We start from the raw sequence: 87978 nt of genomic DNA, 5'->3' as shown, positions 1-87978 counted from the left end.
CTCCTCGGCGGTCAACGCCAGAATCGCCAACTTCGGACCACGACCATCGCCCACGCCATTAATCTACCAACGAATCAACGACTCAGGACACTAGATCGACAGTTCAAGGATCAGGTGGGACGGAAATTGCGTCCGCACAACTGCGTCTCCTGGGGTAGCTCTCTCGGCAAGCACCAGCCCTGCGGTTGCCCGCACTCGTGGCTCCGTGTCGCCCGACAGGGTGATGAGACCGCCATGCTCAGCTCGTCCCCGCGACGGCGACGTCGACCACGGGAAGCCGTCCTATGCCAGACCTAACGATCATGGGGGCGACAATTTCGCTGAGGCTGATGCCATCACTGTCTTCCGTCGACCCGCCCTCCTCGGGAGCCGGCCGCCGCCCGGCCCGCCGCTGTCAAGCGGACCTAATGACACAGGTTCGGACGCTGGCGGGTCGGGCGGTGGTCTGCTCGGCTCGCACGGGTCGATGGCAGTCCGACCTGCTCGCGGTCTACGAGGACCTGGCCGGTCGCGGGCACCACGACCCGCTCGGGGCGCTCGCTACGGCGACGGCCGGACGCGGGCGGACCTCGACCACCTCCTCGATCTGGCCCACCAGCGGACGGATGCGGAGTCGGACGCGGGCCGCACCAGCAACGGCGGGGCCGCGTGATGCCCGGCAAGCCGCGCCGCCGGGTCCGTCAGAGGTGATCGGCGAGCGGTCCGTGCCGGAGGTCGACCAGGTGGTGGCCGAACTCGACCGGCCGCGGAACGGCGACCCCGATGCGCTGCTCATCCAGGCGCATACCGCCATGGCCCACCGACGCCCAGGAGGTCCTGGCGGCGGTTCAGGCGCTCTTGGGGGACAAGGCGGTCGGCAAGGTCACCGAAGCCGCACGTTGACATCCTCCACCGCCATTAATGGCGGGGATTCCCTCCGCGCTGCGCGCGGAACGCGCAACGCCCGGGCGGGTTCCTGCTTCACTGCGGCCAGCCGGGACAAGTCCTGGTCTTACGTCCGCTCCACCGGCGTTTACCGTCTCCGCAAGCCCTGCGGCGACACTGTCACGCTGTGTCGGTCGTGACGCTTAGGAGCTTCCGGAACTACCCTTCGCCCCACATGATCACCTTGTCACCGTCTGCTGACGTCAGGTCGGCGCGGCTCGGGCCTTGGCGACCCTCACCGCGCGGGCCCTCACCCCCGCCCTGAAGGGCGGAACACTGGCCCGCACCTCGGTAGCCCCGCTCGGAACGGTGGAACAGCCGATCGCAGCCAGCCCTACCGGTCAACGGCGTCCCAGCGCACCAGACTGCCGCCCTCGGGCGGGTCATCGGGTGTGACAATGCCGCGAACATTGCCGAGGATCTGCCAGGAGGGCATGTCCCAACCGCAACTGCGCCCGTCCCGGCCGTAGATCAACGGCGCCTGTCGCACCGACCAGGTCCGGGCGTCGGCGCTTCGGGCGATGCCGACCACCGTCCTGGTGTCCGTGCGACCGCAGGCTCCGCTGGCACCAGAGAAGGCTTCGAAGACCATGTACCAGTAGCCGTCCGGTTCGCGGGTCATGTCGGCCATGCCGAGGCCATAGTTGGCCCATTCGGGGGTCGGCGACAGGACGATCTTCGAACGGGCGCCGGTGTACTCGCCGGCCAGGGTGGCGAGCCGAACCACCGCGCGCGTCTGCTTCAGACGCCCGGTCGAGTCGTGCCCGTGAAACGTCAGGATGAAGCCGGTCCCGTCCTTTTCGATATCGGGTGTCCCTACTTCATCGTCCCACGCACCCACCGCCCCGGGTCCAATGAGGAGGGTGCTGTTCGACCAGTCAAGCCCATTGGTGCTGGTGACATACCGAATGGAATGCAGACTCCGCCCCCGCCCCGGACCGAGGTAGTCCGGGTTGTGATCACGCTGCTCGAACACCATGACGAGGCGGGATCCGTCGGCGATCACGTCCGGCGCATAGACCCACGTGCTCCGGACGCTGTCGTCGAAACCGCAACTCTGACCGTCCTGGACCGTCTGCAGGCCCGGTAACGGGCGCCCTCCGTTCACCGGGGTCCAGGTGCCACCGCCGTCGGCGGAGGTCGCCAACGCCACCCCCTGGGGAATGGAACAGGTGTTCCCGGCGGGGCTCACGAATGTCCGGTAGTACATGAGGTACTGCCCGTTCCAGATGACCGAGGTGCTTTCGGCGTGCGAGCCAATGGCGGCGGGGAACGCTGACGTATTCGGCTGGCTCAGGGCTGCGGCGTTGTTGAACAGTGCACAGCCTGTTCCGCAATCAGCCGCCGTAGCGTCGGGCGCCGGAGCCTCGGGCCTGCTGTTCGTCAGGACCCGGCTGAACATCGCTGTGGTCGCATCGGAGAAACCGACCGCCGCCACGCAAAGGACAGCGAGCAGTGACACGGCAAGTCGCGTCTTGATCATGCTGTCTCCTTGCCGATTGGGGGGTTCGGGCACGTTTTCGTCGGACGATCGATGAGGTGCAGCGCCAGCCATGATCCGCACCGTGGCCGAGGCCGGTTGGTCGCCCAGTCTGGTCCGTGACCGTCGCAGAGTCTCTAGTTACGCTCGGTGATTGATCCCACTCATGGGCGGAAGGTTGATCGTCGGCCGCGTTCGAAGCCTGGGATCGGCGTCCCGACGTCCCTCCAGCCCGCAGGGAGATATCTCCGGTTTGCGCCCGCGTCGCGCGGATATCCCCGCGGCGTGGTCCTGAGCGTCGAGCGCCTACCGACCTCGATCCGGCTAGGTTCGATCTCCGCAATGATCTTTACAGCTCTGTATTCGCCATCCCCCGCCGTCAAGGATGGGCCCTTCTTCCGCCGCGCCAGGCCCGCCGTGATGCCAGGCCGACTCACACCACCAGCGCCGATTCGACCGGTCAAGCATGACTCCCAGGCAGCCAGCATGATGGCGTGCACTCGGACACCCTCTGACTGGCGCGATGACGAGCAGGTTAGTGGCCGGCGCACCCGGTCTGCGGCAGATGCGTCCGTTCGTCGTACAGGAATTCGCGCGGCGCGACCCCAGTTCAGGGGAGGTCGGGATCTGGATACTCGGCCACGAAACGCTCGCCCGTCTCGTCGTCGACCAGCGAGTTGTCGACCAGCCATTCAACAGCCCGCCGCTTTGCGCGCACGTCGCGGAAGGCATGCCACGCCGGCAGCAGGTGCGGATACTCGTCGTGCAACTCGTTCTTGAACCGGCGGAAGGCCCCCTTGCCCTGGATCGCTCGCGCGAGTCTGCGGCCGGCCGCCGCGTCACTGATCCTCTGAACAAAGTCGGCCATGTCCTGATACCAGACGTAGGACGGCAGCGGGTCGATGCCCACCAGGTCGAGGTCGTCAAGGTCGACGGGCGTGTGCCCGTCGATGCCGCCGTCCGTCGTCCAGAGGACGACCTCACCGGTTTGCGGGTTGATCCGCCATCGGTGATCGTAGTCGGTCTGGTCCTCGAGCGCGGTAGCGATCTCCTCCAGGTCCAGCCTGCTCAGGTCAAGCATTCGGCCACCATAAACCCGCTCTTCGGCCCGCAACCAGCGGCAGATTTGTACGGGCGTCGTGCGCTACTTGAGCAGCGCACCCACCGATAACCAGCAGGCCAGGGCCAAAGAGGCTCGCGCCGCGTCTTGCCGCTTCGTGACGGCCTTACGCGGCCCGGAAGCTCGCCCGGTACGCCTGCGGCGGCACGCCCACGATGCGCCGGAAGTGGGGGCGCATCGCGACGCCGTCGGTGAAGCCGCTGGCGCGGGCGACGGCGTCGATGTCGAGGCCGGTGGTCGACAGGATGTGCTGTGCGCGCAGGATCCGTTGGTGGAGCAGCCATTGCAGCGGTGAGCAGCCCGTGGTCTCGCGGAAGCGCCGGTCGAAGGTGCGCCGGCTTTGGTGTGCGGCGGCGGCGAGTTCGGCGACGTCCAGTTGGGGGTCGTCGAGGCGGTCGAGCGCGTACCGTATCGCGTCGGCGATCGCGTCCCCGGTGGGTAACCGCGGCACCGGCCGTTCGACGAACTGGGCCTGCCCGCCGGCTCGCTGCGGCGCCACGACGAGCACGCGGGCGGCCGTGTTGGCCGCGTCCGGTCCGTGATCGCGGCGCAGCAGGTGCAGGCACGCGTCCAGACCGGCGGCGCTGCCCGCGCTGGTGACGACTGTGCCCTCGTCCACGAACAGCGCGTCGTTGACGACCTCGACGCCGGGGAATCGGTCGGCGAACTCGGTGAGGTGGCGCCAGTGCGTGGTGGCCCGCCGGCCGTCGAGCAGGCCGGCCTCGGCGAGCACGAACGCGCCCACGCACAGCCCGACGACGGTGGCGCCGTCGCGATGCGCCCGGCGGAGCAGGTCGAGGACGTTCGGCTCGACCGGTGCTCCGCCCGGCGCGCGCCAGCCGGGAACGATGATGAGCCCCGCCTCGTCCAGCGCGGCGAGCGGATACGGCGCGCTGATCGAGATGCCGGCGGTCGTGCCGAGCGGGCCGCTGTGCTCGCCCGCAGTCCGCACCTCGAACCTGGGACCACCACGGGCGCTCTGGTCGATGCCGAACACCCGCGGCGCCACCGCGACCTCCAGCATCGGTGCGCCGTCACCGATCAGGACACCCACCGTTGTCCGACTACGCGACATGGCGCGAACATATCGGACGATGGCTTTCCGGCCACTCCCCGGGAGCGTCGACGGCTCGCAGACTTGCCAACATGACCCTTGCGATCCGCCTCTTTGGCGGCCCCACCGTGACATTTACCCTCGGCGGGCTCACCTTCATGACCGACCCCACGTTCGACGCTCCGGGCGAGTACCCGATCGGTAGCCGTACCCTGACCAAGACCGCCGCGGCCGCCGGCACACCCGCCGACGCCGGCCGCGTCGACGTTGTCCTGCTCTCCCATGACCAGCACCCTGACAACCTCGACGCCGCCGGCCGCGACTTCTGCGCCACCGTGCCGCTGGTGCTGTCCACCACCACCGCAGCCGAGCGGCTGGGCCCGCCAGCCCGCGCCCTGCCCACCTGGACGCACATTGGCCTGCCACGCCCGGACGGTCGCGGCGATCTGCGGGTCACCGCCGTCCCCGCCCAGCACGGACCCGACGGCACCGAACACCTCACCGGCCCGGTCACCGGGTTCGTCCTGCACGGCGACGGCCTGCCCACCGTGTACGTCAGCGGCGACAACGCCTCAATCAGGGTGGTCAAGGAGATCGCGGCCCGGTTCCCGGACGTCGACGTCGCGATCCTGTTCGGCGGCGCCGCCCGGACCCCGCTGCTCGGCGACGCGAACCTGACCCTCGACGCGGGCGAAATGGTGGAGGCGACCAGGATCCTCGGCGCGTCGACCGTGATCCCCGTCCACATCGACAGCTGGGCACATTTCACCGAGGGCCTCGCCGACATCCGCGCCGCGTTCACCGCCGCCGGCCTGACCGACCTCCTCCTGGTGCCGCAACGTCAGCAGACGGCGTGAGGAGCACCGGCACCGGTTGACCGTAGGTTCGTGATCCAATCAAGCTCCTGCCGCTGATACTGGGCGGGTCCTCGTGGCAGGGCAACGACGCCAGCAGCCGGCGCCTGCGGTCGAGCGACGCCGGCGGTCACCCAGAAGCCACCCCCATGCCCTGCGGCGAAGGCATCTCGGTCCGCGCCGACCGATCCGGCGAGCTGTACCCCGCCCACACCGGCGTCGGGCGACAGCAGTGCGGCCGGTGGCTCTCACGCCGATCATTCGCTCGCCCATTGATCCCCAAAGATCGGCGATCCGATCTGTTGCGGTCGGGATGTGAGGTCAGAGGTCCTGCTGCGGGTCGTCGAGGTCGCGTTCGATGCGGTCGGTTGCGGTACTCGGCTGCTGTACCGCAGCAGCGTCGACGTCGATCGGTCCAGCGGTGTCATCGGCGGCAGCCAGTAGCTGACGGGCCAGGGCTTCATCGGACGGGTGAACCATTACGCGGACACCCTTCATCTGCAGGTGTGGGCGCATCCCTCCGGCATCGTCTGCCACCACGGCTGCTCTCAATCCGTGACTTTGCAGCATGCCGACGATCAGTTCAGCCTCTATGCGGCTGCCAACGATCGCCAACACCGTCGCACCGCCCACGATCTCCACCCCCTACCGGCCGACCTAGCGTGAGCCTATGCCCGCCAGCCGAGACCGCGAGGCGCAACAATACCCACTCAGCGGCTGAGCGCGACCGCAGGGCTTTGAAGTCCTTTTCTGGCTCGGCGTCACGGCGGTTAGGCGAGGTCCTCGGCCTGGTCGGCGCCGATCCTTCCCGCCAATGTCTCTAACGTGACGCGGGTCAGTGTCGCCGCCTGTGCAGGCTGGTTCGCGCCGCCGGTCGCGAACATGCCGAGCGTCAGCGCGTACCAGCCGATGGTGCGCCGCTACATCGAAGGACGCCCCGCCAAACGCGCAGTCCTCCTCAAAACCTTAAAAGTCTTGACCAAGGTCCGGTGCGACCCGAACTACATCACCACGATCCTTCAGGCCATCACTGTGCTCCAACACGTCGAAGACCAGCGCTCATGAGGTTGGAAAAGTTTCATTGACCAGCTTGGGATCGAAAGCGTCGTACCTCAGTGGCTTGCCCGTCGCGGCAGCGACAGGGCGGACGGTGGCGGCACGATACCGATGGATGTGGTCGGTCGGTCCGACCGACACGAACGTAGTGGGCACCTATCCGGAAACCACAGTCCAGGCCCCGGGCGGTGATCTGGCGGCACCCCTCAACGGCGTCGGCCACGATTCGGGCGCCAGGTTCCGGCGAAGTGACAAAGCCACCGTATGCCAGTCATCCTCGAAGCCGCCCGCGTCCTCCGCCCCGGTCCCCAAGACTCACGCTGGTGTGCTGCGCCTCAGTCGACTCATGTCGCTGCACCGGGCTGGCACTGCACGCTTGCTCGCTTCCAAGCCGTGTTAGCCGTCACCGAAGGTGACGGCTAACACGGCTGGTGCAATACCGGCGCCGGAGTGTCGACGATCTGGCAGGTCAGGTGACCCCGATGTTCAGGTAGAAGTGGCCGAGCTTGAGTGATAGCGAGGCGCCTCCGAAGTGGTGAATGAGCAGGGCCAACAGGATGACGATCAAGATGCAGACGACGAGCCAGATCAGGAACCACACGAACCCTGGGATTCCGTAGCGACCGACGCGAGCCATTAGGCTCGCCCCCTCGCGGTTGGCGCTGCAACACGCGCCGCCGCGCATGGACGTGTCGGCTGTCGGTAACTGCGCCCGACGCTAGCGGACGTCTCCATACAGCCTCCTTCATTGAGGTGTCCGCGAAATTTCCCTGCCGAGGCGCGCGTCAAACCGGGCCGGAGGAGCCCGCTTCACGATCCTGCCGGAGCCGGGCCGCGTCTGTGCTGTCGGTGAACGGCACGTTCAAGCGTGTCCCGGTCTACAGCAGTGGAGCGGTCCACTCAGGCCCACCTGCGCGAGCAGCAGGTCGAACTGTGCGAACGGTCCACCGGAGTCCAAGGACGTCGGGCGTTGTGCAGCCTAATCGTCACCCAGATAGTCACCCAGCAAGGCTTTCCTACTCCGGTTGAGGCGTTACCGGTTGGCTCCGATCCCCGACCCGCTGGCTACCGACTGTGAAGCCCCCGTCGAAGGCCCCTCGATCGACGGCCGATCGCTAAGCCACGAGACTCTTGGCCATGATGTGCTCCCGACGCACGCCGTCGGGCATGAGGTCGCCCAGCTCACCCGCGTCACGGAAGCCGTTCCTCTGGTAGAGCGCCCAGGCGTTCCCGTTGCCCTCCACCACAGCCAGGCGCAGCGTCCCCGCGCCCAGCAGCCGCGCCCACTGCTCGACCGCCCGCACAAGGTGGTCGCCCACGCTGCGGCCACGTCCCACCGGGGCCACGTACATCGAGATCAGCTCGACGACGCCGTCCTGATCAGTCGGCACCCCGCTGGCCATCCCGACGGGCTGTCCGTCGAGCATCGCCATGACGTTGTACGAGCCGGGGATGGCCAGCCGATCGCGCCAGCGCTCCTCACGGTCGCCCTCGCCCTGCCAATCCGCCAGCTGGGAACCGAACGCATACGCCGCCTCCGCCAGAGCAGCGAGCCGCAGTTCCCGCCACATCTTCCAATCGCCCTCGTTGAGCACACGCGTCTCGATCATGTCGGCAGCGTGCCGCAGGCGTGGGGAGCAGGCAACCTGGTATCCGGTGACGCAGTGTGACGAACACGCCCTGTCAGCTCGCCGGCTTGGCTCCTTCGGTGGCTGCTTCACCGCGCCGGCCGCACAGCCGTCACCCTTCTTCGCGCCAACCGGCGGTTGTCGTGATCCGCTGCCGCCAGAGCTGCTCGCCGGGCCCGTCCGGATCCCATCGGTGCGCGAAGTCCAACAGCGCGTGGCAGCGAGCAAGCATCGCCGCACGGCGGCGCGGCCAGGACGGCGTGGTCCCGTATGCGGTGAAGAAGGCCGCGAGGGCGCCGCGGCTGTCGGGGTGATGGGTTCGCACGATCCACTCACACCACGCAAGATCTGCGACCGGGTCAACGAGCGGGGACGCCGCGAACTCCCAGTCAAGGACCGCGGTCGCCACAAACGTGACCGGGTCCAGCAGCAGGTTATTAGGGCCGAAGTCGCCATGACCGAAGCCGGCGTCGTGGATGTTCTGAAGGACCGCCCCGCATGTGCGCAGTACCGCCTCGGCATGACCCGCCGTGATCAGGTCCTGTCCGTGCACGCCAGCGACGAAGGCGAGGGTGATCGAGGTCGCCGTGTGGCCCAGCACCGGTGGCACGGGTACGCGCCCATGCAAGGCAACGAGGGCTGCGTACTCTCGGGTGGCGCGCGTGGCGGCATCCGGTCCCGCGTACGTCTTCACCACACTGGCCCCATCGCCGAGCGTCTCATTCGTGTAGCCGTGGGCCAACCGCCGCATCCGACAACCGTACTGTCAGACGTCGGGTGAAGTGACCCATATCGGCCGGACACCTCGATGTCTGTCAGGGGCTCTCGATGGATCTTCTCGTAGGTTTCGGGGCTGACTGACGATGCCAGAGCCAGGTCGCGGCGACGGTGACGGTGCCGTGGAAGGCGTAGGCCCGTTTGTCGTACCTCGTGGCCAACCCGTTAAATCGCCTTGGTGGCCGGCCCGCGCCCGATGACCCCGTCTGGAACGTCGGCCGCCCCGGTCTCTTCACCCATGAGACGCGGCAGCCTCTTCTCCTGCCAGACTGCCGCCAAGCCACCGGGTGCGACCCGCGCACCAAGCCGGAGGAAGCACCGTGAATGACGACGAGCTCGCCACCTCCTTGGCGGCGCATCTGGGCCGGCTCACCTTCGCGGACCGGTCGACCGACGAGGTCACCGCGCTCCTCGTCGACGCAGTCGCCGCGTGGGGCGAGGACCAGGGCTTCCGGGTATACCGACGCGCCGCGAGTGTCGTCCCGCTGCCCGCCCCGTACCAGAACCGGCACTCGGTCGTGGACGTCGCCTGCGCCCGTCCCGCGGGTCGTCCCGTCGTGATCGAGGTGGACCGCACCGATCGCCGGCGCACCGTGGATAAGCTGCTTGCCGAGGCCGACGCCGGCCGCGTCGCGCTCTGGGTGCGCTGGGGGCCGGGACCGTTCGCCGCTCCGCCTGCGCCCATCCGCCTCGTCACCTGCGAGGTCGCCGTGCGCCACCACCGGCACTCCCGACTGCCAACCCGCCCTGCGCCACACCACTCAGCTCCGGCCAGCACGGCCGTCGAGCCGGTCGAGCTGCCGCTCACCCCGGATTGACCGCATGAACCGGCGCGAGGTGATTCGTAACCGTCAGCTCCCGGCCGGAGAACCCGTGGGCACCTCCGCCTCGTCGGCGCGGAGTAAAGCCTGACGTACCGCCACGAGTCAGCCGAGTTGAATCTCGGTTAGGGTCGGGCAGTATCCGGAGGCGTCGGCCCTTTCCCTGGGAGTTCTTGGATGAGCACGAGTCCGTCATCGAGGCCCGCTGTTCATGCGGGACCGGCGGTGGCGCCGGTTCCCCGGGCACGCACGACACCGCTGGTCAGCCGTAGCGGCAGGCGCGCCGCGACGTATGCGCACCGCGGGTCGTCCGGGATGGCGCCGGAGAACACCACGGCCGCCTTCGAGCGCGCGATCGCCGAGGGCGCCGACTACGTCGAGACGGACGTGCAGCTCAGCGCCGACGGGGAGCTGGTGATCATCCACGATGTGACGCTCGCCCGCACCACCGACGCCCGGCGGGCATTTGCCGACCGCGCGCCCTGGAACGTACACGACTTCACCCTCGCCGAGCTGAGGAAGCTTGACGTCGGAGGGTGGTACGACGACGACTTCACCGGCCAGCGCATCCTCACCTTCGACGAACTGCTCGACCTGCTCCGGGGCCGGGTCGGCCTGAACCTGGAGCTGAAGTCGCCCGCTATGAATCCCGGGCTGGCGGCAGCCGTCGCCGCGCGGCTGCGGCAGCGTCCCGAGTGGATCAGGTCGACCGCGCCGCTGATCGTCGGGTCCTTCGACGAGCAGGCCATCCGGGACTTCCACACGCAGCTGCCCGATGTCCCGGTCTCGCTGATCACCTACGACGTGCCGACGGGCGGCAAGCTTACGGACCTCGCCGGGTGGATCTTTTCGGTCAACCCGGACGTCCGCCGACTGCGACCCGAGGACGCGGCCTGCGTCATCGAGGCGGGCATGGCCCTCGTGCCGTGGACGGTCGACTCGCCGGAGCTCTGGCGGTGGGCCGTTGACCTCGGTGTCGACGGCATGATCACCAACTACCCGTACGCGCTGAAGAACATGCTGCACGGCCGCGGCCGGGTGCCCGGTGCGGCAGGCGTGGTCATCGAGGACATCAGGTACCAGTCCCCCGGCGAGCACGTGGTGCTGCGCAACGTCGCCGATCAGCCGGTGGATGTCAGCGGCTGGTACCTGCGTAACCAGGCGTCCGACCGGATCGTGGTGGGCGACGGCTACGTCATCCCGCCGGGCGCGCTGCTGCAGGTGCACACCGGTCCCGGCGACGACGATGCGGCCACCTGCCACAACGGGCGCACCACAGGGTTCTGGAACAGCAGGAACGGCGACTCCGCCGGGTTGCACCGCGCCGACGGCACCATCGTCGACCTGTACGCGTACATCGTCTGAGCGCGGAGCGCCAGCGATGGAGAGGGCCGGCTCCGATGGAGCCGGCCCTCTTCCTGAGTTCGACGTACTGGTCAGCTGACCGACTTGTTGTAGCTGTCGATCGCGGCCTGCATGCTCGCCGCGGCGTCCTTCATGGCCTGGTCCGCCGGCTTGCTACCGACGATCGCCGCCTCCAGGCCGTCCTCGGACGCCTTACGGGCCTGCGGCATCACGCCGAGCAGGCAGCCGGCCGACGCGACCGACGGCGGCAGAGCGTGCAGCTGGTCCACGGCGGTCTTGAACTGCGGGTACTGCGCCACCCAGTCCTTGTCGATCTGCTCGTCGAGCGCCTTGGTGTTGATCGGCACGTACCCGGTGCCGGTGTGCCACTTGGCCTGCTCGGCCGGGCTCGCGGCGAACTTCACGAACTCCCAGGCGGCCCGCTTCTCCTTGTCGCTGTGGCCGACGCCGTTGATCCACAGCGAGGCGCCACCGATGATCGGGCCGCCCGTGGACGAGCTGCTGACCTTCGGGTACGGGGCGGTGAGCACCGTGAACTTGCCCTTGGCCGCCTCGACGTAGCCGCGCATGGCGCCGGTGGACTCCAGGTGGATCGCCACCGTGCCGGCCTTGAAGGCGGCCTGGGCGTCGTCGGTCTTGCGGCCGGTGTTCGTCGCGTAGCCGCCCTTCACCAGGTCCGCCCACCACTGCGCGACGTGCACGCCGGTCTCCTGGTCGAACTGCACCTTCGTGGCGAGGCCCTTGCGGCCGTTGCTGTTGTCGCAGTACTCCTTGCCGTCGGTGGCGATCAACTGCTCCAGCAGCCAGCCGTAGATGGCGGCGCCGAAGCCGTACTGGACGGTCTTGCCGCTGGCGTCCTTGACGGTCAGCTTCTTCGCCATCTCCCCGATCTCGTCGAGGTTCTGCGGCGGCTTCGTCGGGTCGAGGCCGGCCTTTACGAAGGCCTCCTTGTTCAGGTACAGCAGCGGGGTGGAGGTGTTGAACGGCATCGACTGGAGCTTGCCGTCGATCGAGTAGTAGTTGGCGATGTTCGGTTCGATGTCGCCCGCGTTGAACTTGTCCTTGTCGATGAATTTGTACATCGGCACGGTCTGCTTGGAGTCGACCATGAAGCGGGAGCCGATGTCGTAGATCTGGACCAGCGCGGGCGTGTTCTTCTGCTGCACCGAGGCCTTGTACTTGGCGATGGCGTCGTCGTAGCTGCCCTGGAAGACCGCCTTGACCTCGACCTTGCCCCCGCTCTGGGCGTTGAAGTCGGCGACCAACTTGTCGATCGCCGCGGCGTTGGGGCCCTTCATCGCGTGCCAGAACTCGATGGTGGTCTTGTCGGTGGCCTTTTCGAGCACCTCAGCGCCGGGCGCTTCGAGGGCGTCCTTGCCGCTGTCCGTGCCGGATCCGGAGTTGCCGCACGCGGTCAGCGCGGTGGCGGCTGCGAGGGCGACGAACGCCGTCATGATCCGACGGAGCCGGGGTTTCCTCATGGGTTCTCCTTCTGAGAGGTTCAACGCACCGCGCCAGCGGTGATGCCGCGGACGATGTAGCGCTGACCGAAGATCACGACGGCCAGCGTGGGGAGCAGGGAGAGCGCGACGCCGGCCAGGATCAGGCCCGGTTGCGCCACTTCGGCGTCGTTGAGCTGGGAGATGCCGATCTGCAGCGTCTGGAACTCGGAGTCGCGGATCAGGATCAGCGGCCAGAAGTACTGGTTCCACGCCGAGAGGAAGACGTAGACCCCGACCGCCGCGATTGAGGGTTTGGACAGGGGCACGATGACCCGCCACAACAGCCGCCAGTGGCCGCATCCGTCGATCACCGCGGCGTCCCGCAACTCGGTCGGGAACTGCAGAAAGGCCTGACGCAGCAGGAACGTGCCGAACGCCGAGGCGAGGAAGGGCAGCACGAGACCGAGGTACGTCAACCCACCCCGCGCCAGGCCCCAGCCGGAGATGGCCAGGTAGTTGGGGATGATGATCGCTTCCCACGGCACCATGAGGGTGGCGAGGAACAGCCCGAATGTCACCGCCTTCGCCGGCAGGCGAAGGAACGCGAAGGCGTACGCGGCCAGGATGCTGGTGACGATCTGCGCCACCGTGATCAGCCCGGTCTGGATGGCGGAGTTGACGTAGAAGCGACCGAGCGGCACCGAGCGGAAGACGTCGCTGATGTTCTGCCAGTAGAGTTCGTGCGGCACCAGCGCGGGCGGGTAGGTGGCCAGGTCACCGGGGCCCATCACGGCGCCGACGAAGCCGTAGTAAATGGGGAACAGGACCGGGATCGCGGCCAGGCCGAGCACGACGTAGACGGCGACCTGCCCGAAACTGAACTTCTTCATCGATAGTGGACCCGCCGCTCGAGGATGCCGAACTGGACAGCCGTACAGCCGAGCATGACGACCAGCAGCACGACGGCCTGAGCGCTGGCTGATCCGAAGTCGGAGGACCCGAAGGCGAACGCCTTCTCGTAGATCGAGTAGACCAGCGTCGTCGTGGCCTGGTCCGGGCCGCCCTTGGTCAGGATGTGGATCTGCCCGAAGCTCTGCAACGCGTGGATCGTGGACACCACGACGAGGAAGAACAGCTGTGGGGACAGCAGCGGCACGGTGATCCGCGACGCCAGCCGCCAGCCGGTCGCGCCGTCCAGCCGCGCCGCCTCGACCACCTCGGGCGAGATCGCCGCGACGCCGGCGGAGAGCACGAGGACGTTGTACCCGAAGTTCATCCACACCGTCGCGGCGCAGACGGCGGGCAGCGCGATCGACGGGTCGGTGAGCCAGTTGACCCGGTCGATCCCGACGGATCCGAGCACGCCGTTCGCCACGCCGATCGCCGGGTTGTAGATGACCGCGAAGATGACCGACGCGGTCGCCACTGAGAACGCGAACGGCAGCGCGAACGCGGTGCGCAGCACCCGTACGCCGCGGATGCGCGCCTCCAGCAGCAGCACGACGAAGAGCGCGCCCAGGACGGCCGGCACCACGGAGAACAGCGTGAACAGGCCCGTCGTGGCCAGCACCTTGCCGAACTCGGGTGACAGCATCTCCCGGTAGTGCTCCGCGCCGACGTACACCGACGGGGCGCCGAAGAGGTCGTTGCCGTGCACGGACAGGTACAAGGTCCGCCCCAGCGGCCAGAACACGAACAGCGCGAAGACCACGACCGACGGCAGCAGCAACAGCCACCCGAGACCGGATTCGGAGAAGCGCGCCGGGCCCCCTCGTCGGACGGTGGTGCGTGTGGACTCTGCGGTCGGCGCGGGGTCATCGTGTGGAACGGTGACGGTGTGAGGGGGCGGCACGGCAGCACAGTACCAACGGCATCGGCCGAAAGAAATCCTTCCGCGTGGGACCCGGAGCTGGAAGTTCTTTCCAGGAATGGGCCGGCCTCCTCCACTTCGACTGTCCTCACCGACAGTGCATGATCAACGTGCTCTGCGTCTGCTCTCCCTCGGTGGCGGCCCGGACGGCAACGAGTTCTGCGTGTTGCCGCCCGGGTGGCGGCCAGCGAGAAGGCAGCAAACCGGCCAACAACATCCGATACGACATGACGACGAGCAGCACTTGACCCGTGCTCAGGCGCACAAGACGACAACCGGTGACCTCGGATGGTGCCCGTTACCCGCGTTCACGCCGAAGCGCTCACCGCACCTCGAACTCAAACCAGTCGTCGTAGCCCCGCTTCTGGTCCTCGGCTTGGACGGTGCGCAGGAGGTCACAGATCCTTTTGAACCTCTGCGCTCCGAGGTTTCTCTTGCTGACCTGCCAGTGCGTCCAGACCACTCTGACCGGGCGGGGGACATCCATGCTCAGGCGGTCCCACAGGGCATCCAGGTTCGAACCGTAGTAAGGCCCGAAGTCGAGAGCGCGGTCGAGGAGCCGATGAAGGTCGCCTTCGGTCCGTACCTCGCGGCCATCGATCTCGACGAGCACCCGGCTCATCCTCCTTCACCCGGCAGTCGCGGATCGACCGCCACGATGTAGCGACGACGTGTAGCAATCGCTGTAGCAACGGTGACAGACGATCGCATACCCGCACGACGTCCACGGACTGTCTGCGCTGAGAGCGCAGACGGCGAAGTACGGCACGGGATGCGTGCCCAGAACTTACAAACGAGAGGTCACGGTTGGCCCAGGCGGGTTGAGTAGCCGCAACGTGGCATGCCGGCCGACGATCCTGCACTCTAACCGTATGAAGCCCGAGCCCGCCGCCCGACTCGGTGTCGCCCTCCGCGTCATGTTTGCCTGGTGGGCCGCGCTGGCCGTGATCGCCGGGGTGGTCCTATTGTTCAGTTCTACCGACCACCCGACAGGCTGCATCGTCTTCTGCCTTTCCAACCGGACTATGGCCCTGCTCTTGATCGGCGGTGTAGGCGTGCCGACGACGCTCATCGGCCTCATCGTCGGAACCGTCGTGCTGCGTTATCGACTTCGGCACTTCCGGACCGCGTTCGCGGCCGGCACGGTGGCCGCGCTAGCCGGCATGGTGTCCGGCTTCATCGCCACGTGGTCTCTGTTGTTCTTGTTCAGCTAGTCCGACGGGCTGGGCCTACGTAGGCGGACTCGTTGAGCAGTGTCCGGCGACCTTGACCCGGCCTTGCCCGCTCCTGGCAGTGTGAGGCACACACGGGGCACAAGACACGTCGGCTGGGCCGTCCGGGCCGTCGCTGGGCCGTCAAGCGCCGACCAAAGCTGACTGACGACGACCAGCGGTGCCTGAAGAAGCAGCAGGTCAGCCGCCGTGTTCAGGCGGCTGACCTGGTGGGCGACGGACGAGTCGACCTGTACGCCGGATTCAGTTGGAGGCGGAAGCGGTTCAACTCGCGCGTTGCCGGCGTTGGTGGGACAGGCCGGTGTGGTGGTGTCCGCCGGGGTGGCTGTCGGGGTCGGTGTGCACCGTCGCGGTGGTCAGCCGTGGTACGGCGTGGGTGAGTTGGTGTTCGGCGTCGGCGGCGATCTCGTGGGCGGCGACGAGGCTGAGGTTGGAGTCCACGACGAGGTCGGCTTCGGCGTGGAGGCGGTGGCCGATCCAGCGGAGTCGCACCGCAGGCACGTCCTGGACGCCGTGCACGGCCCGGAGGGTGTCCTCGGCCTGGTCGACGATGGCGGGGTCGACGGCGTCCATGAGGCGTCGGTAGACCTCGCGGGCGGCGTCCTTGAGCACGAAGGTGATCGCGACGGCGATGACCAGGCCGACGGCGGGGTCGGCCCAACGCCAGCCGAGGGCTGCGCCGCCGGCGGCGGCGAGGACGGCGAGGGAGGTGTAGCCGTCGGTGCGTGCGTGCAGGCCGTCGGCGATGAGGGCGGCGGAGCCGATTCGGCGGCCGACCCGGATGCGGTACTGGGCGACCAACTCGTTGCCGATGAACCCGACGAGGCCGGCGGCAGCCACCCAGGGCACGTGGGTCATCTCGGCGGGGTGCAGTAACCGGGTGATGGCGGTCCAGGCGGCGGCGACGGCGGATGCCGCGATGACGACCACGATGATGATGCCGGCGAGGTCTTCGGCGCGGCCGTAGCCGTAGGTGTAGGCGCGGGTGGCGGCGCGTCGGCCGAGGAGGAACGCGATCCCGAGCGGTACGGCGGTCAGGGCGTCGGCGACGTTGTGCAGGGTGTCGCCGAGCAGGGCGACGGAGCCGGACAGCACGACGATGACCGCCTGGGCGACGGCCGTGATGCCGAGGCCTACCAGCGAGATCCACAGGGCACGCAGCCCGTCGCGGGAGGATTCCAACGCGGGGTCGATCTTCGCGCGGGAGTCGTGGGAGTGCGGGACGACGGCGTGAGTCAGCTTGTGCCACCAACCGGACAGCCGCCCACCGTGGCCGTGGTGGCCGTGATCGTGGTCGTGGTCGTGGCTGTGACCGTGCTCGTGGTCGCTCACTGTTCCCCCAGGTCTGCCGGTCGCACCGACGCTCTCTACCCGTGACAGCGGCGATAATATGTGCCCATGTACGCACGCGACAACGTTGCAGATGCCAGTGACCTGCAACAACGCATCCCTGGCGGGCAGCAGATCGAGGCAGCCACGGACATGCTGCGGATGCTGGCCGACCCCACCCGGCTACGACTCATGGCGCTGCTGAGCGAGGGCGAGTACGACGTGACCGCACTGGTGGCGGCGGTTGGGATGGCGCGGCCGGCGGTGTCGCAGCACCTGGGCAAGCTGCGTTTGGCCGGGTTGGTCAGCGTCCGGCGGGAGGGCCGTCGGGCGCTGTACCAGGCCCGGGGCGGGCATGTGCGCCGGTTGGTGACCGAGGTGCTGCACGCGGCGTCGCACCGGGTGACCGGCACCCCGGAGCATGACTGAACGCCGGCTATTCGGCGGGCTTGGAGCGGGGGTCGGCGAACCAGTCGCGCGTGAACTGACGGACCGCGTCGACGTCGACGGTGTCGCAGGTGACCGTCTGGTAGGCGTGCACGGCATTGACCGCCTCGGTCTGCCCGGGGACGGGGCCGCCGACGACCCGGCCGGAGGCGCGGTCGGTGACGAAGGCGCGCACCTGGGCGAGCTGGTCGGCGGCGAGGTTGGGCCGGTAGTTGACGATGACGTAGCCGTCGCCGATGACGTGCCCGAACGAGGTGGCCGGGACCGTCTCGCCCGGCTCGAAGAAGTCCTTGGCCGGGTGTCCCCCGCCGGCGGGGAAGGTCTCCGTGCGGTCCCGGACCGTGCAGGCGCCCACCGCGGCTTCGGCCCGCACCGGCCGCAACACCTCACCCGGAGAGGTGAGGGCCAGGATCGACGCCGCCACCACGCCGGCAGCCACGAGTGCCCCGTGGGACAGGCGCGGGTTGCGCAGCTTCGGGATGTAGTGGCTCAGCACGTCGCCGAGCATGAACATGCCCAGCACGGCGACGAGCTGACCGATCTCTACACCGACGTTGAAGGCCAGCACGCGGGGAATCATCCCGTCCGAGGGCAGGCCCAGATCCTGCAATCGGGTCGACAGCCCCAGACCGTGGACCAGGCCGAAGGCCAGCACGGCGGCGGCGAACCACGCCCAGTTCTTCGGCCGGCCCCGCAATCCGACCACGCCGACGAAGACCAGGCTCAACGCCACCACGACGTCGACCAGGACCGGGTTGACGCGCCAGTAGGCGACCGTCGCGGTGAACAGGGTGATGCTGTGCCCGAGCGCGAACAGCGAGATCAGCGTGGCCGCCCGCCGCATCTCCCCAGCCAGGAGCAGGATCCCGCCGACGAAGGCCAGGTGATCCCAGCCGGCGAGCATGTGCGTGGTGCCCAGCCAGACGAATCCACCGGCTGTGTCACTTGAGCCCCCGACGCCGTGAGCCCACGCCGGTCCGGGGCAGAGCAGCACGATGCTCGGCATCGCAGCCGTGATGACCGCGCCTCGTCGTATTGCAGCTGGCATCCGGGCCGTCTCCTTCACCTGGGATCAGCAGGCACAGGCCTGCCACGCGCTCAGGTAGTCGCTACACAGCCCGGGTTGGTTCCCAGGACTCACGACACAAGATCGGACGCCAGGCCGTCGGCCGTCAGACAGTAGTGCCCCTTGCGTGCCCGGCACGGCAGGCAACGATGACCACGACGGCCAGGGCATGACCTGCCGGGAGAGCAGGTTGGTGGACCGCCACCGCCCGCTGATCGATAATTCAGAATCCGATGGCTTCGCGGAGCAGCAGGACGGTGGCACGCCCCGGATGAGGTTCCGCGTTGAGGATGAGAAGGCGGTTGATGGCGCTGGGTTGCCCGTAGGCGACCTGGGCGCGGGCGCTCTCCAGCGGGAGGGCGTGCTCCTCGACGCGGAGCAGCGCGGTGCTCAGGTCGGGTACCACCTTCTGCGCCCCGACGATCCAGATCGCGCGGGCGGCGCCGCCGGAGTAGGCGGGGAGCTGGCTTCCGCTGGCGGAGGCCGCCACCAGGGAACCCGTTTCGGTGACCGCGTTGACGCTGCCCACGACGACGTCGGGGCTGGCGGCCAGCCGCCGGATCTCGTCGGCGCTGGTCGCGCGGTCCATGGCCAGGAGGCGTGGCTTGAGGGCCTGGTACCGCCCGCTGGCGTTGATGTCCGCGTCGATGCCGGACAGGCGGAGGGTCTCGCTGGCCGCGGTGAAGACGCTGGCGCCCGCGGGAATCAGGTCTTTGATGCGGGTACGCGCGGCGGCGACGTCGTCGAGAATTTCGACGATGTATCCGTGTGCGGTCAGCGCGGCGGCCGCCCGCTCCAGGCGCTGCGCGGGCGCCGGCTCGGTGAACATCGTTGCCGGGATCGAGGTGGTCATGGTTTCTCCTGTAGTGGTCACGGGGTGCAGGTAATGCCGGATCGCCGTTGTCTGGTCCGTCAGCTGGGCGCCGAGCCCGCCAGCGGGGTGGTGTCGAGGTACCGGACCTCGTAGACCCGCTCGGTGAACTTCCAGCCATCGGAAGTGCGCTGGTAGCGGTCGTGGTAGATGGCGTAGTTCAGCCCCTGGCGGCCGTCGCGGGTACGCGCGAGTTCCTGCATGTAGGCGCGGCCGGTGGCGGTGTCGCCGTCGAGCTGGATGGTGCCCGGGTGCGTGTTCTGCACGAAGAAGTCCCACTGTTCCTGCAGCCGCTCGCCGCCGGCGCGGATCTCTTCACGGCCGATCAGCTCGGCGGGGATGTTGGGCATCCGCAGCACGCCGTCCGGCGTGAACAGCGAGGCGAGGCGGGCGCGGTCGCGCATCATCGCCGCGTCGGTGAACTCGCCACGCAGCGCCTCGATCTCGACGCGGTCGGCGATGGCCTGGAAGTCGCTCATCGGTTGATTCCCCTGTCACATCGGGTGGGATGGTGTGTCCGTCCAGCTGTCCGACGACGCGGCTCCCCGGAATGTCAGGTGAGGTGCCGGCCTCACATTCCGGTGCGCTGTCTCGTAGGACCGGTGAGGACGTAGTTGCCAACGAGGGAGCCGGCGGCGCGATGACCACCCGATCCGAGCCAGGACACGGCGAGCCCGATTCGGGCCTGAGCGCGATCGTGCGCGAGCGGCGTCAGCTGATCAATCTCGCGTACCGGCTCCTCGGGTCCCTGGCCGAGGCGGAGGATGCGGTGCAGGAGACGTACGCCCGCTGGTATGCGATGTCCGAGCAGCAGCGGGACGGCATCGCCTCCCCCGGCGCCTGGCTGACCACGGTCGCGAGCCGCGTCTGCCTCGACCTGCTCGGCTCGGCCCGGGCCCGGCGGGAGCGCTACGTGGGCCAGTGGATTCCCGAGCCGCTGCCCGAGCCGGCCGAGTGGATCGGGTGGCGGGCCGGTGGCAGCAACGCCGACCCGGCTGACCGGGTCACCCTGGACGAGTCGGTCAACATGGCCTTCCTCGTCGTGCTCGAGGCGATGACCCCGGCCGAGCGTGTCGCGTTCATCCTGCACGACGTCTTCCGCTACTCGTTCGCGGAGGTGGCCGAGATCGTCGGCCGTACCCCGGCGGCGTGCCGGCAGCTGGCCTCCTCGGCCCGCCGCCGCATCGGCGGGTCGCAGGCCCCCGCGCTCCCGTCGGCCCGGCAGGCCGTCATCGTCAGAGACTTCAAGCGGGCCTGGGAGGCCGGGGACATCGGCGCGCTCATCGGCCTTCTCGACCCGGATGCCACGGCGACCGGCGACGGTGGCGGCCTGGTCACCGCAGAGCTTCGCCCGGTCGAGGGCGGCGAACGGATCGCGCGTTTCTTCGCCGGCCTCGCCGACAAGCTGACCGACGTGACGTTTCTGGAGCGTACGGTCAATGGTCAGCCCGGTCTGGTCGCTCGGCAGGACGGCGTCACCGTGGGGGTGTACGCGTTTCAGGTCGCCGGCGACCGGATCACGCACATCTGGGCGATCCTCAACCCGGAGAAGATCCGGCCCTGGACGACAGGCTGACCTGCGGCTTGCTGCGTACGGGTCCGCCGAGAGCCGCGACTGATCCTCGGGTCAGGCGAATCCCACCGTCACATCTCCGATGTCGGAGAAGGAGGCCCGCCAGGTGCCGGGGCGCCGCACGTCCTGGTTGCAGAACGATCCCGTGATCACGTACTGGCCGGCCTCGAGTCCCCGCCCGTACCGGTGCAGCAGCGCGCTGAGTCGGGCCAGCGAGAGGAACGGGTCGTCCAGGGAGCCACCGGGGGTGCGGGTCGCGACACGCGTGTCGTCGTGCCACAGCTCGACCGTTGTGTCGGTGAGCGCGGGCCGTACGGGGACCTCCGGGCCGACGACGATGCCCCAGTTGCCGAGACCGTCGGCGATGGTGGTCGAGTCGTCCGCCTGGGCGTCCAGCCGGCGTTCGTTGAGCTCGATCGCGGGTGCGATGGCCCGCACGGCGGACCGGGCGGCCGCCAGATCGATCTGGTCGCCGTGCAGCGGCGCGCCCAGCACCAGGCACAGCTCCGGCTCGAGGTAGCACGACCGGATCCGGTCGTGCCGGAGCACGTCGCCCGAGTCGAGCGTACGGCTCTGCAGCAGATAGCCGAACGGTCGGAACCCCTCCCCCATCGCGTCCCGGCGTGGACCGGAGGTGAGTCCCACCTTCCAGCCGGCCAGTCGCTCACCGACGATCATCAGCCGGTCGAGGACGGCGAGTTGCAGGCCCAGCGCCTCGTGGTGGTCGTGCCCGGCGGCTGTCGCGCCCGGGTCGGCGGCGCCGCTGCGTCTGGCCTCGACGAACGCGGTCACCAGTTGCTCGTCGTACACGTCAACGTCCTCTTCCGGTCGGGCATGGCAGCGGGAGCAGGGAGGGGCGGACAACTGCGTCCCTCCCTGCTCCCTCGGTCAGGCCGGCCTGTCGGGCCGGGCCGGAGAGCGGCCGGGCACGGGTCAGAGCCAGCCGGGGATGACGAAGATGAGCCAGGTGACGATGGGGATGATCACCACCATGCTGAAGCCCCAGCGCATGAGGCCCTTGTACACGTAGTCCCGCTGTTCGTCGGTGGCGTTGGCGACGGTGAGCGCTCCGCTCGTCGAGTACGGGCTCGAGTCGACGATGGACGAGGACAGTGCCAGCGCGGTGATCAGCCCGACCGCTCCGACGGAGTTGCTGCCGGTCAGGAACGGCACGGCGAGCGGGATCAGCGCGCCGAGGATGCCGGTGGTCGAGGCGAACGCCGACACCGCACCGCCGATGAAGCAGATGACCAGCGCGGCCATCAACGGGGCCCCGATGCCGGCGACCTCCTCACCGAGCCACTTGATCGTGCCGATCTCCTGCATGACGCCGACGTACATGACGATGCCGCAGACCAGCAGGACCGTGGGCCAGGCCACGTGGTTGACGGCGTTGCGGGCCGACTCCGGCGAGAGCAGGGTGAGCAGCGCGGCCACGGTCACCGCGACCAGGCCGACGTTGAGGTCGAAGAAGAGCGCCGTGACGGCGAGGCCGAACAGCCCGACCAGGGTCATGATCCGGTCGCGGTCCAGCCGCAGCGGCGCGTCCACCTCCGTCGGCAGCGTCGTGGTCGTGGTGGTCCCGGAGGCTCGGGTGGCCTGGGCGGGCACGGGCGTACCGGCTCTGGCCTCGCTGACCGCGACGGCGCCGCCGGCCGGTCGGGCGGCGGCTTCTTCGTTGGCCAGACTGACGCCGGAGTCCGAGGCCGCCTCGTTGTCCGGGTCGGAGGCCGGCTCCGGCCGCCGGTCCCGCGCCGTACCGGCGGCGAGTTCGGCTTCGTCGAACGTGCCGAGGTCGGTGTCGACGGCCCGGCGGGTGAGCAGCTCGCGGCCGCCCCACATGAAGTAGGCGACGAGGCTGATGGCCAGGTTGACGAAGAAGGAGGCCAGGAAGAGCAGGGTCGGGTTGCCCGGCAGCCCTGCCTTCTCGACCACGCCGTTGGTGATGCTGCCGAAGATGCTGATCGGCGAGAAGCCGCCGGCGCTGGCCCCGTTGATGATCAGCAGGCCCATCATGAGCGGGTTGATCCGGTAGCGCCGCGCGAAGCCGAGGCCGATGGGGGCGATGATCGCCACCGATGCCGGGACGACGGCGCCCATCGCGGTGAGGCAGGCCGTCACCAGAAACATGATCCACGGGATCATGCCCACCCGGCCGCCGACCGCCCGGACGGCGGCCTGGACGAGCCAGTCGACCGTGCCGTTGGCCTTCGCGATGGCGAACAGGTACGTGACACCGACGAGGATGACGAACAGATCGCCGGGGAAGCCGGCGAAGATCGCGTCGGTCTTGTCGCCGACGTCCTTTCCGTCGAGGACCGAGATGCCGACGATGAAGGCGGCCACGATCGCGAGCGCGCCGAGGTTCACCGGCCGGACCGTGGCTATCAGGAAGATGAGGGCTAGGACGAGGATCGAGACGAGCTCAACCGACATGGGAGCCTCCCGGGTGGGGGTCGGAGGTCTTCGGTGATGGAGGGGCACGAGCCGTGCCGGCCGGGCAACTCGGTCTTCTCCGGCGGTGCGCCGTCTGCCTCCCTCGGATCCGGGCTGGCAGATGCCCGCTTCGCCGCAGCGGAGCCGACATCTGGACGACGCCGTACCGGGGCGTGATGCTGGGGGCTGCACCGTCCCCGACACGGCTCGCATAACACGGGCATGTTTCCGCAATGCGAAAAACAAATTTCGTTGCACGGGAGTATGTGCCATATCACATCGACCGTCAAGAGCATCCGAACGTCGCCTCCGGGGGTCCGGAGGGGACCGACCACACAGGAGGGCCGGACAGGCCGCGGGCAGGCCGGATGCTTGCGCTTCCCCGGCCGGTCGTTGATACGGTCTCCGTCATGCGGTAGACGACTTCCGCATGGCGGACTTTTTGAGCTGAGAGGCAGCCTCGGTATGACCCCCACCGGCCGTCACTTCCTCCAGATCCCCGGACCCACCAACACACCGGACCGGGTGCTCCGTGCGATGGCGGCGCCCACCATCGACCACCGAGGTCCCCAGTTCGCCGAACTCGGCCGGGAGGTGCTCGAGGCCGTCAAGCCGGTCTTCGGCACGACGCAGCCCGTCGTCATCTACCCGGCATCGGGGACCGGCGCCTGGGAGGCCGCCCTGGTCAACACCCTCAGCCCCGGCGACCGGGTGGTCTGCTTCGAGACCGGCCACTTCGCGACCCTGTGGCAGGAGATGGCGCGCAGGCTCGACCTCGAGGTCGACTTCGTGCCGGGAGACTGGCGGCACGGCGTCGACCCGGCCACCGTCGCCGACAAGCTCCGCGACGACCCCGACCAGCGCATCAAGGCCGTCCTCGTGGTCCACAACGAGACCTCGACCGGCGTGACCAGCCGCGTCGCCGACGTACGCAAGGCGATCGACTCGACCGGCCACCCGGCGCTGCTGCTGGTGGACACCATCTCCTCCCTCGGATCCATCGAGTACCAGCACGACGCGTGGGGTGTCGACGTCACCGTGGCCGGTTCCCAGAAGGGCCTGATGCTGCCGCCCGGCCTCAGCTTCAACGCCATCAGCCGCAAGGCGCTGGAGGCGTCCAGGACGGCCCGGCTGCCCCGGTCGTTCTGGGACTGGCAGCCGATCATCGAGGCCAACCAGCGGGGCTTCTTCCCCTACACCCCGGCCACCAACCTGCTCTACGGGCTGCGCGAGGCCCTGCGCATGCTCGACGAGGAAGGCCTGGCCAACGTGTACGCCCGCCACCAGCGGCACGCCGAGGCGACCCGGCTGGCGGTGCGCGGCTGGGGACTGGAGGTGCTCTGCGCCGACGAGCGCGAGCACTCGGGCTCGTTGACCGCCGTCCTCGTCCCCGACGGGCACGACGCCGACAAGATCCGCGCCGTCATCCTGGACCGGTACAACATGTCGCTGGGCGCCGGGCTCGGCAAGCTCGCCGGCCGGATCTTCCGGATCGGCCACCTCGGTGACTTCAACGACCTGATGCTCGCTGGCACCCTCGCCGGCGTCCAGATGGGCCTCGTGGCCGCCGGTGTGCCGATCGACCCCACCGGCGTCACCGCGGCCCTCGACCGCCTGCAACGCCCCTGAGCCGCCCGGATCCCGCCCGCGCCGGTCGACAGAGGAGACCACCGTGACCATCAGTGACGATCGCGTCGACCAGGACGTCGAAGGGCTCGGCCGGGACCTCGCCCGAGACCTCGAACGCGCCCTCGACGGCGAGACCGGCTTCGACGCGTACACCCGCCACCTGTTCTCCCGGGACGCGAGCATGTACGCGATCGAGCCGATCGGCGCGGTGTTCCCGCGGCACGCCGACGACGTCGCGGCGACCGTCGCACTGGCCGGACGGTACGGCGTACCGGTGGTGCCGCGTGGCGGTGGCACGAGCCTCGCCGGGCAGACCATCGGACCCGGCCTGGTGCTCGACCTGTCCCGGCACATGCACCGCATCCTGGACATCGACTCGGACGCCGGGACGGCACGGGTGCAGCCCGGCGTCGTGCAGGACCAGCTCAACCGGGCGGCCGCCGGGCACGGTCTGATGTTCGGGCCGGACACCTCGACCAGCAACCGGGCCACCATCGGCGGGATGCTCGGCAACAACTCCGCCGGCAGCGGGTCGGTCCGCTACGGGATGACCATCGACCACATCCGGGAGCTCGACGTCGTGCTCTCCGACGCCTCCCAGGCCCACTTCGCCCCCTTGGACGCGGCGGAGCGGACCCGTCGCGCGCAGCTGCCGACGCTCGAGGGCGCCCTCTACCGCGAGCTGCCGCCCCTGCTGCAGACGTACGCGGCCAACATCGCGACGGACTTCCCGGCGTACTGGCGGCGGGCCTGCGGGTACCGCCTGGACCGGCTCGCCGCCGACCCGACGTTCAACCTGGCCCCGTTCGTCGTCGGGTCGGAGGGCACCCTCGTGATCGCGACCGAGGCCCTCGTGGACCTCGTCCCCAAGCCCCGCAAGACGGTCATCGCGGTCGGCCACTTCACCTCGGTCCTCGGCGCCATCGAGGCCACCGAGGACGCCCTGGCCTGCGACCCGGCGGCCGTCGAGATGATGGACCGCACCATCCTCGACCTGTCCCGGCAGAAGATCGAGTACGCCGACCTCGGGCGGACCCTCGACGGCGACCCCGAGGCCCTGCTCTTCGTCTCCTTCAGCGGCGACGACGAGCGCCACCTCGCCGGCCAGCTCGACCGACTGGCCGCGCTCTGGAAGCGGCACGGCCACGGCTACCACACCCTGCTCGCCGAGACGCCACAGCAGCAGGCGCCGCTGCTCAAGGTACGCAAGTCCAGTCTCGGCCTGCTGATGGCCGCCGGCAGCGGTACCCGCCGCCCGCTCGCCTTCGTCGAGGACACCGCCGTCGACCCGAAGCACCTCGCCGACTACACCAGACGCTTCCGGCAGGTGCTCGACCGGCACGGCCTCCAGGCCGGCTTCTACGGCCACTGCTCGGTCGGCTGCCTGCACATCCGGCCCTTCGTGGACGTCAGCCGGCCGGAACAGGTCCACGCGATGCGCGCGGTCGCGGAGGAGATCAAGGACCTCGTCCGGGAGTACGGCGGGGTCAACTCCAGCGAGCACGGCGACGGCCTGGTCCGCAGCGAGTTCAACCGGGAGATCTTCGGCGAGCAACTGTACGAGGCGATGCGTACCGTCAAACGGATCTTCGACCCCGACAACCGGATGAACCCCGGCAAGATCGTCGACGCGCCGTCGATGACGGAGAATCTGCGCGACGCCGCGCTGCCCCCGGCGCCGCCGATCCGCACCCGGCTGACCTTCGACGTGGTCGGCGGCATGCGGGGGGCGGCGGACCGCTGCATGAACATCGGACTCTGCCGCAAGAGCGCCACCGGCGCCATGTGTCCGTCGTACATGGCGACCCGGCAGGAGGAGCACGCCACCCGGGGCCGGGCCAACGCCCTGGTGAAGGCGCTGTCCGAGCCGGACCCGGCCGCGGCTCTCGGCGACGAACGGCTGCACGAGATCCTCGACCTGTGTCTCATGTGCAAGGCGTGCAAGAGCGAATGCCCACTCGGCGTGGACCTGGCCTCGCTCAAGGCCGAGGCCCTCGCCCATCACCACGACGCGCACGGCGTGCCGCTGCGCTCCCGGCTCTTCGGCGCCATCCGGGTGCTCAACCGCCTCGGTGCGGCCGCCGCCCCGCTGTCCAACCTGCCCGGCCGTCTCCGGCCGCTGCGCCGGCTCATGGACCGCGCGGTGGGCATCACCGCGAACCGCCCGCTGCCCACCTTCCAGCGGCGCACCCTCGTCCACTGGTTCCGCCGCCACCGCCGGCCCGACCCGGCGGCGCCGCAGGGTCAGGTGACCCTCCTGGCCGATTCCTTCACCACCTTCACCGAGCCGGGTATCGGTCGGGCGGCGGTGGAGCTGCTGGAAGCCGCCGGCTGGGCGGTCCGGTTGGAGAGCGGTGGCTGCTGCGGCCGGGCCAGCTTCTCCAAGGGCCTGCTCGACGACGCGCGAAGCAAGGCGGCGTCGCTGGCCAAGCGGCTGGTCCGCGCGTCGGAGCCCGGATCCCCGATCGTCGGATGCGAGCCGTCGTGCATCCTGACCCTGCGCGACGAGCACCGGCAGTTGCTGCCCGACGACCCGGCCGTGCGGGACGTCTCCGGCCGGGTACGCCAGATCGAGGAGCTGCTGGTCGAGGCGGTCGACACCGGCCGCCTGCGGCTCGGCGAGTCGGCGCTGTCCGGCCGGCGGATCGTCTACCACGGGCACTGCCACCAGAAGGCCGAGGTGGGCACGGCCGCCACCGTGGCGCTGCTGCGGCGCATCCCCGGCGTCGACGTGGTCGAACTGGACGCCGGGTGCTGCGGGATGGCCGGGTCGTTCGGCTTCGAGTCCGAACACTACGACCTGTCTATGGCAGTCGGCGGCGACCGGCTCTTCCCCGCGATCAACGCCGAGTCACCCGGCACCGTGGTGGCCGCCACGGGCGTGTCCTGCCGCCAGCAGATCCGGCACGGCACGCAGCGGGTCGCCTGGCATCCCCTCGAACTGGTCCGCCAGTCGATGTCCCCGCGATGACCGCCGGCCGGGAAGCTCATCGGGATCAGCGGGGTGCCGAACGATGCTGACGCGCGGCCGCAGTCGTCCGGCACGACGATGTGGTGTCACCGGCGACGCGGCGTGATCAGCCCCGACTCGTACGCCCACACGACCAGTTGGGCACGGTCGCGGCAGTGCAGCTTGGTCATCGCACGGTTGACGTGTGTCTTGGCGGTCAACGGGCTGATCACCATGCGGCCGGCGATTTCGTCGTTGCTCAGCCCGCGGGCGACGAGTTCGACGATCTCCTGTTCACGGGCGGTCAGCACGTCGCGTCCGGCCGCCGGGTCGGCGCGCGGCCGGCCCGCGAGGAACTCGCCGATGAGCGTACGCGTGACCGCCGGGGCGAGCAGCGCGTCGCCGCGAGCCACGACAGCGATGGCATGCAGCAGGTCGGCGGGATCGGCATCCTTCAGGAGGAACCCGCTGGCACCCGCGCGGAGTGCGGCGAAGACGTGGGAGTCGAGCCCGTAGTTGGTGAGGATGAGCACACGGACCACGGCGAGGTCGGGATCGGCGGCGATGCGCCGGGTGGCTTCGATGCCGTCGAGTCCCGGCATCTGCACGTCCATCAGCACGACGTCCGGCCGCAGGCGTCGCGACAGCTCGACGGCCGAAGCGCCGTCGGCGGCCTCGCCAACGACCTCCAGGTCGTCCTCGGCGTCGAGCAACGCCCGGAATCCAGCCCGCATCAGAGCCTGGTCGTCGGCGAGCAGGACCCGGATCATGCGAGACCGTCCAGCGGGAACGTGGCCCGTACCGCGAACCCGCCACCGTCACGCGCGGCAGCGTGCAGGGCGCCACCCACGCCGGTGACCCGTTCCCGCATGCCGCGCAGGCCCACACCCGGCGTCATCGGCCGTACCGGTGACGCCTGGCCGTCGTCGGTCACCGAGACGGTCAGCTGTGCCGGGGCGTACTCGACGTGGATCTGGGCGGCGGCGGGGCCGGCGTGGCGCGCGACGTTGGTCAGGGCCTCCTGGACGACGCGATAGCCGGCCTCGTCGACCTCGACGGGCAGGTCCCGAGGCTGACCGGTGACGGCAACGTCCACCGGTACGCCGGCCGCCCGGATCCGCTCGGCGAGCTCTCCCACCCGGCCCAGCCCGACGCCTTCCCCGTCGGAGCGCAGGACGTCCAGCGTCGCTCGCAGCTCCCGCATCGCGGCGCTGCTGGCCTCCTGGATCGCCAGCAACGCGGCTGACGGTTCTTCGCTCTGCTTGCGGGCCAGGTGCACGGCGATCCCGGCCTGCACCTTGATCACGGAGATGTTGTGGGTCAGCGAGTCGTGCAGATCCCGGGCGATGCGCAGGCGCTCCTCCCCGGCGCGGCGCAACGCCATCTCCTCGCGGGTGCGTTCGGCCTCGATCGCCCGCTGCTCGACCTGTTGCAGGTATGCCCGGTGCTGCCGCACGACGAGCCCGGCGACGTTGGCCGCCACGAACCAGCCCAGCAGCAGGGCGGTCCGCTCGGCGATCAGCTGGGCGGGCCGGTCGGCGGGCGCTACCGAGATGTCGCGGGCCAGGAAGCCACCGAGGAAGACGAGGCTGGCCAGGGCGGCGACCGATCGGTGCCCCCGCCAGGCGGCGACGTAGACCGCGCCGAGCACGGGGAACGCGGCGGACACTCCGGGGTGCACCCGGACGTGGACGGCCAGCATGGCGACGGTCACCACACCCAACGCCACCACCGGGTACCGGCGGCACACCGCCAGGGCCGCCGCCATCACCAGGACCAGGGCAACGTCGATCGCCCGCACCGTTCCGGCATCCGGGTCGAGCGCGGCGTTGCCGAGCAGGACGCCGCCGAGGGCGACGCCGCCGAGGGCGTAGGGCAGATCCGGGCGCATGATCGAACTGTAGAGCGGCCGTCATCAGGGAACATCCCCCGTCCGCAGTAGGTGAGACGTACTGCGGACGCGGTATCGGCGGCCGGGCAAATGCCTGCGGCGGCACGACGCTTTCCCGGCCCGCCGAGGCAAGCATCGAGCCCATGACATACCGCTTCTTCACCCCCGCGAAGGCGAAGGCGGCGACCGGTCTCACCGCAGAGGTCTACCGGCAGCTGCGGGACGACTTTCTCGGGCCGGTGCCCACCTTCCAGGTGCTCTCGGCCGTGCCGGAGGTGCTGGCCTCCACGTGGGCGCTGATCCGCGAGGCGCTGCTCGCCGGCGACGTCTCCCGGGTCGACCGCGAGCTCGTCGCGTCCGCGGCGTCGCGGGCCAACCGCTGCCGGTTCTGCGTCGACGCCCACGCGATGCTGCTGCACGCGCTGGGAGAGCACGAGCTGGCCGAGGTCATTGCCCGGGGCGGGACACCACCGCGGCCGAGGCACGCCGAACTCGCCGCCTGGGCCGAGGCCAGCCGCACTCCCGTGGCGGCCGACTGGGCCAGCCCGTACCGTCCCGAGGTCACCGGCACCGCGCTCGCCTTCCACTTCACCAACCGGATCGTCTCGGCGCTGCTCGACCCGGATCTGCTGCCCGGCGGCCTGCAGCGCTCCCCGGTGGTGCGCTCAGTCGGGGGCCGCCTCTACGCCAAGGCGGTCCGGGAGCCGAAGGAGCCCGGCCGCAGCCTCCCGCTCCTCGATGGCGGCACGACGGCGCCACCGGCTTGGGCCGGGGGCAGCCCGGTGGGCGTCGCGTACGCGTCGTTGAGGCACGCCGCCATGCAGGGCGGAGATCTCCTGAGCGACGTGGCTCGCCAGACCGTCACGGCCACCGTGCGCTGGGAGGACGGACGGTACCCGGCCCGGCCCGCCGAGTGGGCCGCCGACCTGACCCGGGACCTGTCCGGCACGGACCGCGTCGGGACGCGGATCGCGCTGCTGGCGGCGTTCGCGCCCAGCGCGATCCGCTCGGGCGACGTCGCCCTCTGGCGGCTGTCCCATCCGGCCGACGCCGACCTCGTGCGGCTGGTCGCGTACGGCGCGATCACGGCCACCGATCACGTCGCCCGGGCACTGAACCCGGCTCACCTCTAGGGGGTCACCATGCGCAAGGCCTTCGTCATCGTCAGCGCTCTGTTGCTCGCCTCGTTCGCCCTGCAGTTCGTCTTCGCCGCCGTCGGCGCGTTCACGAAGCCCGCGGGCGACGGCGCATACGCGCTGCACAGTGTCAACGGAACGGCGGTCATCCCCGTTCTCACGCTGCTCACCGTCGCCTTCGCCGTGCTGGCCAAGGCGCCGGGCCGGCTCATCGGCCTGGCGGTCCTGCCGCTCGGCCTCGTCGTCGTGCAGTCGCTCCTCGCCATGCTCGCGAACGCGTCCACCGACGCCGGGGGCGTCAGCACTCCGTTCGGCCTGACCATCGCCGGGCTGCACGCGGTCAACGGAATCGTCGCGGTGCACGTCGTGGTCAGTGTCCTGCAGGGGGCGCGAAAGCTGGCCCACCCGGCACCGGCCGGCTCCACCCGCGTGGCCGTCCGGGAGGGGGAGCCGGCATGACCGTCGGGTCGCTGCTCGCGGTCGACCTGGTGATCGCGGTCCTCGCGGCCGCCGGGTGGCTGGCCGGCGGTGCCGCGTCGGCCGCCCGGCACCGCCGGCTCGCACTGGGACTGGCCGCCTTCGCGCTGCTCGCCACGGTCGCCCGCGCGATCACGACCACCGCTCTCGCCCGCGCCGGCCTCTGGTTCGCGGCGGAAAAGGTCCTCATCGCCGCCCCACTGTCACTCGCGGCGGTGGTCGTCGCCGGGCCGCGGCTGCTGCGGGCCCCGGGCGACATCCGGTCCGTCGCGGTCCCGCTGCTCTTCGCCGGGTATGCCGAAAGCGCCGGCCTCCTCGTGACGGTCCTGCACGGCTATCCGGCGTCGGCAGCCGCGGGACTGCTCGCGGCCGCCGGGGTCGTCGCGGCGACCGCGGTCTCGTGGCGCGTCCTCGGCGCCCGCCCGTCCCCGACGGTGTCCCGGGCGGCTGTCGCGGCGGCGCTCGCGGCACTGGTGACCGGGACCGGGCTGGCCGCCACCCCTGGCACGGCCCCCGCCGTACCACACGATCATGAGTATCGGGATGCGCGGACCGTCGGCGAACCGACCAGGCGGTTCACCCTGACGGCCGGGACCGCCACGGTGAGCGTGAGCGGCCGCGACGTCGCGGCGTGGGCCTTCAACGGGCAGGTTCCCGGACCGGAGTTGACCGCCACCGTCGGCGACGTCCTGGAGGTGGCGCTGCGCAACCGGGACATCGCCCGGGGCGTCACGCTGCACTGGCACGGGTACGACGTGCCGAACAGCCAGGACGGGGTGCCCGGGGTGACGCAGGCGGCGGTGCTGCCCGGACAGGAGTTCGTCTACCGGTTCCGCGCCGATCAGGCCGGGACGTACTGGTACCACACGCATGCGGTATCCGATGTCGGCGTGCGGATGGGGCTCTACGGTGTCCTGGTGGTGCGCCCGGCACCGGTGACCGGCGTCGACGTCACGGTGCCGGTGCACACGCTGGCCGGCCTTCCGCTGCCCGCGCCCAGAGCGGAGCCGGTCGAGGCGGGGGTGCCCGTGCGGCTGCGGCTGGTCAACACCGACAGCACGACGCACCGGTACGCCCTGGCCGGGACGCCGTTCCGGGTGGCCGCAATCGACGGATCCGACCTGCAGGGCCCCACGTCGAAGGTGGACACCGCAGTGCTGATCCCGGCCGGGGGACGCTACGACCTGGTGTTCACCGCGCCTGCCACGCCGGTGGCGCTGTTCGTCGACGGACGGTTGGTCTACTCGACCGGACCGGTGTCGGTGGCCACCGGTGCGTGGCCGGTGCTGGATCCGCTCAGCTACGGCGCCGGTTCTCCGGTGCCGTGGCCCCGGTACGACAGGGAGTTCACCCTCGTCCTCGACCGCGGCCTCGACGTGCACGGACTGCTTCCGCGCTACGCGCACACCGTCAACGGCGCGGCCGACCCGGACATCCCTCCGCAGGTCGTACGCCTCGGCGACATCGTCAAGTTCACCATCGTGAACCGATCGTTGGTGGTGCACCCGTGGCATCTGCACGGCCATCACGTCCTGGTGCTGTCCCGCAACGGAAAGCCTGCGACCGGAAGTCCGCTGTGGCTGGACTCCTTCGACGTACGCCCCGGCGATGTCTGGGAGGTGGCTTTCCCCGCCGACAACCCCGGAATGTGGGCCAACCACTGCCACAACCTGGCATACGCCGACGCCGGGATGACGCTGCACCTGATGTACTCGTGACCCGCTACGCGGCGATCCGGGCGCTCGCGTCCCTCGTCTCCAGGGGGATGAAGGCCCTACACCGCCCGCGCCCGACCGGTGATCCGGGCCCGGCTGGTGGACGCGCGGATGTCGCTGTGGTGTCGGGTCGAACCCGGGCGGGGTGCCGCCGCAACCCCGCCCGGATTCGACCGGCGCTCACTTCTCGGCGGAGACCTGGTACGCCGGAAGGGTCAGGAAGGGGGCGTAGTCGTCGGCGAGGGCGACCTCGACGACCAGTCGTCGAGCCTGGCCGAACCGCTCCTCGTCGAACTGCTCCTTGCCCACCGCGTCGCGGATCTTGGCGAGTTCCTCGTCGAGGATCCGCTCGACCAGGTCGGCGGTGACGGTCGTACCGGTGTCGAGCGTGACGTCGTTGTGCACCCACTGCCAGATCTGCGACCGGGCGATCTCCGCGGTCGCCGCGTCCTCCATCAGGTTGTTGATGGCCACCGCACCGTTGCCGGCCAGCCACGAGGCGAGGTACTGCACCGCGACGCTGATGTTGTTGCGCAGCCCGGCCTCGGTGACGGCACCCGGGGTGCTGCGTACGTCGAGCAACTGGTCCGCGGTGACCGACACGTCCTCGCGCAGCCGGTCGAGCTGGTTCGGCCGGTCGCCGAGCACCCGGTCGAACACCTCCTGGCAGACGGGCACCAGGTCGGGGTGGGCCACCCACGAACCGTCGAAGCCGTCCCCGGCCTCCCGCTCCTTGTCCTCGCGGACCTTCGCGAGCGCCACCTGGTTGACCTGCGGGTCACGCCGACTCGGGATGAACGCGGCCATCCCGCCGATCGCGAACGCCGCGCGCTTGTGGCAGGTACGCACCAGCAGCTCGGTGTAGGCGCGCATGAACGGGGCGGTCATCGTCACCGAGTTCCGGTCCGGCAGCACGAATTCGGGGCCGGAGTCGCGGAAGTACTTGATGATGCTGAACAGATAGTCCCAGCGGCCGGCGTTGAGCCCGGACGCGTGCTCGCGCAGCTCGTAGAGGATCTCCTCCATCTCGAACGCCGCCGGGATCGTCTCGATCAGCACGGTCGCGCGGATCGTGCCGTGGGCGATGCCGAGCCGCTGCTGGGCGAAGGTGAACACGTCGTTCCACAGCCGCGCCTCGAGGTGGCTCTCCATCTTCGGCAGATAGAAGTAGGGTCCGCTGCCCCGGCGCAGGAGTTCCGCGGCGTTGTGGAAGAAGTACAGGCCGAAGTCGACCAGGGCGCCGACGACGGGCCTGCCGTCCACCAGCAGGTGGGTCTCGTCGAAGTGCCAGCCGCGCGGCCGCACCACGATGGTGGCCAGGCGGGTGTCCTCGCGCAGCGCGTACTGTCGGCCGTCGGGGCCGGTGAAGGAGATCGTCCGGCGCACCGCGTCGTACAGGTTGGCCTGCCCGCCCACGACGTTGCTCCAGTGCGGCGTGTTCGCGTCCTCCAGGTCGGCGAGCCAGACCCGGGCGCCGGAGTTCAGCGCGTTGATCGTCATCTTGCGCTCGGTGGGGCCGGTGATCTCCACCCGGCGGTCCCGCAGGTCGTCGGGGGCCGCGGCGACCGACCACGCGGCCTCGCGGACCTCCCGCGTCTGCGGCAGGAAGTCGAAGCGGTGGCTACGGGCGACCACGTCGCGGCGCTGGCGGCGCAGGTCGAGCAACTCGTCGCGACGGGCGCCGAACCGTTCCTGCAGCTCGGCGACGAAGGCCAGGGCCTCGGGGGTGAGAATCTCCTCGCCGCGCGGCACGGGGCCGCCGGTCACCTCGATCTCGGGCATCCGGATCACCTTCCTCTGTCTCCCGCGGCCGGTCTGGGGCCGGAAGTCTGCACTGCGGGCCGAAGCGGGCGCCTCGGCATCAGCTGAGGGCATGCCGGTCCGCGCCGCCACTCGTTCATCATTGTGGATAATAATTTCCGCTTTACGGAAGTCAAGCGGTCAGATGCGGACGTACGGCCGAAGAGGTCCCCCGCCGCGCCGGATAAACTTCTGCGATGCGGAAAAGCGCCGCAGGACCACGACCCCTGCCCGGCGTAGCCGAGCAGAAGGAGGAGCCGAGTGACCGAGTCGAACCCGGACCTGGCCGCGGAGAGCGTGCCCCCGAAAGGTCGGGTGCCCGGTGGAGTTCAGTCACTGGAGCGGGCCTTCGAGCTGCTCGAGATCATGGCGGACGCCGGCGGCATGATCGGACTGTCCCGGCTCGCTCAGGAGTCCGGGCTCGCGCTTCCCACCATCCACCGGCTGATCCGCACCCTCGTCGACCTCGGCTACGTCCGGCAGGAGCCGTCCCGGCAGTACTCCCTGGGCCCCCGGCTGATCCGGCTCGGCGACAGCGCCAGCCACCTCCTCGGAACCTGGTCCCGGCCACACCTGTCCCGCCTCGTCGACGCCCTCGGCGAGAGCGCGAACCTCGCGATGCTCGACGGCGACCGGGTCGTGTACGTGGCGCAGGTCCAGTCCCGGCAGTCGATGCGGATGTTCACCGAGGTCGGGCGGCGCGTCTACGCGCACTGCACCGCCGTGGGCAAGGCCCTGCTCGCCCACCTGCCCCCGAACGACGTGCACACGCTCCTGCAGCGCACCGGCATGCCGGCCCAGACCGAGCACACCATCACCGATCCGCACCGGTTCGCCGACGAGATCGACCGGGTGCGCGACCAGGGCTACGCCATGGACGACGGCGAGCAGGAGATCGGCGTGCGGTGCGTTGCCGTACCGGTGCTCGGCACCGCTAACCGGCTCGCCGTCTCGGTCTCCGGTCCGGCGCCACGGATGACCCCCGACGTGGTCGAGCGGGCCGTGCCGCTGCTGCGCGAGGCGGCGGAGAGCCTGGCGGTCGAACTCAGCGTCCCCCGGGTCACCGGGGCGGATCGCATCGCCGGCTGACCGCCCGGCAGGTCGTCAGAGCACCGACGTCGCCACTGCGTGCGCCCGGGCCCGCTCGGCGTACCCCTCGGCGTTGCCCACGTTGCCCGCCCGCTCCTCGGCGGACAGGTCACGCCGCACCCGGGCGGGCAGACCCGCGACGAGCGAGCCGGGCGGCACCAACGTCCCTTCCAGCACCACCGCGCCGGCGGCGACCAGCGAGCCGGCGCCGATCCGCGCACCGTTGAGCACCACGGCGCCCATGCCGATCAGGACGTCGTCCTCGACCGTGCAGCCGTGCAGCACGGCGCGGTGCCCGACGGAGACGCCGGAGCCGACGACCGTCGGAAAGCCCGGATCGGCATGCACGACGCAACCGTCCTGGATGTTGCTGCCGGCGCCGATCGTGATCTCCTCGGTGTCGCCGCGCAGCACGCAGCCATACCAGACGCTGGCACCGGGCGCCAGCCGCACGGAGCCGACGATGGTGGCGCCCGGCGCCACCCAGGCGTCGGGATGGATGTCCGGCGTGCGGTCGCCGAAGTCGACGACCAGCGCCTGGGTGCTCACGATCGGGGCTCCTCCAGTCCTGCCGTGGTGTCGGAGCGGGTGCGACCGAGCCGCGCCAGCCACGCCTCCGCCTCGGGGGAGCGGCCGCCGAGCGAGTCGCCGAGGTCGAGGACGAAGGTGTGCTGCCCGTGGTCGGCGAGCAGGCCGAGGACCTCCTGCGGGTCCCCGCGTTCCAGGGTCTCCAGGATCGCGCGGTGCCGTTCGACGTTTCCCCACAGTCCCTCGCCCGCCACCCGGGCCCGCTGGTTCATGCCCATGCAGAGGCGCATCTGCAACGACAGGGAGCGGTAGGACTCCTCGAGCCTGCGGTGCCCGGCCAATCCCACCACGGCCAGATGGAAGCCGAACGCGCGATCGGTAACGGTCGCGGCGTCGCCGGCCCGGGCCGCCGCCTCCAGCTCGCGTACCGCCGCCCGGCAGCGCTCGAGGCGGTCCGGCGACCGCACGGGCACGCCCAGCTCGACCGCCATCCGCTCGAGCTGATCGCGCAGGGTGAAGATCTCGTACACGTCGTGCAGGGTGATCGGGACGACGATCACCCCGCGCCGGGGCTGCTGCACGAGCAGCCCCTCCTGCTCCAGCACCCGCAACGCCTCGCGCAGCGGCGGCCGGGAGATGCCGAGCTGCTGGGTCAGCTGGTTCTCCACCACGCGGTCGCCGGGCCGCAGCTCACCGGCGAGGATCATCTTCCGTACTGCGTCCGCGGCGAGGAGCGACAGGCTCGGCGGGGGCGTGATCCGGCGGAGCCTCCCGTCCGGGCTCGTCGCGCTCGTCGTCTCGGGCATCGGGACACTCCTCGTCGCGGCACGTTGTCTTCTGTAGACAACGTACGACTCTATCGGTAGCTTTCGCACTCGAACACCCACTGCTCCCCGCGACCAGGCACCGTGCCGACCGGAGGTGGATGGATGCCCGCCCAACGCAAGCCGCCGCTCACCGGAGTGACGGTGCTGGAACTCGGGTCGTTCATGGCGGCCCCGTTCGCCGCCATGCAACTCGCTGACCTCGGCGCCGAGGTCATCAAGATCGAGCACCCGGCCGGCGGGGAACCCGTCCGGCAGACCGGTCCGTTCCTCGGCACGGAGAGCTCGCCTTTCGTCCGCATCAACCGCCACAAGCGCTCCGTCGCCCTCGACCTCAAGTCGCCGGATGCGCGTCCGGCATTCCTCCGGCTGGTCGAGCGGGCCGACGTGCTGATCGAGAACCTCCGTCCCGGCGCCATGCGTCGACTCGGCCTCGGAAACCAGGAGCTGTGCGAGATCAACCCTCGCCTGGTGTACGCCTCGGCATCGGGCTGGGGGCAGGACGGGCCGCTGGCGAACCTGCCGGGGCTGGACATCATGGCGCAGGCGCGCAGCGGCCTGATGAGCATCACCGGCCATCCCGGCGACCCACCCGCGAAGGTGGGCGTACCGATCTGCGACCTGGCCTGCGGCCTCTACCTCGCGCTCGCGGTCACCGCGGCGTTGCGGGAACGGGACCACTCCGGCATCGGGCAGCACATCGACGTCTCCCTGTTCGAGGCCGGAGTGTCCTTCGCCGTCTGGGAGGCGGGGAAGTACTTCGCGACCGGCGAGGTGGGTGGCCCGCTGGGCTCGGCGCACCAGAGCAACGCCCCATACCAGGCGGTGCACAGCAGCGACGGCTACGTGACCATCGGCGCCACCACCCCGCGCAACTGGCGGGCCTTCTGCGAAGCCCTCGGGCTGACCCGGCTGCTCGATGACCCGCGCTACGCGGACGCCTTCTCCCGGCTGCAGAACCGCACGGAGCTGATCGACACCATCGAGACCGTGACGACCACGCTGAGCACCGCGGAAATCGTCGAACGACTCAACAAGGCCGGGGTGCCGTGCGCGCCGATCGCCGGCTACGGCGAGGTGTTCACCGACGAGCACCTCACCGCCCGCAACTTCTTCTGGGACGCCGACCACCCGACCCTCGGGCCGGTACGCCAACTAGGCTCGCCGATGCGGCTGTCCGAGACCCCGGTACAGCGCGCCGCCGCAGGACCCGTCCTCGGCGCCGACACCCGCCAGGTGCTGCTCGCCGCCGGGTGCAGCGCGGCGGAGATCGATCACCTCGTCGCCTCCGGCGCCGCCCTGACCGAGGACGCCGGCGGCGCGACCACCAACTCCGCCGTGAGCACGACGCCCGGGAGGTAACCCATGTCCTCGTCCCCCGGATCCACCGCCGAGATCCTCGTGGAGCGCCACGGCCCCGCCCTCACCGTGACCTTCAACCGGCCCCGCCAGCGCAACGCCATGACCTGGGCCATGTACGACGGCCTGTACCAGGCCTGCGAACGCGCCGACGCGGACGACGAGGTGCGGGTGCTCGTCCTGCGCGGTGCCGGCGAGGACGCCTTCGTCGCCGGCACCGACATCAGACAGTTCACGGACTTCACCGGCGGAGCCGACGGCGTCGAGTACGAGAAGAAGATCACCCGGGTGCTGGACCGCCTCGAGGACGTCAACGTGCCGACGGTGGCGGCCATCCGCGGCTACTGCGTCGGCGCGGGTCTGGCGATCGCCTCGGTGTGTGATCTGCGACTGGCCACACCTGACGCGCGGTTCGGCATCCCCATCGCCCGGACCCTCGGCAATTGCCTGTCGATGCCCACCTATGCGCTCCTGCTGCACCACCTCGGGCCGGCCCGGACCCTGGATCTGCTGCTCAACGCGAGGTTCTACTCCGGCCAGGAGGCGCACGCCGCCGGTTTCGTGGCCGAGTCCACCGACGATCTCGACGAGGCCGTCAGGCAGACCGTCGACCGCCTCGCCGGGCATGCCCCACTCACCATGTGGGCGGCCAAGGAGGCGATCCGACGGCTGCGCCGCGGCCGCGCCGACGGCGACGACATCGTCGCCCGGGTGTACGGCAGCGACGACTTCCGCGCCGCCGTACACGCCTTCACCAGCAAGCAGACGACCACCTGGACCGGACGGTGACCGCGATGCGACCAGGAAACGAAGACGTGCTGCTGCCGGCCCTGACCGGGGCGTTCGGCGACGACGCCGAGGCGATCCGGGTCGGGGACCAGCGGGCGTCCCGGGAGGCGGTGCTGCGCGCCGCCACCGCCCTCGCCGACCGCATCGCCGGCAGCGACGCGGTCGCGGTGTGGGCGACCGCCAGCATGGAGACCGTGGTGGCCGTCGTGGGCGGCCTGCTCGCCGGGGTCCCCGTCGTGCCGGTGCCACCGGACTCCGGACCCACCGAGCGGGACTACGTGCTGCGCGACTCGGCCGCCTCGCTGCTGCTCGTCCCCCCGACCGGTGCCGGCGCCGCGCCGCCGGCCGACGTGCCGGTCCCCGTCGCCACCGTCGACCTGACCGCGCACTCGTCCAGCAGCCGTCCGGAGCCCGCGCCGGAGAGCACCGCGCTGATCCTCTACACCTCCGGCACCACGGGCGCACCGAAGGGAGCGCTGATCCCCCGGCAGGCGATCGCCGCCGACCTGGACGCCCTCGCCGACGCCTGGTCGTGGACGCCCGACGACCTGCTGGTGCACGGTCTCCCCCTGTTCCACGTGCACGGCCTCGTGCTGGGCGTGCTTGGCGCGCTGCGGGTCGGATCGCGGCTGGCCCACACCGGCCGGCCCAAGCCGGACGCGTACGCCGCCGCCGGCGGCACCCTGTACTTCGGCGTGCCGACCGTCTGGTCCCGGGTCTGCGCCGACGTGTCCGCCGCCCGAGCGCTGTCGTCCGCCCGGCTGCTGGTCTCCGGCAGCGCGCCGCTGCCGCTGCCGGTCTTCGAGCGGCTCGCCGAGCTCACCGGGCAACCCCCCGTCGAGCGGTACGGGATGACCGAAACGCTGATCACCGTCAGCAGCCGCGCCGACGGTGAGCGGCGGCCCGGGTTCGTCGGCACCCGACTCGCCGGAGTGGACAGCAGACTGGTCGGCGAGGACGGCAGCCCGGTCACGCCCGACGGGGAGTCCCCGGGCGAGCTGCAGATCCGCGGCCCGATGATGTTCAGCGGATACCTCAACCGGCCGGAGTCCAACCGGGAATCGTTCACCTCCGACGGCTGGTTCCGCACCGGGGACATCGCCACCATCGGCCCCGACGGATGGCACCGGATCATCGGGCGCGCGTCGATCGACATGATCAAGAGTGGCGGGTACCGGATCGGCGCGGGCGAGGTGGAGAACGCGCTGCTCGCCCACCCCGCGGTGCGGGAGGCCGCGGTGATCGGCGCGCCCCACCCCGACCTCGGGCAGCAGGTGGTCGCGTACGTGGTCGCCGACGCGGCCACCGAGGCGCAGCTCATCGAGTTCGTGGCCGCCCGGATCTCCGCGCACAAGCGGCCGCGGCAGATCCACCTCGTCGAGCAGCTCCCCCGCAACGCGATGGGCAAGGTGCAGAAGAAGTTGCTCGCCGGCGGGTGATCAGCCGGCCACGGTCACGCAGACGTGCGTCCAGGTCTGGGTGAACCAGAGCTCGCCGGCCACGGTGAGCGGGCGCATGCCGGACGGCGGGCCGCCGGCCAGTTCCCGGGACAGCTCCTCCTCGATCTGCCCGGCGACGTCCGCGGGCGTACCGGCCTGTTCGAGCCAGGGGCGAAGCGGACGCTCGACGTCGAAGACCTCGGCCGTCTCCACCGTGGCCCCGGCCGAGGTGAGCAGGCCGACGACGGCGTCGGCGGCGAACATCGTCCCGTGGGAGGGGTCGCGCAGCCGTTCCACCCGGTCGGGGTCGCCGGGCAGGTCCGGCCGGACCACCATGTCGGCGACCACGACCCGTCCGCCGGCCCGGCACACCCGCACCATCTCGGCCGCGACGTTCTCCGGCTCGGCCACGTGGTGCAGCGAGAACCGGGAGAGCACCAGCGAGAACGAACCGTCGAGGAACGGCAGCCGCGCCGCGTCGCCGCGCTGGAACACCACGTTGGACACGCCCTCGACGTCGGCCTGAGCCTTGCCCGTCGCCAGCATCTCGGCGGTCACGTCGAGCGCGGTCACGTGCCGGGTGCGCGCGGCGAGCGCGCGAGCGACCAGTCCGGTGCCGCAGGCGACGTCCAAGCAGACGTCCTCGGGATCCGGCTGCGCGAAGTCGACGAGCCGCTGCAGGTGCGTGGTGAAGGCGCCGTTGAGACGTGGGTCCTCGAAGGTGCCGGCCTGCCGGGCGAACTCCCGCAGAATCAGGTCATGGCGTCCGACCTTGTCTGGTGATCGCATGTCACCCGCTTCCTCGTCAGCCGAAACGAGACCTCGTCAACGGTACCGGCATTCACCGATCCAGACACGGCGTCGCGACGCGGTGCCGTGGCAGCAAGCAGAGACGCAACAAAAAGCCTCACCAACCTGTGCGACGGCAGAGCCCCCTCAGCCCGCTCGACCGAGCCCGCCGCCCGCCAGCCGCCCGTCCCGTCGCGCCGTGGTGGCGAAGACAAGGTAACGGCGAGCGTGCGTTGTTACGGTCGGCGCTGTGCCCGCCGACGAACTCCGGCAGCGTGTCGGATCAGCCCGGGTGGCCCGGCTGGCCACCGTCGGGGCTGACGGCCGCCCGCACCTGGTGCCGGTCTGCTTCGTCCTGCTCGGCGACGTTGTTTACCACACGGTTGACGAGAAACCCAAGCGCCACAGGCGGCTGCGACGCCTGGAGAACATCCGAGCGACGGGCCAGGCCTGCCTGCTGATCGACGAGTACGACGAGGACTGGTCCCGGCTGTGGTGGGTCCGGCTGGACGGGCACGGCTGGCTGGTCGAGGACCGCGCGGAGGAGGCCGCTGTCCGCGCGGCGCTGGCCGACAAGTACCCGCAGTACGCCCGGCGTCCACCAGCCGGGCCGGTGGTCGCCGTGCGGGTGACCCACTGGTCGGCGTGGTCGGGGGCGGATCCGGCCGGATGAGGGGCGGTCGTGGGTGTCAGCGGGTCGGGGCGAGGGCGTCGAGCACCTCGTCGGCCCTGCGCAGCGACGCCTGCGCGTCGGCGCGAGGTGAGCCGATCTCGGGGTCGAAGTTGAGGTCGATGAACAGCTCGGTGATCCCGGCGTCGCTGAGCCTGGCCAGATCCGACCGGATCTGCTCCAGCGTGCCGGTGAGCGGCTCGCGTCCGGCCGGGGTCGTTTGACGTACGTGGACCGCACCGCGGCAGACGAATCGCAGGGAGCGGGGATCGCGCCCGGCGTCGGCCGCGGCGGCCTTGACCGTCGCGACCCCCTCGCTGATGCCCGTCAGATCCGCCTGGCTGCCGCTGACCCAGCCGTCGGCGAGCCGGCCCGCCCGACGCAGCACCGCGGGCGCGTGGCCGCCGAGCAGGATCGGCGGGTTTGGCCGCTGCACCGGCTTCGGCGCGAAACGCGTCGGCGGGACGTGGTAGAACTCGCCGCGATGCTCGGCGACGTCCTGCTGCCAGAGGGCGCGCAGGACCGTGAGGAACTCCTCGGCCCGCTGGCCCCGCCGATGCTTGCTCACGCCCGTCGCCTGGTATTCCTCGTCCGCCCAGCCGAGGCCGAGCCCGAGGTCGAGCCGGCCGCTGGCGAGGATGTCGAGGGTCGCGGCCTGCTTGGCCAGCACCACCGGGGAGATGAACGGCATGTTGAGCACCGCGACGCCGAGCCGGATCCGGGTGGTGTGCGCCGCCAGGAACGCCAGCGTGGTCAGCGGGTCGTGGACGCTGTGGTACGTCTCGCTCCAGACGAGGTCGGCGGGCACCAGGAGGCGCTGGAACGTCCACAGCGAGTGGTATCCGAGCTGCTCGCAGCGGCGGGCGACGTGGATCATGTGCTCCGGGGTGGCCCACGATCCGGACACGGGCGGGGCGAATCCAACCTCCACCCCGGCACGGTACCCAGTTCCTCCCGCTCGGGCACCGCGATCCACGACGATGCGCTCAAGCAGGGCGGGCGGGCGGGCCGGGCGGCCGGGCGGCCGGGCGAACGGTGGCGACGAACAAGGCCAGGGCGACGGCCTGGATGGCGGCCACGCCGAGAGGGAATCGCTCGCCTCGCTGAACCAGGCGGTTCTTACGGCTCCCAGGGTGGCCATGCCGCGAACCTTCGCGCGCTCGGCCGCATCAACAGCCACCCGACGTGAACCGCTGCCGCCTGCCCCGGGCGTTTGACCGGCGCGGGAGCCTACCGACTCCGACCATCGCCGCAACCCCAAGACTCACTTTCGTTCGCAGCGCAGGAAAGTTCGGTTGGCTCGGATGAAAGCTATAGACATGTCGACATGCCTTTTGTAGCGTCGGTCACATGGACGGTGTTACGTCGCGGTTAAACCGCCACGTCGGCGGCACCTCGGCGCTGACACCAGACGGTTAGCCGCCGGCCAACACCTGACCTGACACCTGTCCCCTGCCCACTCCCCCGCCCGTCGCCGGACACCGCTGCGACGCCACCGGCAACCTGCCTGGCGCCCGCGGTAGCGGCATGCCACACGACGGGCGGCTCAACCCTGCCCACATATCCGTTCCGTCCATGAAGGAGCAGTTGACCGCTCCCCTCGACCTGCCCCGACCAGCCCCCAGCACAAGGAGAGGCAGATGAAGAGACCACTCGCACTCGCCGTAGCGGGTCTGACGACCGCGGCGCTCGTCACCGCGCCGACCGACTCGATGGCCGCGCCGACCAGTCCGCCGCCGGAGAGCGACTTCCAGAAGGTGACCCTGAACGACCACCCGGGCGAGCCGATGGACCTCGCGGTCCTGCCCGACAGCCGGGTGCTGCACGTGACCCGCGCCGGCGAGGTGTGGCTGCACGACCCCACCAGCGGCCGCAACACCATCGCCGCGACCCTCGACGTCTACCGGCACGACGAGGAGGGCCTGCAGAACGTCGCGATCGACCCGAACTTCGGCAAGGCCGGCAACAACTGGGTCTACCTGTACTACTCCCCGCCCCTGAACACGCCCGTCGACGACCCGTCGACCCCGACCGTCAACGAGGGCGACGCACCGGCCTGGGGCACCGCCGCGGACTTCGCGAAGTTCAAGGGCGCCATCCGACTGTCCCGGTTCCGCCTCGTGAAGGACAAGCTGGACCTGTCCACCGAGCAGCAGATCATCGACGTACCGGTCGACCGGGGCATCTGCTGCCACGTCGGCGGCGACATCGGCTTCGACGCCAACGGAAACCTGTACCTGTCCACCGGCGACGACACCAACCCGTTCGAGTCCGGCGGCTACACCCCCATCGACGAGCGGCCCGGCCGCAACCCCGCGTACGACGCGCAGCGCACCGCGGCCAACACCAACGACCTGCGCGGCAAGATCCTGCGCATCAAGGTCGGCGCCAACGGCGGATACACCATCCCCGACGGCAACCTCTTCCCGCAGGGCACGGCCAGCACCCGGCCGGAGATCTACCTGATGGGCCTGCGCAACCCGTTCCGGATCGAACTGAACCGCGAAACCGGTGACCTGTACGTCGGCGACTACTCGCCGGACGCCGGCCAGGCCGATCCGGCGCGCGGGCCGGCCGGGCAGGGCAAGTGGTTCGCCGCCCGCAAGGCCGGCAACTACGGGTGGCCGTACTGCGCCACGCCGCAGCTGCCGTACGTCGACTACGACTTCGCCACCGGCCAGTCCGGAGCGCCGTTCAACTGCGCCGCACCGGTCAACGAATCGCCGCACAACACCGGGCTGCGCAACCTGCCCCCGGTGCAGCAGCCGCAGGTGTGGTACGGCTACGGCCCGTCCGCGCAGTTCCCGGAGCTGGGCACCGGCGGCATCGGCCCGATGGCCGGGCCGGCGTACCAGTTCGTCCGCCCGACGGCGAAGGGACGCGCCCCGGTGGCGTGGCCGGCCTACTACGACGGCATGCCGCTGTTCCACGAGTGGACCCGCGACTACGTGAAGGGCTTCCGGTTGAACGCCGGCGGCCAGCTGACCGGGATCGAGCCGGTGCTCCCCTCGTTCACCTTCGACAACCCGATGGACCTGGAGTTCGGCCCCGACGGCGCGCTCTACGTCCTCGAGTACGGCGACGGTTTCTTCAGCGAGAACCCGGACGCGCAGCTGGCCCGGATCGACTACACCGGCTGGACGGGCAACCACACCCCAGTGCCGCAGGTCTCGGGCACGCCCACCAACGGGCTCGCCCCGCTGACGGTCACGTTCTCCAGTGAGGGCACCACCGACTACGACGGCGACCGGCTGTCGTACGCGTGGGACTTCGACAACGACGGCAAGGTCGACTCCCGCGCGGCGAACCCGACGTTCACCTACCGGGAGAACGGCCTCTACAACGCCACCCTCAACGTGAGCGACCCGGGCGGGCTGTCGGCCTCCGCGTCGGTGCGGATCGTGGTCGGCAACGCCGCGCCGGTGGTGGAGCTGGTCAAGCCGGTCGAGGGCCAGCCGTTCAAGTTCGGCGACACCGTGCAGTTCGAGGTGCGGGTGACCGACGACCAGCCGGTGGACTGCGCCCGGGTCAGCGTCACCTACGTCCTCGGGCACGACCAGCACGGGCACCCGCAGACCACCGCCAACGGCTGCACCGGCTCGATCCAGACCACGGTGCCCTCCGGCCACGACCCGACGACCGACAACCTGACCGCCGTGTTCGTCGCCTCCTACACCGACCCCGGCGGTGACGGCCTGCCGTCCCTGACCGGCACCGACCAGGTCGTCCTGGTCCCCACCGCCTGACCCCCAAGGAGAACACCATGTGTTACGGATACGACGGGATGGCCGCGCTGCGGCACTCCGTTGACCGACGCAGCCTGCTGCGCGGCTCCCTGGCCGCCCTCGCCGGCCTCGGCCTCGCCTCGACCGCGGTCGGCGCGACGCCCGCGGCGGCCACCACCCACGACACCGGCCGGCACCTCGTGCCCCCGGGCCTGATCAGCATCCAGCTGTGGACGGTCCGCGACGCCCTGTGGGGCGCGCCCGGGTACGACGCCACCCTCACCCGTCTCGCCCAGATCGGGTACCCGCGCGTGGAGCTGGCGCTCGGCTACTTCGGTCGTACCGCGGCCCAGCTGCGGCAGTTCCTGGACGGCATCGGCATCCGGGCCAGTTCCAGCCACGACGGGATCAGCGGCAGCGCCGCCGACCTGGACCAGAAGATCCAGAACGCGGTCACCCTGGGGCAGCAGTTCATGGTGGTGCCGTACCTGTACTCCGAGCGCGAGGACGAATGGAAGCGCTGGGCGGAGCAGATGAACACCGAGGCCGCCGCGGCGCAGGCGGCCGGCCTGCGGTACGGGTACCACAACCACGCGCATGAGTTCACCATCGACCTCGGTGGGGGCAAGCGGCCGTGGGACGTGCTGACCGCGGAGCTCGACCCCGCGCTCGTGCACCTGGAGGTCGACCTCTACTGGGCGGTCACTGGTGGCATCAACTCCGGTGACGGCGTCGCCGATCCCGAGGGCTTCGCGCTGGACGTGATCCGTACCGCGCCGCAGCAGGTGCTGCAGTTCCACGTCAAGGACCGGGACGCGGCCACCGGCGACATGGCAGACCTGGGCACCGGGATGATCGACTTCGCCCGGATCTTCCAGGAGCACTCGGTCCTCGAATACATCGTCGAGAACGACACCCCGGACGTGACGCCGCAGCAGACGGCCGAGGTCGGCTACCGCTACCTGCGGAAGATCCGGTTCTGAGCGACCGGAGAAAGCAGCGCTGACGGGTGCCAAGGCCCGGCGGCGGGTCGGCGGGAGCACCTTTCCCTCCGACCCGCCGCAACAGCCGGCTCCGACGTCCCACCGCCATATGTGAATTTCTCCGTGACCGTCTGGAACACATAACGGGCGCGACCAACTCCCTCTAGGAAGGGAGCAATTGGTCGTGAAAGGAATGCCGTAAAGGCCCGCCGCCGCTCGCACCCGTCGGCGCGCCGTCTCCTGAAGCGGCACCGTCGGCAGTTTGCGTCGGAGACCGGGCCCGCGCTCACGGTTCGCCGACCTCGTCGCGACCTCGCCAGCCGGCCGCTCCCCGGTTCGGCCAGCCCCGCGCAATCCCCGCTCTGAGCTGGGACGACGCCACGGATCGTCGCGCTTACGCCAGCGGCACCGGCTGAGCGGGCTACGACCGGCGACACCGGCACAAAGCATCAACACCGGCTGGCGTCATCGCTGTCGAAATCCTTGTGCAAACGCAAGGGAACATTGACCGATCAGAATTGATCTCGTAGTGTGCAGGAAACGTGAAAGCGCTTTCCTACCCCCGTCACCCATTGAGGAGCGAGTGTATGAGACGCCACCGCACGCTACTTTTCGCCCTGCTCGCCACCATCACACTCATGCTGCCGAGCACGACAGCGAACGCCACCGAATCGACCACCGCCGACAATTTCCGGGTGCTGGTCTTCTCCAAGGTCACAAACTTCTACCACGACTCCATCCCGGCCGGCGTCGCCGCCGTCCAACAGCTCGGCGACCAGTACGGCTTCGCCGTCGAGGCCACCACCGACGCGGCCGCGTTCACCGACGCCAACCTCGCCCGGTTCGACGCCCTCGTGTTCAACAACACCAACTCCACCCCGGCCTCCGGCGACCTGCTCGACGCCGACCAGCGGGCCGCGCTGCAGCGGTTCATCCGCGACGGCGGTGGCTGGGTCGGCCTGCACGCCGCATCGGCCAGCGAGCGGGACTGGTCGTGGTACGAGGGACTGGTCGGGGCCATCTTCGACACCCATCCGGACTTCTCCGCCACCGGCGGCACGTTCCCGGGCCGGATCAAGGTCCTCGACCACGCCCACCCCTCCACCAAGGGACTGCCGGAGCTGTGGGAGCGCAGCGAGGAGTGGTACAACTGGCGGACCAACCCCACCGGCAAGGTCCACACCCTCGCCCAGATCAAGGTCCGCGACGGCATCCCCGGGCTGAACGAGGGCGTCGACCACCCGTACTCGTGGTGCCAGAACTACGACGGCGGCCGGTCCTGGTTCACCGCCGGTGGACACAGCTCCTCCTCATTCCAGGAGCCGGCGTTCCTCCAGCACCTGCTCGGCGGCATCAAATGGGCAGCCGGCGTCGCCCCCGGGGACTGCGGCGCCACCCGGACCACCAACTTCGAGCGGATCCCCCTGGTCAACCAGGACCTCTCCGACCCGTTCGAATTGGCCGTCGCACCCGACCGCCGGGTCTTCTACATCGAACGCACCGGCGCGCTGAAGGTCATCAACCAGGACACCCTCGCCGTCACCACCCTCCTGGACTTCGCCTACACGCCGGAGCAGACCAGCCAGTCCGACGGGCTGCTCGGCATGACCCTGGACCGGCACTTCGACAAGACCAACTGGATCTACCTGCTCTGGTCCGACCGGGTGGAGAAGCAGCTGAACCTTTCCCGGTTCACCGTCGACGGCGACAGCGTGAGTCTCGACTCGGAGAAGCGCCTGCTCACCATCCCCACCTGGCGCGGTGAGGCGCGGGCCAACTCGCACATGGGCGGCTCGGTGACGATGGACCAGCAGGGCAACCTGTACGCCGCGATCGGCGACAACACCGACCCGTTCGAGTCCAGCGGCTTTACGCCCATCGACGAGCGGGCCGGTCGCCGCGCGTACGACGCCCAGGGCACCGCCGGCAACACCAACGACCTGCGCGGCAAGGTCCTACGGATCAAGCCCCTGCCCACCGGGGGGTACGCCGTCCCGGACGGCAACCTGTTCGCCCCGGGCACGCCGAAGACCAGGCCCGAGATCTACGCGATGGGCCTGCGGAACCCGTTCCGCATCACCGTCGACTCCAAGACCAACGCGCTGCTGGTGGCCGACTACGGCCCCGACGCCCGGTCCGCCAACCCGAACCGCGGCCCGGAGGGGACCGTCGAGTTCAACCGGATCACCAGCGCCGGCAACTACGGCTGGCCGTACTGCATCGGCAACAACATCCCGTTCAACGACTACGACTTCGCCACCGCCACCTCCGGGCCGAAGTTCGACTGCGCCGCGCCGGTGAACAACTCGCCCAACAACAGCGGCCTGACCAACCTGCCCGCGGCCAAGCCGGCCCTGGTCTGGTACGCCTACTCGGCCTCCGCGCAGTTCCCCGAGCTCGGCACGGGCGGCGGCGGCCCGATGAGCGGACCCGTCTACGACTACGACCCGGCCAGCCAGCGGCTGACCAAATTCCCGCAGTACTTCGACGGCAAGTGGATCGTCTACGAACTGACCCGCAGGTGGTTCAAGACGCTGTCGATCCACGAGACCGCCCAGACCTTCAGCGATCCGCGCTTCGGCCCGACCAACGCCGGTGACCTGCAGTCCATCAACGGGATCTTCGGCAACATGTCGTGGATCCAGCCGTTCGAGGCGGAGTTCGGGCCGGACGGCTCCCTCTACGTCATCGACTTCGGCGCGGGCAGCGGCAGCGGCCGGGGCGGCAGCAATGAGGGCGCCGGCATTTACCGCATCGACTACGTCGCCAACAGCCGGCCCCCGGTGGCCAAGCTGAGCGTCGACCGGGACAGCGGACCGACACCGCTGACCGTCGCCTTCTCCAGCACCGGCTCCAGCGGACCGGACGGCACCCCGATCACGTACGCCTGGGATTTCGACGGCAACGGCAGCGTCGACTCCACCGCCGCCAACCCCAGCCACACCTACAGCACACCGGGGAGGTTCACCGCCCGGCTCACCGTCACCGCCACCAATGGGCAGACCGCCGTCGCCGTGCAGGAGATCACCGCCGGCAACACCCGACCGACGGTGACCCTCAGCGTCCCCGACGGGGCCTTCTTCGACTTCGGTGACCGTATCCCGTACACGGTGACGGTCACCGACCCGGAGGAGAGCAGCATCGACTGTTCCAAGGTGGTCGTACAGACCCAGCTCGGCCATGACTCGCACACCCACCCGCTGGACAACTACGTCGGATGCACCGGCGTGGCGGTCACCGAGAGCAACGGCGGTGACGGGCACGGCGCGGGACAGAACCTCTACACCGTGCTCACCGCCCAGTACACCGACGGCGGCGCGGCCGGCGCACCGGAGCTGGTCGGCTCGACCCGGGTGGAGCTGCAGACCAAACGCAAGGAGGCCGAGCACTTCGACGGCCAGAGCGGCATCCAGGTCCTCGACCGGGCCACCGCGAGCGCCGGCAAGCGCATCGGTGACATCGACAACGGCGAGTGGATCAACTTCGGGCCGGTCAACCTGCGCAACATCGACTCGGTCACCTTCGGGGTCGCCTCGGGCAGCAGCGGCGGCGACATCGAACTCCGGGCCGACTCCCCCACCGGGCAGCTGCTCGGCCGGGCCACCATCGGCAGCACCGGCGGCTGGGACAACCTCGTCTCCCCCACCGTCGAGCTGACCGATCCGGGCCGCACGACGACCCTCTACCTGGTCTTCGTCAACCCGACCCAGACCGGGGGGACCCCCGACCTGATGGCGCTGGACTGGCTGCGCTTCAACGGCGCCGGGGTCCGCGAACAGACCGACGCGACGGTATCGGCCACGGCCACACCCACCACCGGCACCGCGCCGCTGGAGGTCGCCTTCACCGGCACCGGCTCGCCGGCCGCCGGGCGCACCATCACCGACTACGCGTGGGACTTCGGCGACAACACCGCCGTCGTGCACGGCGCGTCCACCAGTCACACGTACGCCCGCAAGGGCACCTACACCGCGCAGCTGACCGTCACCGACAGCCTCGGGGCGACCATGTCCTCGACGGTGGTCGTGACCGTGAGCTGAGCGCCCGGACCGGTGGCGGGGTGGGACGGCACCCCGCCACCACCGCCCGTCCACATGCCTCACCCATCGGGAGAAACCATGGCTGACAGCATCGCCCGCCCCGCCCACCACCGATCGACCCGAACGCGGCACCTGCTCGCCGCGTCGCTCGCCGCGACCCTGCTGTTCACCCCGAGCCCGGCGTCGGCCGCCGACGATTCGAGCGCTTCCGCCGGGCTCGCCGGCGTCGCCGACAACTGCCCCTGGGGCTACACCACCTCGTCCACGGTCTACTTCGGGCAGGGCACGGCCGACTCGGGCGTACCCAACCGCGACCTCGGCGACGGCTGCACGATCCTGGACGCCGTCTGGGCGCAGGCACCGTTCGCCGATCACGGCAGCTTCGTCAGCACCGTGAGCGGGCTGGCCAACTCGCTGCGGCAGGACGAGGTCATCACCGCGCAGGAGAGCGCAAGCATCGTCCGGGCCGCGGCCGACTCCGAGATCGGTACGCCACAGCCGGCCTCCGGAACCCGGGCGGTACCCGACGACCGGATCGGTCTCGTCCTCTACACGGTGCGGGCCACCATGCCGACCGCACCCGAGGCCACCCTGGCGGCGCTCGCCGCCTGCGGCTACCGCAACGCGGAACCCTCGGGCGCGGTGAACAACTTCTACGGGAAGACGGCCACCGCGCTGGCGCCCCTGGTGGCCGACGCCGGGCTGTCCGTCCCGTCGATCGGGATCGGCCTCGGCGACCTGCAGAACAACCTCACCGGCGTCATCGCCAACGCCAAGGCGTTCGGCGCGAAGTACGTCCGGATCTCCGGATCCGGCTCCTGGAAACTCGACGACTACGCCCGGGTCGCGGCGACCCTCAACACCGTCGGCGCCGAACTGAAGAAGGCGGGCATCACCGTCGCCTACCACAACCATGGGTTCGAGTTCGCGCCGCAGAACGGTGTGCGCGGCTACGACGTGCTGGTCCGCGAGACCGACCCGAACCTGGTGGCGATGGAACTCGACCTGTACTGGGCGACCAACGGCGGCGCCGACCCGGTGGACCTGATCACCAGGTACCCCGGCCGGTTCTCCCTGTTCCACGTCAAGGACATGGCCGCCGACGGGTCATTCGCCGACGTGGGCGAGGGCACCATCGACTTCGCCCGCATCTTCGCCTACAACCAGATGGCCGGCGTCGGCTACTACCTGACCGAGAACGACAACCCGCGCCCGGACGGCATCTCGTCGGCCTGCGACAGCTACGCCAACCTCCGCGCCCTGCGCTACTGAAATCTCCGAGCACGCCACGAGTTCGCCCGCTCCAGCCGACGATACGTCGACCGGAGCGGGCGATCTCCTTCGTGGACCTTGTTGCACCATGGCCACCACCCGGACACTGGTCATGACCCGTACCGCCGACCACGTCCGCTCGATCAGTTCCAGTCGTGACCCGTCCGCAGAGCAAGGAACGCCATGAGCACAGAGTTCCGAACAACGGGGAGTCAACCGTCGAAGCCTGACGACGCCGGGCCGGCCGGCCTGCCCGTCGAGCTCAACGGCATCAACGTGATCGCCGAGGAGGAACGCAAAGGCCGGCCCCGCGACCTGTTCTGGCCGTGGTGCGCCGCGAACATCGCCGTCCTGGGCATCAGCTACGGCTCCTTCTTCCTTGGCTTCGGCGTCTCCTTCTGGCAGGCAACGTTCGCCGGGGTGCTCGGGACCGTCGTCTCGTTCCTGCTCGTGGGCTTCGTGTCGCTGGCCGGCAAGCGCGGCTCGGCACCCACGATGATCCTCAGCCGGGCCCCGTTCGGTGTACGCGGCAACGCCTTGCCGGCGGCCATCAGCTACGTCCTGCTCGTCGGCTGGGAGACCGTGCTCTGTGCCCTCGCCACGCTGGCCACGGCGACCGTCTTCGACCGGCTGGGCTGGGGCAGCGGCACCCCCACGAAGGTCATCGCGTTCCTCGTCGTGGCCCTCGTCGTCGTGCTCGCCGGGGTCCTCGGCTTCGACGCCATCATGCGGCTGCAGGGCATCATCACCATCGCCACCGCGGTCCTGACCGTCGGCTACCTCGCGTTGACCGCCGATCACGTCTCCTGGGCCACGGTGTCGTCGGTGCCGGGCGGGTCGACCGAGGCGTTCATCGGCACGCTCATCTTCGCGATGACCGGCTTCGGTCTCGGCTGGGTCAACTCCGGCGCCGACTACGCCCGCTACCTGCCGCGTGGTGCGTCGAGCCGGGGCGTCGTCGGCTGGACCACGTTCGGGGCGAGCGTGGCGCCCGTCGTCCTCGTGGTCTACGGTCTGCTGCTCGCCGCCTCCGACGAGCAGCTCAGCAGCGCGATCGCCGCCGACCCCATCGGCGCCCTGACGGCGCTCGTCCCGACCTGGTACCTCGTACCGTTCGCGATCGTCGCCATCCTCGGCCTCATCGGCGGCGCGGTCCTGGACATCTACTCGTCGGGCCTGGCGCTGCTCACCCTCGGGCTGCGTACTCCCAGGTGGGTGGCGGCGGGCATCGACGGCGTCCTGATGATCCTCGGCACCATCTACGTCGTCTGGATAGCCAGCAGCTTCATCGGCCCCTTCCAGGGCTTCCTCATCACCCTCGGCGTACCGATCGCCGGGTGGTGCGGCGTGTTCCTCGCGGACCTCGCGCTGCGCAAGCAGGCGTACACCGAAGCGGACCTCTACCGGCCCGACGGCCGATACGGCTCGATCGGCGCGGCCGCGGTCGGGCTCGTCGTCGCCGGCACCGCCGTCGGCTGGGGCCTGGTGACGAACAGCCTGGCCTCGTGGCTGTCCTGGCAGGGCTACCTGCTCTCGGCAACGGGCCTCGGCGGCCGGACCGGGGCCTGGGCCTACGCGAACCTCGGGGTGGCGGCCTCCTTCGCCATCGGCTTCCTCGGCTACCTGCTGCTCGGCCGGCGCCGCGTCCGCGCCCAGGAAAGCAGCGCGTGATCCGGTCAGTCCCGGCATAATGCCAGTTGGTCCAGGGACTTGAGAGGATGGACGATGAAGCTCGGTCTGCACTACTGGAACTTCTCGACCCCCGCCGACCCGTCGCGGATGGCCGGGACCCTCGCGGAGACCGCCCGGATCGCGGAGCATTCGGGGGTTTCCGCCTTCACGGTCATGGACCACTACTTCCAGATGGAGTTCAGCACCTCGGCCGAGGAGCCGATGCTCGAGGCGTACACGACCCTGGGCTACGTGGCGGCGAAGACGGAACGGATGACGCTGGGTGTCCTGGTCACCGGGGTGATGTACCGCTACCCGGGGCTGCTCGCCAAGATCGTCACCACGCTCGACGTGCTCTCCGGCGGGCGGGCCCGGCTCGGTATCGGCGCGTCGTGGTACGAGCGCGAACAGCGCGGCCTCGGCGTACCGGACGTCCCGGTCAGCGAGCGGTTCGAACGACTCGAGGAAGCGTTGCAGATCTGCCTGCAGATGTGGAGCGACAACAACGGCCGGTTCGACGGCCGGCACTACCAGTTGGCCGAGACGCTGAACGTGCCGGCACCGATCAGCCGGCCGCACCCCCCGATCATGATCGGTGGCGGCGGCGAGAAGAAGACCCTGCGGCTGGTGGCCCGCTACGCCGACGCGTGCAACCTGTTCGGCAACAGCCCGGCCGAGGTCGCGCACAAGCTCGACATACTGCGGGAACACTGTGCCGCCGAAGGCCGGGACTACGACAGCATCGCCAAGACCGTGCTGGTCATGCGGCCGCCCCTGGCCGACGTCGACGCGTTCGTGGCCGAGGTGGCCGAGTACGCGGCGCTCGGGGTGACCGAGGTGCAGACGATGCCCGACCGTCACCCGGTGCAGTTCGCGCAGGAACTGGCCGACCAGCGGGTCCCGGCGCGGCTGGCCGAACTCGCCTGAGCCAACACTGGCTCCGCTGCCTGGCACAGAACCTACGACAGGCGGTCGGAGCTTCTGGTGAGCCGGAAGCGGAGGTGGGTCACGGTTCCAGCGACCGGCTTTCCTGGTCCCATCGGAGGGCCCACGGGGCTGGCGTCCGCCCCCGCTCAGTCTTCCTCGCCGCGTTCCTCGACGTTCCCGCGCCGACGGAGCGCTCGCTCGGCGATCCGGCTGGAGAGCTTGCCCGTCGCCCATTTGGCCCGATCGAGGGTCTCGTTGCCAAGGCGCCTGGCGGCATCGACGCGGTCTGCTCCTGTCTCGAGCGCCTTGTCCCTCACCTCCATGGCCGCGTCCGCCCATCGCCTCGCCTCCGATGACTGTCGAGCGCGCTCGATCCCGAGCCGCCCGTGGAAGTCGACGATGGCGATCGAGACATGGTTGCTCGACTGCACTACAGCCGGGGAGTCCATCGGGTGCAGGAGCACCTTGGTGTTGGCCGTGCCCGCAGCCGCATCCATGCGAGCCAGCAGTCGCTCGGTGCTCCGTGAGATGAGTTCCAGCCGGTTCTGCCGGGCAGCCCGAAGCGCGAGGCGATGCCGATCCAGCTCGTCCGGAGACTCGTCCAGCACGCGGTCGAGTTCGAGCACGGCGCTTGCATCGTGCAGTTGGAAGCAACGAGCCAAAACAGCGAGCCACTCCTGAACCTTGGACTCCGCTTCCCTGGACGCCTTGGCGAGGTCACCGATCTTGGTCTTGCGCTCCAGCTTCTCCGCGAGTGCGTCGAGCTGACGTAACGCGTACGCCTGGGTTCGTGCGATCGTCATCGACGTGGCCTGCACCTTCGACCACGTGACCTCGGAGACCCGGCCCACCTGCTCTCGGATGGTCATGGCCTCCCCGATGACGAAGTCCACCCCGATCATGTCCGCCAGCGCGGCGTCTTTCTGGGCGCGGAGCACGTCGTCGACCTTCTCGTCGATCGTGGCGAGATAGTCGGTGATCTCGTCCATGGCCTGTTGCATCGCAAGCTGTGCCATAAGTCCCGCTGCGCCAGCCAGGAGCGCAGGGTTGGCCAGACGCGGCCCGGGTCCCTTCACGAACTGGAGGTTCTTGACGAATTGGCCATTCTGCGCCCGCAGCGTGGCATGGAGGTTGCCGGAGGACGAGTTCTTGACCAGCGGGAACCGTTGGGCGACCCTCGCGGACTCCTCAGTCAATTTCATCCAGCGACCTGAGTTGGCGGCGATCTCAGAACCTGCCTGTGCGACTCCCGCCGCCTTACCGAGGGCAGGTCCGAGCCGATGCAGTCCGAGGTCCTTCGACGGCAGCCCCTCGGAGACGAGGAAGCGTTCGACTGCCGCCGGGTCACCGATGACAGCCAGGCCATCACCGTCACTGATCAGCTGAATCTCGTCATCCACCGTCGGCTCCTGACGTGCGGGCAGGGTAAACAGCTCTTCACGGTTGAGGGTCCGCTTTCCTTCCGAGGTCAGCTCGGCCTGCTCGCCTCTACCGACGGCGGGGCCCCGGGGGCGGATCAGGCGACGAAGCGGGTCTTACGGCGGCGGGCGACCAGGTAGCCCGCGGCGCCGGCGACGAGCAGCAGCCCGCCGACGGCGGCGATCAGGCCGGTCGAGGCACCGGTGATCGGCAGCGTCGGGCCGTCGTCCCCGCCGCCCTGACCGCCGTCTCCGCCCCCGTTGCCGGCCGGGTTGATAATGATCTTCGCCGAGTTGTTCTGCGCGTTCGGGTCACCGTCCAGCTTCACGACAAAGGTGCCGGTGGCGGCCGCCACCACCTCGTCGATGCGCAGCGCGAACACGTACGGATGCTCACCGCCTACCGCGATCTCACTGGCGAGGCAGGCGTACTCCTTGGCACCCGGCTCGGCCCACGCGGCGTTCGCCGGGTCCCACTCCTCGCCCGGCACGTACGGCACACAGTCCCCGGATGCCTCGACGGCGGTGGTGCCCTTCGGGATGGTGATCCGGACCGGCAGCTTCTCGATCTGGATTTCGAGCGCAGCGGGACCGTGGTTGGTGAAGCTCGGCCGTACGGTGACCACGTCGCCCTTCTTGCCGCTGGCGGTGGCGCCGTTGGCCGCGAGATCTGCCGGGTTGTCGCCGGTCACGTTGATCGTCGCCAGGGTGAAGTTGTTCATCCGGTCCACGTCGGTCTGCTGGGCCTTCGCCGTCCCGCCGGTCTGTTCGAGCAGGCGCAGTTCGCCACCGTGACCCGGCTCGAGGCCGGGAATCGGCCATTCCCGGTAGATCAGCAGCCAGTCGTCCTTGGTCCACCAGTCGAGGGTGACCGGGAGCTCGGCGCCGGTGCGGGCCTGATCGGTCAGCTTGAGCGGGAGGTCCTCGGAGAGCTGGTAGGACTTGTTCGCCTCCAGCTGTGTGTCGAAGGTGCAGACGGCGTTGAGGCCGCTGAGTGACGCGCAGTTGGAGTAATCGCCGACGTACTTGACGAGCCAGCTGGCCTGCAGCATGAGGATCGTTCCGTTGACGGTGGTCGTACTGCCGTTGCGGACTACGCCGGGCAGGTCCACCCGGCTGCGCGGGGCGCCGCTGACCTCGGCCGTCTCGTCGCTCACCAGGTCGACACCCTCGGCGATCGTGATGCGGGCCGTCGCGCTGGCGGAGATGCCCCCGGACGTGATCGTGACCGTGAAATCAGCCTGCTGCCCGGGGGTCGCGTCGTCCTTGCCGGTGAGCGTGTAGTTGAACCGGGGGTACTGGCCCTTCGGGATGTCGATCTCGCAGTGCAGCTTGCTCGACGACGCCTCGCAGGCCCAGCCGTCGGGCATCGGCTCGACGGTGGCGACACCCTTGACCTTGGACAGATCGATGTCGAGCGTGGTCCTGCCGAATTGCCACTGATCCTCGTCGTCCCTGGTGGGAGCCGCCATGATCCATCCGTGGGTCGAGTGACCGGGGGCGACGAGCTGGTTCGGCGCCTCAACGATGAAGGGAGGGGTGTCGGCGGCCGCGGGGATGGGGGAGGCCGCGACGAGCACGCCTGCGACGCTCAGTCCGGTGAGCCAACGCCGGATGGAGTGCTTGAGCATGTGGGTCCTCCCGTGAGCGCGCCTGGGGGTGGCCAACGGATAGTAAGGAGTCGTTGAAACTTGCCGCTGCCCCTGCTTGCCTCGGCCGGTCGATTCCGACCGAACGGCTGACCCGGATCCGCTCCTGGATCTGGCGGGACGCCGTGAACGCCTTGCAGACCCGGTCTGAGGCGGCGGAATTGATCATCTGCGTTGCCGCGCTTCTAGTGACTAGCAGATGACCAGTTTGACGCGCCACAACAGCACTCGTGGCCGTCGGGCTCGTTCAGCCTCACATCCTGGCCCTCAGCACGTCGAACTCGCAGCCTGGCGAGGATGGGTCGAAGCCGTGCTCGACCAGCCAGCGGGCCGCCACCAGGCTTCGCCACGACCACCATCCGCGGATCACGTCGAGATCGACGTCGGTGCCGTAGCCGGCGATGACGTCGTCAAGGTGCTCCTCGTGTCCGAGCGTCAAAGTGGCGAGGTCGTACAGGGCATCGCCCTGGGCGGCCTCGGACCAGTCGATCACGCCGGTGATCTCGTCATCGTCGACGAACACGTGGGTGATCTGCAGGTCGCCGTGCATGAACACCGGAGTCCACGGCCGCAGCGCAGCCTCGGCAACCTGGCGGTTGCGCGTGACCAGGTCGGTGGGAAGAACGCCGTTCGTGACGAGCCACTCGCACTCACCGTCGAGGCGCGATGCCAACTCGTCGAGGCTGCGACCGGGCCATCGCGGCAGCGGCGCTTCGTGCAGCATCCGTACGGCGGCACCCGCCGCGGCCCACGCCGCCGGCGACGCGGGCGACGGCTCGCCGAGGCAGCCCAGTGCCACCCCTGGGAGGGCGGCGAGCGCGAGCACGGGCGGCTTGCGCCACAGGACCTCCGGAGTCGGGATCGGCGCCATAGCCATCGCCTTGACCTCGACGTCGATGCGCGTCTGATCAGCGTCGATCTTCAGGAACACGTCGCCGACGCGCAGGGTCGCGCGCTCGTTATGGGCGACGACGACCTCGACCTCATCCACGTCGGCCAGTATCGCGGGACGATCACCGACGTCTCCACGGGTTTATCGCGTGTGACCATCGGGAGACCAGCCGGGAGTTGCGTGAGCGAGTGGTTCAGAAGGTCGACCTTGGCACCGTCGTGTTTCGCTCGATCACGGTCGGGCCGGCGGCCGAGGGCGGACGTCGAAGTCGAAGATCTCGGTGGCGGCTTCGCCAGCCACCCGTCGTGGAACCGAACGCGGGTGCCGGAGCGTTCCGGCACCCGCGTTCGGGCTCAGGACGCGGGACCCGACCAGCGGCCGACCACGGCCGCCGCGCCGCCGCCCCGGCGTACCGGCTCGGCCGCGGCGAGCAGCCGGCCGTCCGCCAGGAACTCGATACCGGTGGCCGCGCCGATCTCCGCGGTCGGCGAGAACGTGTGACCCGGTGGCAGGCCGGCGGCGTACCCGGTGATGAAGGCCGGCTCCGCCTGCGTGCTGGCGCCGTTGCGCTGCGACGCCCGCGGCGCCGCCAGCGCCTCCGGCAGGGTCATCCCCAGGTCGATCCGGTTGATCAGCGTCTGCAGGACGGTGGTGATGATCGTCGCGCCGCCGGGCGAGCCGAGCGCCAGGTACGGCCGGCCGTCGGCCAGCACGATCGTCGGCGACATGGAGCTGCGGGGGCGTTTGCCGGGCCCGGGGAGGTTCGGGTCGGGCGCGGCGCCCTGGGTGGGCGCGAAGTTGAAGTCGGTCAGCTCGTTGTTGAGCAGGAACCCCCGTCCGGGTACGACCATGCCGTTGCCGCCGGTCGCCTCGATGGTGAGCGTGTACTCCACGACGTTGCCCCACCGGTCGGCCACGGTCAGGTTGGTGGTGCCGGTGCGGTCGTCGCGGACATCGGCGACCGGCGCCGCCGCGCAGCCGCTGTAGGCGCCGTCGGGGACGCCCGGCGCGACGGGCTTGGGCAGCGCCGCCGCCGGGTCGATCAGGCACGCCCGCTCCTTGGCGTACGCGTCGCTGAGCAGTTCGCGCAGCAGGCTCGGCGGGGTGTCGTCGCCGACGTACCGGTTGCGGTCGGCGAACGCGAGGGCGCTGGCTTCCAGGTAGCGGTGCATCGCCTGGGTCGCGGTCATCGACCGCAGGTCGAACCGCTCGAGGATGTTGAGGGCCTCGCCCACCGCGGTGCCGCCGCTGGACGGGGTGGCCATGCCGTAGACCTGCAGGCCGCGGTAGTCCGACCGGGTCGGCTCGGGGCTGCGGGTGCGGTAGGCGGCGAGGTCGGCGGCGGTCATCCCGGCCGGCCGGATCGGGTATGGCCACGAGCCGACCGGCTGCGCCGCCACCGGCGGGTGCTGCACGGTGGCGACCACGTCCCGGCCGACGTCGCCGCGGTAGAAGACGTCGGTGCCCTGCTTCGCGATCAGCCGGTAGGTCTGCGCGAGGTCCGGGTTGCGGAAGGTGCTGCCGACCGCCGGCGGCTGGCCGCCGGGCAGGTACAGCGCGCTGGTCGAGCCGAACTGGCCGAACGCGGCCTGGTTCCCGGCGATCTGGCCGGCGAAGGTCCCGTCGACGGTGAAGCCGTCCTCGGCGACGCGCGCGGCGGGGGTGAGCAGCTGCGCCAGCGACCGGCTGCCCCAGCGGTCCAGCGCGTCCCGCCAGGTCAGGAGCGTGCCGGGGACGCCGGCCGACAGGCCGCTGATCCGCGCCTCGTCGAACCGGTACGGCTGCCCGGTTGCCGGGTCGATGAAGGTGTTCTCGGTCATCGAGGCCGGTCCGGCCTCGCGGCCGTCGATGGTGTGCACCCGCCGGTTGTTGGCGTCGTAGTAGACGAAGAAGCCACCGCCGCCGATGCCGGCGGAGAAGGGTTCGGTGACGCCGAGCGTCGCGGCCGCGGCGACCGCCGCGTCGACCGCGTTGCCGCCGCCACGCAGCACGTCCAGGCCCACCGCCGTGGCGGTGGCGTCGACGGTGGAGACGGCTCCCCCGTAGCCGACGGCCACCGGTTCCTTCGGTGGGTCGGCCGGCTTCGCCTGTGCGGGAAACGCGGTCCCGGCCACGAGCGTGGCCAGGGCGATGGTCGCGGTGACGAGGGTGCGAGATCTCATCGAGCCTCCTCGAATCGACATTGCTGAACCTTGTGCCTACTCCCCCGTCCGGGAGCGGGCAACCCCGCGAGCTGGCCGAGCAGCGCCCGCCGCCCCGACGGCCCCGGGCCGCCGGGCGGCGCGACGACAGCTCAGCCCTGCTGGTCGAGGAAGGCGAGCGTGGCCGCGGCGAACAGCGGGGAGTCGGCGATGTCGTAGTGCGTCACCCCGGGCAGGATGGCCAGCGCGTGGCCGCCCTTCGGCCGGCTCTCGCCCATCCAGCCACCGTCGCGCAGGCCGCCGTCGAGCAGCTTGAACACCTCGACGAAGTGGCTGGGGGGCGCCATGTCGGCGTCGGCGGCCATGATCAGGGTCGGCACCTGCAGGCCGCGGACCTCCTCGGTGTAGTCGAAGTCCTTCGCCATCGCCGCACCGATCTTGTCGAGCAGCCGCGGGAAGTCCTCGGGCCGCGGGGCGACCCGCTGGTAGAGCTCGTACATCGGGGTGTCCTTCATGAACTCGGCGGCTGCCGCGCCGACCTGGCCCTGCTGCTGCAGCATCTCGGGGTAGATGGCGTCGCGGCGGATGTTCGCCGATGCCGAGACCAGGCGGCCCACCAGGTGCGGGTGTCGGATCGCGACCTGCAGCGCGACCCCGCCGCCGAGGGAATAGCCGACCACGTCCGGCTTGCGCAGCTCGAGGTGGTCGATGAGGGCGGCGATGTCGTCGGCCATCAGCGTGACATCGAGGGGCCGGTCGATGTCGGCGGTGCGGCCGTGACCCTGCAGGTCGACCACGATGACCTGGTGGTGGTCGGCCAGCGCGGGCAGGATCGGCGCGAACATCTCCCCCGAGCACAGGCCGCCGTGCAGCAGGACCATCGGGTGTCCCGCCCCGTGGGTCTCGTAGTAGAGGTTGATGCCGTTGACCTCGGCGTACTGCCCGGTGCCGGCGTGCTGCTGGGTCGCGGTCATGATGCGCTCCTCGCGTCGTCTCGTCGACTTGACGCCCGTTCTGACCAGCCGACCCCTGCCAACTCATCGCTGCCGGCGCGGCGAATTTCGCGAGGTCCCCCGGCTGCGCAGCCTCGGCTACCGTGGTCCGGGTGAGTGAGGTGGCGACCAGCGCATCCGTCGAGTCGCAGCTGGAGGCGTACCGGTCCGAGCTGACCGGCTACTGCTACCGGATGCTGGGGTCGGTCTTCGAGGCCGAGGACGCGGTGCAGGAGACCTTCGTGCGGGCCTGGCGCGGCTTCGACCGGTTCGAGGGGCGGTCCGCGCTGCGGTCCTGGCTGTACCGGATCGCGACCAACGTGTGCCTGACCATGCTCGGCAGCGCCCAACGGCGCATCCTGCCGATGGATCTCGGCCCGGCCGGCTCCGGGCGCGCCACCGACCCGGGTGAGCCGCGCCCCGACGAGATCTGGGTGGGTCCGGCCCCGGAAAGCCGGGTCCTGCCGGAGAACAGCGACCCGGCCGAGGTGGTCGCCGCCCGCGAATCGGTGCGGCTGGCGTTCGTCTCCGCGCTGCAGCACCTGCCACCGCGGCAGCGGGCCGTGCTGATCCTGCGCGAGGTGCTGGCCTGGTCGGCCCAGGAGGTGGCCGAGCTGCTCGACACCTCAGTGGCCAGCGTCAACAGCGCCTTGCAGCGGGCCCGCGCCACGCTCGCGGCCGCCGACACCACCGCCGACGTGTACAAGCCGATGGACGACGAGCAGAAGGCGCTGCTCGCGCGGTACGTGCGGGCGTTCGAGGCGTACGACCTGGCGGCGCTCACCACGCTGCTGCACGAGGACGTGACGCTGTCGATGCCGCCGGTGCCGCTGTGGCTGCGCGGCCCCGACGATATCCGGGCCTGGATGGCGGGCACCGGCAGCGGTTGCCGCGGTTCCCGCCTGGTGCCGGCGGTGGCCAACGGCATGCCGGCGTTCGGGCAGTACCGGCCCAGCCTTACCGGCGCGGGGCACGACCCGTGGGCCCTGATCGTGCTGGGTCTGTCAGCCGGGCGGGTCGCCGCGATCACCAGCTTCCTCGACACCCCCCGCCTCTTCCCGCTGTTCGGGCTGCCGGCCCGCCTCGCATAACGCGTCGGTCAGGCCGAGCAGGCCGACCAGCCGCAGCAGGCCGGGGCCGGCTCCCCGGACGACGAGCTGCCAGCCGTGCCGCTGGGCGGTCAACCGCAGCCGGGCCAGCGCCTCGACCGTCACCACGTCGGGCGACGTCACGGCGGCCACGTCGCAGTGGACGATCCCCGGGCCACGGCCGCGCAGCAGGCCGGCGAGGTCGGCGCAGAGGACGGGGATGTCCGCGCGGGCCACCGCCGCGCCGACCGCGAAGGAGATCCCGGGAGCCGCCACCTGGATAGGACCGGCGGCTGGCGCGGAACTCATCGCACCCAGCGCCGATGAGTCCGCTCCGGCCGAGCACCGCCTCAGGCAGCGCTTTCAACCAAACGGTTGACGAGCGGCCCAGCCGGGGCCTACGCTGCTTTCAACCATCGGGTTGAAACGGGGGTGACAGATGACCACGGACGCGCTGTCCCGAGTCTTCGCCGCCCTCGCGGATCCGACCCGGCGCGACATGGTCGCCCGGCTCGCCGAGGGCGACGCGACCGTGAGCCGGCTGGCCGAGCCGTACGGGATCACGCTCCAGGCCGTCTACAAGCACCTGCGGGTGCTCGAGGACGCCGGGCTCGTCAGCCGACCGCGCGGACCGCAGCCCCGGCCGGTACGCCTGGAGCTTGAGGCCCTGGACCTGATGGACACCTGGATCGAGCGCCACCGGGACCGCGTCGAGCAGCGCTACCGCCGCCTTGACGCCGTCCTGGCCGAGATGAAGGGAAACGAGCATGGACAAGATCACAGAGACAGTCATCGAAGCCGACCCGACGCTGCCGGTCATCCGGATGACTCGTGACTTCGCGGCAACGCCCGAGCAACTGTTCCGGGCCCACACCGATCCCGAGTTGTTCGCCCGATGGGTCGGCCCCGACACCATGGCCACCAGGATCGAGCGCTGGGACCCGTCCACCGGCGGCAGTTGGCGGTACGTCTCGATGCGCGACGGCGAGGAGTACGCGTTCCACGGCTGCTTCCACGACGTGCGGCCGGACCGGATCGTGCAGACCTTCACCTTCGACGGCCAGCCCGACGGGGTCGCACTGGAGACGCTGTGGTTCGAAGACCTGGGCGACGGCCGTACTCGGCTGCGGGCCCAGTCGCTGGTCGACAGCTTCGAAAGCCGCGACGCGTGGCTGCGCAGCGGCATGGAGGTCGGTGTCGACGAGGGCTACGCGAAGCTGGACAGGATGCTCGCCGATGGCGCTGTCTGACCGCCCCGCCGAGCGACACCGGCAGGTTACCGGGCTGTTCACCGACCGGGTCCGCGCCACCCGACCGTGGGACGCGCCAGCCCCGGTCGCCGGCTGGACCGCCCGGGACGTCGTGCGGCACCTGACCGAATGGTGCCCCGGTTTTCTCGCCTCCGGCGCCGGCATCGCACTGCCCCACGGACCGTCGGTGGACGAAGACCCGGTCGCCGCGTGGCAGGTGCACTGCGACGGTGTGCAGGCGGTGCTGGACGATCCGGAGACGGCGCACCGGGAATTCACCAACCCGCACCTCGGCAGCCTGCCGCTGGAGGCCGCGATCGACCGGTTCTACACCAGCGACGTGTTCATGCACACCTGGGATCTGGCCAGGGCCACCGGCCAGGACGACCGGTTGGACACCGACTTCTGCGCTCAACTCCTCGGTGGGATGGAGCAGATGGAGGAGGTCATCCGCTCCTCCGGCCAGTTCGGCAGCCGGGTCGAGGTACCCGACGGTGCGGATGCCCAGACCAGACTGCTGGGTTTCATCGGCCGGGATCCGTTCTGGTCGCACCGCTGATCCGCCCGCCGGTCGACGCAGCCTGGGATTGCTGCATGAGCTGTTCGAGGCGCAGGCGGACGGCGGGCCATTCGGTCTCGATGATGCTGTAGTACACCGAGTCGCGCCATGAGCCGTCTGGCATCAGCATGTGCCGCCGCAGCACGCCTTCGCGGACCGCGCCCAGGCGTTGCAGTGCTCGCTGGGAGGTGATGTTCAGATGGTGCGTGCGGAACTGGACTCGAGCCGTCCCCAACTGTTCGAAGGCGTGGCGCAGGAGCAGGAACTTGCATTCGGTGTTGACACCGGTGCGCTGCACGCGCGGAGCCAGCCAGGTCCAGCCGATTTCCAGCCCACGGTCTGCGGACGTGAAGTTGTGGTAGCGGGTTTCACCAACAGCGCGTCCGGATGCACGCTCGACGATGGCGAAGGGCACGCACCGGCCAGCCTGCTGCTCGGCCAGAGTGTTCGCGACCATCTGGGCCATCTGGGCGACCGAGTCCGGAGCGGCGACCGGCTTGTACCTCCACAGTGCCGGATCGTGACTGGAGTGGTACAGGTCTGAGGCGTGGAGGTCGGCCAGCGGTTCCAGACGCACCAGGTTCCCGTGCAGTTGGACGGGTTCCACGTCCATCGGGGTCTCCTCTCGCGAAGCGCGATCGTACGTGACGGCGAGGCACCGACGACCTCGGCGCCGTGGCCCGGTCACACGGGAGAAGGCCACGTCAGGGTGCGAGTCGCTTCTCGAACCAGTGGTTGGCGTAGCGTTCGGCGTTGTACGGGGCGATCTCCTGGTAGCCGGCGGCCCGGTACATGGCGATCGCCTCGGTGAGGTTGCGGTTGGTGTCCAGCCGGACGGCGCTCCAGCCGCGCTCGGCGGCGTGCCGCTCGAGGTGGTCCAGCAGCCGCCGCCCGACGCCGAGCCCGCGGACGCTGTCGGCGACCCAGACCCGTTTGACCTCCGCGGGCGCGTCCACGTGGAGCTTGATGGCGCCGCAGCCGACGGGTTCGCCGTTGAGCGTGGCGAGCAGGAACAGGCCGGCGGGTGGGACGAGTTCGTCGTCGCGGACAGGCCTGCTCAGTGCCGGGTCGAACCCGTCGTCGAACCGCTGGGCGATCTCGCGGGCGTAGGCGCGTACGCAGGCGCGGGCGCGGGGGTCCCCCGGTGAGCAGGGTTCGATGAGCACCATCGAGCTGACCAGCAGTCGTTCCACCTCGGCCATCGCCGCGACGAGGCGCTCGCGGCGGTGGTCGCTGAGCGGCGCGAGGATGGACCAGGCGAGGTCGTCGGAGCGCTTGTCCAGCTCGGCCCACTCGGCCCGGCCGGCCTCGGTGAGCATGGCGACGCGTACCCTCCCGTCGCCGCCGGCCTGGTCGGCCGGCCCGACCGTGACCAGCCCGTCGCTCTCCAGGGTGCGCAGCAGGCGGCTGAGGTGCCCGGAGTCGAGGCCGAGCCGGGCCCGCAGCGCGGCGACCTCGGCGCCGTCGGGGCCGATCTCCCAGAGCAGCCGGGCCTGGGCGAGCGGCCGGTCGCGGGACATGTACTGGTCGTCGAGCGCGCCGACCCGCTGGGTGACGGTGCGGTTGAACCGCCGCACGGTGGCGATGAAGTCCGAGCTCATATACCTGACTTTAGTCAGGCTTCCGTGCGGGCCGCTAGGGTGGCGCGGTGACGACTCAGGTGATCGTGCTCAACGGCGGTTCCAGTTCGGGGAAGTCCGGGATCGTGCGGTGCCTGCAGGCGGTCCTGCCGGATCCATGGCTGGCCCTCGGAACAGACACGCTGGTGGACGCGATGCCCGCGTCCATGCAGGCGTCCGACGGCGGGATCGAGTTCGCTCCGGACGGAGAGGTGATCGTCGGGCCGGAGTTCCGAACGCTGGAGGCGGCCTGGATCGAGGGGGTCGCCGCGATGGCCCGTGCGGGTGCCCGGGTCATCGTCGACGAGGTCTTCCTCGGCGGGGCGGACTCACAGCGGCGATGGCAGAAGGCCCTGGCCGGCCTGCGGGTGCTGTGGGTCGGGGTCAGGTGTGACGCCGCGGTCGCCACGGGCCGGGAGGTCGCCCGCGGCGATCGGACCATCGGGATGGCCGCGTCCCAGGCGGAGCTGGTCCACCAGGGCGTGGCCTACGACCTGGAGGTGGACACCGCGCACGCCGAGTCGTTGGAGTGTGCGCGGGTCATCGCCGCACACGTCGAGTGATCGGCGGCCCGGCTACCGGGCGAGGACGTCCACGGCGAGTTCTCGCACCACCGCCTCGTCCACATCCACCCCGAGGCCGGGCCCGGTCGGCACCCGGGCGACACCGTCCTTGACCTCCACGGTCGCCCCGGTGGCGTAGGAGGAGGTGAGGAACTGCCGGCCATTGAGGTCCACGGGCGTATCGATACCGTACGCGGCGAACAGGTGCAGCGAGGCGGCCAGGCCCAGGTCGGAGTCGGTGAGCCCGGAGCCCATCAGCCGCACCCCGGCGTCCTCGGCGAGGGCGCAGAGCCGCCGCGACAGGGTCAGCCCTCCGCTGCGCTGGACCTTGGCGATGGCCACGTCCACCGCGTTGAGCTTCACGAACGTGGCCAGGTCGCTGGGATGGCGCAGGCTCTCGTCGAGCGCGACCGGAATCGGCGAGGTCTCCCGCAGCCGGCGCTGCCCGGCGACGTCGTTGGCCGGTAGCGGCTGCTCGAAGGCGGTGACGTCGAGGTCGGCGAGCCGGCGGGCCATCCGCAGCGCGCCGTCGACCGTGTAGCCCTGGTTGGCATCCACCCACAGCGCGGCGTCGGGGGCGGCCTCGCGGACCGCCCGCACGACGGCGGCGTCCTCGGCCTCGCTGTGCAGGCCGACCTTCACCTTGAACGCCCGGTAGCCGAGGTCGCCGCCCTCGGCGACCGCGTCGGCGACCTCGGCGGCGGTCTGCCCGGAGACGATCCAGCCGAGCTGGATGGTTTCCCGGCGCCGCTGCCCCCACAGCACGCCGACGGGTACGCCGAGCGCCCGGCCGAGCAGGTCGTGCAGGGCGACGTCGACGGCGCCCTTGGCCAGCGGCGAGCCGATGGTGAAGCCGCGGTTGATGGCCCGGTCGAAGGCGGTGGTGACGCCGTCGAGGTCCCAGGCCGGGCGGCCGAGGATGGCCGGGGCGAGGTACCGGTCGATGGTGGTGACGATGGATTCGGCGGTCTCGTAGGTCCAGGCCGGGATGGGGGTGGCCTCGCCCCAGCCGGTGATCCCGCCGGCGGTGACCTTTACCAGGACCCGGATGCTGGGCGTGCCGGCGACGGCGACCGATCCGCCGGACACCCCGAACGACCGCACGGTGGGCAGCGCGACGGCGTACGTGTCGACGGCGTCGATGGTCAGCCCGGACAGGGCGGCGGCGGGCGGGGTCACGAGGTCACCTTCGCGGTGCTGGCCCGGATGACCACCTCGCCGCCGAGCCGGACGATGCGGCGGCGCCGGCCGGTGTTCTCGGTGAGCGCCATCTGCATAGCCTGCTCGCCGAGTTGCTGCAGCGGCAGGGCGACGGTGGTCAGCGGTGGGGTGAGGTCGCGGACGATGGGTATGTCGTCGAAGCCGGCGACGGAGACGTCGTCGGGCACGGACAGGCCGTGGTCGCGCAGCGCGGCGCAGGCGCCGATGGCCATCACGTCGGTCAGCGCGAAGACGCAGGTGGCGGTGAGCCCGCGTTCGAGGAGTTCGGTCATGGCGCGGTAGCCGCCGTCGCGGGTGAAGGGGGCCTCGACGATGTCGGTCGCCGCGAGGGGGACGCCGGCCTTCTTGAGTTCGTCGCGGAACCCGCCGAGCCGGTCGGCGACGGTGGTCAGGGCCGGTGGTCCGGCGAGGACGGCGAAGCGGCGGTGGCCGAGGTCGAGCAGGGCGCGGGCCATGGCGGCGGCGCCGGCCCGGTTCTCCGGGAGCACGCTGTCGACCTTCAGGCTGCGGTGGCGGCTGACGACGGCGACCCGTCCACCGCCTTCCAGATAGGGCTTGAGTTCGGCCTCCATGGCCTTCTCCCAGCGGGGGTCCTCGAAGCCCGAGCCGGTGAGCAGGATGGCGGGGGCGCGTTCGGCGCGCAGCATCGACACGTACGCGATCTCCCGCTCGGGGTCGCGGAAGGTGCTGGCCAGCATGACGAGCAGGTCGTTGTCGCCGGCGACCCGCATGACGCCGCCGGCGACGGCGGCGAAGTAGGGGTCGCTGACGTCGTGGCAGATGACGCCGACGGTGCGGTGGGAGGCACCGGCCAGGGCGCGGGCATGCGCGTTGGGGGTGTACGCGAGCTGCTCGGCGGCGGCCAGGACCCGGTCGCGCAGCTGCGGGGTGACCCGCATGCCGTTGAGCGCGCGGGAGGCGGTGGCCAGCGAGACCTCCGCGGCTTTGGCCACGTCTTCCAGCGTCACGTGGGTCCGTGGCTGCATGAGTTTCCCCCTGCGAAAGTTCTTGACCGGATTATTTCGGCGTGGTTACCGTAGCACCCTGAAAGCGCTTACTGAAAGCGCATTCAGGGCCGCTTCCCCGCCCTCACCGGGGTCGTCCGGCCCTGCCGACGGCACGCGCCTACCCAGCGGCTGAGCACCCGGAATCGCCGGCCAGCCAAGGAGAACGGAGGGTCATGGCCGCGCAGAGCACCATCGAGCACCGGGAGTCGAGCGCTCCCGCCCGCACCCCCGCGCCGGCCACGCGTCGCCGGTCCGGCGCCGGCGCCGGCCTGCTCCGGTTCGCCCGCAGCACCTGGCGTCCCGCCGCGGTCCTCGCGGCGATCTTCGTCGTGTGGTGGGCGGTCACCGCGGCTGACCTGGTCAAGCCGTATCTGGTTCCCTCACCGGGCACGACGCTGGACGTCGTGACCGCCCAGACCGGCTACTTCGCGCACCACACCTGGATCACCACCTACGAGACCATCCTGGGCTTCGCGATCGCGATCGTGGTCGGCGTCGTCTCCGCCGTCGTTATGGTGTACTCCCCGACGGTCGAGAAGAGCCTCTACCCGCTGCTGCTGTTCGCCCAGGTCATCCCGAAGATCGCCATCGCGCCGCTGTTCATCGTGTGGCTCGGCTTCGGGCTCACCCCGAAGGTCGTCGTCGCGGTCCTGATGGCCTTCTTCCCGATCGTCATCTCCACGGTCACCGGCCTGAAGTCGATCGACCCGGAGATGCTGCAACTGTCGGCGACCATGGGCGCGGGCCCGGGGAAGACGTTCACCAAGATCCGCTTCCCGGCTGCCCTGCCGCACCTGTTCGCCGGTCTCAAGGTCGCCGCCACGATGGCCGTCACCGGCGCCGTGGTCGGCGAGTTCGTCGGCGCCAACGAGGGCCTCGGCTACGTGATCCTGCAGGCCAACGGCAACCTCGACACCCCGACGCTGTTCGCCGGGCTGCTCATCATGTCGCTGCTCGGCGTCGTCCTGTTCGTGGCCGTGGAGCTGCTGGAGTACTTCGTCCTTCCATGGCACGCGAGTCGCCGTACCGACGCCGCCACGACGTCGCTCTGAATAGGAGAACCCGTCCCGTGAAGTTGCGCACCCTCGTCGCCGCCCTCGTGCCGGCGCTGATACTGACCGTCACCGCCGGCTGCGGCTCGTCGTCCTCGGGCGAGCAGGCCAAGAACGCGCAGGGCCTGGACAAGGTCACCCTCACCCTCAACTGGTACCCGTACGGCGAGCACGCCCCGTTCTACTACGGCAAGAAGAAGGACATCTTCGCCAAGCACGGCATCGACCTGACCATCCAGGCCGGGCAGGGCTCGCAGAAGACGATCCAGGCCACCGCCGCCGGGCAGACCGACTTCGGCTGGGCCGACACCCCGGCCCTGCTGTCCGCCATCGGGCAGGGCATGGACGTCAAGAGCGTCGGCGTCTTCCTGCAGACCACCCCGTCGTCGGTGCAGTTCTTCAGCGACAAGAACATCAACTCCCCCGCCGACCTCAAGGGCAAGACCATCGCCTCCACCGCCGGTGACGCGCTGAGCAAGACGTTCCCGGCGTTCCTGAAGGCCAACGGCCTGGCCGCGACCGACGTGACCCTGCAGAACACCGACCCGGCCGGCAAGATGGCCGCGGTCATGTCGGGCAAGACCGACGCGCTGCTCGGCTTCGCCACCGACCAGGGCCCGACCATGCAGGAGAAGTCCGGCAAGCAGGTCTCCTACCTGAAGTTCGCCGAGCACGGCCTGACCTTCTACAGCAACGGCCTGATCGCCTCGTCCGACACCATCAAGAACAAGCAGGACCTGGTGAAGCGGATGGTCGCGGCCAGCAGCGAGGCCTGGGCCGCCGCCGAGAAGGACGCGGCCGGCGCCGTCACGGCGATGCAGGGGGCCTCCCAGCAGCTGCCGTCGGAGAAGGTGCTCACCGACCAGTTCAACGCCACCCTGCAGCTGCTGCACACCGACGCCACCAAGGGCCAGGCACCCGGCGTCAACGACGAGGCCGACTGGCAGAAGACCATCACCGTCTTCGCCGACGCCGGTGTGATCACCAAGGCGGAGTCGCCGTCGAAGTACTGGGACGCGAGCTTCTCGCCGAAGGGATGATCCGATGACGGTCGGCAACACCACCACGCAGCGACCCGACGACGCCACCAGCACCGGCGCCGCCGTCGAGATCGACCAGGTCGCGGTCCGCTTCCGTACCAAGAAGAAGGACGTCACCGCGCTGCGCGACGTCTCGCTGCGGATCGAACCGGGCGAGTTCGTCTCGATCGTCGGCGCCTCCGGCTGCGGCAAGTCGACGCTGCTGAAGCTGGTGTCCGGCCTGCTGCGGCCCTCGTCCGGCGAGGTCCGCCTGCACGGCGAGGACGTGCGGGGGCCGCGGCGCGACATCGGGTACGTCTTCCAGCGCGCCGCGCTGCTGGAGTGGCGTACGGCCCGGCGCAACATCCTGCTCCAGGCGGAGATGCGGCGCCTGCCGAAGGCGCAGGTGCGCCAGCGCGTCGACGAGCTGATCGCGATGACCGGGCTGACCGGCTTCGAGGACGCGTACCCGAACGAGCTGTCCGGCGGGATGCAGCAGCGCGTGGCCCTGTGCCGCGCGTTGCTGCACCGCCCCCCGGTCCTGCTCATGGACGAGCCGTTCGGCGCGCTGGACGCGCTCACCCGGGAGCAGATGAACGTCGAGCTGCGGCGGATCTGGCGGGAGACCGGCACCACCGTCCTGCTCGTCACCCACTCCATCGCCGAGGCGGTCTACCTGTCCAACCGGGTGATCGTCATGACCCCTCGACCCGGCACCGTCGCCGAGGTCATCGACGTCGACCTCCCTGTCGAACGTGACTACGGCCAGACCATGTCGGAGCCGGAGTTCGCGCGCGCCACGGGACGCATCCGGGACCTGCTGGGTGCGACGACGACCGCCGAGTAACACCGGACCTGGAAAGGGAAACACTGTGGAGCGCACGTCTATCGGGATCATCCTCAACGGGGTGACCGGGCGGATGGGGTACCGCCAGCACCTCGTCCGGTCCCTGCTGGCCATCCGAAAGCAGGGCGGGCTGCCGGCCCGCGACGGCAGCGTCATCTGGCCGGAGCTGACCCTGGTGGGCCGCAACGAGGCCAAGCTCGCCGAGATCGCCGCCCGGCACGGGCTGACGTCGTACACGACGGACCTGGACGCCGCGCTCGCCAAGGACTCCCACCAGATCTACTTCGACGCGCAGGTCACCGCGCAGCGGGAGAAGGCGATCCGCGCGGCGATCGAGGCCGGCAAGCACGTCTACACCGAGAAGCCCCTGGCCGAGGGGCTGACCGGATCGCTGGAGCTGGCCCGGCTCGCCGCGGCCAAGGGCATCAAGAACGGCGTGGTGCAGGACAAACTGTTCCTGCCCGGGCTGCGCAAGCTCAAGCGGCTGGTCGACGGAGGGTTCTTCGGCCGGATCCTGTCGGTGCGCGGCGAGTTCGGCTACTGGGTGTTCGAGGGTGACTGGCAGGACGCCCAGCGGCCGAGCTGGAACTACCGCGCCGAGGACGGCGGCGGCATCACCGTGGACATGTTCCCGCACTGGCACTACGTGCTGGAGCAGATCTTCGCCCCGGTGACCGCGGTGACCGCGCACATCGCCACCCACATCCCCGAGCGGGTCGACGAGACCGGACAGACCTACCGGGCCACCGCCGACGACGCCGCGTACGGCATCTTCGAGCTCGCCGGCGGCATCACCGCGCAGATCAACTCGTCCTGGGCGGTGCGGGTGTACCGGGACGAGCTGGTCGAGTTCCAGGTCGACGGCACCCGCGGCAGCGCCGTGGCGGGCCTGCGGGAGTGCCGCATCCAGCACCGGGGCGCCACGCCGATGCCGGTGTGGAACCCGGACCTGCCGGTCACCGAGCCCTTCCGCGCCCAGTGGCAGACCGTGCCCGACAACGAGGACTTCGACAACGGGTTCAAGGTGCAGTGGGAGGCGTTCCTGCGGCACGTGGTCGACGACGAGCCGTTCCCGTGGGACTTCATGGCCGGCGTGCGCGGCGTGCAACTCGCCGAGGCCGGCCTGCAGTCGGCGCGGGAGGGACGCCGGGTGGAGATCGAGGAGATCACGCTGTGACCGCTCGAATTTCCCTGCCCACCCCCGGCGGCAGTAGCGAGACCCTGACGCTGCGGGAGCCGGCCGGCTGGCAGCGGCCGGCCGGCCCGCCGGCCAGCCGGATCGCGTACGCGGCGGCGCACGTGGTCGCCGACCCGCACGCCGACAACGCCCCCGGCCAGCCCGCCCGGCTGGACTGGGACGCCACCCTCGGGGTACGCCGCAACCTCTGGTCGTGGGGACTCGGCGTCGCCGAGGCGATGGACACCGCCCAGCGCGGCATGGGCCTCGACTGGACCGCCACCCGGGAGCTGATCCGCCGCAGCGCCGCCGAGGCCGCCGCCTGCGGCGGACGGATCGTCGCCGGGGCCGCCACCGACCAGCTCACCGGCGTGCCCGACACCCTCGACGAGGTCGTCACCGCGTACGCCGAGCAGGTCTCCTTCGTGCAGGACTGCGGCGCGACCCCGGTGGTCATGGCCAGCCGGCAACTCGCCGCCCTCGCGACCGGGCCGGACGACTACCTGCGCGTCTACGAGCAGGTGCTGCGGGAGACGAGCAGCCCGGTGGTGCTGCACTGGCTCGGCGACATGTTCGACCCCGCCCTGGCCGGCTACTGGGGGTCGGCCGACCTCGACGAGGCGACCAAGACGTTCGTGGCGCTGATCCACGCCCACGCGAACGTCATCGACGGGGTGAAGGTGTCGCTGCTCGACGCCGCCCGGGAGGTCCGGCTGCGCGAACTGCTGCCGCCCACCGTCAAGGTGTACACCGGCGACGACTACCACTACCCCGAGCTGATCGCCGGCGACGGCGGGCAGTTCAGCCACGCCCTGCTCGGCGCGTTCGCGGCCATCGCCCCCGCCGCCTCGGCGGCCCTGCAACGCCTCGACGCCGGCGACACCGCCGGATTCCGGGACATCCTGGACCCCACCGTGCCGCTGTCCCGGCACGTGTTCGCCCCACCGACGCAGTACTACAAGACCGGCATCGCGTTCCTGGCCTGGCTCAACGGCTTCCAGCCCGGCTTCACCATGGTCGGCGGCCTGCACAGCGGCCGCAGCGTGCCGCACCTGGTGCAGACGTTCCGACTCGCCGACGCCGCCGGGCTGCTGCTCGACCCGGACCTGGCCGTCGAGCGGATGCGCCGCTACCTGACCGTCGCCGGGGTGACGGCATGACCGGCGTCGACCCGCGGCTGGCCCGGCTGTCGCTCAACCAGCGCACCACCGAACGCTGGTCGGTCCGTGACGCCGTCGAGGGCTGCGTCCGGGCCGGCATCCCGGCGATCGGGCTGTGGCGTGAGCCGGTGGCCGAGATCGGGGTGCCCGCCGCCGCGAAGCTCGTCGCCGACGCGGGGCTGCGGGTGTCGTCGCTGTGCCGCGGGGGCTTCCTCACCGCCGACGGCGAGGCCGGCCGGGCCGCGCTGCAGGACAACCGGCGCGCCATCGACGAGGCCGCCGGGCTGGCCACCGACTGCCTGGTCATGGTGGTCGGCGGGCTGCCGCCCGGGTCCCGTGACCTGATCGGCGCCCGGCAGCGGGTCGCCGACGCGCTCGCCGAACTGGCCCCGTACGCGGGCGAGCGGGGCGTCCGGCTGGCGCTGGAACCGCTGCACCCCATGTACTGCGCCGACCGGGCCGTCCTGTCCACCCTCGGGCAGGCGCTCGACCTCGCCGAACCGTTCCCCGTCGCACAGGTCGGCGTCGTGGTCGACACCTTCCACATCTGGTGGGACCCGGACGTGTGGCGGCAGATCGAACGGGCCGGCGCCCGGATCGCCAGCTTCCAGGTCTGCGACTTCCTCACCCCGCTCCCGGCCGACGTGCTGCTCGGCCGGGGCATGATGGGCGACGGCCACATCGACTTTCCGCCGTTTCGGCGGGCCGTCGAGCAGGCCGGCTACACCGGCGACACCGAGGTGGAGATCTTCAACGCCGAGGTGTGGGCCACCGACCCGGACGAGGTCCTCGCCACCATGAAGGACCGCTACCTCCACCTCGTCCTGGCCGACTGATGCGCGTCGTCGTCGCACCGGACTCGTTCAAGGGCAGCATCACCGCCGACCACGCCGCCCGCGCCCTCGCGCGGGGCTGGCTCGCCCACCGGCCCGCCGACGACGTACGGCTGATCCCCCTGGCCGACGGCGGCGAAGGCACGGTCGACGCCTTCGCCGCCGCCCTGCCCGACGCACAGCGCCGCACCGTGACCGTGCCCGGACCCGACGGCCGGCCGGTGACCGCCGCCTGGCTGCTGCTGGCCGACGGCGCGGCGGTGCTGGAACTCGCCCAGTCCAGCGGACTGCCGCTGATGGCCACCCCCGACCCGCTCCACGCGCACACGTACGGGCTCGGCGCGGTCGCCCGGGCCGCCCTCGACACCGGGGCCACCCGCCTGGTCATCGGCCTCGGCGGCTCCGCGTCCACCGACGGCGGCACCGGGGCGCTGCGCGCACTCGGGCTACGGCTGCACGACGACCAGGGTCGGGACCTGCCGCTCGGCGGCGCCGCCCTGACCCACCTGACCCACCTCGACACCAACGAGCTGCTACCCGCGCCGCCCGGCGGGGTGCGGCTGCTGGTGGACGTCACCGCGCCGCTGACCGGGCCGGCCGGCGCCGCCGCCGTGTTCGGACCGCAGAAGGGCGCCGGACCGGCCGACGTGACGCTCCTGGACGCCGCGCTGCGCCGGCTGGCCGAGCTGGCCGGCGGCGACCCCGACGAGCCGGGCGCCGGCGCGGCCGGCGGCACCGCGTACGGGCTCGCCGCGTTGTGGGGCGCGCAGATCGTGCCCGGGGCGACCACCATCGCCGAACTGGTCGGACTGGCCGACGCGCTCGCCGGCGCGGACGTGCTGCTCACCGGCGAGGGACGGTTCGACGAGACCTCGCTGACCGGCAAGGTGGTCGGGTCGCTGCTGGAGACGGCCGCGTCCACTGCCGTACGGGTGGGGGTGGCCGCCGGACAGGTCAGCGGGCCGGTGCCGGCGTCCGTGTCGACGGCGATGTCGCTGGTGGAGCTCGCCGGGACGGTCGAGGCGGCGCTGAACGACCCGGCGGGCCTGCTGGTCGAGGCCGGTGGCGTGCTGGCCGGCCGGTTGGGCGACGGGTAGCTCGTCCGCCGGTGCCGCTACGTCGCCGCGATCGGGTAGCCGATCGCCGCGATGTCCTGCTGGAGGTCGGCGACGGTGAGTTGCGGGTTCAGGGCTTGTACCACGGCGTCGGTGAGCGGCTGCTGGGCGACGACATGCTCGACAACCGCCCGATCCACGTCGATCTCGTAGTAGTCCCCGGCGAATTCGACGAACCGGTCGATGACGTCGTCGAGCAGAACCTCGAGCAGGCCCGAACCGTCCGGCCCGATGTCGTCGTACGGTCCGCGCAGCGGCGGAAAGGTGATCCCTGCACCGGCGTGCCAGTGGTCGTCTCCGGTCAGCCGCCACAGCACCGCCGTGGCGAGGAACTGCCCCGTCTCATCGCAGAACGCGGGTTCCTCCAGGTGCGGACGCATCAACACTGGGATGCCGTCGATCAGACCGGGCCACAACTCGTGATCCGGATCGCGGTAGGGCGACATCGCCGATTCGTGGTCGAAGACCCGGACGAACGCGCCGTCGGCGGAGAACACGACGGCCCACTCGTCACCGCTGCCGTTGCTCATCAGCGCTGCCTCGTCGTTGCCCCATGCCGTCGTGTAGGCGTAGTAGGGCGCCCCGCCGTCGATGATGCGTTCCAGCACGGCCAGCGCCTTGCAGCGCTCACGCAGCACGTCGATGGTCGGCAGGCCGGCGGCGATGTCGTACGCGGTCACCGGGTGACCCTACGCCGGCAGGCGCTCGTCTCGAACTCGGTAGCGTGGTGCCGGCTTTGTCGTCAGGATCGGGGCTGTGCTTGCTGACCTGTGGCCCCTGTACGGCCTGACCATCGTCACGCCACGACTGGAACTCCGCCTGCCCTACGAGGAGGAGTTGGTGGCACTCGCTCGCCTGGCCGCCGGCGGCGTGCACCGGGCGGACGAGCGTCCGTTCCTGACCCCGTGGGCCGAGGGCAGTCCCGAGGATCGGGCGCGGTTCGTCCTGCAGGGTCACTGGAGCCAACTGGCAGGGTGGAGTCCGGCGGCGTGGCGCCTCGGACTCGCGGTCTTCCACGACGGGGATCCGGTCGGCATGGTCGCCCTTCGCGCCCGCGACTTCGTGGTTGTCCGCGAGGTCACGACCGCCTCGTGGCTGGGGATCGACCACCAGGGCAAGGGTTACGGGACCGAGGCCCGGGTGGGTCTGCTCACGCTGGCGTTCGACCACCTCGGCGCGCGGGCGGCGCTCAGCGAGGTGTTCCAGGACAACCACGCCTCGCAGAAGGTGTCCCGCAAGCTCGGCTACGAGGCCGACGGCATCTCGGTCGACGCGCCCGGCGACGAGGCCGTCGTGTCCGACCGGCTCCGGCTCACCCGGCAGCGGTGGGCTCAGCAGGAGCATCCCGGCGTGAGGGTTGAGGGGATGGCCGCCTGCCGGCCGATGTTCGGCCGGTGACGGCGGGCGGTGGTATCGGCGCCCGACTGGCGGGCCGGGCGCCGACACCGCTCACGTCACGCCGGCGAGGTGAGTGCTCGGCCGAGGTGTCGGGCGAAGAACCGGACCGCGCTGTCGGCCTCGAACCTGGGCAGCTCCTTGTGCCTGCCCGCGTTGGCGTGCAACGTCTTCTCCTCGGAGGCGAAGGCGTCGAACAGCGCGAGACCGGACTGGCGCGGGATGTGTTCGTCGTCCCACTGCAGCATGAACTCGATCGGGATGGTGATCTGCTTCGCCTTCTCGGCCAGGCAGTCGGGCCAGTGGAGACCGAAGACCGCGGCGGTGATCCTGGGTTCGATCGCCGTGAGCGGCACTCCGATCGCCGTGCCCATGTTCAGGCCGAAGTAGCCGACCGGCCCGTCGGCGCCGATCTCCGGAAGTCCCTGGAGGGCGTCCAGGGTCGCCTGCCACTCGGGCACGGCGCGCTCCGCCAGGTGGGCGTTGTACCGCACGACGATCGGGCCTTCCGGCTCGCCCGCCGCCCTGGCCTGGTAGAGCGCGGCGATCTCCTGCTCGTCGTGCGCCGTACGCGGCCGGTCGCCGTGGCCGGGCGCGTCGATGACGGCGACGTGGAAGCCGCAGCCGGTCACGATGCGGTGTGCCCGGCCCGTCATCGCCGGCCACCTCTTGTGCGTGCCGCCACCGTGACCCATCAGTACCAGAGGTGCGCGCTCGGCGCCGGTAGCCGGCGAGAAGAGCACGCCGGGTACCTCGCCCACGGTGAAATCGCGTTCGACCATGCCGTTCGACGACGACTCGGCGGTGAACTGCAGAGAGTGCATAGATTTGTTGCCTTTCGGGAGTGCCTTGTTGTCGAGGCGCTCCCGGCGACACCTACGTCAATCGCCCGACCGTGACGACGAGAGGGAGCACCCACACGGGTACAGCGTTCATGGGTCTCACCTCCTCGGGCTGGCACGGTCGCCCGCAAGCTACCAGCCCGAGCATCATCCCGACCAACCCATTTCCTGGACCCAGGGTGGGCGGTATCGGCCCAGGTAGTCGCGGGCACGGGGTAACGGGTCCCGCCAGTACCGGTCCGGCATGCGGGAGTGGTGCTGCTCGCAGAACTCGGCGAGGCTCTCCCTGATCGGGACGCGCTCCAGCGGGCGGCCTTCGAAGTCGGTGTTGACCGCCAGCAGGTGCGGCTCAGGATTCCAGCCAGAGTGGTCGAACGCCCAGCCATCCCAGACCGCATAGACGTGGAAGACCTGCCACTCGCCGGCGAAGCGCACGCCCGCTATGTCGATCGACCGGTCCGGATGAGATTCCCGGCAGACCCAGGCGAGGATGTGACAGGCTCCGGCGGCGAAGAAGGCCTGGTCCGAACGTTCCCAGGCCACGCGCTGGTCCGATCGCTCGATCGCTGTCCGACGGAACACGCCCGCTGCCCTGGCTGCCACACCCTCGACGGTAGTGGATGACCGCCGAACCCCTCTGGATCAACGAGACAGGTTTCCGGGGCCGTGGCACGGGTCGGTGACACCCGTCGGCATCGGTGTCCGGCGTGGGGGTCAGACTTTCGAGGCATGGAGTTCTTCTGCTACCACCGCGACCGGCCCGGCTCGAGGGCACTGCGCGACGAACTGCTGGAGGCGCACTGGTCCTACATGGACCGGTACTTGGACGGAATGATCGCTCGCGGCCCCACCTTCGCCGACGACGGCACGCCCAGCGGCAGCGTGCACATCGTCGACCTGCCCGATCCCGCCGCCGCCCGCAGCTTCGCCTTCGACGAACCCAACTACCAGGCCGGCGCGTACCGGGACGTGCTGCTGCGCCGGTGGCGCAACGCGCTGGGCCGTACGATCTGGGACTTTCCCGGCGGCCGGACCGACGGCAACCGGTATCTGGTGCTCGGCCTCGGTGCCGGACAGGCCGCCGACCTCGCGGTGTCGGCCGAGCGGGATGAGCTGATCGCGTACGGGCCGCTGCTGTCCGACGACGGCGACACCTGGCTCGGCACGGCGGCGCTGGTCCGGGCGCCGGACCCGGACACGGCGCGCGCCGTGCTGACCCCGGACCGGTACGCCGACATCGAGGTGCACAACTGGCGGTTCGGCGGACGCCCGTCCTGACCCGGCTGCCCGCAGTAGCGTGCCGAGGCCCCGGGATACCGACCGGCGCCGGGATTTGGCAGGGTGAGGATCATGGCACCGACAGCTGGCTGGATCACCACCCCGATCACCGCGGAACTGCTGCGCGGCGCGCTCGACCTGGAGCGCACCGAGCATGGCGTGCTGCCGCACCGGCTGCCGGCCCGGGCCCGCGCGCAGAACGTCGACCCGCAGGTCGCGATGGCCGAGGCCATGCCGTCGGGCGTCAGGTTGGTCTTCCGTACCCGGGCCACCCGGGTCGAGCTGGACGTCCTCGCGACGAAGATGGTCTACCTCGGCGCTCCGCCCCGCCCCGACGGCCGCTACGACCTGCTGGTCGACGGCCGGCTGGTCGGCCAGGTCGCGGTGCGCGGCGGCCGGACGCTGACCATCGACATGACCATCGGCACGGCGACCACCGAGCCGGGTCCGGTCGGCACGCTGCGGTTCACCGATCTGCCGGCCCGGGAGAAGGACGTGGAGATCTGGCTGCCGCAGCGGGAGATCACCGAGCTGGTCGCGCTGCGTACCGACGCGCCGGTCGAGGCGCTCGGCGACCGGGGCCGCCGGGTGTGGCTGCACCACGGCAGCTCGATCAGCCACGGCTCCGACGCGGAGAGCCCCACCGAGACGTGGCCGGCGATCGCCGCCGCGCTCGGCGGCGTGGAGCTGACCAACCTGGGCTTCAGCGGCAGCGCCCAACTCGACCCGTTCACCGCCCGCGCGATGCGGGACACCCCGGCGGACCTGATCAGCGTGAAGATCGGCATCAACCTGGTGAACAGCGACGCGATGCGGCTGCGCGCGTTCACCCCGGCCGTGCACGGCTTCCTCGACACCATCCGGGAAGGACACCCCGACACGCCGCTGCTGGTCGTGTCGGCCATCCTCTGCCCCATCCAGGAGGACACCCCGGGCCCGGGCGCCGCCGATTTCAGCACCGGGAAGCTGCAGTTCAAGGCCACCGGCGATCCGGCCGAGCGGGCCGCCGGAAAGCTGACGCTGACCGTCATCCGCGCCGAACTCGCCCGCATCGTCGCCGCGCGGGCCGCCGACGACCCGCACCTGTACTACCTCGACGGTCGAAAGCTGTACGGCGAGGCGGACTTCGCCGAGCTGCCGCTGCCCGACCAGCTCCATCCGGCCCCGGCCGCGGACCGCCGGATCGGCGAACGGTTCGCCGAACTCGCCTTCGGTTCCGAGGGGCCCTTCGCCGCGCCGGCACTCTCCTGAGACGCCGGCTCATCCTGGGCAGCGGCGGCGCTCCCCGCCGCTGCCCAGGTGGTCAGTTCGCGTTGTGCCACTCGCGGGCCAGCAAGCTGTAGACCACGAGGTCGCGGCGCTCGTCGGGGAAGGCCGCGCATTCCCGCAGGATGCCCTCCTGGGTGAACCCCAGGCGCTGGGCCACGCTGCGGCTGCGGCTGTTGTCGATGGTGGTCTGCAGGCCGACACGTTGCAGGCCGAGCGGCCCGAACGCGTGATCGAGCAGGGCGGTGAGGGTCCGGGTGACCAGTCCACGCCCCTCGAAGCCGGCGTCGAGCCAGTAACCCACCTCGGCCGACCGCGCCGGGCCGTCGATCACCAGGTTGGCCCAGCCGACCAGGCGCCAGCCGCCCGCCGCCTTCACCGCGATGGACAGCGGCAACTGGGATCCATCGAGCCACGCCTGTCCCGCCCGCTCCAGGTTCGCCCGCACCCCGTCCCGCGTCGGCGGCTCCTGGAAGGCGTCCGGAAACCAGCGGGCGAGCCGCTGGTAGTTGGCCTCCACCAGCGCGAAGTGCGCCTCGGCGAGCGCGGCCGTGCGCGGGATCAGGGCGACGTCGTCGCCCAGAAGCCAGGTGAACAACGCAGTGGTAACGGCAGACAATTCCGCTCCCAGATCGGTGACCGTGACCGAAATCGTAGTGTGACTGTCACCGGGACCCGGCCCGGTCCGGCTGGTGTCATGGCTTCGACCCCGCCCGGTCAACCAGCAGCTCATACCGTCTGATCCATTCGTGGCGGGCGACCACGAGTCGACAGACGTATCCGGCGCCACAGCAGGAGCGCGGCACCGAGGACGACGACGGCGATGACAGCGTTCACGACCCTCGGCCAAGGGCCGCGCTGCGGCCGCCCCGCGTACCGGACGGTCAGGTCGGGCAGCAGACCGGTGGCGACGTGCAGATCGAACAGCTGGCAGCTCTGGGTGCCGAACTCGCAGGTGCGACCGGTGTCGAAGCGCGACAGGGTCCGGCGGGTTCCGGCGCCGAGTTGCACCTCGGCCAGCGACACCTGACCTGCGGCGTTGATGGTCGCGACGACCACGTTGCCCGCCGAGCGCCAACCGAGCAGTTGCACCACGTCGGGGACCGGTGTGGGCGCCGTGCCGCCGCCCGCGACGGGCATGAACTGGACGTCGCCGACCTTCCACAGGAATATGCCGTGGCCGGTGTCGCCGCCGGAGGTGCCGTTGAATGGCCCATCCGAGAGCCAGGGCACGGTGGCGAGGAAGGTGCCGTCCGGTGACCAGCCGACGTCGGCCGCCAACTCGCGTCCGCGCGGGACAGGGACGGTGCCGTACTCGCGGCCGTCGAGGTCGACGAGGTGGACCGTCTGGCCGACCTGCACGGCGAGCCGGCGACTGTCCGGCGCGAACGCCGCCGTCCACGCCGGCTTGATCGCCGTCATTTCGCTGCTGCGTCCGGTCGACAGGTCGAGCAGCCGCAGCGTGCCGGTGCGGGCCACCTCGGGCTCGACGAAGTTGACGCTGCCGAACTCGCCGGAGCGGGTCAGCGGCGCGGCGCTGTACGCGACGTGACGGCCGTCGGGGGACCAGGCCAGCAGCCGTACGCCGACCGGCTCGCCGAGCGGGATCGACCGGCGCTTGCCGGTGGTCAGGTCGACAAGAACCAGGTCGGCGGTCGCGCCGCGCTCGTCGCCGAGCAGTACGCGGGTGCCGTCCGGCGCGAGCAACGCCGACGGCCGATTCCGTTCCTCCATGGCATCCACCCGCCGGTACGTGTCCCCGTCGGCCCCGACGACCAGTGACTGAAACATGTTGAACGTCTCGCCGTTGCCGTAGCCGTAGAGAGCGATCGCGCGGCCCGGCGGAGCCGACGTGATTGTGCTGGTGAGCATCGAGTACCCGGCGAAGCGGTTCGGCACGCTCGCCTTCGCGGCCGGGGCGGCCGGCCGGACGGGGATCTGGACGCCGGGCACGACCAGGGCAGCCATGAGGAGCACAACGACTGCCCACGCCCCGGCCACGGCGATCCGGTGGTGCCGGACCGAGCGGCGGCCCCGGGTGAGCACGGTGTCGAGGTAGCCGGGAGGCAGCGGCGGCGGATCGTCCGGCAGGGTGGCGAACAGGTCTCTCATGGCGCCTCCGACCCTCCCGGCACGTAGTTCGGCAGCAGGCGGCGCAGCGCCGCGATGGCGTACGAGGTCTGGCTCTTGACCGTTCCTGTCGAGCAGCCCAGCGCCGCTGCGGTCTGCGCGACGTCGAGGTCCTCCCAGTAGCGCAGGACCAGCACCGCGCGCTGCCCGCGGGACAGCCTGGTGAGCGCGGTCAGCAGGTCGATGCGGTGTTCGGCGCCGGCCAGAGGGGCCGTTGACGGTCCGATCAGATCGGCCACCGGCCGGACCCGCCGGGTCCAGGACCGCTCCCGCTCGGCCAGGTAGGCGTGGACGAGCATCGCCCGGACGTAGGCGTCGAGCGAAGCGGCTGCCGTCGCCTTGCGCCAGTGCTGGTACAGCGCGACGAGGCACTCCTGCACCAGGTCGTCGGCGGCCGACCACTGCCCGCACAGTCGGTACGCCAACCGCCGCAGCCACGGCATGCACGCCTGCACGTACTCGACGTACTCTCGTTCACTTCGCAACCCGGCCTCCCACCCACACTATGAGTGGCCCGGGGCCCATTTCGGTTGTGGCAGGTGATCAAAGTTGCGACGGACCTTTCCGGGCCGAGCCTGTCACGATCGGCGGTCGGCCGGACATGGGGTGTACGTGAGCTCCGGGACTGAGCACGAGGACCACTTCCGACGCGTCTACGCCGCCGACTTCGCGCCGCTGCTGGCGTACGCCGTGCGGCGGGTCGAGCAGCCCGAGGACGCGGCCGACGTCGTCGCGGAGACCTTCCTGGTGGCCTGGCGCCGCAGACATGAGATACCGCCCGACGGCGAGGCCCGGCTCTGGCTGTACGGCGTGGCCCGGCGCGTGCTGGCCAACCACCACCGCGGCGGCGTGCGCCGGCAACGGCTGGGTGAGCGGCTACGGCAACGGATCACCGCGGCCATCGCCGCCGACCCGGGCAACGAGGTGCCCGAACGGCTCGCCGTGCAGGCCGCGCTGGCCCGCCTCAACCCGCTCGACCGGGAGGTGCTGCTACTCACCGTCTGGGAGGGCTTGGCGCCACGCGAGGCGGCCACGGTCCTTCAGGTGAGTGCGGCCACGGTCCGTACCCGCCTGTCACGGGCGCGAGCCAGGCTGCGTGATCTCGTCGGTGACGATCTCGGCCCACCGGGACATGTACTCGACGTCCTGACCGCAGCGACCCCGAAGGAGGGCAGATGACCGAGGAGCACCTCGACCGGATGGTTCGAGACGCCGATCCCTACCGACCCGATGTCATCGGGCACCTCGACGGGGCGAAGCAGGCCCTCCTGGAGGAAATCATGTCCGAGCCGACGTCCGATCACGTCGCCGAACCGCCGCAACCGCTCCGCCGGCCGCGTCGCGGCGTCGTTCGGCGCTTCGCCGGCGCGCTGACCGCAGCCGCGGTCCTCACCGGCGTCATCGCCGTGTCCACCGTGCTGCGCGAGCAGCCCGACGACGACCAGGCCAACCCCACCGGTACGCCGAGCGCGGGTGCCGCCGTCGTCTACTCGCCGGTGGCGATGAAGGCCGCCGAGGAGAACCCGCGACTGCTCATCGACCAGCCCGGCTGGAAGGTGACCACCGTCTATGGGTTCGCCAAGCAGGAGGGGACCATCGCGTTCAGCAGAGGCGGGCGGCAGTTGGAGATGAACTGGTACCCGGCGAGCCAGCATGACGGCTACCACGCGGACCGGCTCAACGTCAGCGCCCCGGAGTCGGTGACGGTCGACAGCTGGCCGGGTGAGCTGTTCCGCTACGCCGACGACGACTTCGCGGTCATGTTGCGCCCCCGCGACGGTGTCTTCGTCGAACTGCGTGCCGGAGGCTGGAGCCGGAGCGAGTTCGACCAGGTTCTCACCCACGTCGTGCGTGTCGACGTGCGGACCTGGCTGGCCGCGCTGCCGCCGGAGGTCGTCACGCCGGAGCGGGTGGACGCCCAGGCGGCCAAGGTGCTCGCCGACGTGCCGCTGCCGCCGAACTTCGGCGTCGCCGCGCTGAACGTCGTCGGCACCAACGATTCCTACCAGTTCGGCGCCCAGGTGACGTCCCGGGTGGGCTGCGCGTGGATCGCCGAGTGGCTCCGCGCGGAGCGGGCCGGCGACGGTGCCGCGCGCCAGCGGGCCGCCGACGCGTTGCGCAGCAGCCACAAGTGGCGGGTACTGCACCAGATGAACGACGAAGGTGACTACCCGGAGGTGTTCTGGAGGACCGCCGACGAGGTCGCCGCCGGACACCCGCCGGCCGACTACGCCGACGCGCTGGGCTGCAACTGACCGTCGCACCCGTGGCACCGGCCTGGGCCACGCCGGCACTCACCCAGCCTGGGCTCCGGCGTGGCCCCCGTCGCCTCGGACCGCTTCCCGCTGCCGGTACGCCACCGGGCGGGCCTCGGCCAGGTTGCCCGCCCCGGTCACCGCGGCCAACATCCCGCCGATCGTCTGGGCCACCATCAGCAGGCCGAACCCGCCGCCGCCGGACGCCTCGAACGGACTCCCCGGGGCCAGCAGGATGACGAGCTGGTAGGCACCCCAGCAGAACATCGACCCGGCGCCGACCCAGGTGGCGGCAAGTGGCACCCAGGTTCGCAGGCCTCGCGGCCGGCGGGACACCAGGACGAGCAGTCCGAGCAAACCGGCCAGCGCGAGGGCGGCCGACGAGGCGTGCAGCACCCGTTGGGTGAGACTGGCGTCCAACGCACCGGGCAGGCCCGCCTCGCCGCCGGCGGCCCAGTACAGGCGCAAGGCCACAACGAGCGCGGTGAGCCCGCCGACGGCGACGGTGGCCAGGACCTGAACGCCGTGGGTCGGGCCCGGCCGGCGGGAGTCGACGGAGCCGCCCAGGATGGTGCCCCAGCGCGCCCGCAGGTGCAGCGCGAACGCGATGGCAAGGCCGATGCCCTGCAGGATGAATCCGCCGTAGACGACGCCGAACACCCAGCCCTGCAGGCCGGCGGCCGGCGCGTCGCCGGTGTCCGCGCCGCCGACCATGGTTCCGGCCAGGGACTCGGCCAAAAAGCCGAGCGGCGCGGCGATCATCACCGGGGCGAGCAGCCCGCTCGCGACCCACATGGGAAACAGCACCAACCACGCCGGCATCCGCCGCCCCCAGTGGTGAACGAGGGCCAACGCGAGCGCCGCGCTGGCGATCTCCATCCCCGCGGTGATCAGGTTGCCGACGACGAATGGCGTCGTGCGCATCAGGCCGGGATCGGTGACGCCGATGTCGCTGCCCAGCAGCCAGGCGGTCTTGATCGCGAGGTACGGCAGCATCGCCACGACGGTGGCGTACCCGACCACGAGCGGGAGGCGAGCGGAAGAAGTCCTCATAAGACTCAGCCTGGTCCGGCGCGCCGCCGGTAGCCTCCCGCCCGGGGCTGGTTGTGCTCCCCCGCGCGTGGGAGGACGAGACGTGGTGGATCCTGACGGCTGTCGGGTCTCATGGGTGTAGGCCGTGTTCGGGCTGCCGCAGTCTGATGGAGCGGCGTGGAATCACCGCCCGATGCGCCAGCGTCTGAACCTGTGTGAGGTCAGCGTCTCGCGGCGCACCGGGCGGTGGCTCGTTCCTGGACGGGCGGGTCGACAGCGAACGGGGCGGTAATCGTCCTGCTAGAAGGTCACGACGGGGGTCGTGAAGAAGTCGCCTCCAGGATTTCCCTGGTTGTTGACCGCCACGAACGCGCTGGTGGCGTCATCCAGGACCGGCTCCTGGTAGTTCGCATTCCCGTTGCCGGCAGCGTCGGTGGTCAGTGTCGCTTCCCCGGTGGTGAAGGGCTGGCAGTCCGAGTTGTCGGGCAGGATCTGGATCAGCCTGAAGTTGTAGGTCGTGTTGGGGGCGGCATTCCGGAGTGCCACCTCCATAATGAGCTTGTTCGATCCGGTCCTGATGATGACGGCAAAGCCGAAGGGCTGGGTCTGCTCAGGCCCGGCCAGCGTGCCGTCACAGTTTCTGTTGGTCGTGGTCAGCGGCACCTTCTGGGCGGGGGCGGCGGCCTGGGCCGGTGCGGCAAACCCCAGCAATGCCACGAGCCCTGCCAGCAGGGGCAGTACCAGCCGGCCGGGCCGCCGGCGTATCTGCGATGAAGGTGTCATCTCAGCCTCCTTGGTCACGCCCTGGTCGGCCGTGAACCGTCAGCCGACTGGACTATGCGAAGTTCCTGGATCGTTAGAAACTTAGCCATGCTTGAGGAGGTTGTCCGGCTTTCGGCGCAGATACGTGGTTCGTCCTCCGTTCGATTACCTCCGCAGTGCTACTCGGCCCAGAACGCCGACGGCGGCAGACTCCAGATGCGTTCCGGCTCCCGACGCGCCGCCGAATGTCGGGGGGGGGGGGGGGGGGGGGGGGGGGGGGGGGGGGGGGGGGGGGGGGTTGGGGTGGGGTGGGAGGGGGGGGGGGGGGGGGGGGGGGGGGGGGGGTGGGGGGGGGGGGGGGGGTTTGG

General features: G+C 70.5%; 82 protein-coding genes. 40 read left to right on the top strand and 42 right to left on the bottom strand.

The annotated features are described in order from the left end of the window. Positions 1 to 1258: 1258 nt before the first annotated feature. The 3 genes from ACZ6S5_RS23115 to ACZ6S5_RS23105 form a co-directional block, all read right to left on the bottom strand. Positions 1259 to 2407 (bottom strand): hypothetical protein, encoded by a 1149-nt coding sequence (locus ACZ6S5_RS23115; protein ID WP_466003565.1) that lies wholly within the window; start codon positions 2405 to 2407, stop codon positions 1259 to 1261. 607 nt (positions 2408 to 3014) lie between these two features. Continuing rightward, positions 3015 to 3485, bottom strand: a complete 471-nt coding sequence (locus tag ACZ6S5_RS23110; protein WP_466003564.1) for a UPF0158 family protein — start codon at positions 3483 to 3485, stop codon at positions 3015 to 3017. A 145-nt stretch (positions 3486 to 3630) separates the two neighbouring features. Next, positions 3631 to 4599 (bottom strand): GlxA family transcriptional regulator, encoded by a 969-nt coding sequence (locus tag ACZ6S5_RS23105; RefSeq protein WP_466003562.1) that lies wholly within the window; start codon positions 4597 to 4599, stop codon positions 3631 to 3633. A gap of 71 nt (positions 4600 to 4670) precedes the next feature. On the opposite strand from ACZ6S5_RS23105, the gene ACZ6S5_RS23100 reads away from it, so the two are divergent. Next, on the top strand, positions 4671 to 5435 hold the full coding sequence (locus tag ACZ6S5_RS23100) for an MBL fold metallo-hydrolase (RefSeq protein WP_466003560.1): 765 nt from the start codon (positions 4671 to 4673) through the stop codon (positions 5433 to 5435). A gap of 318 nt (positions 5436 to 5753) precedes the next feature. Here ACZ6S5_RS23100 and ACZ6S5_RS23095 read toward each other — a convergent pair whose 3' ends face one another. After that, a complete protein-coding gene (locus tag ACZ6S5_RS23095; RefSeq protein ID WP_466003558.1) occupies positions 5754 to 6065 on the bottom strand; it encodes a hypothetical protein in 312 nt (103 codons plus the stop codon). A 192-nt stretch (positions 6066 to 6257) separates the two neighbouring features. Between ACZ6S5_RS23095 and ACZ6S5_RS23090 the strand changes: the two genes are divergently transcribed. Beyond that, complete coding sequence (locus tag ACZ6S5_RS23090; protein WP_466003556.1) at positions 6258 to 6497, top strand: hypothetical protein; 240 nt, start codon at positions 6258 to 6260, stop codon at positions 6495 to 6497. Positions 6498 to 6957: 460 nt separating this feature from the next. Here the strand turns inward: ACZ6S5_RS23090 and ACZ6S5_RS23085 are convergent, their stop codons facing one another. From ACZ6S5_RS23085 to ACZ6S5_RS23075, 3 genes are all read right to left on the bottom strand, one after another. Continuing rightward, positions 6958 to 7089 (bottom strand): hypothetical protein, encoded by a 132-nt coding sequence (locus ACZ6S5_RS23085; RefSeq protein WP_260428364.1) that lies wholly within the window; start codon positions 7087 to 7089, stop codon positions 6958 to 6960. 514 nt (positions 7090 to 7603) lie between these two features. Then, positions 7604 to 8098, bottom strand: a complete 495-nt coding sequence (locus tag ACZ6S5_RS23080; RefSeq protein WP_466003554.1) for a GNAT family N-acetyltransferase — start codon at positions 8096 to 8098, stop codon at positions 7604 to 7606. A 130-nt stretch (positions 8099 to 8228) separates the two neighbouring features. After that, entirely contained in the window at positions 8229 to 8867 is a 639-nt protein-coding gene (locus tag ACZ6S5_RS23075; RefSeq protein WP_466003552.1) for a phosphotransferase, read from the bottom strand. 346 nt (positions 8868 to 9213) lie between these two features. Between ACZ6S5_RS23075 and ACZ6S5_RS23070 the strand changes: the two genes are divergently transcribed. Together ACZ6S5_RS23070 and ACZ6S5_RS23065 are read left to right on the top strand one after the other, a co-directional pair. Next, positions 9214 to 9711 carry a hypothetical protein gene (locus ACZ6S5_RS23070; RefSeq protein ID WP_466003550.1) on the top strand — a complete coding sequence of 166 codons (498 nt, stop codon included), beginning with the start codon at positions 9214 to 9216 and terminating at the stop codon, positions 9709 to 9711. A 180-nt stretch (positions 9712 to 9891) separates the two neighbouring features. Then, positions 9892 to 11079 (top strand): glycerophosphodiester phosphodiesterase family protein, encoded by a 1188-nt coding sequence (locus tag ACZ6S5_RS23065; protein WP_466003549.1) that lies wholly within the window; start codon positions 9892 to 9894, stop codon positions 11077 to 11079. Between the two features lie 71 nt (positions 11080 to 11150). On the opposite strand, the gene ACZ6S5_RS23060 is transcribed toward ACZ6S5_RS23065, so the two are convergent. From ACZ6S5_RS23060 to ACZ6S5_RS23045, 4 genes are all read right to left on the bottom strand, one after another. Beyond that, positions 11151 to 12560: an ABC transporter substrate-binding protein gene (locus tag ACZ6S5_RS23060; protein ID WP_466003547.1), complete on the bottom strand. Its 1410-nt coding sequence runs from the start codon at positions 12558 to 12560 to the stop codon at positions 11151 to 11153. A 20-nt stretch (positions 12561 to 12580) separates the two neighbouring features. Further along, entirely contained in the window at positions 12581 to 13411 is an 831-nt protein-coding gene (locus ACZ6S5_RS23055; RefSeq protein ID WP_466003545.1) for a carbohydrate ABC transporter permease, read from the bottom strand. Beyond that, complete coding sequence (locus ACZ6S5_RS23050; RefSeq protein ID WP_466003543.1) at positions 13408 to 14250, bottom strand: carbohydrate ABC transporter permease; 843 nt, start codon at positions 14248 to 14250, stop codon at positions 13408 to 13410. Before ACZ6S5_RS23050 ends, ACZ6S5_RS23055 begins: the two co-directional genes overlap by 4 nt. A 463-nt stretch (positions 14251 to 14713) precedes the next feature. Continuing rightward, positions 14714 to 15004 (bottom strand): barstar family protein, encoded by a 291-nt coding sequence (locus ACZ6S5_RS23045; RefSeq protein ID WP_466003541.1) that lies wholly within the window; start codon positions 15002 to 15004, stop codon positions 14714 to 14716. Positions 15005 to 15263: 259 nt separating this feature from the next. On the opposite strand from ACZ6S5_RS23045, the gene ACZ6S5_RS23040 reads away from it, so the two are divergent. Next, on the top strand, positions 15264 to 15605 hold the full coding sequence (locus tag ACZ6S5_RS23040; protein WP_466003539.1) for a hypothetical protein: 342 nt from the start codon (positions 15264 to 15266) through the stop codon (positions 15603 to 15605). A 282-nt stretch (positions 15606 to 15887) separates the two neighbouring features. Here the strand turns inward: ACZ6S5_RS23040 and ACZ6S5_RS23035 are convergent, their stop codons facing one another. After that, positions 15888 to 16955, bottom strand: coding sequence for a cation diffusion facilitator family transporter (locus ACZ6S5_RS23035; protein ID WP_466003537.1), 1068 nt, complete (start codon positions 16953 to 16955; stop codon positions 15888 to 15890). Positions 16956 to 17021: 66 nt separating this feature from the next. On the opposite strand from ACZ6S5_RS23035, the gene ACZ6S5_RS23030 reads away from it, so the two are divergent. Continuing rightward, positions 17022 to 17381 carry an ArsR/SmtB family transcription factor gene (locus ACZ6S5_RS23030; protein WP_466003535.1) on the top strand — a complete coding sequence of 120 codons (360 nt, stop codon included), beginning with the start codon at positions 17022 to 17024 and terminating at the stop codon, positions 17379 to 17381. 7 nt (positions 17382 to 17388) lie between these two features. On the opposite strand, the gene ACZ6S5_RS23025 is transcribed toward ACZ6S5_RS23030, so the two are convergent. The 3 genes from ACZ6S5_RS23025 to ACZ6S5_RS23015 all read right to left on the bottom strand — a co-directional run bounded on the left by ACZ6S5_RS23025 (position 17389) and on the right by ACZ6S5_RS23015 (position 19815). Continuing rightward, positions 17389 to 18405: a HupE/UreJ family protein gene (locus ACZ6S5_RS23025; RefSeq protein WP_466003533.1), complete on the bottom strand. Its 1017-nt coding sequence runs from the start codon at positions 18403 to 18405 to the stop codon at positions 17389 to 17391. Positions 18406 to 18688: 283 nt separating this feature from the next. Next, positions 18689 to 19318, bottom strand: coding sequence for an LUD domain-containing protein (locus tag ACZ6S5_RS23020; RefSeq protein WP_466003531.1), 630 nt, complete (start codon positions 19316 to 19318; stop codon positions 18689 to 18691). Between the two features lie 59 nt (positions 19319 to 19377). After that, on the bottom strand, positions 19378 to 19815 hold the full coding sequence (locus tag ACZ6S5_RS23015; protein ID WP_466003529.1) for a nuclear transport factor 2 family protein: 438 nt from the start codon (positions 19813 to 19815) through the stop codon (positions 19378 to 19380). Between the two features lie 161 nt (positions 19816 to 19976). On the opposite strand from ACZ6S5_RS23015, the gene sigJ reads away from it, so the two are divergent. Beyond that, positions 19977 to 20912, top strand: a complete 936-nt coding sequence (gene sigJ, locus ACZ6S5_RS23010; RefSeq protein WP_466003527.1) for an RNA polymerase sigma factor SigJ — start codon at positions 19977 to 19979, stop codon at positions 20910 to 20912. A gap of 51 nt (positions 20913 to 20963) precedes the next feature. Here the strand turns inward: sigJ and ACZ6S5_RS23005 are convergent, their stop codons facing one another. Both ACZ6S5_RS23005 and ACZ6S5_RS23000 read right to left on the bottom strand, forming a co-directional pair. Then, a complete protein-coding gene (locus ACZ6S5_RS23005) occupies positions 20964 to 21719 on the bottom strand; it encodes a 2-keto-4-pentenoate hydratase (protein ID WP_466003525.1) in 756 nt (251 codons plus the stop codon). Positions 21720 to 21842: 123 nt separating this feature from the next. Beyond that, positions 21843 to 23345 (bottom strand): SLC13 family permease, encoded by a 1503-nt coding sequence (locus ACZ6S5_RS23000; protein ID WP_466003523.1) that lies wholly within the window; start codon positions 23343 to 23345, stop codon positions 21843 to 21845. A 465-nt stretch (positions 23346 to 23810) separates the two neighbouring features. Between ACZ6S5_RS23000 and ACZ6S5_RS22995 the strand changes: the two genes are divergently transcribed. Both ACZ6S5_RS22995 and ACZ6S5_RS22990 read left to right on the top strand, forming a co-directional pair. After that, complete coding sequence (locus ACZ6S5_RS22995; protein WP_466003521.1) at positions 23811 to 24974, top strand: pyridoxal-phosphate-dependent aminotransferase family protein; 1164 nt, start codon at positions 23811 to 23813, stop codon at positions 24972 to 24974. Between the two features lie 43 nt (positions 24975 to 25017). Further along, positions 25018 to 27945, top strand: coding sequence for an FAD-binding and (Fe-S)-binding domain-containing protein (locus tag ACZ6S5_RS22990; RefSeq protein ID WP_466003519.1), 2928 nt, complete (start codon positions 25018 to 25020; stop codon positions 27943 to 27945). Positions 27946 to 28031: 86 nt separating this feature from the next. On the opposite strand, the gene ACZ6S5_RS22985 is transcribed toward ACZ6S5_RS22990, so the two are convergent. Both ACZ6S5_RS22985 and ACZ6S5_RS22980 read right to left on the bottom strand, forming a co-directional pair. Beyond that, a complete protein-coding gene (locus ACZ6S5_RS22985) occupies positions 28032 to 28694 on the bottom strand; it encodes a response regulator (protein WP_466003517.1) in 663 nt (220 codons plus the stop codon). Beyond that, positions 28691 to 29815, bottom strand: a complete 1125-nt coding sequence (locus ACZ6S5_RS22980) for a sensor histidine kinase (RefSeq protein ID WP_466003515.1) — start codon at positions 29813 to 29815, stop codon at positions 28691 to 28693. Before ACZ6S5_RS22980 ends, ACZ6S5_RS22985 begins: the two co-directional genes overlap by 4 nt. A 143-nt stretch (positions 29816 to 29958) precedes the next feature. Here ACZ6S5_RS22980 and ACZ6S5_RS22975 point away from each other — a divergent pair, with 143 nt between their 5' ends. From ACZ6S5_RS22975 to ACZ6S5_RS22965, 3 genes are read left to right on the top strand one after another with little or no spacing between them, the layout of a single operon-like run. Then, positions 29959 to 30948: a carboxymuconolactone decarboxylase family protein gene (locus ACZ6S5_RS22975; RefSeq protein WP_466003513.1), complete on the top strand. Its 990-nt coding sequence runs from the start codon at positions 29959 to 29961 to the stop codon at positions 30946 to 30948. A 9-nt stretch (positions 30949 to 30957) separates the two neighbouring features. Continuing rightward, on the top strand, positions 30958 to 31410 hold the full coding sequence (locus ACZ6S5_RS22970) for a DUF6220 domain-containing protein (protein ID WP_466003512.1): 453 nt from the start codon (positions 30958 to 30960) through the stop codon (positions 31408 to 31410). Next, positions 31407 to 33146 (top strand): multicopper oxidase family protein, encoded by a 1740-nt coding sequence (locus ACZ6S5_RS22965; RefSeq protein WP_466003511.1) that lies wholly within the window; start codon positions 31407 to 31409, stop codon positions 33144 to 33146. Before ACZ6S5_RS22970 ends, ACZ6S5_RS22965 begins: the two co-directional genes overlap by 4 nt. 177 nt (positions 33147 to 33323) lie before the next feature. Here ACZ6S5_RS22965 and aceB read toward each other — a convergent pair whose 3' ends face one another. Next, on the bottom strand, positions 33324 to 34925 hold the full coding sequence (gene aceB / locus ACZ6S5_RS22960; RefSeq protein WP_466003510.1) for a malate synthase A: 1602 nt from the start codon (positions 34923 to 34925) through the stop codon (positions 33324 to 33326). A 279-nt stretch (positions 34926 to 35204) separates the two neighbouring features. Between aceB and ACZ6S5_RS22955 the strand changes: the two genes are divergently transcribed. After that, positions 35205 to 36032 (top strand): IclR family transcriptional regulator, encoded by an 828-nt coding sequence (locus ACZ6S5_RS22955; protein ID WP_466003509.1) that lies wholly within the window; start codon positions 35205 to 35207, stop codon positions 36030 to 36032. 15 nt (positions 36033 to 36047) lie between these two features. Here ACZ6S5_RS22955 and ACZ6S5_RS22950 read toward each other — a convergent pair whose 3' ends face one another. Then, complete coding sequence (locus tag ACZ6S5_RS22950) at positions 36048 to 36581, bottom strand: gamma carbonic anhydrase family protein (RefSeq protein ID WP_466003508.1); 534 nt, start codon at positions 36579 to 36581, stop codon at positions 36048 to 36050. Continuing rightward, complete coding sequence (locus tag ACZ6S5_RS22945) at positions 36578 to 37366, bottom strand: GntR family transcriptional regulator (RefSeq protein ID WP_466003506.1); 789 nt, start codon at positions 37364 to 37366, stop codon at positions 36578 to 36580. The genes ACZ6S5_RS22950 and ACZ6S5_RS22945 overlap by 4 nt, the downstream gene beginning before the upstream one ends. A 123-nt stretch (positions 37367 to 37489) precedes the next feature. On the opposite strand from ACZ6S5_RS22945, the gene ACZ6S5_RS22940 reads away from it, so the two are divergent. From ACZ6S5_RS22940 to ACZ6S5_RS22930, 3 genes are read left to right on the top strand one after another with little or no spacing between them, the layout of a single operon-like run. Then, entirely contained in the window at positions 37490 to 38746 is a 1257-nt protein-coding gene (locus ACZ6S5_RS22940) for a CaiB/BaiF CoA transferase family protein (RefSeq protein WP_466003504.1), read from the top strand. Positions 38747 to 38749: 3 nt separating this feature from the next. Beyond that, positions 38750 to 39532 (top strand): enoyl-CoA hydratase/isomerase family protein, encoded by a 783-nt coding sequence (locus tag ACZ6S5_RS22935; RefSeq protein ID WP_466003502.1) that lies wholly within the window; start codon positions 38750 to 38752, stop codon positions 39530 to 39532. Between the two features lie 5 nt (positions 39533 to 39537). Further along, positions 39538 to 40971: an acyl-CoA synthetase gene (locus ACZ6S5_RS22930; RefSeq protein WP_466003501.1), complete on the top strand. Its 1434-nt coding sequence runs from the start codon at positions 39538 to 39540 to the stop codon at positions 40969 to 40971. Here ACZ6S5_RS22930 and ACZ6S5_RS22925 read toward each other — a convergent pair whose 3' ends face one another. Beyond that, on the bottom strand, positions 40972 to 41760 hold the full coding sequence (locus ACZ6S5_RS22925) for a class I SAM-dependent methyltransferase (RefSeq protein WP_466003499.1): 789 nt from the start codon (positions 41758 to 41760) through the stop codon (positions 40972 to 40974). Positions 41761 to 42010: 250 nt separating this feature from the next. Here ACZ6S5_RS22925 and ACZ6S5_RS22920 point away from each other — a divergent pair, with 250 nt between their 5' ends. Beyond that, positions 42011 to 42433 (top strand): TIGR03668 family PPOX class F420-dependent oxidoreductase, encoded by a 423-nt coding sequence (locus tag ACZ6S5_RS22920; RefSeq protein ID WP_466003497.1) that lies wholly within the window; start codon positions 42011 to 42013, stop codon positions 42431 to 42433. Between the two features lie 16 nt (positions 42434 to 42449). On the opposite strand, the gene ACZ6S5_RS22915 is transcribed toward ACZ6S5_RS22920, so the two are convergent. Further along, positions 42450 to 43361 carry a TIGR03619 family F420-dependent LLM class oxidoreductase gene (locus ACZ6S5_RS22915; protein ID WP_466003495.1) on the bottom strand — a complete coding sequence of 304 codons (912 nt, stop codon included), beginning with the start codon at positions 43359 to 43361 and terminating at the stop codon, positions 42450 to 42452. Between the two features lie 709 nt (positions 43362 to 44070). Between ACZ6S5_RS22915 and ACZ6S5_RS22910 the strand changes: the two genes are divergently transcribed. The 6 genes from ACZ6S5_RS22910 (at position 44071) to ACZ6S5_RS22885 (ending at position 55048) form a co-directional block, all read left to right on the top strand. Then, the gene (locus tag ACZ6S5_RS22910) at positions 44071 to 46176 is read left to right on the top strand and encodes a PQQ-dependent sugar dehydrogenase (protein ID WP_466003493.1); all 2106 of its coding nucleotides are present in this window, start codon (positions 44071 to 44073) and stop codon (positions 46174 to 46176) included. A 17-nt stretch (positions 46177 to 46193) separates the two neighbouring features. Continuing rightward, positions 46194 to 47138 (top strand): sugar phosphate isomerase/epimerase family protein, encoded by a 945-nt coding sequence (locus ACZ6S5_RS22905; protein WP_466003492.1) that lies wholly within the window; start codon positions 46194 to 46196, stop codon positions 47136 to 47138. Positions 47139 to 47725: 587 nt separating this feature from the next. Continuing rightward, positions 47726 to 51178: a ThuA domain-containing protein gene (locus tag ACZ6S5_RS22900; RefSeq protein WP_466003490.1), complete on the top strand. Its 3453-nt coding sequence runs from the start codon at positions 47726 to 47728 to the stop codon at positions 51176 to 51178. A 78-nt stretch (positions 51179 to 51256) separates the two neighbouring features. Next, positions 51257 to 52450, top strand: coding sequence for a sugar phosphate isomerase/epimerase family protein (locus ACZ6S5_RS22895; protein ID WP_466003488.1), 1194 nt, complete (start codon positions 51257 to 51259; stop codon positions 52448 to 52450). A gap of 183 nt (positions 52451 to 52633) precedes the next feature. Further along, positions 52634 to 54121: a purine-cytosine permease family protein gene (locus ACZ6S5_RS22890; RefSeq protein WP_466003487.1), complete on the top strand. Its 1488-nt coding sequence runs from the start codon at positions 52634 to 52636 to the stop codon at positions 54119 to 54121. A 54-nt stretch (positions 54122 to 54175) separates the two neighbouring features. Continuing rightward, entirely contained in the window at positions 54176 to 55048 is an 873-nt protein-coding gene (locus ACZ6S5_RS22885) for an LLM class F420-dependent oxidoreductase (protein WP_466003485.1), read from the top strand. 146 nt (positions 55049 to 55194) lie between these two features. Here the strand turns inward: ACZ6S5_RS22885 and ACZ6S5_RS22880 are convergent, their stop codons facing one another. The 5 genes from ACZ6S5_RS22880 to ACZ6S5_RS22860 all read right to left on the bottom strand — a co-directional run bounded on the left by ACZ6S5_RS22880 (position 55195) and on the right by ACZ6S5_RS22860 (position 62122). Further along, positions 55195 to 56448: a hypothetical protein gene (locus tag ACZ6S5_RS22880; protein ID WP_466003484.1), complete on the bottom strand. Its 1254-nt coding sequence runs from the start codon at positions 56446 to 56448 to the stop codon at positions 55195 to 55197. Between the two features lie 116 nt (positions 56449 to 56564). Further along, positions 56565 to 58097: an LPXTG cell wall anchor domain-containing protein gene (locus ACZ6S5_RS22875; RefSeq protein ID WP_466003482.1), complete on the bottom strand. Its 1533-nt coding sequence runs from the start codon at positions 58095 to 58097 to the stop codon at positions 56565 to 56567. 271 nt (positions 58098 to 58368) lie between these two features. After that, positions 58369 to 59106 (bottom strand): phosphotransferase family protein, encoded by a 738-nt coding sequence (locus ACZ6S5_RS22870; RefSeq protein ID WP_466003480.1) that lies wholly within the window; start codon positions 59104 to 59106, stop codon positions 58369 to 58371. Between the two features lie 254 nt (positions 59107 to 59360). Beyond that, the gene (gene ggt, locus ACZ6S5_RS22865; protein WP_466003478.1) at positions 59361 to 61169 is read right to left on the bottom strand and encodes a gamma-glutamyltransferase; all 1809 of its coding nucleotides are present in this window, start codon (positions 61167 to 61169) and stop codon (positions 59361 to 59363) included. A 131-nt stretch (positions 61170 to 61300) separates the two neighbouring features. Next, on the bottom strand, positions 61301 to 62122 hold the full coding sequence (locus ACZ6S5_RS22860; RefSeq protein WP_466003477.1) for an alpha/beta fold hydrolase: 822 nt from the start codon (positions 62120 to 62122) through the stop codon (positions 61301 to 61303). 131 nt (positions 62123 to 62253) lie between these two features. On the opposite strand from ACZ6S5_RS22860, the gene ACZ6S5_RS22855 reads away from it, so the two are divergent. After that, positions 62254 to 63231, top strand: a complete 978-nt coding sequence (locus ACZ6S5_RS22855) for a sigma-70 family RNA polymerase sigma factor (RefSeq protein WP_466003476.1) — start codon at positions 62254 to 62256, stop codon at positions 63229 to 63231. Here the strand turns inward: ACZ6S5_RS22855 and ACZ6S5_RS22850 are convergent. After that, positions 63145 to 63537: an STAS domain-containing protein gene (locus ACZ6S5_RS22850; RefSeq protein ID WP_466003475.1), complete on the bottom strand. Its 393-nt coding sequence runs from the start codon at positions 63535 to 63537 to the stop codon at positions 63145 to 63147. The two genes, ACZ6S5_RS22855 and ACZ6S5_RS22850, sit on opposite strands and share 87 nt — an antisense overlap. A 130-nt stretch (positions 63538 to 63667) precedes the next feature. Between ACZ6S5_RS22850 and ACZ6S5_RS22845 the strand changes: the two genes are divergently transcribed. Genes ACZ6S5_RS22845 through ACZ6S5_RS22835 form a run of 3 tightly spaced genes read left to right on the top strand, consistent with a single transcriptional unit; the run spans position 63668 to position 65037 of the window. Further along, complete coding sequence (locus tag ACZ6S5_RS22845; RefSeq protein ID WP_466003473.1) at positions 63668 to 64063, top strand: ArsR/SmtB family transcription factor; 396 nt, start codon at positions 63668 to 63670, stop codon at positions 64061 to 64063. Continuing rightward, a complete protein-coding gene (locus tag ACZ6S5_RS22840) occupies positions 63996 to 64478 on the top strand; it encodes an SRPBCC family protein (RefSeq protein ID WP_466003472.1) in 483 nt (160 codons plus the stop codon). The genes ACZ6S5_RS22845 and ACZ6S5_RS22840 overlap by 68 nt, the downstream gene beginning before the upstream one ends. Then, the gene (locus tag ACZ6S5_RS22835) at positions 64465 to 65037 is read left to right on the top strand and encodes a TIGR03086 family metal-binding protein (protein WP_466003471.1); all 573 of its coding nucleotides are present in this window, start codon (positions 64465 to 64467) and stop codon (positions 65035 to 65037) included. The genes ACZ6S5_RS22840 and ACZ6S5_RS22835 overlap by 14 nt, the downstream gene beginning before the upstream one ends. On the opposite strand, the gene ACZ6S5_RS22830 is transcribed toward ACZ6S5_RS22835, so the two are convergent. Both ACZ6S5_RS22830 and ACZ6S5_RS22825 read right to left on the bottom strand, forming a co-directional pair. Then, entirely contained in the window at positions 65003 to 65650 is a 648-nt protein-coding gene (locus tag ACZ6S5_RS22830) for a GNAT family N-acetyltransferase (protein ID WP_466003469.1), read from the bottom strand. The genes ACZ6S5_RS22835 and ACZ6S5_RS22830 overlap by 35 nt on opposite strands. Before the next feature lie 91 nt (positions 65651 to 65741). Then, positions 65742 to 66638, bottom strand: coding sequence for a GNAT family N-acetyltransferase (locus ACZ6S5_RS22825; protein WP_466003468.1), 897 nt, complete (start codon positions 66636 to 66638; stop codon positions 65742 to 65744). Between the two features lie 47 nt (positions 66639 to 66685). Between ACZ6S5_RS22825 and cpt the strand changes: the two genes are divergently transcribed. Further along, positions 66686 to 67219: a chloramphenicol phosphotransferase CPT gene (cpt, locus tag ACZ6S5_RS22820; RefSeq protein ID WP_466003467.1), complete on the top strand. Its 534-nt coding sequence runs from the start codon at positions 66686 to 66688 to the stop codon at positions 67217 to 67219. Between the two features lie 12 nt (positions 67220 to 67231). Here cpt and ACZ6S5_RS22815 read toward each other — a convergent pair whose 3' ends face one another. Both ACZ6S5_RS22815 and ACZ6S5_RS22810 read right to left on the bottom strand, forming a co-directional pair. After that, complete coding sequence (locus ACZ6S5_RS22815; protein ID WP_466003465.1) at positions 67232 to 68398, bottom strand: mandelate racemase/muconate lactonizing enzyme family protein; 1167 nt, start codon at positions 68396 to 68398, stop codon at positions 67232 to 67234. After that, on the bottom strand, positions 68395 to 69426 hold the full coding sequence (locus ACZ6S5_RS22810) for a LacI family DNA-binding transcriptional regulator (RefSeq protein WP_466003464.1): 1032 nt from the start codon (positions 69424 to 69426) through the stop codon (positions 68395 to 68397). Before ACZ6S5_RS22810 ends, ACZ6S5_RS22815 begins: the two co-directional genes overlap by 4 nt. A 194-nt stretch (positions 69427 to 69620) precedes the next feature. Between ACZ6S5_RS22810 and ACZ6S5_RS22805 the strand changes: the two genes are divergently transcribed. From ACZ6S5_RS22805 to ACZ6S5_RS22775, 7 genes are read left to right on the top strand one after another with little or no spacing between them, the layout of a single operon-like run. Further along, positions 69621 to 70499, top strand: a complete 879-nt coding sequence (locus tag ACZ6S5_RS22805) for an ABC transporter permease (protein WP_466003463.1) — start codon at positions 69621 to 69623, stop codon at positions 70497 to 70499. Positions 70500 to 70516: 17 nt separating this feature from the next. Continuing rightward, the gene (locus ACZ6S5_RS22800; protein ID WP_466003461.1) at positions 70517 to 71539 is read left to right on the top strand and encodes an ABC transporter substrate-binding protein; all 1023 of its coding nucleotides are present in this window, start codon (positions 70517 to 70519) and stop codon (positions 71537 to 71539) included. A gap of 4 nt (positions 71540 to 71543) precedes the next feature. Beyond that, entirely contained in the window at positions 71544 to 72365 is an 822-nt protein-coding gene (locus ACZ6S5_RS22795) for an ABC transporter ATP-binding protein (protein WP_466003460.1), read from the top strand. A gap of 25 nt (positions 72366 to 72390) precedes the next feature. Beyond that, complete coding sequence (locus tag ACZ6S5_RS22790; protein WP_466003458.1) at positions 72391 to 73542, top strand: Gfo/Idh/MocA family protein; 1152 nt, start codon at positions 72391 to 72393, stop codon at positions 73540 to 73542. Further along, positions 73539 to 74702 carry a dihydrodipicolinate synthase family protein gene (locus ACZ6S5_RS22785; protein ID WP_466003457.1) on the top strand — a complete coding sequence of 388 codons (1164 nt, stop codon included), beginning with the start codon at positions 73539 to 73541 and terminating at the stop codon, positions 74700 to 74702. The genes ACZ6S5_RS22790 and ACZ6S5_RS22785 overlap by 4 nt, the downstream gene beginning before the upstream one ends. Further along, entirely contained in the window at positions 74699 to 75538 is an 840-nt protein-coding gene (locus tag ACZ6S5_RS22780) for a sugar phosphate isomerase/epimerase family protein (protein WP_466003455.1), read from the top strand. Before ACZ6S5_RS22785 ends, ACZ6S5_RS22780 begins: the two co-directional genes overlap by 4 nt. Continuing rightward, a complete protein-coding gene (locus tag ACZ6S5_RS22775) occupies positions 75538 to 76632 on the top strand; it encodes a glycerate kinase (RefSeq protein ID WP_466003454.1) in 1095 nt (364 codons plus the stop codon). Before ACZ6S5_RS22780 ends, ACZ6S5_RS22775 begins: the two co-directional genes overlap by 1 nt. Positions 76633 to 76649: 17 nt before the next feature. Here the strand turns inward: ACZ6S5_RS22775 and ACZ6S5_RS22770 are convergent, their stop codons facing one another. Next, positions 76650 to 77330 (bottom strand): hypothetical protein, encoded by a 681-nt coding sequence (locus ACZ6S5_RS22770; RefSeq protein ID WP_466003452.1) that lies wholly within the window; start codon positions 77328 to 77330, stop codon positions 76650 to 76652. Positions 77331 to 77406: 76 nt separating this feature from the next. On the opposite strand from ACZ6S5_RS22770, the gene ACZ6S5_RS22765 reads away from it, so the two are divergent. Next, entirely contained in the window at positions 77407 to 78048 is a 642-nt protein-coding gene (locus ACZ6S5_RS22765) for a GNAT family N-acetyltransferase (RefSeq protein ID WP_466003450.1), read from the top strand. 56 nt (positions 78049 to 78104) lie between these two features. Here the strand turns inward: ACZ6S5_RS22765 and ACZ6S5_RS22760 are convergent, their stop codons facing one another. Further along, positions 78105 to 78869 carry an alpha/beta hydrolase gene (locus ACZ6S5_RS22760; protein WP_466003449.1) on the bottom strand — a complete coding sequence of 255 codons (765 nt, stop codon included), beginning with the start codon at positions 78867 to 78869 and terminating at the stop codon, positions 78105 to 78107. A gap of 165 nt (positions 78870 to 79034) precedes the next feature. Continuing rightward, positions 79035 to 79490, bottom strand: coding sequence for a hypothetical protein (locus tag ACZ6S5_RS22755; RefSeq protein WP_466003447.1), 456 nt, complete (start codon positions 79488 to 79490; stop codon positions 79035 to 79037). Positions 79491 to 79616: 126 nt separating this feature from the next. Here ACZ6S5_RS22755 and ACZ6S5_RS22750 point away from each other — a divergent pair, with 126 nt between their 5' ends. Both ACZ6S5_RS22750 and ACZ6S5_RS22745 read left to right on the top strand, forming a co-directional pair. After that, the gene (locus ACZ6S5_RS22750) at positions 79617 to 80165 is read left to right on the top strand and encodes a YciI family protein (protein WP_466003445.1); all 549 of its coding nucleotides are present in this window, start codon (positions 79617 to 79619) and stop codon (positions 80163 to 80165) included. A 72-nt stretch (positions 80166 to 80237) separates the two neighbouring features. Next, positions 80238 to 81416, top strand: coding sequence for an SGNH/GDSL hydrolase family protein (locus ACZ6S5_RS22745; protein ID WP_466003443.1), 1179 nt, complete (start codon positions 80238 to 80240; stop codon positions 81414 to 81416). Positions 81417 to 81468: 52 nt separating this feature from the next. Here ACZ6S5_RS22745 and ACZ6S5_RS22740 read toward each other — a convergent pair whose 3' ends face one another. The 3 genes from ACZ6S5_RS22740 to ACZ6S5_RS22730 form a co-directional block, all read right to left on the bottom strand. Then, positions 81469 to 82029, bottom strand: a complete 561-nt coding sequence (locus tag ACZ6S5_RS22740) for a GNAT family N-acetyltransferase (protein ID WP_466003441.1) — start codon at positions 82027 to 82029, stop codon at positions 81469 to 81471. 131 nt (positions 82030 to 82160) lie between these two features. Further along, positions 82161 to 83543, bottom strand: a complete 1383-nt coding sequence (locus tag ACZ6S5_RS22735) for a hypothetical protein (RefSeq protein WP_466003439.1) — start codon at positions 83541 to 83543, stop codon at positions 82161 to 82163. Then, the gene (locus ACZ6S5_RS22730; protein ID WP_466003437.1) at positions 83540 to 84046 is read right to left on the bottom strand and encodes a SigE family RNA polymerase sigma factor; all 507 of its coding nucleotides are present in this window, start codon (positions 84044 to 84046) and stop codon (positions 83540 to 83542) included. Before ACZ6S5_RS22730 ends, ACZ6S5_RS22735 begins: the two co-directional genes overlap by 4 nt. 127 nt (positions 84047 to 84173) lie before the next feature. On the opposite strand from ACZ6S5_RS22730, the gene ACZ6S5_RS22725 reads away from it, so the two are divergent. Together ACZ6S5_RS22725 and ACZ6S5_RS22720 are read left to right on the top strand one after the other, a co-directional pair. Beyond that, positions 84174 to 84740, top strand: coding sequence for an RNA polymerase sigma factor (locus ACZ6S5_RS22725; protein ID WP_466003435.1), 567 nt, complete (start codon positions 84174 to 84176; stop codon positions 84738 to 84740). After that, positions 84737 to 85816 (top strand): hypothetical protein, encoded by a 1080-nt coding sequence (locus tag ACZ6S5_RS22720; protein ID WP_466003433.1) that lies wholly within the window; start codon positions 84737 to 84739, stop codon positions 85814 to 85816. Before ACZ6S5_RS22725 ends, ACZ6S5_RS22720 begins: the two co-directional genes overlap by 4 nt. A 39-nt stretch (positions 85817 to 85855) precedes the next feature. On the opposite strand, the gene ACZ6S5_RS22715 is transcribed toward ACZ6S5_RS22720, so the two are convergent. Together ACZ6S5_RS22715 and ACZ6S5_RS22710 are read right to left on the bottom strand one after the other, a co-directional pair. Beyond that, the gene (locus tag ACZ6S5_RS22715) at positions 85856 to 86869 is read right to left on the bottom strand and encodes a hypothetical protein (protein ID WP_466003432.1); all 1014 of its coding nucleotides are present in this window, start codon (positions 86867 to 86869) and stop codon (positions 85856 to 85858) included. A 279-nt stretch (positions 86870 to 87148) separates the two neighbouring features. Further along, positions 87149 to 87631 carry a hypothetical protein gene (locus ACZ6S5_RS22710; RefSeq protein WP_466003431.1) on the bottom strand — a complete coding sequence of 161 codons (483 nt, stop codon included), beginning with the start codon at positions 87629 to 87631 and terminating at the stop codon, positions 87149 to 87151. Between the last annotated feature and the right edge of the window lie 347 nt (positions 87632 to 87978).

The sequence above is a fragment of the Micromonospora sp. NPDC051924 genome (assembly GCF_055586005.1).
Note: the sequence above shows the minus strand (reverse complement) of the source record. Positions and strands in the feature narration are given on the sequence as shown.

Excerpts from the sequence above, each read along its gene's own strand:
- ACZ6S5_RS23115 (WP_466003565.1), bottom strand. The coding sequence starts at position 2,407 with ATGATCAAGACGCGACTTGCCGTGTCACTGCTCGCTGTCCTTTGCGTG.
- ACZ6S5_RS23110 (WP_466003564.1), bottom strand. The coding sequence starts at position 3,485 with ATGCTTGACCTGAGCAGGCTGGACCTGGAGGAGATCGCTACCGCGCTC.
- ACZ6S5_RS23105 (WP_466003562.1), bottom strand. The coding sequence starts at position 4,599 with ATGTCGCGTAGTCGGACAACGGTGGGTGTCCTGATCGGTGACGGCGCA.
- ACZ6S5_RS23100 (WP_466003560.1), top strand. The coding sequence starts at position 4,671 with ATGACCCTTGCGATCCGCCTCTTTGGCGGCCCCACCGTGACATTTACC.
- ACZ6S5_RS23080 (WP_466003554.1), bottom strand. The coding sequence starts at position 8,098 with ATGATCGAGACGCGTGTGCTCAACGAGGGCGATTGGAAGATGTGGCGG.
- ACZ6S5_RS23075 (WP_466003552.1), bottom strand. The coding sequence starts at position 8,867 with ATGCGGCGGTTGGCCCACGGCTACACGAATGAGACGCTCGGCGATGGG.
- ACZ6S5_RS23065 (WP_466003549.1), top strand. The coding sequence starts at position 9,892 with ATGAGCACGAGTCCGTCATCGAGGCCCGCTGTTCATGCGGGACCGGCG.
- ACZ6S5_RS23060 (WP_466003547.1), bottom strand. The coding sequence starts at position 12,560 with ATGAGGAAACCCCGGCTCCGTCGGATCATGACGGCGTTCGTCGCCCTC.
- ACZ6S5_RS23055 (WP_466003545.1), bottom strand. The coding sequence starts at position 13,411 with ATGAAGAAGTTCAGTTTCGGGCAGGTCGCCGTCTACGTCGTGCTCGGC.
- ACZ6S5_RS23040 (WP_466003539.1), top strand. The coding sequence starts at position 15,264 with ATGAAGCCCGAGCCCGCCGCCCGACTCGGTGTCGCCCTCCGCGTCATG.
- ACZ6S5_RS23030 (WP_466003535.1), top strand. The coding sequence starts at position 17,022 with ATGTACGCACGCGACAACGTTGCAGATGCCAGTGACCTGCAACAACGC.
- ACZ6S5_RS23025 (WP_466003533.1), bottom strand. The coding sequence starts at position 18,405 with ATGCCGAGCATCGTGCTGCTCTGCCCCGGACCGGCGTGGGCTCACGGC.
- ACZ6S5_RS23020 (WP_466003531.1), bottom strand. The coding sequence starts at position 19,318 with ATGACCACCTCGATCCCGGCAACGATGTTCACCGAGCCGGCGCCCGCG.
- ACZ6S5_RS23015 (WP_466003529.1), bottom strand. The coding sequence starts at position 19,815 with ATGAGCGACTTCCAGGCCATCGCCGACCGCGTCGAGATCGAGGCGCTG.
- sigJ (WP_466003527.1), top strand. The coding sequence starts at position 19,977 with ATGACCACCCGATCCGAGCCAGGACACGGCGAGCCCGATTCGGGCCTG.
- ACZ6S5_RS23000 (WP_466003523.1), bottom strand. The coding sequence starts at position 23,345 with ATGTCGGTTGAGCTCGTCTCGATCCTCGTCCTAGCCCTCATCTTCCTG.
- ACZ6S5_RS22995 (WP_466003521.1), top strand. The coding sequence starts at position 23,811 with ATGACCCCCACCGGCCGTCACTTCCTCCAGATCCCCGGACCCACCAAC.
- ACZ6S5_RS22985 (WP_466003517.1), bottom strand. The coding sequence starts at position 28,694 with ATGATCCGGGTCCTGCTCGCCGACGACCAGGCTCTGATGCGGGCTGGA.
- ACZ6S5_RS22980 (WP_466003515.1), bottom strand. The coding sequence starts at position 29,815 with ATGCGCCCGGATCTGCCCTACGCCCTCGGCGGCGTCGCCCTCGGCGGC.
- ACZ6S5_RS22975 (WP_466003513.1), top strand. The coding sequence starts at position 29,959 with ATGACATACCGCTTCTTCACCCCCGCGAAGGCGAAGGCGGCGACCGGT.
- ACZ6S5_RS22970 (WP_466003512.1), top strand. The coding sequence starts at position 30,958 with ATGCGCAAGGCCTTCGTCATCGTCAGCGCTCTGTTGCTCGCCTCGTTC.
- ACZ6S5_RS22965 (WP_466003511.1), top strand. The coding sequence starts at position 31,407 with ATGACCGTCGGGTCGCTGCTCGCGGTCGACCTGGTGATCGCGGTCCTC.
- aceB (WP_466003510.1), bottom strand. The coding sequence starts at position 34,925 with ATGCCCGAGATCGAGGTGACCGGCGGCCCCGTGCCGCGCGGCGAGGAG.
- ACZ6S5_RS22945 (WP_466003506.1), bottom strand. The coding sequence starts at position 37,366 with ATGCCCGAGACGACGAGCGCGACGAGCCCGGACGGGAGGCTCCGCCGG.
- ACZ6S5_RS22940 (WP_466003504.1), top strand. The coding sequence starts at position 37,490 with ATGCCCGCCCAACGCAAGCCGCCGCTCACCGGAGTGACGGTGCTGGAA.
- ACZ6S5_RS22935 (WP_466003502.1), top strand. The coding sequence starts at position 38,750 with ATGTCCTCGTCCCCCGGATCCACCGCCGAGATCCTCGTGGAGCGCCAC.
- ACZ6S5_RS22930 (WP_466003501.1), top strand. The coding sequence starts at position 39,538 with ATGCGACCAGGAAACGAAGACGTGCTGCTGCCGGCCCTGACCGGGGCG.
- ACZ6S5_RS22925 (WP_466003499.1), bottom strand. The coding sequence starts at position 41,760 with ATGCGATCACCAGACAAGGTCGGACGCCATGACCTGATTCTGCGGGAG.
- ACZ6S5_RS22910 (WP_466003493.1), top strand. The coding sequence starts at position 44,071 with ATGAAGAGACCACTCGCACTCGCCGTAGCGGGTCTGACGACCGCGGCG.
- ACZ6S5_RS22905 (WP_466003492.1), top strand. The coding sequence starts at position 46,194 with ATGTGTTACGGATACGACGGGATGGCCGCGCTGCGGCACTCCGTTGAC.
- ACZ6S5_RS22900 (WP_466003490.1), top strand. The coding sequence starts at position 47,726 with ATGAGACGCCACCGCACGCTACTTTTCGCCCTGCTCGCCACCATCACA.
- ACZ6S5_RS22895 (WP_466003488.1), top strand. The coding sequence starts at position 51,257 with ATGGCTGACAGCATCGCCCGCCCCGCCCACCACCGATCGACCCGAACG.
- ACZ6S5_RS22890 (WP_466003487.1), top strand. The coding sequence starts at position 52,634 with ATGAGCACAGAGTTCCGAACAACGGGGAGTCAACCGTCGAAGCCTGAC.
- ACZ6S5_RS22885 (WP_466003485.1), top strand. The coding sequence starts at position 54,176 with ATGAAGCTCGGTCTGCACTACTGGAACTTCTCGACCCCCGCCGACCCG.
- ACZ6S5_RS22875 (WP_466003482.1), bottom strand. The coding sequence starts at position 58,097 with ATGCTCAAGCACTCCATCCGGCGTTGGCTCACCGGACTGAGCGTCGCA.
- ggt (WP_466003478.1), bottom strand. The coding sequence starts at position 61,169 with ATGAGATCTCGCACCCTCGTCACCGCGACCATCGCCCTGGCCACGCTC.
- ACZ6S5_RS22860 (WP_466003477.1), bottom strand. The coding sequence starts at position 62,122 with ATGACCGCGACCCAGCAGCACGCCGGCACCGGGCAGTACGCCGAGGTC.
- ACZ6S5_RS22850 (WP_466003475.1), bottom strand. The coding sequence starts at position 63,537 with ATGAGTTCCGCGCCAGCCGCCGGTCCTATCCAGGTGGCGGCTCCCGGG.
- ACZ6S5_RS22845 (WP_466003473.1), top strand. The coding sequence starts at position 63,668 with ATGACCACGGACGCGCTGTCCCGAGTCTTCGCCGCCCTCGCGGATCCG.
- ACZ6S5_RS22840 (WP_466003472.1), top strand. The coding sequence starts at position 63,996 with ATGGACAAGATCACAGAGACAGTCATCGAAGCCGACCCGACGCTGCCG.
- ACZ6S5_RS22835 (WP_466003471.1), top strand. The coding sequence starts at position 64,465 with ATGGCGCTGTCTGACCGCCCCGCCGAGCGACACCGGCAGGTTACCGGG.
- ACZ6S5_RS22830 (WP_466003469.1), bottom strand. The coding sequence starts at position 65,650 with ATGGACGTGGAACCCGTCCAACTGCACGGGAACCTGGTGCGTCTGGAA.
- ACZ6S5_RS22825 (WP_466003468.1), bottom strand. The coding sequence starts at position 66,638 with ATGAGCTCGGACTTCATCGCCACCGTGCGGCGGTTCAACCGCACCGTC.
- ACZ6S5_RS22810 (WP_466003464.1), bottom strand. The coding sequence starts at position 69,426 with ATGCAGCCACGGACCCACGTGACGCTGGAAGACGTGGCCAAAGCCGCG.
- ACZ6S5_RS22805 (WP_466003463.1), top strand. The coding sequence starts at position 69,621 with ATGGCCGCGCAGAGCACCATCGAGCACCGGGAGTCGAGCGCTCCCGCC.
- ACZ6S5_RS22795 (WP_466003460.1), top strand. The coding sequence starts at position 71,544 with ATGACGGTCGGCAACACCACCACGCAGCGACCCGACGACGCCACCAGC.
- ACZ6S5_RS22780 (WP_466003455.1), top strand. The coding sequence starts at position 74,699 with ATGACCGGCGTCGACCCGCGGCTGGCCCGGCTGTCGCTCAACCAGCGC.
- ACZ6S5_RS22775 (WP_466003454.1), top strand. The coding sequence starts at position 75,538 with ATGCGCGTCGTCGTCGCACCGGACTCGTTCAAGGGCAGCATCACCGCC.
- ACZ6S5_RS22760 (WP_466003449.1), bottom strand. The coding sequence starts at position 78,869 with ATGCACTCTCTGCAGTTCACCGCCGAGTCGTCGTCGAACGGCATGGTC.
- ACZ6S5_RS22750 (WP_466003445.1), top strand. The coding sequence starts at position 79,617 with ATGGAGTTCTTCTGCTACCACCGCGACCGGCCCGGCTCGAGGGCACTG.
- ACZ6S5_RS22745 (WP_466003443.1), top strand. The coding sequence starts at position 80,238 with ATGGCACCGACAGCTGGCTGGATCACCACCCCGATCACCGCGGAACTG.
- ACZ6S5_RS22735 (WP_466003439.1), bottom strand. The coding sequence starts at position 83,543 with ATGAGAGACCTGTTCGCCACCCTGCCGGACGATCCGCCGCCGCTGCCT.
- ACZ6S5_RS22720 (WP_466003433.1), top strand. The coding sequence starts at position 84,737 with ATGACCGAGGAGCACCTCGACCGGATGGTTCGAGACGCCGATCCCTAC.
- ACZ6S5_RS22715 (WP_466003432.1), bottom strand. The coding sequence starts at position 86,869 with ATGAGGACTTCTTCCGCTCGCCTCCCGCTCGTGGTCGGGTACGCCACC.
- ACZ6S5_RS22710 (WP_466003431.1), bottom strand. The coding sequence starts at position 87,631 with ATGACACCTTCATCGCAGATACGCCGGCGGCCCGGCCGGCTGGTACTG.